The organism is Rhizobium mongolense USDA 1844 (assembly GCF_000419765.1).
Lineage (GTDB): Bacteria > Pseudomonadota > Alphaproteobacteria > Rhizobiales > Rhizobiaceae > Rhizobium > Rhizobium mongolense.
Genome location: NZ_ATTQ01000011.1, coordinates 1 through 114,894 on the forward strand (window position 1 = coordinate 1; position 114,894 = coordinate 114,894).

The 114,894-nt window shown below is 59.6% G+C and carries 105 protein-coding genes and 2 pseudogenes (1 of these 107 only partly in view); 59 read left to right on the forward strand and 48 right to left on the reverse strand.

Annotated features, from left to right (window positions below):
- From A3C3_RS38875 to A3C3_RS45395, 5 genes are all read right to left on the reverse strand, one after another.
- Positions 1-326 (reverse strand): alcohol dehydrogenase catalytic domain-containing protein (locus tag A3C3_RS38875; RefSeq protein WP_033419750.1); only part of this gene is annotated, 326 nt, incomplete at its 3' end.
- 944 nt (positions 327-1,270) lie between these two features.
- Complete coding sequence (locus tag A3C3_RS0121200; RefSeq protein ID WP_022716593.1) at positions 1,271-2,011, reverse strand: ABC transporter ATP-binding protein; 741 nt, start codon at positions 2,009-2,011, stop codon at positions 1,271-1,273.
- A complete protein-coding gene (locus A3C3_RS0121205) occupies positions 1,980-2,798 on the reverse strand; it encodes an ABC transporter permease (RefSeq protein ID WP_084796995.1) in 819 nt (272 codons plus the stop codon). The genes A3C3_RS0121200 and A3C3_RS0121205 overlap by 32 nt, the downstream gene beginning before the upstream one ends.
- Entirely contained in the window at positions 2,795-3,784 is a 990-nt protein-coding gene (locus A3C3_RS0121210) for an ABC transporter substrate-binding protein (protein ID WP_022716595.1), read from the reverse strand. The genes A3C3_RS0121205 and A3C3_RS0121210 overlap by 4 nt, the downstream gene beginning before the upstream one ends.
- On the reverse strand, positions 3,781-4,113 hold the full coding sequence (locus A3C3_RS45395; RefSeq protein ID WP_145611582.1) for a hypothetical protein: 333 nt from the start codon (positions 4,111-4,113) through the stop codon (positions 3,781-3,783). Before A3C3_RS45395 ends, A3C3_RS0121210 begins: the two co-directional genes overlap by 4 nt.
- 68 nt (positions 4,114-4,181) lie before the next feature.
- On the opposite strand from A3C3_RS45395, the pseudogene A3C3_RS47165 reads away from it, so the two are divergent.
- Positions 4,182-4,331 (forward strand): annotated as a pseudogene (locus A3C3_RS47165) (VOC family protein); the annotation flags it as partial.
- Between the two features lie 90 nt (positions 4,332-4,421).
- On the opposite strand, the gene A3C3_RS0121225 reads toward A3C3_RS47165, so the two are convergent.
- The 6 genes from A3C3_RS0121225 to treZ all read right to left on the reverse strand — a co-directional run bounded on the left by A3C3_RS0121225 (position 4,422) and on the right by treZ (position 12,418).
- On the reverse strand, positions 4,422-5,075 hold the full coding sequence (locus A3C3_RS0121225; RefSeq protein ID WP_028739861.1) for a hypothetical protein: 654 nt from the start codon (positions 5,073-5,075) through the stop codon (positions 4,422-4,424).
- An 11-nt stretch (positions 5,076-5,086) separates the two neighbouring features.
- Positions 5,087-7,243, reverse strand: a complete 2,157-nt coding sequence (locus A3C3_RS0121230) for a xanthine dehydrogenase family protein molybdopterin-binding subunit (protein ID WP_022716599.1) — start codon at positions 7,241-7,243, stop codon at positions 5,087-5,089.
- Positions 7,244-7,246: 3 nt separating this feature from the next.
- Positions 7,247-7,705 carry a (2Fe-2S)-binding protein gene (locus tag A3C3_RS0121235; RefSeq protein ID WP_022716600.1) on the reverse strand — a complete coding sequence of 153 codons (459 nt, stop codon included), beginning with the start codon at positions 7,703-7,705 and terminating at the stop codon, positions 7,247-7,249.
- A 424-nt stretch (positions 7,706-8,129) separates the two neighbouring features.
- Positions 8,130-8,960, reverse strand: a complete 831-nt coding sequence (locus A3C3_RS0121240; protein WP_022716601.1) for an endonuclease/exonuclease/phosphatase family protein — start codon at positions 8,958-8,960, stop codon at positions 8,130-8,132.
- Positions 8,961-9,051: 91 nt separating this feature from the next.
- Complete coding sequence (locus A3C3_RS0121245) at positions 9,052-10,515, reverse strand: phospholipase D-like domain-containing protein (RefSeq protein ID WP_028739862.1); 1,464 nt, start codon at positions 10,513-10,515, stop codon at positions 9,052-9,054.
- Between the two features lie 76 nt (positions 10,516-10,591).
- Positions 10,592-12,418, reverse strand: coding sequence for a malto-oligosyltrehalose trehalohydrolase (gene treZ, locus A3C3_RS0121250; protein ID WP_022716603.1), 1,827 nt, complete (start codon positions 12,416-12,418; stop codon positions 10,592-10,594).
- Between the two features lie 128 nt (positions 12,419-12,546).
- Between treZ and A3C3_RS0121255 the strand changes: the two genes are divergently transcribed.
- The 9 genes from A3C3_RS0121255 to fdhA all read left to right on the forward strand — a co-directional run bounded on the left by A3C3_RS0121255 (position 12,547) and on the right by fdhA (position 20,603).
- Complete coding sequence (locus A3C3_RS0121255; protein ID WP_022716604.1) at positions 12,547-13,188, forward strand: UdgX family uracil-DNA binding protein; 642 nt, start codon at positions 12,547-12,549, stop codon at positions 13,186-13,188.
- Between the two features lie 132 nt (positions 13,189-13,320).
- A complete protein-coding gene (locus A3C3_RS0121260) occupies positions 13,321-13,575 on the forward strand; it encodes a DUF2934 domain-containing protein (RefSeq protein ID WP_028739863.1) in 255 nt (84 codons plus the stop codon).
- A gap of 319 nt (positions 13,576-13,894) precedes the next feature.
- A complete protein-coding gene (locus A3C3_RS46175) occupies positions 13,895-14,065 on the forward strand; it encodes a hypothetical protein (RefSeq protein WP_022716605.1) in 171 nt (56 codons plus the stop codon).
- A gap of 162 nt (positions 14,066-14,227) precedes the next feature.
- Complete coding sequence (locus A3C3_RS0121270; protein WP_022716606.1) at positions 14,228-16,951, forward strand: hybrid sensor histidine kinase/response regulator; 2,724 nt, start codon at positions 14,228-14,230, stop codon at positions 16,949-16,951.
- Between the two features lie 103 nt (positions 16,952-17,054).
- Complete coding sequence (locus A3C3_RS0121275; protein WP_022716607.1) at positions 17,055-17,369, forward strand: hypothetical protein; 315 nt, start codon at positions 17,055-17,057, stop codon at positions 17,367-17,369.
- Between the two features lie 53 nt (positions 17,370-17,422).
- Complete coding sequence (locus A3C3_RS0121280) at positions 17,423-17,713, forward strand: DUF3175 domain-containing protein (protein WP_028739864.1); 291 nt, start codon at positions 17,423-17,425, stop codon at positions 17,711-17,713.
- Positions 17,714-17,721: 8 nt separating this feature from the next.
- The gene (locus A3C3_RS0121285) at positions 17,722-18,453 is read left to right on the forward strand and encodes a glutathione S-transferase (RefSeq protein WP_022716609.1); all 732 of its coding nucleotides are present in this window, start codon (positions 17,722-17,724) and stop codon (positions 18,451-18,453) included.
- Between the two features lie 10 nt (positions 18,454-18,463).
- Entirely contained in the window at positions 18,464-19,279 is an 816-nt protein-coding gene (ku, locus tag A3C3_RS0121290; RefSeq protein ID WP_022716610.1) for a non-homologous end joining protein Ku, read from the forward strand.
- A gap of 133 nt (positions 19,280-19,412) precedes the next feature.
- A complete protein-coding gene (fdhA, locus tag A3C3_RS0121295) occupies positions 19,413-20,603 on the forward strand; it encodes a formaldehyde dehydrogenase, glutathione-independent (protein ID WP_022716611.1) in 1,191 nt (396 codons plus the stop codon).
- Positions 20,604-20,669: 66 nt separating this feature from the next.
- On the opposite strand, the gene ligD is transcribed toward fdhA, so the two are convergent.
- The 4 genes from ligD to A3C3_RS0121315 are packed head-to-tail and all read right to left on the reverse strand — an operon-like array spanning position 20,670 to position 24,556.
- Complete coding sequence (gene ligD / locus A3C3_RS0121300) at positions 20,670-23,174, reverse strand: DNA ligase D (RefSeq protein ID WP_022716612.1); 2,505 nt, start codon at positions 23,172-23,174, stop codon at positions 20,670-20,672.
- 2 nt (positions 23,175-23,176) lie between these two features.
- Positions 23,177-24,022, reverse strand: coding sequence for a non-homologous end joining protein Ku (ku, locus tag A3C3_RS0121305; RefSeq protein ID WP_022716613.1), 846 nt, complete (start codon positions 24,020-24,022; stop codon positions 23,177-23,179).
- Positions 24,023-24,043: 21 nt separating this feature from the next.
- Positions 24,044-24,274 (reverse strand): DUF2188 domain-containing protein, encoded by a 231-nt coding sequence (locus A3C3_RS0121310; protein WP_022716614.1) that lies wholly within the window; start codon positions 24,272-24,274, stop codon positions 24,044-24,046.
- Positions 24,275-24,289: 15 nt separating this feature from the next.
- Positions 24,290-24,556 carry a hypothetical protein gene (locus A3C3_RS0121315; RefSeq protein ID WP_022716615.1) on the reverse strand — a complete coding sequence of 89 codons (267 nt, stop codon included), beginning with the start codon at positions 24,554-24,556 and terminating at the stop codon, positions 24,290-24,292.
- Between A3C3_RS0121315 and A3C3_RS45400 the strand changes: the two genes are divergently transcribed.
- The 3 genes from A3C3_RS45400 to A3C3_RS38880 all read left to right on the forward strand — a co-directional run bounded on the left by A3C3_RS45400 (position 24,555) and on the right by A3C3_RS38880 (position 27,816).
- Positions 24,555-24,791: a hypothetical protein gene (locus tag A3C3_RS45400; protein WP_145611580.1), complete on the forward strand. Its 237-nt coding sequence runs from the start codon at positions 24,555-24,557 to the stop codon at positions 24,789-24,791. The genes A3C3_RS0121315 and A3C3_RS45400 overlap by 2 nt on opposite strands.
- 389 nt (positions 24,792-25,180) lie before the next feature.
- Positions 25,181-26,536, forward strand: a complete 1,356-nt coding sequence (locus tag A3C3_RS0121320) for a peptidoglycan L,D-endopeptidase MepK (protein WP_022716616.1) — start codon at positions 25,181-25,183, stop codon at positions 26,534-26,536.
- Positions 26,537-26,766: 230 nt separating this feature from the next.
- Complete coding sequence (locus A3C3_RS38880) at positions 26,767-27,816, forward strand: L,D-transpeptidase family protein (protein ID WP_022716617.1); 1,050 nt, start codon at positions 26,767-26,769, stop codon at positions 27,814-27,816.
- A gap of 188 nt (positions 27,817-28,004) precedes the next feature.
- On the opposite strand, the gene A3C3_RS0121330 is transcribed toward A3C3_RS38880, so the two are convergent.
- Both A3C3_RS0121330 and A3C3_RS38885 read right to left on the reverse strand, forming a co-directional pair.
- Positions 28,005-28,973 carry a S1C family serine protease gene (locus tag A3C3_RS0121330; protein ID WP_022716618.1) on the reverse strand — a complete coding sequence of 323 codons (969 nt, stop codon included), beginning with the start codon at positions 28,971-28,973 and terminating at the stop codon, positions 28,005-28,007.
- 199 nt (positions 28,974-29,172) lie between these two features.
- The gene (locus A3C3_RS38885; protein WP_022716619.1) at positions 29,173-29,664 is read right to left on the reverse strand and encodes a hypothetical protein; all 492 of its coding nucleotides are present in this window, start codon (positions 29,662-29,664) and stop codon (positions 29,173-29,175) included.
- A gap of 135 nt (positions 29,665-29,799) precedes the next feature.
- On the opposite strand from A3C3_RS38885, the gene A3C3_RS0121345 reads away from it, so the two are divergent.
- A complete protein-coding gene (locus A3C3_RS0121345; protein ID WP_022716621.1) occupies positions 29,800-30,360 on the forward strand; it encodes a DJ-1/PfpI/YhbO family deglycase/protease in 561 nt (186 codons plus the stop codon).
- A 48-nt stretch (positions 30,361-30,408) separates the two neighbouring features.
- Here A3C3_RS0121345 and A3C3_RS0121350 read toward each other — a convergent pair whose 3' ends face one another.
- The 6 genes from A3C3_RS0121350 to A3C3_RS0121375 all read right to left on the reverse strand — a co-directional run bounded on the left by A3C3_RS0121350 (position 30,409) and on the right by A3C3_RS0121375 (position 37,235).
- Entirely contained in the window at positions 30,409-31,452 is a 1,044-nt protein-coding gene (locus A3C3_RS0121350) for a DNA topoisomerase IB (protein ID WP_022716622.1), read from the reverse strand.
- A gap of 15 nt (positions 31,453-31,467) precedes the next feature.
- Positions 31,468-33,621: a glycogen debranching protein GlgX gene (glgX, locus tag A3C3_RS0121355; RefSeq protein WP_022716623.1), complete on the reverse strand. Its 2,154-nt coding sequence runs from the start codon at positions 33,619-33,621 to the stop codon at positions 31,468-31,470.
- Between the two features lie 78 nt (positions 33,622-33,699).
- Positions 33,700-34,494 carry an SDR family NAD(P)-dependent oxidoreductase gene (locus A3C3_RS0121360; RefSeq protein WP_022716624.1) on the reverse strand — a complete coding sequence of 265 codons (795 nt, stop codon included), beginning with the start codon at positions 34,492-34,494 and terminating at the stop codon, positions 33,700-33,702.
- A 116-nt stretch (positions 34,495-34,610) separates the two neighbouring features.
- Complete coding sequence (gene pcaF, locus A3C3_RS0121365) at positions 34,611-35,816, reverse strand: 3-oxoadipyl-CoA thiolase (protein WP_022716625.1); 1,206 nt, start codon at positions 35,814-35,816, stop codon at positions 34,611-34,613.
- Positions 35,817-35,826: 10 nt separating this feature from the next.
- Positions 35,827-36,531 carry a 3-oxoacid CoA-transferase subunit B gene (locus A3C3_RS0121370; RefSeq protein WP_028739865.1) on the reverse strand — a complete coding sequence of 235 codons (705 nt, stop codon included), beginning with the start codon at positions 36,529-36,531 and terminating at the stop codon, positions 35,827-35,829.
- Positions 36,528-37,235: a 3-oxoacid CoA-transferase subunit A gene (locus tag A3C3_RS0121375; protein WP_028739866.1), complete on the reverse strand. Its 708-nt coding sequence runs from the start codon at positions 37,233-37,235 to the stop codon at positions 36,528-36,530. The genes A3C3_RS0121370 and A3C3_RS0121375 overlap by 4 nt, the downstream gene beginning before the upstream one ends.
- Positions 37,236-37,388: 153 nt before the next feature.
- Between A3C3_RS0121375 and A3C3_RS0121380 the strand changes: the two genes are divergently transcribed.
- Positions 37,389-38,144: an IclR family transcriptional regulator gene (locus tag A3C3_RS0121380; protein ID WP_022716626.1), complete on the forward strand. Its 756-nt coding sequence runs from the start codon at positions 37,389-37,391 to the stop codon at positions 38,142-38,144.
- Positions 38,145-38,181: 37 nt separating this feature from the next.
- On the opposite strand, the gene A3C3_RS0121385 is transcribed toward A3C3_RS0121380, so the two are convergent.
- Entirely contained in the window at positions 38,182-39,063 is an 882-nt protein-coding gene (locus tag A3C3_RS0121385) for a helix-turn-helix domain-containing protein (RefSeq protein WP_022716627.1), read from the reverse strand.
- A gap of 112 nt (positions 39,064-39,175) precedes the next feature.
- Between A3C3_RS0121385 and pobA the strand changes: the two genes are divergently transcribed.
- A complete protein-coding gene (gene pobA, locus A3C3_RS0121390) occupies positions 39,176-40,348 on the forward strand; it encodes a 4-hydroxybenzoate 3-monooxygenase (RefSeq protein ID WP_022716628.1) in 1,173 nt (390 codons plus the stop codon).
- Between the two features lie 222 nt (positions 40,349-40,570).
- Here pobA and A3C3_RS38890 read toward each other — a convergent pair whose 3' ends face one another.
- On the reverse strand, positions 40,571-41,380 hold the full coding sequence (locus A3C3_RS38890; protein ID WP_233450538.1) for a beta-galactosidase trimerization domain-containing protein: 810 nt from the start codon (positions 41,378-41,380) through the stop codon (positions 40,571-40,573).
- Between A3C3_RS38890 and A3C3_RS38895 the strand changes: the two genes are divergently transcribed.
- A complete protein-coding gene (locus A3C3_RS38895; RefSeq protein ID WP_233450537.1) occupies positions 41,333-41,917 on the forward strand; it encodes an ROK family protein in 585 nt (194 codons plus the stop codon). The genes A3C3_RS38890 and A3C3_RS38895 overlap by 48 nt on opposite strands.
- Here the strand turns inward: A3C3_RS38895 and A3C3_RS48625 are convergent.
- Together A3C3_RS48625 and A3C3_RS0121410 are read right to left on the reverse strand one after the other, a co-directional pair.
- The gene (locus A3C3_RS48625; RefSeq protein WP_022716631.1) at positions 41,914-42,135 is read right to left on the reverse strand and encodes a YjiS-like domain-containing protein; all 222 of its coding nucleotides are present in this window, start codon (positions 42,133-42,135) and stop codon (positions 41,914-41,916) included. The two genes, A3C3_RS38895 and A3C3_RS48625, sit on opposite strands and share 4 nt — an antisense overlap.
- Positions 42,136-42,318: 183 nt before the next feature.
- Positions 42,319-43,395: a class I SAM-dependent methyltransferase gene (locus A3C3_RS0121410; RefSeq protein WP_022716632.1), complete on the reverse strand. Its 1,077-nt coding sequence runs from the start codon at positions 43,393-43,395 to the stop codon at positions 42,319-42,321.
- A 179-nt stretch (positions 43,396-43,574) separates the two neighbouring features.
- On the opposite strand from A3C3_RS0121410, the gene A3C3_RS0121415 reads away from it, so the two are divergent.
- A complete protein-coding gene (locus A3C3_RS0121415) occupies positions 43,575-44,624 on the forward strand; it encodes a GlxA family transcriptional regulator (RefSeq protein ID WP_022716633.1) in 1,050 nt (349 codons plus the stop codon).
- A 263-nt stretch (positions 44,625-44,887) separates the two neighbouring features.
- On the opposite strand, the gene A3C3_RS0121420 is transcribed toward A3C3_RS0121415, so the two are convergent.
- Positions 44,888-45,145: a YMGG-like glycine zipper-containing protein gene (locus A3C3_RS0121420; protein WP_022716634.1), complete on the reverse strand. Its 258-nt coding sequence runs from the start codon at positions 45,143-45,145 to the stop codon at positions 44,888-44,890.
- A gap of 26 nt (positions 45,146-45,171) precedes the next feature.
- Positions 45,172-45,486 (reverse strand): hypothetical protein, encoded by a 315-nt coding sequence (locus A3C3_RS0121425; protein ID WP_022716635.1) that lies wholly within the window; start codon positions 45,484-45,486, stop codon positions 45,172-45,174.
- Positions 45,487-45,722: 236 nt separating this feature from the next.
- Here A3C3_RS0121425 and A3C3_RS46180 point away from each other — a divergent pair, with 236 nt between their 5' ends.
- Positions 45,723-45,893, forward strand: coding sequence for a hypothetical protein (locus A3C3_RS46180; protein ID WP_022716636.1), 171 nt, complete (start codon positions 45,723-45,725; stop codon positions 45,891-45,893).
- Between the two features lie 324 nt (positions 45,894-46,217).
- On the opposite strand, the gene A3C3_RS0121435 is transcribed toward A3C3_RS46180, so the two are convergent.
- Positions 46,218-46,757, reverse strand: coding sequence for a DUF2380 domain-containing protein (locus tag A3C3_RS0121435; protein ID WP_022716637.1), 540 nt, complete (start codon positions 46,755-46,757; stop codon positions 46,218-46,220).
- Between the two features lie 519 nt (positions 46,758-47,276).
- Positions 47,277-48,200, reverse strand: a complete 924-nt coding sequence (pcaQ, locus tag A3C3_RS0121440; RefSeq protein WP_022716638.1) for a pca operon transcription factor PcaQ — start codon at positions 48,198-48,200, stop codon at positions 47,277-47,279.
- A gap of 92 nt (positions 48,201-48,292) precedes the next feature.
- Here pcaQ and pcaD point away from each other — a divergent pair, with 92 nt between their 5' ends.
- From pcaD to A3C3_RS0121495, 11 genes are all read left to right on the forward strand, one after another.
- The gene (gene pcaD, locus A3C3_RS0121445; RefSeq protein ID WP_022716639.1) at positions 48,293-49,102 is read left to right on the forward strand and encodes a 3-oxoadipate enol-lactonase; all 810 of its coding nucleotides are present in this window, start codon (positions 48,293-48,295) and stop codon (positions 49,100-49,102) included.
- Positions 49,099-49,503: a 4-carboxymuconolactone decarboxylase gene (pcaC, locus tag A3C3_RS0121450; protein WP_022716640.1), complete on the forward strand. Its 405-nt coding sequence runs from the start codon at positions 49,099-49,101 to the stop codon at positions 49,501-49,503. Before pcaD ends, pcaC begins: the two co-directional genes overlap by 4 nt.
- 9 nt (positions 49,504-49,512) lie before the next feature.
- Entirely contained in the window at positions 49,513-50,262 is a 750-nt protein-coding gene (gene pcaH, locus A3C3_RS0121455) for a protocatechuate 3,4-dioxygenase subunit beta (RefSeq protein ID WP_022716641.1), read from the forward strand.
- 2 nt (positions 50,263-50,264) lie between these two features.
- Positions 50,265-50,876 carry a protocatechuate 3,4-dioxygenase subunit alpha gene (gene pcaG / locus A3C3_RS0121460; RefSeq protein WP_022716642.1) on the forward strand — a complete coding sequence of 204 codons (612 nt, stop codon included), beginning with the start codon at positions 50,265-50,267 and terminating at the stop codon, positions 50,874-50,876.
- Positions 50,877-51,060: 184 nt separating this feature from the next.
- Entirely contained in the window at positions 51,061-52,230 is a 1,170-nt protein-coding gene (locus A3C3_RS0121465) for an acyltransferase family protein (RefSeq protein WP_028739867.1), read from the forward strand.
- A gap of 109 nt (positions 52,231-52,339) precedes the next feature.
- The gene (locus tag A3C3_RS0121470; protein WP_028739868.1) at positions 52,340-53,386 is read left to right on the forward strand and encodes a 3-carboxy-cis,cis-muconate cycloisomerase; all 1,047 of its coding nucleotides are present in this window, start codon (positions 52,340-52,342) and stop codon (positions 53,384-53,386) included.
- Between the two features lie 179 nt (positions 53,387-53,565).
- Positions 53,566-54,738 carry an ABC transporter substrate-binding protein gene (locus tag A3C3_RS0121475; protein WP_022716645.1) on the forward strand — a complete coding sequence of 391 codons (1,173 nt, stop codon included), beginning with the start codon at positions 53,566-53,568 and terminating at the stop codon, positions 54,736-54,738.
- Positions 54,739-54,842: 104 nt separating this feature from the next.
- A complete protein-coding gene (locus A3C3_RS0121480; protein ID WP_022716646.1) occupies positions 54,843-55,706 on the forward strand; it encodes a branched-chain amino acid ABC transporter permease in 864 nt (287 codons plus the stop codon).
- A gap of 1 nt (position 55,707) precedes the next feature.
- Positions 55,708-56,718 carry a branched-chain amino acid ABC transporter permease gene (locus A3C3_RS0121485; RefSeq protein ID WP_022716647.1) on the forward strand — a complete coding sequence of 337 codons (1,011 nt, stop codon included), beginning with the start codon at positions 55,708-55,710 and terminating at the stop codon, positions 56,716-56,718.
- Positions 56,715-57,479: an ABC transporter ATP-binding protein gene (locus tag A3C3_RS0121490; protein WP_022716648.1), complete on the forward strand. Its 765-nt coding sequence runs from the start codon at positions 56,715-56,717 to the stop codon at positions 57,477-57,479. The genes A3C3_RS0121485 and A3C3_RS0121490 overlap by 4 nt, the downstream gene beginning before the upstream one ends.
- On the forward strand, positions 57,460-58,176 hold the full coding sequence (locus A3C3_RS0121495) for an ABC transporter ATP-binding protein (protein WP_022716649.1): 717 nt from the start codon (positions 57,460-57,462) through the stop codon (positions 58,174-58,176). Before A3C3_RS0121490 ends, A3C3_RS0121495 begins: the two co-directional genes overlap by 20 nt.
- On the opposite strand, the gene A3C3_RS0121500 is transcribed toward A3C3_RS0121495, so the two are convergent.
- Positions 58,173-58,697 (reverse strand): GNAT family N-acetyltransferase, encoded by a 525-nt coding sequence (locus A3C3_RS0121500; RefSeq protein ID WP_022716650.1) that lies wholly within the window; start codon positions 58,695-58,697, stop codon positions 58,173-58,175. The two genes, A3C3_RS0121495 and A3C3_RS0121500, sit on opposite strands and share 4 nt — an antisense overlap.
- 116 nt (positions 58,698-58,813) lie before the next feature.
- On the opposite strand from A3C3_RS0121500, the gene A3C3_RS0121505 reads away from it, so the two are divergent.
- Complete coding sequence (locus A3C3_RS0121505; protein ID WP_028739869.1) at positions 58,814-59,581, forward strand: SDR family oxidoreductase; 768 nt, start codon at positions 58,814-58,816, stop codon at positions 59,579-59,581.
- A 383-nt stretch (positions 59,582-59,964) separates the two neighbouring features.
- Positions 59,965-60,795 carry an MBL fold metallo-hydrolase gene (locus tag A3C3_RS0121510; protein ID WP_022716652.1) on the forward strand — a complete coding sequence of 277 codons (831 nt, stop codon included), beginning with the start codon at positions 59,965-59,967 and terminating at the stop codon, positions 60,793-60,795.
- Here the strand turns inward: A3C3_RS0121510 and A3C3_RS0121515 are convergent.
- Positions 60,777-61,556: a polysaccharide deacetylase family protein gene (locus tag A3C3_RS0121515; RefSeq protein WP_022716653.1), complete on the reverse strand. Its 780-nt coding sequence runs from the start codon at positions 61,554-61,556 to the stop codon at positions 60,777-60,779. The genes A3C3_RS0121510 and A3C3_RS0121515 overlap by 19 nt on opposite strands.
- Entirely contained in the window at positions 61,553-62,641 is a 1,089-nt protein-coding gene (locus A3C3_RS0121520) for a glycosyltransferase family 4 protein (protein WP_022716654.1), read from the reverse strand. The genes A3C3_RS0121515 and A3C3_RS0121520 overlap by 4 nt, the downstream gene beginning before the upstream one ends.
- Positions 62,642-62,861: 220 nt before the next feature.
- Between A3C3_RS0121520 and A3C3_RS0121525 the strand changes: the two genes are divergently transcribed.
- Positions 62,862-64,580, forward strand: a complete 1,719-nt coding sequence (locus A3C3_RS0121525; RefSeq protein WP_022716655.1) for an adenylate/guanylate cyclase domain-containing protein — start codon at positions 62,862-62,864, stop codon at positions 64,578-64,580.
- Positions 64,580-65,458 (forward strand): FkbM family methyltransferase, encoded by an 879-nt coding sequence (locus A3C3_RS0121530; RefSeq protein WP_022716656.1) that lies wholly within the window; start codon positions 64,580-64,582, stop codon positions 65,456-65,458. The genes A3C3_RS0121525 and A3C3_RS0121530 overlap by 1 nt, the downstream gene beginning before the upstream one ends.
- Positions 65,459-65,688: 230 nt before the next feature.
- Here A3C3_RS0121530 and A3C3_RS0121535 read toward each other — a convergent pair whose 3' ends face one another.
- Positions 65,689-66,168: a class I SAM-dependent methyltransferase gene (locus tag A3C3_RS0121535; protein WP_022716657.1), complete on the reverse strand. Its 480-nt coding sequence runs from the start codon at positions 66,166-66,168 to the stop codon at positions 65,689-65,691.
- Positions 66,169-66,291: 123 nt separating this feature from the next.
- On the opposite strand from A3C3_RS0121535, the gene A3C3_RS0121540 reads away from it, so the two are divergent.
- A complete protein-coding gene (locus A3C3_RS0121540) occupies positions 66,292-67,467 on the forward strand; it encodes a DUF3095 domain-containing protein (RefSeq protein WP_022716658.1) in 1,176 nt (391 codons plus the stop codon).
- Here the strand turns inward: A3C3_RS0121540 and A3C3_RS0121545 are convergent.
- Positions 67,457-68,797 (reverse strand): nucleotide sugar dehydrogenase, encoded by a 1,341-nt coding sequence (locus A3C3_RS0121545; RefSeq protein WP_022716659.1) that lies wholly within the window; start codon positions 68,795-68,797, stop codon positions 67,457-67,459. The genes A3C3_RS0121540 and A3C3_RS0121545 overlap by 11 nt on opposite strands.
- Positions 68,798-69,244: 447 nt before the next feature.
- Between A3C3_RS0121545 and A3C3_RS0121550 the strand changes: the two genes are divergently transcribed.
- From A3C3_RS0121550 to A3C3_RS0121595, 10 genes are all read left to right on the forward strand, one after another.
- The gene (locus A3C3_RS0121550; RefSeq protein WP_022716660.1) at positions 69,245-70,588 is read left to right on the forward strand and encodes an adenylate/guanylate cyclase domain-containing protein; all 1,344 of its coding nucleotides are present in this window, start codon (positions 69,245-69,247) and stop codon (positions 70,586-70,588) included.
- 145 nt (positions 70,589-70,733) lie between these two features.
- On the forward strand, positions 70,734-72,629 hold the full coding sequence (locus tag A3C3_RS0121555; RefSeq protein WP_022716661.1) for an ABC transporter ATP-binding protein: 1,896 nt from the start codon (positions 70,734-70,736) through the stop codon (positions 72,627-72,629).
- Complete coding sequence (locus A3C3_RS0121560; RefSeq protein ID WP_022716662.1) at positions 72,623-74,533, forward strand: ABC transporter substrate-binding protein; 1,911 nt, start codon at positions 72,623-72,625, stop codon at positions 74,531-74,533. The genes A3C3_RS0121555 and A3C3_RS0121560 overlap by 7 nt, the downstream gene beginning before the upstream one ends.
- 1 nt (position 74,534) lies before the next feature.
- A complete protein-coding gene (locus A3C3_RS0121565) occupies positions 74,535-75,533 on the forward strand; it encodes an ABC transporter permease (RefSeq protein ID WP_022716663.1) in 999 nt (332 codons plus the stop codon).
- Positions 75,533-76,705 carry an ABC transporter permease gene (locus A3C3_RS0121570; protein ID WP_022716664.1) on the forward strand — a complete coding sequence of 391 codons (1,173 nt, stop codon included), beginning with the start codon at positions 75,533-75,535 and terminating at the stop codon, positions 76,703-76,705. The genes A3C3_RS0121565 and A3C3_RS0121570 overlap by 1 nt, the downstream gene beginning before the upstream one ends.
- A 93-nt stretch (positions 76,706-76,798) precedes the next feature.
- On the forward strand, positions 76,799-78,007 hold the full coding sequence (locus tag A3C3_RS0121575; protein WP_022716665.1) for a glycosyltransferase family protein: 1,209 nt from the start codon (positions 76,799-76,801) through the stop codon (positions 78,005-78,007).
- A 10-nt stretch (positions 78,008-78,017) separates the two neighbouring features.
- Positions 78,018-79,265, forward strand: a complete 1,248-nt coding sequence (locus A3C3_RS0121580; RefSeq protein WP_028739871.1) for a glycosyltransferase family 4 protein — start codon at positions 78,018-78,020, stop codon at positions 79,263-79,265.
- Complete coding sequence (locus A3C3_RS0121585; RefSeq protein ID WP_022716667.1) at positions 79,262-80,395, forward strand: glycosyltransferase family protein; 1,134 nt, start codon at positions 79,262-79,264, stop codon at positions 80,393-80,395. Before A3C3_RS0121580 ends, A3C3_RS0121585 begins: the two co-directional genes overlap by 4 nt.
- A gap of 193 nt (positions 80,396-80,588) precedes the next feature.
- Positions 80,589-83,303, forward strand: coding sequence for an ABC transporter ATP-binding protein (locus A3C3_RS0121590; protein WP_022716668.1), 2,715 nt, complete (start codon positions 80,589-80,591; stop codon positions 83,301-83,303).
- A gap of 106 nt (positions 83,304-83,409) precedes the next feature.
- On the forward strand, positions 83,410-83,880 hold the full coding sequence (locus tag A3C3_RS0121595; RefSeq protein ID WP_022716669.1) for a cyclic nucleotide-binding domain-containing protein: 471 nt from the start codon (positions 83,410-83,412) through the stop codon (positions 83,878-83,880).
- A 71-nt stretch (positions 83,881-83,951) separates the two neighbouring features.
- Here A3C3_RS0121595 and A3C3_RS0121600 read toward each other — a convergent pair whose 3' ends face one another.
- On the reverse strand, positions 83,952-85,286 hold the full coding sequence (locus A3C3_RS0121600) for an MFS transporter (RefSeq protein WP_022716670.1): 1,335 nt from the start codon (positions 85,284-85,286) through the stop codon (positions 83,952-83,954).
- A 364-nt stretch (positions 85,287-85,650) separates the two neighbouring features.
- Between A3C3_RS0121600 and cyoA the strand changes: the two genes are divergently transcribed.
- Genes cyoA through A3C3_RS38900 form a run of 5 tightly spaced genes read left to right on the forward strand, consistent with a single transcriptional unit; the run spans position 85,651 to position 90,724 of the window.
- A complete protein-coding gene (cyoA, locus tag A3C3_RS0121605; protein WP_028739872.1) occupies positions 85,651-86,835 on the forward strand; it encodes a ubiquinol oxidase subunit II in 1,185 nt (394 codons plus the stop codon).
- 46 nt (positions 86,836-86,881) lie between these two features.
- A complete protein-coding gene (gene cyoB, locus A3C3_RS0121610; RefSeq protein WP_022716672.1) occupies positions 86,882-88,888 on the forward strand; it encodes a cytochrome o ubiquinol oxidase subunit I in 2,007 nt (668 codons plus the stop codon).
- A 2-nt stretch (positions 88,889-88,890) separates the two neighbouring features.
- Complete coding sequence (cyoC, locus tag A3C3_RS0121615; RefSeq protein ID WP_028739873.1) at positions 88,891-89,511, forward strand: cytochrome o ubiquinol oxidase subunit III; 621 nt, start codon at positions 88,891-88,893, stop codon at positions 89,509-89,511.
- A complete protein-coding gene (gene cyoD, locus A3C3_RS0121620; protein WP_022716674.1) occupies positions 89,508-89,909 on the forward strand; it encodes a cytochrome o ubiquinol oxidase subunit IV in 402 nt (133 codons plus the stop codon). Before cyoC ends, cyoD begins: the two co-directional genes overlap by 4 nt.
- A gap of 53 nt (positions 89,910-89,962) precedes the next feature.
- Positions 89,963-90,724 (forward strand): SURF1 family protein, encoded by a 762-nt coding sequence (locus tag A3C3_RS38900; protein ID WP_022716675.1) that lies wholly within the window; start codon positions 89,963-89,965, stop codon positions 90,722-90,724.
- Here the strand turns inward: A3C3_RS38900 and A3C3_RS38905 are convergent.
- A pseudogene (locus A3C3_RS38905) lies at positions 90,627-92,213 on the reverse strand (response regulator); the annotation flags it as partial. The gene A3C3_RS38900 and the pseudogene A3C3_RS38905 overlap by 98 nt on opposite strands.
- A 114-nt stretch (positions 92,214-92,327) precedes the next feature.
- Positions 92,328-93,734, reverse strand: a complete 1,407-nt coding sequence (locus A3C3_RS0121635) for an FAD/NAD(P)-binding protein (protein WP_022716677.1) — start codon at positions 93,732-93,734, stop codon at positions 92,328-92,330.
- A 184-nt stretch (positions 93,735-93,918) separates the two neighbouring features.
- Between A3C3_RS0121635 and A3C3_RS0121640 the strand changes: the two genes are divergently transcribed.
- The 3 genes from A3C3_RS0121640 to A3C3_RS0121650 all read left to right on the forward strand — a co-directional run bounded on the left by A3C3_RS0121640 (position 93,919) and on the right by A3C3_RS0121650 (position 98,615).
- Entirely contained in the window at positions 93,919-94,356 is a 438-nt protein-coding gene (locus A3C3_RS0121640; RefSeq protein ID WP_022716678.1) for a hypothetical protein, read from the forward strand.
- Positions 94,357-94,840: 484 nt separating this feature from the next.
- Positions 94,841-96,694 carry an ABC transporter ATP-binding protein gene (locus tag A3C3_RS0121645; RefSeq protein ID WP_028739874.1) on the forward strand — a complete coding sequence of 618 codons (1,854 nt, stop codon included), beginning with the start codon at positions 94,841-94,843 and terminating at the stop codon, positions 96,692-96,694.
- A 22-nt stretch (positions 96,695-96,716) separates the two neighbouring features.
- On the forward strand, positions 96,717-98,615 hold the full coding sequence (locus A3C3_RS0121650) for an ABC transporter ATP-binding protein (RefSeq protein WP_022716680.1): 1,899 nt from the start codon (positions 96,717-96,719) through the stop codon (positions 98,613-98,615).
- Positions 98,616-98,625: 10 nt separating this feature from the next.
- Here A3C3_RS0121650 and A3C3_RS38910 read toward each other — a convergent pair whose 3' ends face one another.
- The 7 genes from A3C3_RS38910 to A3C3_RS0121685 form a co-directional block, all read right to left on the reverse strand.
- A complete protein-coding gene (locus tag A3C3_RS38910; RefSeq protein ID WP_022716681.1) occupies positions 98,626-99,717 on the reverse strand; it encodes a Gfo/Idh/MocA family protein in 1,092 nt (363 codons plus the stop codon).
- Between the two features lie 145 nt (positions 99,718-99,862).
- Positions 99,863-100,978 carry a Gfo/Idh/MocA family protein gene (locus A3C3_RS38915; RefSeq protein WP_022716682.1) on the reverse strand — a complete coding sequence of 372 codons (1,116 nt, stop codon included), beginning with the start codon at positions 100,976-100,978 and terminating at the stop codon, positions 99,863-99,865.
- A gap of 10 nt (positions 100,979-100,988) precedes the next feature.
- The gene (locus tag A3C3_RS0121665) at positions 100,989-101,774 is read right to left on the reverse strand and encodes a ThuA domain-containing protein (RefSeq protein WP_022716683.1); all 786 of its coding nucleotides are present in this window, start codon (positions 101,772-101,774) and stop codon (positions 100,989-100,991) included.
- Between the two features lie 64 nt (positions 101,775-101,838).
- Positions 101,839-102,864 (reverse strand): ABC transporter ATP-binding protein, encoded by a 1,026-nt coding sequence (locus A3C3_RS0121670; protein ID WP_022716684.1) that lies wholly within the window; start codon positions 102,862-102,864, stop codon positions 101,839-101,841.
- Positions 102,865-102,876: 12 nt separating this feature from the next.
- Positions 102,877-103,707, reverse strand: coding sequence for a carbohydrate ABC transporter permease (locus A3C3_RS0121675; protein ID WP_028739875.1), 831 nt, complete (start codon positions 103,705-103,707; stop codon positions 102,877-102,879).
- A complete protein-coding gene (locus A3C3_RS0121680; protein WP_028739876.1) occupies positions 103,707-104,693 on the reverse strand; it encodes a carbohydrate ABC transporter permease in 987 nt (328 codons plus the stop codon). The genes A3C3_RS0121675 and A3C3_RS0121680 overlap by 1 nt, the downstream gene beginning before the upstream one ends.
- Before the next feature lie 69 nt (positions 104,694-104,762).
- A complete protein-coding gene (locus A3C3_RS0121685) occupies positions 104,763-106,013 on the reverse strand; it encodes an ABC transporter substrate-binding protein (protein WP_376774872.1) in 1,251 nt (416 codons plus the stop codon).
- A 316-nt stretch (positions 106,014-106,329) separates the two neighbouring features.
- On the opposite strand from A3C3_RS0121685, the gene A3C3_RS0121690 reads away from it, so the two are divergent.
- Complete coding sequence (locus A3C3_RS0121690; RefSeq protein ID WP_022716686.1) at positions 106,330-107,343, forward strand: substrate-binding domain-containing protein; 1,014 nt, start codon at positions 106,330-106,332, stop codon at positions 107,341-107,343.
- A 193-nt stretch (positions 107,344-107,536) separates the two neighbouring features.
- A complete protein-coding gene (locus tag A3C3_RS0121695; RefSeq protein ID WP_022716687.1) occupies positions 107,537-108,136 on the forward strand; it encodes a HupE/UreJ family protein in 600 nt (199 codons plus the stop codon).
- 83 nt (positions 108,137-108,219) lie between these two features.
- Here the strand turns inward: A3C3_RS0121695 and hppD are convergent, their stop codons facing one another.
- Positions 108,220-109,332: a 4-hydroxyphenylpyruvate dioxygenase gene (hppD, locus tag A3C3_RS0121700; RefSeq protein WP_022716688.1), complete on the reverse strand. Its 1,113-nt coding sequence runs from the start codon at positions 109,330-109,332 to the stop codon at positions 108,220-108,222.
- 128 nt (positions 109,333-109,460) lie between these two features.
- Between hppD and A3C3_RS0121705 the strand changes: the two genes are divergently transcribed.
- The 4 genes from A3C3_RS0121705 to A3C3_RS0121720 all read left to right on the forward strand — a co-directional run bounded on the left by A3C3_RS0121705 (position 109,461) and on the right by A3C3_RS0121720 (position 112,330).
- Positions 109,461-109,940, forward strand: a complete 480-nt coding sequence (locus A3C3_RS0121705) for an Lrp/AsnC family transcriptional regulator (RefSeq protein ID WP_022716689.1) — start codon at positions 109,461-109,463, stop codon at positions 109,938-109,940.
- 321 nt (positions 109,941-110,261) lie between these two features.
- A complete protein-coding gene (nuoH, locus tag A3C3_RS0121710; RefSeq protein ID WP_022716690.1) occupies positions 110,262-111,248 on the forward strand; it encodes an NADH-quinone oxidoreductase subunit NuoH in 987 nt (328 codons plus the stop codon).
- Positions 111,249-111,278: 30 nt separating this feature from the next.
- Positions 111,279-111,845, forward strand: coding sequence for an NADH-quinone oxidoreductase subunit I (locus A3C3_RS0121715; protein ID WP_028739878.1), 567 nt, complete (start codon positions 111,279-111,281; stop codon positions 111,843-111,845).
- Between the two features lie 44 nt (positions 111,846-111,889).
- Positions 111,890-112,330 (forward strand): CBS domain-containing protein, encoded by a 441-nt coding sequence (locus tag A3C3_RS0121720; protein WP_028739879.1) that lies wholly within the window; start codon positions 111,890-111,892, stop codon positions 112,328-112,330.
- Here the strand turns inward: A3C3_RS0121720 and nuoG are convergent.
- Positions 112,324-114,894, reverse strand: the 3' portion of a protein-coding gene (gene nuoG / locus A3C3_RS0121725) for an NADH-quinone oxidoreductase subunit NuoG (RefSeq protein ID WP_022716693.1). Its footprint extends 48 nt past the window's final position; the window shows 2,571 of its 2,619 coding nt (coding positions 49-2,619); the start codon falls outside the window, past its right edge — the gene reads right to left on this strand; it ends in the stop codon at positions 112,324-112,326. The genes A3C3_RS0121720 and nuoG overlap by 7 nt on opposite strands.

Sequence of the window (114,894 nt, forward strand, 5' to 3'; positions counted from 1 at the left end):
ATCGCCGTGCACAGATTGGTCTTGCGCGACAGGCAGGACGGGCATTGACGGCATTCCGGCGTATAGAGCGGAATGACGTGGTCGCCCTTCTTGACCGAGGTGACGCCCGGGCCGACATCGACGACGATGCCGGCACCCTCATGGCCGAGGATTGCCGGAAACAGGCCCTCCGGATCGGCGCCTGACAGCGTGAAATCGTCCGTGTGGCAGATGCCGGTCGCCTTGACCTCGACCAGAACCTCGCCGGCCCGCGGGCCTTCCAGCTGCACGGTCATGACTTCCAGCGGTTGTCCAGCCTGAACGGCAACGGCGGCGCGGGTTTTCATCTTTTATCCCTTTCTAACGCTCATTCCCTCATCGAATTGGCTGCCGCGCGCGGCATGTCATCCACCCACACAGGAGGCCTCGTGGTCTTTCGCCGCTTGAGGCTTGTCTGCCTTCTTAGCTGGACGACCGCGTGGCGCGTCGCCGAGGCCCGTGCCGCTGTTAAAAATCCAGCGGCGGCCGGCGGCAGAAATACATATTTTCGGAGTGTGCGCATCTGAAGTCCTCCCGATGTTGGTGTTCACCCGGGGCTCATCGGGAGACCACAAGGCCGACCCAAGCGCTCAACTTGTTGTCTATGATGGGACGTTCGCTTCCGTCAGCGTGTCACGGTTCGCCAGGTGGGCAGGAGGCACCATTGTTGCCCGTCCTCGTACCTACGGGACTCTGCCGCTCCCATTCGGCAAAGCCTTGAAGCCGGAAACCAAGCAAATACGATAAGCCTTTCAAATCACGTAAGCAATAATAAATAAATTGCTCGGTACAGGGCAAAGAATAGATGCGGTAGTTTTCCGGATCCACCTCAGCGAAGGTTGCGGTATTTACCGTCCTACGAGCCGCGGAATTCGTCGGCTGATAGTTGCCATCATAGCTTCGCTTGCTGCCCACCTGCCCTACAGTTCGCGATCGTGAACCACGGCTATGCATGCAAGCGGGGCGCGCGCTGTTCTCGCAGGATGCGCAGACAAAGTCTGCAACCACGGAACCAAGGCGCGCTCAGGTGGTTGCAGCTGGCCGCTGGTACAGACAGTGCATGCGTGGGCCGCCCCGCCGTGACTGCAGTCGGCACCACTCTCGGTGATCGCCGAATACGTCAAATCCCAGCGGGAAGCGGCCCAGGGCCGCTCTCGCCTTCCTCCCCGGCCTGAACGCCGGGGGTATCCCGCGAGGTTCACCCGGACGAGGTTTCCGGACGGATGAGAGCTAAACTGGCGGGGACGCAGAGTCAGCCGGCGTCCGGAAACCTCGTCCGGAAATCCGAAACCAGATCGTCCAGCGCCTGGACGTGGCGGGCCTGGCGCGGGATGTCGACATCGAAGATGCCTCGCACACGGGCTGGCCGCGGTGACAGCACGATGACACGATCTGCCAACAGAAGCGCTTCCCGAAGATTATGCGTCACCATCAGGGCAGTGGTGGGCCTCGCCGACCACACCGTCATCAGCAGACGCCGCAATTTGTCAGCCGTCCGTTCGTCGAGCGAGGCGAAAGGCTCGTCCAGCAAAAGGATCGCAGGTTCTGTGGCAAAGGCACGCGCGAGGGCAGCGCGACGCGCAAGGCCGAGCGAAAGTTCTGAAGGATAGAGCGACCGCATCGAGGACAAGCCCAGAATGTCGAACAGCCCGTCCAAGTCCATGTCCCGCGTGCCTTGAGACAGCGCAAGGCGGACATTCTGCTCGACGGTTCGCCAAGGCAAAAGCACGGGCTCCTGGAATACCGCGGCCATGCGATTGGAGCCGCCCTTGGGCAACTGATAGCTGCCGTAAAACGCCTGATCGAGCCCCAGCAGAATGCGCAAGGTCGTGGTTTTACCGCAGCCGGACGGCCCGAACAAACAGGCAAATTCCCCCTGCCGCACCTCGAATGAAAGTCCGCGCAGGGCATCGATGGTCACGCCCTCAGCCGACCGGAACGTCTTCTCGGCAATGTCGACCTTAAGCGGGGCGGCGGCGCCAGCGTGTTGCATGTCGTTCAAATGGCTGCACCAGGAGGAGTTCGATCAATAGCATAATGGCAACGAAAGCCAGCGAATAGGCAAGGATGGCGGCGACATCGAATATCTGGAAGTGAAGATAAATCTGGAAGCCCACCCCATTTGAACGGCCTAGCAACTCGACAACGAGCACGATCTTCCAGATCAGCGCAATACCGGATCGCGATGCGGCCGCAAAATAAGGCTGCAGCTGCGGCATTAGAATATGGCGGATCCTGTCGAGCGGGCTGAGGCGATAGACTTTTGCCATTTCGGCGTAACGCGGATCGAGCGCCCGCGCGCCCTCGCGCATGGTGACGACGACATTGGGTATCTTGTTGATCGCCACTGCGCTGATCGCCGCCGCTTCCGTCAGGCCGAACCAGATGTAGGCGAGAACGATGACGACCAGTGCCGGGAGATTGAGAAAAAGAACAAGCCACGGATTGAAGAAAGAATCCGCTCGCCGGTGCACGCCGAGCAAGACGCCGATGACCGATCCGACAAGCATCGCAATAACATAGGCGGCGGCGACCCGGGACAGCGTCACGGCCAGATGATAGGCGAGATCGCCGCTTGCCGCCTCCTTGACCAGCACACGCCAGACGTCGATCGGCGGCGGAAACCCCCGGCTCGGCCAGATTCCCGCCACGAGGTTCCAGAGCAGGCATAGTCCGAGAAGGGATGCGAAAGCCGTTGCCGCCGGCAGAAGACCACGGGAAATGGCAGTCACTCGTCGGCCTTCAACAGCCGCTTTTTCCCGTCCGCGTCCTGCTGTCATGTCTTTAAGGCCCAGAACGTTCCCGGAGCCATCTGGCGCGCCTCACCGACAAGCTTCTCCCCACCCAGTTCGGCCAGGATACCGTATAGCTTGGCGGCATCCTTCTCCTCCTCTGCGAGCGGCCTGTTCGGAATGCCTTCGCGGTAGCGATCGCGAAGCAGCTCGAGTTCCCTGCCTTCGGCTCGCACGATCGGCGCCAGCCGCTGCCATTCTGCATCGGACTGTGCCAGGAGCTTCTTGGCCGCACCGCTTGCCCGCAGGAAGTTCATGGCGACGTCCGGGTTTTCGTTTGCCCATTTGTCATGGAAAACATAGCCGAGCGCCGAAACCGGCCCCGATGCCCCGAGCGCCTTGGCGGCATCGTCGGCACCCACGAGGCGGCGGAAACCATTTGCCTCCAGCCGGGCACAGAAATGCCAGAAATTCAGCACAGCATCGAGTTCGCCGGAAACGGCCTTTTCCGACAGGAGGGGCGGTGCGCCGAAAACGATCTCGCTTTCTCTGGTCAGGTCCATCTTGTGATCACGACGGGCCAGGCCCTGGATCAGGAGCCAGCTCTTGTCGAGCGACCCACCGGTCACGCCAATTTTCTTTCCGGCAAGATCAGGAATGGCACGAATGGGCGCATCCTCCTTGACCATGATGGCGCCAACCGCGGTCGAGTAAGGTGCGAGCGTCAGATCCGCACCCTGCGAACGCTGGCGCGACACCCACAGCCAATCGGAAACGATGATATCGAGATCGCCCGCCAACATGGCGACATTGCTGGCGTCTTCCCCCGCGAAGTAGACGATCTCCACGTCGATCCCGTTGGCCGCGTCAAACTTGTGATGCTTGATGGTGTCGAGTTCCCAATTCACTGTCCCGAACTTCAAGATGCCGACCCGGATCTTCGGCGCGGACGGTTTGGCCAATGCATGGAAGCTCAGGAGACTTGTCGCAGCCAGAACGGCTGCTCCGCAAAGCGCGCGCCTCGATATGTTCATGATGCCACCTCCCGGCCAAATGCTTGCAGCGCCGTCATATTTCCCGGCTCCTGCTGGGGAAGACGCATGTCCAACGGATGAACTTCTGTGACGGATGGCTTCCCGACCACTTTGCGATCGGTCGGGACGAGATCGACGAGGTTCAATTGAGCACCTTTCACTGCACGAACGCGCGCAAAACTTGACCGACATGCTTTGCATGCCGTCCGGTTGCCGGCTTTCACAAGGTGCCCGATGGAGAGCCGACCTAAAGGATACGCGTGCCACAAAGAAGCGTCAATCATTCCGCGAGGAACCGCACCAGTCTGTTCGTTGAATGTGCGGCCCATGTTGACATGCCTCCGACATGATCGCCGCCCCGCAGTTCGCGAGATAGAGGCATGGCCACTGGCTGTTCGATGAAGCCGATGCGGCTTATGCACGGGCAAAAATAGCCGACGCCGAGATTCTGGAGGAATCAACCGATCGCCGCTACGGCAGCCGGGAATTCATCTGCTGCGATCGGGAAGGCAATGTCTGGTGCTTCGGCACTTACTGGCCGAACTGACGAACCCGGCTGTTGATGGTCCAGAGCAAAATCGCCGCAAACAGCGCAACATCGCGCTGAAAAACGATGATCTGATGCGCGGCGGCCTCTTTATTCAACGGGGCAAGCCGCGCCGGTTTCCACCCAGGCCTTGATAAGCTCGCCGAACTCGGCCTGCGTGCCCGGCACGGGCTCGCGGCCCTCGCCTGGCTTCCAGCCCCATCCGACGAGGCCGTCATGGGCCATGTGCTCGGCGATCTCATTCAGGTCCTTGCCGCCGTTGCGGTCCGGGTCCTTCAACTGCTGACAGATTTCGCCGAGAGATTTTCCGACCCAGGCCATTTCGATCGGCGCCAGATGCCAGGCCGCATTGCCGGGTATGCTCCGCAACGTCGGCGACTGCCCGACGACGGTTGCGTTTTCGGCGCCGTGACAGGTGTTGCACATCATGCCGGGAACACCCATACCACCCTCGCCGCGCGTGACCGGCGGCTCATGCGGCTGCATGCTCATCCTCTGCAGCGGCCGGTCCGTCGCCGGGTGGCAGTTGAGACAGCGTGGATGCTCGATGACCTTGCCCGCTTCCTCGAACAAAGCCACCGATCGCGCCTTCGCATCAGCAATCGATAAGAAGGAGGCAGCAGGCTTCAAGGATGTCCTGTCCACGCCCGAGGCCCCTTGCGCGAGTGCCATGAAGGATGCCGGCAGGGCGGCCAGGAGCGAAATGCTGCCCGCAATGCAAGCGAGAGCCAATCTGCTTTTCACCGTGACCTCCCTCAGCTCGTCGAAGCACTGACGATCGGCAGGCTCCGCACCGGGTTGCCGGTCAGGCGCCGCCAGGCATTGGCCACGGCTGGACCGACAGGCGGAACGCCCGGCTCTCCGACGCCCGTCGGAGCTGCAGCGGACGTGATCACCGAAACCTCCACATCCGGCATCTCGTTGATCCTGATCGAGCGATAGTCGTGGAAGTTCGACTGCACGATGGCCCCGCCCTTTCCAAGCGTCACAGCGTCAAAGAGGACGGCCCCGAGACCGTAGCCGATGCCGCCCTCCATCTGTGCCTTGACGACATTGGGATTGATTGCAACACCGCAATCGACCGCACACCAGACCTTGTGCACACGCGGAGCGCCGTCGCTGCCGACCGAGATCTCGGCGACCTGGCCCACATAGGTTCCGAAGCTCTTGACGACGGCAACGCCCCGCTGCCGCCCTGCTGCAGGCTTCGCGCCCCAATTGGCGATCTCGGCCGCCCTCCTCAAGACCCCCGCATAGCGCGGATCTTCCGTCAATAGCGCGAGGCGTCCTTCGACCGGATCCTTGCCGACCTTCTGGAGAAGCTCATCGAGGAACGTCTCAACCGCAAAGCCTGTATGGGTATGGCCGACCGATCGCCACCAGAGCGGCGGCACGGCGAGCTTCACGTTATGCGACATCACCCGCAGGTTTGCGACGTTGTAGGGGAGATTGGACGCACCCTCGACGGACGTCTCGTCGAGGTCGGCCTTGCCCATGATCGACTGGCCGACGATCGTCTGATCCCAGGCCACAATCTGGCCGTTCTTGTCGATCGCACCGCGCATCCTGTGGAGATACATCGGCCGGTAATAACCGCCGCGGATATCATCCTCGCGCGTCCACATATGCTTGACTGGACGAGATTGGTCGGTTGCCGCAAAGACGGCGGCCGCCTCCTGCATATAGGGCGAGCCGAACTGGGCCCGGCGCCCGAAACTGCCCCCCGTGATCTGGGTATTGATCCTGACCTTGGAGGGATCGAGACCGACGGCCTTTGCGGCCACCGTCTTGTCCATGCCGGGAAATTGCGCCCCGGTGTAGACGTCGAGGCTGCCGTCCGGTGCCTTTATGAACACCGCGTCAAGCGGCTCCATCGGCGCGTGGGCAAGGAACGGGAAGACGACCTCCGCCGCCAGCGTCTCAAGGCCTTCGCCGGCAAAGGCCCTGTCGACGTCGCCCTTGCTGGCGGCGCTCAAGCCATTCTCTTTGGCCGTATTGGCGTAATCGGCGGCAAGCTCCTCGCTTGAACGCGTCTCGGCGTCGGAAAGGTCCCAGTCGACCTTCAGCCGCGAGCGCCCTTTGAGGGCTGCATAGGTGTGTTCGGCATAAACGGCCACGCCCTGAGTCATCTGTTTCACGTCGATGACGCCCGTCACCTTGCGCGCCTGGCTGTCGTCAAAGGACTTGACGGTCGCGCCGAAGTGGTCGGGATGGGCAACGACGGCGACCAGAAGGTTGTCAGGAACGACGTCCAGCGTAAAGATCGCCACGCCGTTGGTCTTGGAAACAGTGTCGAGCTTCGGCAGTTCCTGGCCGATCAGCACGAATTTCTCCGGATCCTTGAGGCTCACCTCCGCCGGTGGCGCTATCGCGGCAGCCTTCGAGGCAAACGCCCCGAAGCCGCTCTCCTTGCCCGTGGCCGAATGGCGGATGCGGCCCTTTTGGACGATGATTTCACCTGCCGGAACCTTCCATTCATCCGCCGCCGCCGCAACCAGCATGGCGCGCGCCGTGGCGCCTGCCTTGCGGAACTGCTCGTAGGAATTGGCGATCGACGACGAGCCGCCGGTACCCTGCACTCCGAAAGCAAGATTTGCGTATACCTTGTCATCGGCGGGTGAATGCACCGCGCGCATCTGCCCCCAATCAGCATCGAGTTCTTCAGCGACCAACGTCGCAAGGCCGGTAAACGGCCCCTGGCCGAATTCGATATGCTTGGAGAGGACCGTCACCGTATCGTCGTTGCCGATCTTCACGAAGGTGTTGAGCATCGCAAGACCATCATCGCCGCCGGCCTGAACGCCCGTTACCGCCGCATGGGCAGGCATTCTCGACGTTAGGGCAAAACCGATAACGAGGCCGCTGCCGGCAAGAAACGCCCGGCGGGTCGTGGAAATATGCTGGAGAGTCATGGCTCAACCCTCCATCGCTGCGGCGGCATTGTGGATTGCCTGACGGATACGGTGATAGGTGGCGCATCGACAGATATTGCCGGCCATCGCACCGTCGATATCCTCGTCGGTCGGCTTGGGAATGTTCTGCAGAAGTGAGACAGCCGACATGATCTGGCCGGATTGACAGTATCCGCATTGCGGGACATCGATGGCAACCCAGGCCGCCCTTACGACCTCGGCCTCCTTGCCCTCCACGCCTTCGATGGTGAAGATTTCCGAGCCCTCGGCAGCCGAGATCGGCGTAATGCAGGAACGGCGCGTAAAGCCGTCCATGTGAACGGTGCACGCCCCGCATTGCGCCACGCCGCAGCCGTATTTCGTTCCGGTGAGTTTCTCGAAATCGCGGATGAACCAGAGCAGCGGCATGTCCGGATCACCGTCGAAAGTCTTCGTCTGTCCGTTGAGCGTGAAAGTAACCATGGCCAAGCCTCCCGGTTTGCTGGATCCGGAAGGGCTCCAGCGAGCATCGCAGCATCTTCACGGTGCCCAAATTACGGCAGAGTCTGCCTGTTGGCCATGGACGCACCGGTAACACCTCCGTTACCCGGAGGCGGCTCCGTTTAAGAAAACCGAGCATTAGGCAGCCAGCGCGCGAGCTTTCAACCAAAGAAACAAGGGAAATTTGCTCCAGCGGCTCATGTGGCCCCGCCCTTCTGTCAGGTCCGCAGTCGGCTCTCGAAGAGAGCTAATCGCAAAGCCTGTTGATTCCAGACCACTGACATAAGCCTCTAGCGGCTGCGCCACCGGTAGAACACCAAACAGAAGCCCAGCATTTGAGCACCGGCCTTTCCGCGCACCAATTGAAATGCTCTCCAACCATTTGACTACAACGCCAATGCTGAAATCACGCGGTCGCCGTCAGTTCTTCTACTCGCTTGAGGTTGAGAACCGCCTTGATCGGCAGATGGTCGGAGGCGACGCGGGCAAGCGGTGTATCATGCGCCTCGACATTGGTCAGCACACCCTTGCGGTTCGACATGATGCGATCGAGCGCCAAGATCGGCAGGCGCGCCGGAAAGCTTGCGACGGCCGGGGGCTGGGCCTCAAAAGCGGATTGAAGCGTGTTGAGCGACGAACGGTCGCCGAGCCGCCATTCGTTGAGGTCGCCAAGCAGAATGGTCGTCGCTTCGCTTCGATCGGCCATCAGCTCGACCAGCATCTGCGCCTGGCGCGCCCGCGAGTGGCGCAGAAGCCCGAAATGGGCCGCGATGATGCGGAGCTCTCCGCCATTTTCCAGTTCGAGTTCCGCAACAAGCGCCCCGCGCGGTTCAAGGCCCGGCAATTTAATCTGGTGCACGTCGCGCACCAGCCCTTTCTTGAAGAGCACGACATTGCCGTGCCAGCCGTGTGCCTTCGACATGCCCGAAACCGGAACCGGAACAAGCCCCGTCTCGCGCTCCAGGCGCGTCAGATCAAGAATCCCGGTTCGCTCCCCGAAGCGCGTATCGGCCTCCTGCAGGGCGATCACGTCAGCGCCGATTTCGTGGATAACCCGGCTCGTCCGCTCGGGATCGCAGCGCCTGTCGCCGCCGACGCATTTATGGACGTTGTATGAAGCAATCAGCGTGCCTTCGGCCCGTGGCTTTGCCGCAGCCAGCACGGCCTCCAGCCGTTTTTTCCGGTTGCGGATCGAGGCGAGAATGCTGGCGGGAAGGCTGTCTTTCCTGGCATGCATCGAAGTCAACACGCGCTCCGTTGATCGAAAACGGCTCCGGTTCGGAGTATAGGCCCACGAGTAAAACTTGCCATGCTTCTATCCAAGAAAATCAAAGATAAGGCGAACCCAGCCACAGGATCTTTTCAACAAGCCGCACCGCGAAAGGCCGCGACCGCAGGCTCTCCAATGTCACCGGCGCTGCAGATTTCAGCATCTCGTCGATATGCTCGTCGATCTCCGCCGCAAACCCCTCGTTCAGAACTTCGAGATCCACCTCGAAATTCAGCCTGAGCGAACGCGGATCAAGATTGGACGAACCGACATAAGTCCAGACGCCATCGACCGTCAGCAGCTTCGAGTGGCTGAAGCTGCCGGTCGAACGCCAGATGCGGCAGTAATTCTTGAGGATTTGGTCGAACTGTGCCGTCATCGCCCGGTCGACGAGGACAAGGTTGTTGACGGCCGGGACGATGATATCGACCTCGACGCCACGCCGTGCGGCTGTCGTCAACGCGCTAATCAGCTCGCGATCCGGCAGAAAATAGGGCGACATGACGCGGATCGATTGCCGCGCAACGGAAAAGGCACCCATCAGCATCTTGTGATTGGTCTCGACGCTGCGGTCCGGTCCGGAGGCGACGACGCGCATGAGGACCGGATCGCCGGGCTGGCGTTTAGGCGCTTCGATCCGCCACGCCTCTGCGTTCAGAACCTCGCCTGTCGTGAAGCGCCAGTCCTCGGCTGCGACATCAAAGAGATCGGCAACGACCGAACCCGTTACGGAGAAATGGGTATCGCGGGCAAAATCATCGCCCGTCATTGCCTGGCTGAAGCCCTGGCGTATATTCATGCCGCCCGTCAGTGCCACACGCCCGTCGATGATGATGATTTTCCGGTGCGTGCGGAGATTTGCATATGGCAACCGCAGGCCCATGATGACATTGCCGTTGAAGACTGAAACCGTCACCCCGCCGTCGGCGAGATATCCAAGGATACTGGGCACCGAGTATCGAGCACCGACGGCATCGATCAGCACGCGCACCTCGACGCCGCGTTGTGTCGCCGCAATCAGCGCATCGGCGATGCGCAGGCCGGTCTTGTCGCGATCGAAAATATAAGTCTCAAGCAGAACGCTCCGCTCAGCCCCGTCGATTGCGGCCTTCATGGCTGCGTAGGCATCATCGCCCGTTTCCAGCATGTCGATCGAATTGCCGGTCGTCAGCGGATAGCGGGCGACGCGATCGCCGAGCGTCTGCAAAGCTGCAAAGCGCCGCCCGTAATTGCTGATGATCGTCTCCGGCTCCGCATCGAAACTTGCAAGCTCATCAAGGTCGGCTGGCGGCAGCAAGGCATCGCGGCGCAGGCTCAGGGATTTGCGGCGAATGCGGTTGATCCCGGCGATCGCGTAAAGTACCGCGCCGATAATCGGAGACAGGATGATGACGCCGACCCAGCCAATTGCGGCGCGTACCTCTTCCTTCGTCATGGCCGCATGGATTGCCGCAGCGGTCCCCATGCCGAGGGATATGACGAAAAGGATATGCGGCCAATAGGTCGATATGAGATAAAACATTGGAGGAAGATATAGCTTGAAAACGGCGGCGTTCAATTCGCCACCGTTCCCTCAAAATGCGAAAATTTCCGCGCTGCTATTTTACCAGCCGAGGATCGATCGCAAACACCAAAGAACGGGCTGCAAGCTTGCCATCACCCGGCTGAACAGCGTTGCGGCCCAGGCGATTAAAGATTGCCGCACCGTCGAAAGCCGGCACGGCGAGCGGGGTGTCGGCCAGGTTCGCACGAAGCTCCAGCGTGCTGGTACCGAAGGTCCAGTCGATTGCCAGCGCGCCATCGACGCTTTCCAATGCCGTGCTTGCGACGCGTTCCGGCTTCTTCAACAACGGCACGACATAGCTGTGCCGCAGGCCGATGAGCTCGCGTACATAGGTCTTCCAGCGTATGCCTTCGTCACTGTCGAACCGCTGCCATTGAAGCTTTGAATGCGCGAAGGTCGAGACTGCGTTCGGATCCGGCAAATCGTCCGGCGTCTTGCCTTCCTTCAGACCGCCGAAACCTTCCGCTTCCGCCGCCCGCCCTTTGCGGACAAGCTCGCCAAGCTCGCCGGCGTAGTCGCTGAAGAAGTGGAACGGCTGCGTCTCGCCATATTCGTCCCCCATGAAGAGGAACGGCACCTGCGGCGAGAGAACCAAGATCGCGGCCAGCATCTCGACCATGTCGGGATCTGCAAGGCTGACCAAGCGCTCGCCGAAGGCACGGTTGCCAACTTGGTCGTGGTTCTGGAGAAAGTTGATGAAGGCCTGCGGCGGGAGATAAACCCGCTCACCCTTCGGCACTTCAGGCGGATTGCCACGGTCTGGAAACACAAAGCCGTGCTGCATCGCGAGCTTCGTCTTTTCCCAGAGATCGGATGCAAAGGGCCGATAGTGGCCGTCGGTTTCGCCGGTCGCGATGATGTGAGCGACGTGATGGAAGTCATCGTTCCATTCCGCTGTAAAGGTCTTGACCCTTCCGCCGCCGTCCCGCTCGAGCAGGCTCACGAGATTGCGCTGATCCTCGACGACAAGATGCACCGCGCGATCGGCAAAGGCGTTGCCGACTTCCACCGACAGCTGCTCGAGGATGTGCTGCTTCGACGTATCGCAAATCTGCTCCACCGCATCGAGCCGGAGGCCATCGAGCCGGAATTCACCGATCCAATAGAGCGCATTTTCGATGAAGTAGCGGCGTACCGGCTCCTGTCCGAAATCGATCGCCGCACCCCACGGCGTATTGCGATCGAAGCGGAAGAACTCGGGCGCATACCCGTGCAGGTAGTTTCCATCCGGGCCGAAATGGTTATAGACAACATCGAGCAGCACCATGAGGCCGTGGCCATGTGCTGCGTCGATGAATGCCTTGAAGTCGTCCGGCGTTCCGTATGCTGAATGCGGCGCATAGTGCAGGACGCCGTCATAGCCCCATCCGCGCGTGCCTGAAAATTGCGCGACGGGCATGACTTCGATTGCCGTAAAGCCCATCTCGGCCAGACGGCCGAGTCTTTCGGCGGCCGCGTTGAAGGTGCCCTCCCCCGTGAAGGCGCCTATATGGATTTCGCTGATCACCGCCTCTTCCCAGGGCCTTCCCTTCCAGGCGCCATTCACCCACTGATAGGAAGGCTCCACGATCAGCGACGGACCGTGCACATCGCCGGCCTGCTCCCGGGAAGCAGGATCGGGCACGGCACTGCCATCTCCAAGAACGAAGGCATATGCGTCGCCCACCTTCGCTTCTGCAACCGTCAGCTCAAACCAGCCGTCGGCGGACCGGTTCATAAGCCTGTCTTTGCCGCAAGAACGGAGTGTCATTTCCTTTTGCCCCGGCGCCCAGATGCGAAAGTCGACGCAGTTCGCCCCGATCCTAGGACCCCAGCTCTTTTGGCCTTGCGCGGCAGAGCCTGCTTTCGAAGCCTGATGCATAAATCGCCCCTGACTGACCTGGGTGTTTTCAACTCCTCTTCAAAGTCATGAAGGGCGCCACTTGTTCCCAGGCTGGAACAAACACCGCGTGGATCGGTTGCAGATGAAGACGAAAGAAGGAAGCTTCCATGACCATCGTGCCCAAATTCGGTCCGGCCTTCACACTTGAGAATGCAGAGGCCAAAGGTCTCGATCAATTAAAACGGCAGGCCGAACATTGCACGCGTTGTGACCTTTATAAGAACGCCACCCAGCTCGTCTTCGGCGAAGGCCCGCCCACGGCCGAGATCGTGCTGGTTGGCGAGCAGCCCGGGGACAGGGAAGATCTGGCGGGCAAGCCCTTTGTCGGCCCCGCTGGACGCCTGCTCGATCAGTGTCTGAAAGAGGCGGGCCTCGAGCGCTCCCACTGCTACGTCACCAATGCCGTCAAGCACTTCAAATTCGAGATGCGCGGCAAGCGCCGTATGCATTCCAAGCCAAATGCCGGAGAGATCCAGAGCTGCGCGTGGTGGCTCGGTGGCGAGCTCGATATTCTCCAGCCGAAACTCGTCGTTGCGCTGGGTGCTACAGCACTGTATTCGCTGCTCGGCCCTAAAGTGAAGGTCACCGCCGAGCGGGGCCATGTTCTTCAGCCGGCAAACCATCCTCCGGTTCTGGTGACCATTCATCCTTCTTACCTTCTGCGCATTCGCGACGAGGAAGATGCCCGCGCGAACCGCGAGCATTTCGTGCAGGATCTGGCGAAGGCCGTAGCATTTCAGGTCCGTTGACCGGCTTATTATGCTGCAGCGCAAATAATTTTTTGCATCGTGTCAAAATTCTTCTTGAATATCCCCGATTCCTCTGGAACCATCGCGCCAGTCTAGCGTTTGACTGCGGGATGATGTGACTGGAGATCAGCGATGACAGAAACTCGGGAAGAGTGGATTAAAAAACGTGCATACGCCCTCTGGGAAGAAGAGGGACATCCTACCGGACGAGATTCCATGCATTGGGAGCAGGCAAAGAAAGAGCGTGAAAAGCTCGAAAGTTCTGCTGCGTCGAAGGACGGCAAGGAAGTCAAGACCAGGGGCAAACGCACCGCACCCCCCGGAACGAAAAGCAACGGCGCTGCAAAGCCGGCTCCGAAGCGTGCCGTCAGCCGCAAGTCTGCCTGAACGCATTCGATATTTGAGTTTCAAGATGCGGACGCTGCGCCAGCTGCGCCCGCAGCTGTTGTCATATGACTGAATTACTTGCGCTTTAGGGTGTTTGCAAAGCGTGGAACGTGCGGGATAGATCGGCCAAATGACCCTAAAGCGGTGTCCGCTTCAAAAAAGGCTGCAAAACGGCCAGCAATGGCGGAACCAATTTTTTCGTCGGCTGTTAGTGGCGAAATGGGAGGCTTGCCATGAATAGGGGTTACTTCGACACCATTCTCGTTTCGCTTATCGTGGCGGGTTGCTACATTTTGATCGCACCGTTGTGAGGGCGGAGATGCTGATTTTATCACTCGCCGCGTTTCTCTACCTCGTCCTTGCGCTCGGTCTCGTCGTCGCAATCGACAACATGGTTGGCCTTGTCTTCCGCGAAACCCGCTCGCAGTCCGGCCGCCTGTTTAACTTCGGCAAGGCATTGTCCGGTTTCCAACGGCTTTCTCGCAAATAGCACAGGCGAAAGTCCGGATCAGTAGCCTTGCTTCCTCAACGTTAAGGTTATTTCTAAAATCCTCTTTCCGAACGCTCCAAGGCCTCTATTTTGCCTTTCGCAGATGGCCTGAATTCCCGAGCGAATTCGCCTCGTTGCGGTCCGATCATGAAGGCGGTTTGAATGACCCGGCGCGAAGACGGCGTTTGGCCGAAGGGTGGCGGAAATATTGGCGAAATATTGCGCAATGCCGACTTCAGCGTTTCAGGCCTTGGGCCTGTGAAGGGCTGGCCTGTTTGTCTCAGGTATATTGTCGAAGTTGTATTGAATTCGCGCCAGCCGAAATTCGTCGCCTGGGGGCCCGACCTTGCCTTCATCTACAACGACGCCTACGTGCCGATTTTCCCGGATCGTCATCCAGGCGCGCTGGGCAAACCCTTCACGGAAGTCTGGAGCGATATCTGGCCGCAATTCGAACCGATCGTCCACGCCACGCTCAAAGGCGAATCTCATATCTTCGAGGAATTGCTCATTCCGATGCGGCGGGACGGACGCACGGAGGACACCTGGTTCACCTTTTCCTATACGCCACTTCGCGACGAAACAGGCGCAATTGGTGGTCTGCTTTGTGCGACCATGGAAGTTTCGGCGCAGGTCATCGCCAAGCGGCGCGAACGTCACGCGCTTGACGAGCTGCGGTTGAAATCCGACGCACTTTCGATCGTCAATGCAGCCGGTGCTGCCATCACGGCCGAACTCAATATCGACCGTTTGACACAGATTGCCGTTGATGCCGGCGTGGCGCTGACGGGAGCGGAATTTGGCGCGTTCTTTTACAACGTCGATGACGGAGAAGGCGGAAGCTACATGCTCTACGCGCTTTCGGGCGTCGAGCGGAAGAACTTCGAAAAATTTCCGATGCCGCGCAATACAAAGGTCTTCGCGCCGACCTTCAACGGCGAAGGTGTCGTGCGTTCCGACGATATCCTGCTTGACCCCCGTTACGGGCACAACGCTCCTTATGCCGGCATGCCAAACGGCCATCTGCCGGTACGAAGTTATCTCGCAGTGCCGGTAAAATCCCGCAGCGGGGCAGTCATCGGCGGCCTCTTTTTCGGCCACGCGCAGCCCGGCCGCTTCACCGGTGCGGCGGAGGCGAGTCTTGTCAGCCTGGCCGGTCAGGCGGCTGTCGCAATCGACAATGCCCGTCTGCTGCACGCTGCCGACATGGAGATCGCCCGGCGCAGCAGCATCGAAAGCCAACTGCGCAGGCTCAACGAAACGTTGGAACTGCGCGTTGCCAATGAGATCGCCGAGCGCCAACAGGCCGAAGCTGCCCTGCAGCAATCACAGAAAATGGAGTCGATTGGCAAGCTCACGGGCGGTGTCGCCCATGATTTCAACAATCTGCTGCAGGTCATCTCGGGCAATCTCCAACTCCTGGGTAAGGACGTCCCGAACGATGGTCGCGCCAAGGAGCGGATTTCAAACGCGCTTGCCGCCGTGGAACGGGGCTCACGGCTGGCAAACCATTTGCTCGCCTTCGGCCGCCGTCAGGCGCTGGAGCCGAAGGTCATCAATATGGGCCGTCTCGTGACCGGCATGGATGATATGCTTCGCCGCGCGCTGGGCGAGGAGGTCGAAATCGAGACAATGGTTTCCGGTGGCCTCTGGAATACCTTTGCCGATCCGGTCCAGATTGAAAATGTGGTTCTCAACCTCACCATCAATTCGCGGGACGCGATGGAAGGGTCCGGCAAGCTGACGATCGAGGTTGGTAATGCATTTCTCGACGATTCCTATTGCCGGATCCATCCGGAAGTGACCGCTGGTCAGTATGTCGTGCTCGCCGTTACCGATAGCGGGTGCGGGATGCCGCCGGAGGTCATGGTGCAGGCCTTCGAGCCCTTCTTCACTACCAAGCCCGAAGGCAGGGGCACTGGCCTCGGGCTTTCGATGGTCTACGGCTTCGTCAAGCAATCGGGCGGGCATGTGAAGATCTACAGCGAGGTTGGAGAAGGAACGACGATCAAGCTCTATCTGCCTCGCTCGTTCCAGACCGAGGACCGCGTGGCCAGCAACGAGGCACCACCATCGGTCGGCGGCACGGAAACCATCCTCGTCGCGGAGGACGACGAGGGCGTGCGGGCCACTGTCGTCGAGATGCTGACCGATCTCGGCTATTACGTGTTGAAGGCCCGCGATGCGCAGAGCGCACTTACCGTCATCGAAAGCGGTGCGCATATCGATATGCTATTTACGGACGTCGTCATGCCAGGTCCGTTGAAGAGCCCCGAGCTCGTGCGCATGGCGCGCCAACGCCTTCCGAACATCGCAGTTCTCTATACCTCCGGCTATACGGAAAACTCGATCGTCCATGACGGCCGCCTCGATCCCGGCCTCGAACTTCTCTCCAAGCCCTATACACGGGAGGCGCTTGCGCGGAAGATCCGCCTGGTGCTTGACCACAATGCCCGCCGCCTCCATGCCACGGCCGGACCGGCCGACATCCCCGGTCCCACACCGCCGGAGATCATGCATGCCAAACTCAAGCTGTTGCTGGTGGAGGACGATGCATTCATCCGCATGGACACGACAGAAGTACTTCACGAGCTGGGTTATGAGGTGATCGATGTCGAAAGCGGGGAACAGGGTGTCGAGATCCTGGTGCATACAAAGATCGATATCATCGTCGTCGATGTCGGCTTGCCGGGCATGTCTGGCCCCGCCTTCGCTGCCAAGGCAAGAGAAGTACTGCCATCCGTTGGGTTGGTATTTGCCACAGGAAATAGCCAGCTTCCGGACGCCAGTCGTTTGTCCGGCTCGGTCCTACTGTCGAAACCCTTCAGCAGCAGAGCCCTCGACCTGGCGGTGAAGACCGCGGCTCAGCAAAGGCCGATCGCTTAGCTGCACCAAGCACGCTCCTCCTACGTCAAAATCCCAGGCATGACTCCGGAACTTTTGCAGGGCCTCGCGGTTCAATCTCTTTGCAAACAAGAGGAGGCAAAATATGCCAAGAGGTGACAAATCGACGTATACGGACAAGCAGAAACGCAAGGCAGAGCACATCGAGGAAGGCTACGAGGGACGTGGCGTTTCCGAGAACGAGGCAGAGCGCCGGGCCTGGGCTACCGTCAACAAGGAAAGCGGCGGCGGCAATAAGTCCGGTTCGGGTCGCGGAAAGCAAGACACGCACGAAGCCGCTGAAAAAGGCGGCCGCAAAGGCGGCGCGGCATCGGCATCCCGCTCCGCAGCCGAGCGTTCGGCGTCCGCCAAGAAAGCTGCCGCGACGCGCAAGCGCCACGAACATCAAGCCCATCACTGATCTTTGGAATGGCGCGCCGCCAAAGTGCGCCGTTCCTGATCGAGGAGGTTGCGATGACCAAGGCGAAAAGGAAATGGTCGCAAGAGCTGACCGAGCACAGCGACGCCATGGACCTCAAGGAAAGCGTTTTCAAATCCGACGATCCGAAGAAGATCGCCGCTTCGATCAAACACTTCGCGGTGGCGAGCCGCCGCCGAAAATCGAGCCCCTTTCGCTCGGCCATGTCGATGCTGAGCTTCAATATCAACCGCGCCGGCGACCAGTTGACGAAGAAGAAAAAGAACACATTTGAACAAGCAAAGGAAGAACTGCGGAAAGATCTCGGTCGCAAAACCAAGCGTTGAGGGAATGGATGGCATACGAGCTTTATTACTGGGATGGCATCCAGGGACGGGGGGAATTCGTCCGCCTGTCGCTGGAGGAGGCGGGCGCCGAGTATGTCGACGTCGCGCGCGAATCCGGCACCGGCCGGGGAATTAGCGCAATGATGAGCCTCATGCGGAGCGGCTCAGAACCGCATATCCCGTTTGCGCCTCCCTTTTTGAAAGACGGCGACCTCATCATCCCGCACGTCGCCAATATCCTGCTTTATCTCGGGCCGAAGCTTGGTCTGGCGCCTACGGAGGACGGCTTGCGCTACGTGTTGAACGGCTTGCAACTCACGATTACCGATTTCGTCGCTGAGGTGCATGACACGCACCATCCGATCGCCACCTCGCTCTACTACGAAGATCAGAAGGACGAGGCAAAGGCGCGCTCGGCCGAATTTATCAAGGAGCGCATCCCGAAATTCCTCAGTTATTTCGAACGCGTGCTGCAGCAGAACCCGCAAGGCCCGCAACATATCCTCGGCGATGCGCTTACCTATGTCGACCTCTCGCTCTTTCAGATCATTGAGGGCCTGAACTATGCCTTCCCCAAGGGCATGGCAGGTTATCAGGCGAAATACCCGGCGCTATCGGCCCTGCATGATGCAGTGGCCAGGCGCCCGAACATCGCCGCCTACCTGAAATCGGCGCGGCGCATCGCTTTCAACGAGGATGGCATCTTCCGGCACTATCCGGAACTCGACAGGGCGGCTTAAGGAGACGGTCATGGCGCGGCAGACTTTCTGGAAAGGCTATCTCAAGCTGTCGCTCGTCACGGCGTCAGTCTCGCTGACGCCGGCCACGACCGAGAGCAACAAGGTCCGCTTCCATGTTCTCAATCGAAAGACCAGCAACCGGGTCGAAAGCCGCTATGTCGACAGCGTCACCCATAAGGCCGTGTCCGGTAAGGAACAGGTCAAGGGTTATCCGAAGGGCGAGGACGATTACGTCATTCTCGAAGACGACGAGATCGAGGAGGTCGGGCTCGAAAGCACCCGCACCATCGACATCGACACTTTCGTGCCGCGCGGCTCGATCGACTGGATCTGGTACGACAAGCCGCATTTTCTGGCGCCGGAGGACAAGGTCGGTATAGAGGCCTTCTGCGTCATTCGCGAAGCGATGAGGGCAAACAACGTGGTCGGCATCGCAAGGCTGGTGCTTTATCGCCGTGAAAGGGCGGTGCTTCTCGAGCCCCAAGGCAAGGGCATCATTCTCTGGACGTTGCATTACGGCAACGAGGTCCGAGAGCCGGTCGCACACCTCGATATCGACACCAAAGTCGACAACAAGGTGCTCGCCATGATGAAGCGCCTTGTCAAGGAAGAGACGAAAGAGTGGAATGTCTCAATGGTGCAGGATCCGATTCAGAAGCGGCTGAAGACAATGATCCGCAACAAGACGAAGAGCCTCAAGCAGGCTGCGCCCGCAAAGAAACGGCCCCCTATCAAATCGACCGGCAATGTCATCAACATCATGGACGCCCTGAAGAAGAGCTTGGCCGCCGAAGGCGAAAAGCCGAGGTCGCCGAGATCTCACTGAGGTGCGGCCATTTCCGGCCCCAAATCGTCGTAAACGGAACGGCGCGCCCGCCATTCTGCACTAATCTGTTCGAAGCAGCCGGCATGGGAGGAGCCATGCTCGGTTGGTCACATTTTCAACGGAGGAGATGAAAATGAGCAAGAACCGAGGCGTCGTCTATTTGCGGCCCGGCAAGGTCGAGGTCCGCGACATCGACGATCCGAAACTCGAAGCGCCGGATGGCCGCCGCATCGAGCATGGCGTCATCCTGAAGGTAATCTCCACCAATATCTGCGGCTCCGACCAGCATATGGTCCGCGGCCGCACGACAGCCATGCCCGGTCTCGTTCTCGGCCACGAAATTACCGGTGAGATCATCGAAAAGGGCGTCGATGTCGAAATGCTGAGCGTCGGCGATATCGTTTCCGTGCCCTTCAACGTTGCCTGCGGCCGCTGCCGCTGCTGCAAAGCCCAGGACACAGGCGTCTGCCTGACGGTCAACCCTTCGCGCGCTGGCGGGGCTTATGGCTATGTCGACATGGGCGGGTGGATCGGCGGCCAAGCCCGCTACGTCATGATCCCGTACGCCGATTTCAATCTGCTGAAACTTCCCGATCGCGACAAGGCAATGGCGAAGATCCGCGATCTTACCATGCTTTCCGATATCCTTCCGACGGGCTTCCACGGCGCAGTGCGCGCCGGCGTCGGCGTCGGCTCGACGGTCTATGTCGCAGGCGCCGGTCCGGTCGGCATGGCAGCTGCCGCTTCTGCGCGCATCCTCGGCGCGGCCGTCGTCATGATCGGCGATTTCAACAAGGATCGTTTGGCCCATGCCGCAAAGGTTGGCTTCGAACCGATCGACCTTTCCAAGAGCGACCGCCTCGGCGACATGATCGCTCAGGTCGTCGGCACCAATGAGGTGGACAGCGCCATCGACGCCGTCGGCTTCGAAGCCCGCGGTCATTCGGGCGGCGAGCAGCCGGCAATCGTGCTCAACCAGATGATGGAGATCACCCGTGCAGCCGGTTCGATCGGCATTCCGGGCCTCTATGTCACCGAAGATCCAGGCGCCGTCGACAATGCCGCAAAGCACGGCAACCTCTCGCTCCGTTTCGGCCTCGGCTGGGCAAAGGCCCAATCCTTCCACACCGGCCAGACGCCTGTCCTGAAATACAATCGTCAGCTGATGCAGGCGATCCTCCACGACCGCCTACCGATTGCCGACATCGTCAATGCCAAGGTGATCTCACTGGAGGATGCTGCGCAAGGCTATGAGAGCTTCGACCAGGGAGCCGCCACCAAATTCGTGCTCGACCCGCACGGCGAAGTTGCAAAGGCAGCCTAGTTGCTGGAACCAACGCATTGTCAGTCTCTCCCACGGGAGAGGCTGACGGCGGGCCACTGCCAGGGGCTAACGCTTCTTCTTTTTCTCAAGCGGCTTTGCTGCCGCAAAGAACCCGTCCCACGGGTCTTTCGGCAACGCATCGAGCCGCGGCGGCGCGTTGTCGATGGTGAAATAGGCCGGGCCGATGTCGGCGGTGAGTTCGGTCCATTCCAGCGGCATCGAGACGGCCGCTCCCGGCCGGGCACGCGTCGAATAGGCGGCGACTGCGGTGTTGCCGCGGCCATTGCGCAGATAGTCGATGAATATCTTGCCTGTGCGTTCGGCTTTCGTCGCCTTTGCGATGTAGCGGTCCGGGCTTTCTGCGGCCATGGTGTCCGCCAGCCGTTTTGCAAAGGCCTTCACCTCCGCCCAACCTGCTTTTGGCTTCAGTGGCGTGACGACATGGAGCCCCTTGCCGCCGGAGGTCTTGACGAAGCCGGCAAGTCCTTCGGCCTCCAGGCGCTCTTTGATCTCGCGGGCGGCAGCGATGACATTATCCCACGCAACCTCGCCGCCCGGATCGAGGTCCATGGTTATCATGTCCGGTTTCTCCCAATTGTCCGTCGTCGCGCCCCAGGGGTGAATTTCGAGCACAGCCGATTGCACGAGGGCTACCAAACCATCGAAATCGGCAATGCGCAGCAACTTTTCTCCGCCCCTGTCCTTCGGATCCGTGATCTCATCGATATTCTTGTTCATGCCCTTCCAGGCGCGTTTCTGGAAGAAACGCTGATGTCCTTCAATGCCGTCTGGCAGACGCAGCAGAGCCAAAGGACGATTGACCACGTAAGGCTCCATGAAGCGCCAGACCTGCGCGTAATAATTGGCAAGTCCTTCCTTGGTAACGCCTTCATCCGGCCAGTAAATGCGATCCGGATGGGTCAGCGTCACGTGCGATTTCGGCAGGCTTTTTGCGGTCGTCTTTTCCATCTCGCGCACCACGTCCTTCGCCAGTTTGTCCTCGCGCAAACCGCGGAAAGCGGCGTGCCGCAGGTTACCATCGGCGGACCACGCGCGAAATTCCACCTCCGCGACAAGCTCCGGCTTCACATAAGTAAGCCCGCGCCGTTCCTCCGACGTCAGCTTACCGTCAAAACGACTCCCCTTCTCTTCGATTTTGGAAAGCCGCTCATAGAGATCCTGGGCCACCATGGCTGTGTAGCCGGTGCCGACACGTCCGACATGCTTCAGCTTGCCATTATCATAGTAACCCATCGCCAACGAGCCGATCGCATTCTTCATGGAGGTCGATGGCACATAACCACCGATGACAAGCTCCTGCCGGTGCGAGCACTTGGCCTTGATCCAATCGCCATTGCGGCCGGACGTATAGGGGCTGTCGCACTGCTTGGAGATGACGCCCTCCAGGCTCAGCCTGCAGGCGTGATCGAAAACCAGGCCGCCGTTCTGGTGGAAATGCTCGCTGAAACGCAGCTTGTAGTTTCCGCCAAGCAGCGTTTGTTCAAGCAGACTTTTGCGCTCCATCAAACGCGCGGCACGCAGATCACGGCCGTCAAGATACATCAGATCAAAAGCGTAGAAGATGAAGCGATCATCGCGTCGCTCACTCAGGTCCTGCTGAAGCGCGGAAAAATCGGAAGCGCCGGTATCTCGCTCTACCGCCACCTCCCCGTCGATAATCGCCGATTGGATTGGCAATGCCATGAAGGCGTCGACGATGTCGCTGCCGAACTTTTCCGTCCAATCGAGCCCCGTGCGGGTCAGCATCTTCACCTTTCCCTTTTCGATCCGGACCTGCAGCCGATAACCATCGAATTTGATCTCATGGATCCAGCCGTCGCCGGCCGGCGGCCTGGCCTTCAGCTTCGCAAGTAACGGCTCCACAAAATCGGGCATCGCCGCTTTCTTGGCGCCTTGAGGCCAATCATGGACTTGCGGTTCAACCTTCTTTGTCCTTGCCGTGACAGTCTTGTCGCCACCCTTCGGTTTGGAATTCCAGGTATCGGTCGGATTCTTAGCGACCTCTTCAATCCGCCGCCCGGTCTTTGCCGATTCCGGCCGTTGTTCCAAAATGTCTTTGCCGTCGTGGCGCGCCGAGGCGTCGTCTCCCTTGATCAGCAACCAGTTCTCATGCCCTTCACCCGGGCGCCCGTGCATTCGCACCAGATGCCAGCGTCCTTTTAGCTTTTCGCCATCAAGCTCGAATTCGATATGGCCCTTTCGATAGGCCATCTTTGCATCGCCGAGCGGCGTCCAGGTGCCACGATCCCAGATGATCACAGTACCGCCGCCATACTGCCCCTTCGGGATGATGCCTTCGAAATCGCCGTAGGAAAGGGGGTGATCCTCTACGTGGACTGCGAGACGCTTGTCCTCCGGATTGAGGCTTGGTCCCCGGGTCACGGCCCAGCTTTTCAAGACGCCGTCCATCTCCAGCCGGAAGTCATAGTGCAGGCGCGTGGCATCGTGCTTTTGAATGACAAAACTGTTCCTCCGACTGCGGCCTTTGGCGCCGCGCGGTTCAGGGGTGATCCTGAAATTGCGTTTTGCCTGATAAGTCTCGAGCGCCATGGTCAGCCAGCTTTCTTGCGGCGGCTATCGGAGGCAGGGCGCTGCGCCGTGCCTTTCGCAGGCGCTTTCTTTTCACTCAACTCGGCACTCTGGCGCAGCGCCTCCATCAGATCGACAACCTTGCCCTCCGGCTTCGGCTTCCTCTTCGGCAGTGCCCTTCCCTCGACCTTGGCCTTCACCAATTCCGTCAGCGCCGCCTCGTAGCGATCCTCGTATTCGCTCGGCTCGAACACGCCCTTCTTCGTACCGATGATATGACCGGCAAGCTCGAGCATCTCCTTGTCGAATTTGATGTCTGGAATGTCCTTGAAGACCGGATCGGCAGAACGAACCTCGTAGTCGAAGTTCAACATCGTCGCGATGACGTAGTCCTCACGCGGGCGGATCAGCAGGGTTCGGTTGCGCCGGAAGAGCACGGCCTCGGCAAGCGCTGCCACCTTGTTTTCACGCATGCTCCTCGCAATCAGGCGCAGCGCCTCTTCGTCATTCTCATCGACAGGTGCAAGATAGTAAGGACGGTCAAAATAGAGCTTGTCGATTTCATTGAGAGCAATGAAGCTCTGGACGTCCATGACCTTGTCGCTCTCGGGCATGACATTGGCAATCTCGTCGCCTTCGATGACGATGTATTCGCCATTGTCGATCCGGTAACCCTTGACCTGATCCTCGCGCTCCACAGGCTTGCCGGTCTCGCTGTCCACGAACTGACGCTCGACGCGATGGCCAGTCTTCCGGTTGATGATATTGAAGGAGAGCCGGTCCGATGCGGAAATTGCAGTATAAAGCCCGACGGCGCAGACAAGGTCGCCGATCTTCAGATGCCCCTTCCAGCTTGCCCGCGCTGCCATCCCCCGTCTCCTGCGTATCGATCAGAGCCTGCTTCCGCTCTTGTCCGTTTCCAGCGGCACAAATCGCCAGCCGCCGTCCGGAGCCGGAAAAGCCAGCGTAGCGTCGCCGTCGCCGATCTTCTGGCGGGACGCTGCGCGTTTGGCGTGATTGATCGCTTCTTCGACGGTCGCATAGGTTTCGGAAATCGTGCCGCCGAGCTTGTATGCCCAGCCTTCGTCATGCGGCACAATCTGATAGGTAATGTCGACCATAATCCTGTCCTCTCTTCAGTCGTCATCGCGTGGCGCTGCTTTGCGGCGCTCATCCAAGGCGATGATCTTTTCGACGGATGCGATATCGTCGCTGGTAACGGGCCGCACGGGGTCCGCGGCGATCGCTTCGAGCACTTCGTCTGAAAGCGCGCCGTTGCGGATTGCCCATTCCAATGTTTCACGCGTTTCCCGCTCTGCCTTCAGCTGCGCATAGAGCGCCACGATCAGCCGGTCGCGTGGATCGAACCCGCTCTTCGGCGCCATGTTCCGGATGTTCGGCATGCAGGTGGCCCTTCAGATTTCTCCTGATCAAAGCTTTTCAACTGATTACAGCCCGAAAAGTTCCGATATTTCAGCACCAAAGCGCGACAGGGCCATGCTTGGCTGCGGATCACCTGTCCTTGAAAGGGCAGGTGCCATAAGCAAAGTTCATGATGAAGCCGACTTTTTCGGCGAAAAGTCACATGACGCAGAATGCTCGCAAACGAATGGAGGCGGGATGCGGTTTGTTACCTAGCTCGGCTTCTGACTTGAGTCCCTGCCCATCCTTCGGACTCTGATGACACAACAACCGGTTCCTGAGCGGCACTGAGGCTGAAGAGCTGCAGTCCAGGACCTGGAAGTCGTCGAGGCGCCGAAATCTGGCAGCAGCCAACGTTCTTCGTGAACGCAAAGCCGCTCAACGAGATCAGTCGTAGGGGCTGCACGATCTGTCAGCTCCAAGCCAGAAAATGGAGACGGCATTCGCGTTTGAAAAAGCTGGCCGTCCTCGGATGGCTCGCAGCTCCGATTCACCGAGCCTAAGCATCCGTCTGTTAGGAATTTGTTGACCATAAAGTGGTTCTACTGAGCGCGATGGATGCGGACATCCCCGCACGTCGTCGAGTGTTTTTGTGTGAGGCGGGATTGTTCGTGTCGAAATATCCAGTGAAAGGGTTCTGGGGCGGAGTATCGCACGGCACGGTCGCCGCACTCCTTTCGCGTGCAGGACGGCTCGTCGCGCATGCCATCCTGCGAGCTCTGCTCGCGCTCCCTGCGCTTATCGGCTCTGCATCCTTTGCCTCCGCGGAAGATCGTACGCTGAAGCTGTTCTTTACTCATACGGGCGAAAGGGCCACGATTACCTACAAGCGCGACGGAATGTTCGATCCAAAGGGCCTGTCCCAGATAAATCGGTTTCTGCGCGACTGGCGAAGGAACGAGCCGACCCGGATGGATCCCCGGCTGCTTGACCTGGTCTGGGAAGTGTACAAGCGCAGCGGCGCGAAGGACTACATCCACATCGTCTCCGCCTACCGTTCTCCGGCCACCAATAACATGCTCCGCAACCGTTCGCGCAGTACGGGCGTCGCCAAGAAGAGCCAGCACATGCTTGGCAAGGCGATGGACTTCTACGTTCCAGGTGTGAAGCTTTCGACGCTGCGTGCCCTTGCAATGCAGATGCAGGCCGGCGGTGTCGGATATTATCCGACATCGGGATCGCCGTTCGTGCATCTCGACGTCGGCAACGTCCGGGCTTGGCCCCGCATGTCTCGGCAAGAACTTGCTCGAATATTCCCGAACGGGCAAACGATGCATCTTCCAGCCGATGGCCGGCCGCTGCCGGGATATAACCAGGCGGTTGCGAACTACAAGAAGCGCGCCGGCGCCGCCTCCATCCAGATCGCCAGCACCGCTGGAGAAGACGATGACGCAGGAACCTCGGATCGCGACACGATAGACAACAGCCTCGTGACGGCGCTCCTGCCCACGCCGAAAAGCCGCGCATTGAATGCGCTGTCCCTGCAGACCGACGCGGCCGCGCGGGACGACGAACGGTCCTCCCTGGATCTTTCATCATTCCCGATCCCGATACCGGCAATGCGGCCGGCCGACTTGGGGGCCGACGCCAAGCTGGAGATTGCTTCGATTGGCCCAATCGGCGTGCTTCCAGATAAACGGACATCAGCATTGCCAACCTATACCGGCTTCAGAACTTTCGCTGCCACACATCGCACCTCACAGGAGGACGCGAACGGGATCGCCGCCCTGCCAATGACCGCCTCCTGGGAGGAGGCAGATCTATTTGGATCGATTTCTGACGCAGCGCTGATGAATTGGGCGCTGCATCCCCCGGGCGCGGTGATTGGAATGAGAGCGCCTCGCGTTTCCCGCCGCACGGTTCAGCATAATCCGGATGCCGCATCCGGTACGACCATCACTCCGGTCGCCGCCACTGACCGGTTCGACGCCGACCGGTTTGCCTCACCCCCCGAGGGCTAAGCGCATTCGTCATCGCGGCGGCTGTGATCCACCGCAGGTCTTCCCCGTCGGCCCTTGGCTGCGAAGATCAGGCCAGCCCCCTCGAAGGAAGGCCGACATCCATATCCTTCGTCCACCTTCCCCGTCGAATTCCGAAACGGACTGGGATAAGAAGTGACTGCCGTTGTCTTTGTCTTCCCGGCAAAGAGCCACCTCGAGGTACCGCGCGATGCCGCCCCGGAAGACAAGACATGAATGATACCAAACCCTGTCCCAGTCCTCTTGACCGCCTGTCACGCCTGCGAGGCGTCGTGCCGGCTGCCGTGATGGTCCTGATCGCGACGGCGACCAGCGGCTGCGTGCAGACGGCGCTGGACGATCTCGGCGACGCTGCTCCTCAGATCTCGACGCAGACAATGGCGGAGATGCGTCAGAAGAAAATGTCGCCTCAAAGCCCGGTGCTCGTTCGAACCTTCAAGGAGGAGAGCGAGCTCGAGGTGTGGAAGCAGGACGCCACGGGGCGTTATCGCCTGCTGAAATCCTTCGCGATATGTCGGTGGTCGGGCAAGCTCGGACCGAAGAAGACCGACGGCGACCGCCAAGCTCCCGAAGGCTTTTATTCGGTCAGCAAGAGCATGCTGAACCCTAAGTCCCAGTACTACCTTTCCTTCAACCTGGGCTATCCCAACAGGCTTGAATCCGCCCTTGGATATAGCGGCACTGCGCTCATGGTGCATGGTGCGTGCTCGTCTTCCGGCTGCTACGCCATGACTGACCAGGGCGTCGGCGAGATCTATGCCATCGTCAATGCCTCGCTGGGCGGCGGCCAAAGGTCATTCCAGGTTCAGGCGCTCCCCTTCCGTATGACGGCGAAAAACATGGCCGAACACAGAAGCGACCCCAATTTCGATTTCTGGAAGACATTGAAGTTAGGATATGACGCCTTCGAGGCGACGAGGACAGAACCCAGGATTTCCGCATGTGGGGCAAAATACGTCGTTAACGCCGAGTTTCAGGGAGGCGATCCAGACGATCCGTTGGCCGCATGCCCTGCGCGCATCGACAATCCCGATCCTGCAGTCGCCGCCAGGATAAAGACGGAAGATGCCGAGCTTGCCGCGCTGCTAGAAAAGGACGGCCCTTCTCATCTGACAGCCTATGTCGACGGCGGCATGCACCCAAGCTTTCGGGCGCTCCTCAAGCAGCACGGTCCTCAGAAGCTGGCAGAGAAGATTTCCAACATCGACTATCCCGTAAGCGGGCCAGATGCAGCACTGGCTGACCCTTACGAAAAGGACTGATTTCAGCCCAGTCGCGCTTGTCATGCCCGCGAAGTATCGCGCAACGGCGAACGGACTCTTTCGTCGCCACCTCCGAGGCTTGTCTCGGCTTGGACGAGATGGGTCCAAGGCCTTTAAGAAAGCGCAACGCTATCAGGCGTTCCCTCATTCTTGCAGCATCGGTCATTGAAGGCGCTGTTGACGCCCAATCATGGCTGAGTATGGCGGCTGCGCTGCGGCCTGACCGTACGGTTTTCTATCCGGCCTGCCACCGAGAAGATCAGGAAGTCGCTGTCCGTGTCGATCCTTTCTCCGTCCATCAATCTCACGACGTCGTCGGTGCCCGAAACCGGATGGCGGTCGATTGACAGGAGATAGTCACCCTCCTGCAGCCCCGCCTTCTCGGCTGGGCTGCCCGGCTCGACGCGGCGAAGTCGCACAGCCGTCTTTTGCACGATACCCGCTTCCAAAGCTATCCTTCGATTGAGTTCGACGGTGTCCGCAGCAATGCCGACATAGGCTCTGCGAACATGACCGAAGCGTAGAAGCTCGGAGACCACATACTTTGCCGTATTGGACGCGACCGCGAACGCGATGCTTTGCGCGCCTTGGATGACCGCGGTGTTAACGCCGATTACCTCACCCGCAGACGACACCAGTGGACCGCCGGAATTACCTGGGTTGAGCGCCGCATCGGTCTGGATGATATCCTCCATCAAACGACCACTGGCCGCGCGCATCGACCGACCCAATGCAGATACTATTCCTGCCGTGACCGTCCATTCAAAGCCCAGAGGATTACCGATTGCTATGGCGATATGGCCGCGCTTAAGGCTTTTTGAGTCTCCCAGTTTCGCCCAAACACCCGTCCAGTCGTTCGCGCGGATCAAAGCGAGGTCGGTGTCAGCATCGCGTCCTAGCACCCTGCCCTCGACGACCGCTCCTTCCGGCGTGGTGATCCGGATATTCTTGGCGTCATCCACGACATGATTGTTGGTGACGACAAGGCCATCCGGCGAGATTGCAAAGCCTGATCCATGACCGGCACGCCCACCGGCTCTTTCGATCCGACTGACCGCAGGGCCGACAAGATCGACTGACGAAGACACTGCTAACGAATAGGCATCCAGCAATCCGGTGTCCGAAGACGGCTGGATGTCGCGATCAATGAAGCCCATTGAAAACTCCTCGGACGCAGGACGCGTCGCGTCGATGACCGGCAGCGTCTACAAAAGGGCAAGAGGCTGTCAGTTATAGGTTAATCGCAACTCAAATGATGCTCGCGGCCATGTTATTCAAGCCACTGACCAGCCCACACATTCCGTCCTCCCTCTGCCTCCAATCCAATCTCGCCGACCGGACAAAAGTTCCGGCATTTCAGCGCCACAGCGCAATGAGCCCGCCGCTTCCGCCGGTAACGGGATCGGTGCTTGGCGCGGCGAGATCTTGAATCCGTTTCATTTGTTCCGGCGTTGGCTCGTCACGGCAGAGGTCATAATCGGCTCCAGCCGGATAGGCACCGACCACCAGGAAATCGCTGCTTGCCGAAATCCGGCAATGGCCGGTTCCAGCAGGCAACACCGCCGCATCGCCGGCATGGATCTCGATCTTGAGGCCCGTTGGCCCGCCGAGCATCAACGTCGCCGAACCGATTGCAAAGCCCAGCGCCTCATGAGTTTTCGAATGATAATGATGGAACGGATAGACGCCATTCCGCCACATATTGCCCCAGCCGTTTCGTCCGAACAGCACTTCAAAGTCGGCTGCCCGGTCGTCACCCTTCAGCACGCCACGATAAAGGAGTAGCGGAAATCTCGGATTGTTCGGAATGAGATTGCCGGGAGCAAGCCGGATTGCTTGGGGTTTCATATGTGCGCCTCCTCGTCCACTGAACGATAATCGCATTGCCTCCAGGGCTTCCCGAAAATCTGGGGAACCAACCGCGCTTCGGGTAGTTTGTGCATATGCATCTTGAATTCAACAGGAGAAAGAAAGGACAAGTCCATGCCTTCCATCAGTTCTGCAAAAATTCTTGTTCTTGCAACTGACGGTTACGAGCGCTCCGAACTACGGGTACCGCATGAGGAGCTGAAAAGGCGTGGCGCCACCGTCAAGATTGCCTCTATCAAGGAGCGAAACATCAAGAGCTGGAGCAAAGGCGACTGGGGCGATAGCATCAGTGTCGACCTTCTGGCAACGGAGGTAAAGGTTGCCGATTTCGATGCCCTCGTCCTGCCTGGAGGCCAGATTAATCCCGACAAGCTGCGCGCCGACGAGAATGCAATGCGCGTCGTCCGCGAATTCGTGAAATCCGGTAAGGTCGTCGCCGCCATATGCCATGCACCCTGGCTGCTAATCGAAGCCGATGCGTTGCGAGGCCGGCAGGCAACCTCCTACTGGTCAATCAAGACCGACGTTAAGAACGCCGGCGCCACCTGGAAAGATGAAAAGGTCGTGACCGACCAAGGCATCATCACCTCCCGTTCGCCGGACGATCTGGACGCTTTCGTTGCAAAGATCGTCGAAGAGATCGAGGAAGGCCGCCACGAGAAGCGAGCCGCTTGATAGGACCTCCTGTTCGCTGAGTCCGCGCACCCCTGCGCGGGCTCTTTTTTATGAGGCTTTGCGGACAGGCGTCTCCGCCGACTGCCGATCGCGAGACAGGAAATCGAGCAGGCGGTTCTCTGCCGCCCGTAGCCCCGACAGCGGCTTAGCAGCAGGCAGAATTTCCTCGCCTCCACAATAGTCCTTGTCGGCAAGCGCAATGATGGAAGGGTGAATGTAACTTGATCGCGAGATGGCCGCCGTGTTGTGCAACACGGCGGCTGAAGCCTCCGCCATGTCCTTCACGGTCGGCCGCTTGCCCCTTTCGAGCGCATTGCGCGCGACGGCGAAGGCGGCGAGCGAGCCGGCCCACGTCCGAAAGGTCTTCGCGGTGATCGCAATACCTGAAATTTCCGCCAGGTAGCTATTCAGACGCCCGGATTCGATCGGTTTCAACGTGCCCGTCTCGTCCTTCCAGATAAAAAGCTGGCGACCGGGGAGATCGGCGATTTCTTCCAGCATCTTTTGCAATCTGGGATGCCTGAGGCTGCGCCGCACACTCTTTCCGCCCTTGGAACGAAATTTCAGTTCGATCCGGCCCTCCACCAGCGTGATGTGCCTCTTCAACAGCGTCGTTGCGCCATAAGTGCCGTTTTCCTTGAGATAGGCTTGGCTGCCGACGCGGAGATGTGCCTCATCGAGCAATATCGTCAACGCAGCGAGGACACCGCGGACATTTTCCGCACCAACCTCAAGATCGCGCTGCACCTGCCGCCGTATCCTCGGCAAGGCGTGGCCAAAGGCGATCAGCTGATCGAATTTTGCGATGCTGCGGAACGACTGCCAATCCTTATGATAGCGATATTGCTTTCGGCCCCGTGCATCAAATCCGGTCGCCTGCAAATGGCCGTTTTCCTTCAGACATATCCAGACGTTTTCGTATGCGGGAGGCAACCCGAGTGCGGCGATACGGTGCTTCTGCTGCGGCTCGCAGACCAACGAGCCGTCCGGTAGCCGGTAACAGAAGCCTCGGCCCCTTCTCTGCCTGCGAATACCGGGTTCGGTGTCGCTCACATAAACCAGGCCAATGTCACTTAGGGCTTCAGCACTCATCGCTTTGTTCGATTGCTAACTGTTCCTGCGGCCGAAGTGAAACCAGCGCTGACGCTCAGTCCTTGTGGCATTCTTCGGTGGCACCGAGGCACCTTTCGGCGCAAAGACGGCAATGCTTTCGCGGTAGACCATCACCGGGTTTTCCGGATCGAATACCGTGAAGGGATCGTCGGCACCAGTGTCGACCACCCGCTGCCACGTCTTGATGCCGTTCACTCCCGGAAGCGTGACTTCGCAATCACCGCCAGCGTTGAATACCATGAAGAGACCATCCATCTTTTCCGCATCCGATGCGAGGACACTCCGTGACACGTAAACGCTCAGCACCCGCAATTCATTGTCGTTCCAGGCACCATCGTCCATGAAGTCACCATCCGGTTTGTACCAGGCGATTTCGATCCGTCCGTCCTCTGCGGTTTCACCTGTTAGGAAGCGCTCCTGCCGAAGCTCCGGCTGCGCCTTACGGAAAGCGATCATCTTCTGACAGAAGGTCAGAAATGGATCGTCAAGCCCGCTCCAGTCGATCCAACCGATTTCGTTGTCCTGGCAATAGGCATTGTTGTTGCCGCCCTGGCTGTTGCCGACCTCATCACCTGCAAGGATCATCGGCACGCCCTGGCTGAGCAGCAGCGTTGCCATCATGTTGCGCCGCCGCCTGCGGCGCGCGTCATTGATATCGGCGTCGCCGGTCGCGCCCTCCACCCCCATATTGTCCGAATGATTGTCGGAATGGCCGTCGCGGTTGTCCTCGCCGTTGGCCTCATTATGCTTGCCGTTGAAGGAGACGGTATCCATCAGAGTGAAGCCGTCATGAGCCGAAAGCAGATTGATGGACGATGTCGAGCCACGGTCCGAATGGTTGAACTGCAGCGCCGAGCCGGTAACGCGCTCTGCCATCTCCGACACCTGGCCGGCGTCGCCTTTCCAGAAACGTCGAACGTCATCGCGGAATTTGTCGTTCCATTCGCGAAAGGGGTGGGGAAATCCGCCGACCTGATAGCCGCCTTCGCCGACATCCCAAGGCTCGGCGATCAGCTTCACGCCGGCAAGCATCGGATCTTGCCGAATCGCGCTGAAAAAGATGCCCTGTCGATCGAATTCCATATCCTGCCGCCCGAGAGTGCTCGCCAGATCGAAACGGAAACCGTCGATGTGCATGGCGCCAACCCAATAGCGCAAGCTGTCGAGCACCATGCGCATCACCATGGGATTGGCAACGTTCAGTGTATTGCCGGTACCTGTCGTATCGAAGGTGTGGCGGGGATCGTCAGGCGAGAGGATGTAGTAGCTTGCATTGTCGAGGCCGCGAAAGGAAAGCGTCGGACCTTTCTCGCTGCCTTCGGCTGTGTGGTTATAGACCACATCCATGATCACCTCGATGCCGGAGGCATGAAACTTTCTCACCATCGTCTTGAACTCGGTGATCCTGTCGCTCGACATGTAGCGAGACTGCGGCGCAAAGAAACCGAGCGTCTGGTAACCCCAGTAGTTGGTGAGGTGCTTCTCTTCCAGATAGCGGTCGTTCGGAAAAAACTGGATCGGCAGCAATTCGACGGCCGAGACACCAAGTTTCGTCAGATGATCGATGATCGGGTCGCTGCACATGCCAAGAAAGGTACCGCGCAGTCTGTCCGGTACCTTCGGATGCGTCATCGTCATACCGCGCACATGCGTTTCATAGATGAGCGTTTCCGTCCACGGGCGCCGGATTGCCTCATCGCCGTCCCAGTCGAAATCGGGATCCTGCACCACACCCTTCACCATGAAGGGCGCGCTGTCGCGCTCGTCGAAGGAGAGGTCGTCCTTGCCGATCGTATAGCCGTAGAGCGCATCGTCCCATGTTAGATCGCCAACCACCTGCTTGGCGTAAGGATCGAGTAGAAGCTTGTTGGGATTGAAACGGTGGCCGTTTTTTGGATCATAGGGTCCGCTTGCGCGATAACCATAGACAGTGCCCGGCTTCAGACCGGCGATATAGCCCGACCAGATATCGCCCTCGCGCTTGGGCAACGGCATGCGTGCCATTTCCTTTTTGCCGTCGTCGGAAAAGAGACAAAGGTCGATCTGCTCGGCGTGAGCGGAATAGACAGCAAAATGAGTCCCGGTCCCGGTATATTCGGCGCCCAGTTCCGGCTTCATGAAATCGAGTTCGGAAAAAGAAAAACTCATAATCACTCCGCTTGGTGGATCGCCAAGCGGGAAACGTTACCGCAAGTGCGAAAGTTCCCTGCGACGACGCCAAGGGCGCTACGGCATGAGCTGGCCGCCATTCACCTCGATGATCTGGCCGGTGATGTAACCTGACAGCGTGGGCGAAGCGAGGAACAGATAAGCGCCGACGCAGTCTTCCGATGTACCGACAAAGCCCATCGGAATGGTTTTGCGCTGCATCTCCATCTGGTCGTCGTTGGTATAGCGCTCGTGGAACGGCGTTGCGATGACGCCCGGCGCGACGGCGTTGACGCGGATGCGGTCGCCGACGAACTCCTTGGCATGGCCCCGCGTGATCGTCGAGACGAAGCCTTTGGAGGCCGCATAAAGAACCGCACCGTTGCCGCCGCCATTTCGTGCAGCTATCGAGGTGGTATTGATGATGAAGCCGCCCTGCTTCTTCAGCCAGGGATGCGCGGCGCGCGTTGCGGCAAGAACAGAACGGGCATTCAGATCCATGACCTTGGCATAATGCTCGTCGGTATATTCCGCGGTCGGCTTACGGCCAAGCATGCCGCCAGCATTGTTGATGAGGCCATCGAGATGCCCGAAGGTCTTAGCGGTCTCCTCTACAACGCGTTCCGTCTCGCCTTCCTTTGAAACGTCGCCCTGTACCAGATGCACAACGGTACCGGTCGCTCTGATCTCCTCGGCGAGCTTTTCGGCCGGCCCGCGGCTTGCATTGTAGTGGATGCCAACCTTCATGCCCTGCGCCGCGAACGCCCGGGCAAGAGCCGCACCGATGCCGGTCGATGCACCGGTGATCAGCACCGCTTTGCCGTTCAGGTCAGGTATTTTTATGGACGCGAGTGATTGAGCAAGATTAACCATGGCAGCAACAGCCTCCCGAAAAGACATGAAATAGATAGTGAAACGGATTTGACGAGCGTCTTGGCGGGCGAAATTGCGGATAGACACCGCGCGAAAGCGAGAACCGCTATGCGCCGTCAAACTCGTTCGAGAGCTATTGCAATCCCTTGGCCGACGCCGATGCACATCGTCGAGAGCGAATAGCGCCCGCCCGATTCGATGAGCTCCAGCGCAGCGGTTCCGGTAATGCGCGCGCCCGACATGCCAAGCGGATGGCCGAGCGCGATGGCGCCCCCATTGCGATTGACGCGGGGATCGTCATCGACAATCCCAAGTTCGCGCAGCACGGCCAGCCCCTGCGAAGCAAAGGCTTCGTTCAGCTCGATGACATCGAACTGATCCTCAGTCATGCCGAGCCGCGTCATCAGCTTGCGCGATGCCGGAACCGGTCCGATCCCCATGACGCGCGGCGGCACGGCGGCGGCAGCACCGCCCAGGATACGCGCGATCGGCCTCAGGCCATGCTTCCGCGCCGCTGCTTCGGAGGCCAAGACCAATGCCGCGGCGCCGTCGTTGACGCCAGACGCATTACCGGCCGTGACCGTGCCTCCTTCTTTCTTGAACGGCGTGCCAAGCTTTCTTAGGGTTTCCATCGTCGTTGCGCGCGGATGCTCATCCTTCTCGATTACCACGGGAGCGCCCTTGCGCTGTGCGATCACGACTGGCGTGATCTCCTTCGCCAGCCGGCCGTTTGCCTGAGCGGCGGCGGCCTTAGCCTGCGAACGCAGTGCGAAGCTATCCTGATCCTCGCGGCTGACCTTGTAATCCTCGGCGACGTTCTCGCCCGTTTCCGGCATGGAATCGACGCCATACTGTTTCTTCATTAGCGGGTTGATAAAGCGCCAGCCGATCGTCGTGTCGTAGATTTCGGCATTGCGCGAAAAGGCCATGTCCGCCTTCGGCATCACGAATGGTGCGCGCGACATGCTCTCCACGCCGCCTGCAATCATCAGTTCCGCCTCGCCGGCCCGAATGGCGCGCGCAGCGGCGATGACCGCATCCATGCCCGAGCCGCAGAGCCGGTTGATCGTCGTCCCCGGGACTGCAATCGGAAGGCCTGCAAGCAGCAGCGACATCCGCGCCACGTTACGATTGTCCTCGCCGGCCTGGTTCGCGCAGCCGAAAACGACGTCGTCGGCAGCCTCCCAGTCGATCGATGGGTTACGCTGCATCAGTGCTTTGAGAGGTACTGCCCCGAGATCGTCCGCGCGTACCGATGACAGAGAGCCGCCGAAGCGGCCGATCGGCGTGCGGATGTAGTCGCAGATATAGGCGTCGCTCATGGTTTCTTCCTCAAAGTTCCGGAACGACAAGGTCGGCAATTGGCCCTTCGACGTGGAGCGGCGCGCCGGTCATGGCCTGCAGTTCCTCCGTCGAGATCGCCGCCAGCTTCTCACGCAGCACGAAACGTCCCTTCACAATGTCGACGATGGCGTGGCTCGTATAGACGCGCGTGATGCAGCCGACGCCGGTCAGCGGGAAATTGCATCTGGCGACGAGCTTCGGCTCGCCGTTCTTGGTGACGTGTTCTGTAATGACAAAGACCTGCTTGGCGCCATGGACGAGATCCATCGCGCCGCCGACGGCCGGCACGCCCTTGCTACCGACGCGCCAGTTGGCCAGATCGCCGCTCTGGGCAACCTGATAGGCACCGAGGATGGCGACGTCGAGATGGCCGCCGCGCACCATGGCAAAACTGTCGGCGTGGTGGAAGAAGGACGCACCAGGCCTCAGCGTCACCGGCCTCTTGCCGGCATTGATCAGATCCCAGTCCTCTTCGCCGACAGGTGGCGCTTCACCGAAGTTCAAGATACCGTTCTCGGTATGGAAGATCGCCTGCCGACCGGGCGGCTGGTAGCGGGCCACCATTTCGGGAAAGCCGATGCCGAGGTTCACATAGGCGCCGTCGGCAATATCCTGAGCGGCACGCCAGGCGATCTGAGCATTGGAAAGCTTGATGTCTTCGCGAGTTGTCGCGGGTCGGGTATCGACGGTCATACGTAAGCCACTCCGGCTCGAACGAGCTCTTCTTCCTGCTGCGGATTGGATATCTCGACGAGACGGTCGACGAAGATGCCCGGTGTGACGACATGTTCGGGATCGATCCCGCCCGCAGGCACGATCTTCGAGACCTGTGCGATCGTCTTTGCAGCCGCCATGCACATCAGCGGGTTAAAGTTCCGGCCGGCTTTGTTGTAGGTGAGATTGCCGTGCAAGTCGCCGATATGCGCCTTCACGATTGCAAAATCGGCCTTCAACCAGCGCTCCTGGACATAGTGCCTGCCATCGAATTCGGCGACTGTCTTGCCTTCGGCAAGCTCGGTGCCGTAGGCCGTCGGCGTGTAGAAAGCCGGGATGCCGGCACCGGCGGCACGGATGCGTTCGGCAAGCGTCCCCTGCGGCACAAGTTCCAGCTCGATCTCCCCGGCGAGGTACCTTTGCGTGAAGGCACGCGGATCCGAGGAACGCGGGAAGGAGCAGATCATTTTCCGCACCATGCCGGCGTCGATCATCGCGGCGATGCCGATGCGGCCGTTGCCGGCATTGTTGTTGATGACGGTCAGGTTCTTCGGTCCCTTGTCGATGAGGGCATGGATAAGCTCGATCGGAGCCCCTGAGCCGCCGAAACCACCGATCATGATGCTAGCGCCGTCACTGATTTCGCAGACGGCTTCCGAAACGCTCCTGATTGTCTTGTCCATGCGGGATCTCTCCTTGCCGAATAGGCGCGATGCGCTCCTCCCATGCCCGTGATCACGAATAGTGCGAGACGCAATCAGCGGCAAGATATTTTGTGCGTTATTTGACTTTTGTTCGCATATCGCACATAACTAAAACTCTGATCGGAGGTCAAAATGCGGGAAACGGATTTCGTCAGCGGCTTTGCCCGCGGCTTGAGAGTCATCGAAGCCTTCGGTGAGACCCACCAGCGTCTGTCGATCACAGAAGCTTCCAAGCTCGCCGGCCTTGACCGCGCCACCGTCCGCCGCTCGCTTCTGACGCTCGCAGAGCTCGGTTATGCGGATTACGACGGAAAGTTCTTCACATTGACGCCGAAGATCTTGCGCCTCGGCCATGCCTTTCTCTCGGCAACACCCTTGCCCCTGCAGATCCAACCGCATCTCGACCAATTGTCCGAAAAGGCCGGGCAGAGCGCCTCGGCCTCGGTTCTCGATGGCAGCGAGATCGTCTATATCGCCCGCGCCTCGCAACGCCGCATCATGTCTATCAATCTGACGCCCGGCAGCCGTCTGCCTGCCTATTGCGCCTCGATGGGCCGCGTGCTGCTCGCAGCACTGCCGGAAAGCGAAGCGCGGGCTATTCTTGGCCGGACGGAATTGAAGCAGAACACGCCGAACACCAAGACCGACCCGGAAGACCTGATTGCCGAATTCCGCCGCATCCGCTCAAAAGGCTATGCCATCATCGATCAAGAGCTTGAAATCGGCCTTTGCTCCATCGCCGTTCCGGTCGAAAACGATCGAGGTCAGACTGTTGCAGCAATCAACATTGGAGCGCCGGCAGCCCACGCCCCTGCATCGGAAATGGCCGGGCGCTATCTGCCTCTTTTGCAAGAGACGCAAAGGGCCTTGCGGCTGGTTTTGCGATAGCGGTGCGAAAGCCCTTCCCCCGCAAGCCGAAGCGAAGTCATACCCCGAGCCTCGTCCGCTCGGCCATACGCCATATGCGCGGCGTCTCGCCCGTCCGTTTCAGAAAGAAGCGCGAGAAGTAGGCCGGATCGGCAAAGCCCAACCGGTAGCCGATCTCCTGGACGCTGCCGAAGGTGAAGACCAGTTCGCGTTTTGCCTCGTCCGTCAGCTTGCGGGCAATGAGTTCGTGCATGCTATGTCCCGTTGAAGCCTTGACGATGCGGTTCAGATGCGTCGGTGAGATGCCGAGCGCGCGAGCGTAGAAGGCGGCCGGCTTATGTCCCCTTAGATGCTGCTGCATCAGGCCGCTTAGAACCTCCATGCGCCGGCTATTCTCATCGGCCATCTCACTCTCGTCACCTTCGCAAATCCGCGCCGTCAGTTGCAGAGCGGAAGTCAGATAGGCATCCAGCAGATCGTTCCGGCCGCTCCGCCGCCCCGAAAATTCTTCTCCCAACCGCGTCAGCGTCTGCGCCACGTACGCAGCATCCTCGTTTTGCATATCGAGTTCCGTCAGGTGCGGTTTCGCCAGCCACTCCCCCAACCAGCTGCGATCGCCAGGTGTGGCCTTCAGATGCGAGGCGAGCACCGTGATAACAAAGCCATCGATATCTTTCGAAAAGCGGAAGCCGTGCCTCAGGCCGGGCGGTACGGTGATCACCGAGCGCGGATGGATTGCATGCCGCTCCTGGCCGAAGATCGCATCGCCCGATCCGGCATTGATGTACAAGATCTGAAGGAAGTTTTCATGCCGATGCAGCCGGATTTCCCAGTGATGAAGGCTGCTGCGCGATGGAATTGTCTCGCAATGCACCCAGAAATCCGGCTTCTTGCCGGCACTCTCGCCATAGAGCTCATAGGTCGGAATGAATTTCGTCATCGCACGCACATCTCTTGATGTTCGATTTGTGCAATTTCTCGGATGAAAAGTCCATTGCCGGGGCCGTCGCCTGAGAGGAGAATTTGACAAAAGACAAGCGCGGGGAGGAAGCATGCGCACACAGGTTGCGATTATCGGCTCCGGGCCATCCGGACTTCTGCTCGGCCAGCTTTTGACGGAGGCCGGTATCGAAAACGTCATTCTGGATCGGGTCGGCAAGGACTACATTCTCGGACGCGTTCGTGCCGGGGTATTGGAGGAAGGCACGGTTAACCTTATGGATCAGGCAAAGGCCGGCGCCCGAATGCATGCCGAAGGCCTGCCGCATGACGGCTTCTCGCTTGCCTTCGACGGTCGCGATCACCGCATCGATCTCTTTGGGCTTACCAGAGGCAAGCGCGTGGTGGTCTATGGCCAGACGGAACTTACACGCGACCTGATGGACCATCGCGAAAAGAGCGGCGCCTTGACGATCTACGACGCGGCTGACGTCCAGCCGCACGAATTCAACGGCCGGTTCCCCTGCGTCACCTATAACAAGGACGGCACCACGCATCGTATCGATTGCGATTTCATCGCCGGCTGTGACGGCTTTCATGGTGCAAGCCGCAAAGCCGTACCGGAAAATTCGCTCCGCGCCTTCGAGAAGGTCTACCCCTTCGGCTGGCTCGGCATCTTGGCTGACGTGCCGCCGGTCAGCCACGAGTTGATCTATGCCAACCATCCTCGCGGCTTCGCGCTCTGTTCGATGCGCTCGCAGACCCGCAGCCGCTATTACATCCAGTGCCCGCTCGATGAAAAAATCGAGAACTGGGGCGACGACCGTTTCTGGGCGGAACTCCGCCGCCGCCTTCCAACTCACCACGCAGACGCAGTGATCACCGCACCGTCGTTCGAAAAGTCGATCGCACCGCTTCGATCCTTCGTCTCCGAGCCGATGCGTTTCGGCCGGCTGTTCCTGGTCGGGGATGCCGCCCATATCGTCCCGCCAACGGGCGCCAAGGGCCTCAACCTCGCCGCCAGCGACGTATACTACCTTTTCGGCGGCCTTATCGAGCATTATCAGGATCGCTCGAATGCCGGTATCGATGCTTATTCCGAACGCGCTCTCTCCCGCGTCTGGAAAGCCGTCCGCTTCTCCTGGTCGATGACGAGGATGATGCACCGGTTCCCCGATACGAGCGACTTCGACCAGAAGATCCAGGAAGCCGAACTCGACTATTTGACGCATTCCCAGGCAGCCGCGACAGCGCTTGCGGAAAACTATGTTGGACTTCCCTACTAGCAGAAGCGTTTCGCTTTCAAGCGGTCCCGCTGAAGGATCTCATCGGCCTGCTTGAGACGCTAGACGGCGGGCTTAGCTTCGGCTTGCCCACGCTAGAGGCATTTCGTCGAAAGGAATGCGAACCGGCCACCCGCAATTGCGTAGCCTCTGAAGCACGCAGGTCGCCGCGAAGGTGAAGAATTGCCAAGGCGATTTTCCATTTCTTCAAACGAGAACGCATCCTCAGAACCGAATGACCACACTTTCATGCGACGCAAGTGAAAGGCAACCGTTCACCTCCTTACCTGTGAGCAAGTCGACGCCGGTTGGCAGTGACGAGACCTCGACTCTGCCTTCATCCGTATTGAGCACGAACAGGAGTTTCCTGTGGGCAGCTTCACGGACGGTCACTTCCACATTCGCGGGAAGGTCGGCGATCAGCGGCGCGATACCGGTGTGCGCGAAGAGCTGGTCAGCCAGGCCTTCGACCAAGGCCTCCGTAAGATACGTTCCGATGTAGACAGCACTACCCCTGCCCACTTTGCGGTTCGTAATGGCTGCCCGCCCGCTGGCAAAGCGGCTGCTCCACTGCCCAAGCACCTCGACATCCGCATCCACGTCCAGCAGTTCGTAGAGATGGGCGGCTTCGTGTTCCTGATTGCCGAGCACGAACTTGTAACGTCTTGCGGCGGAGCTCGCCGGAAATCGCTTTGCGGGATTGTGCAGGCCGAACTCCGTCCCGTTGAGGCCGAACAGGCCATCGGCGCCGGGTTCGGCCACGCGCCCGAATTCCTCGACGCGAACGCCGCAAAGTTCGGAAAGGCCGCGTCCGGGTGCCAGTACCGTGGGGATGTGGTTATGCTCGTCGCGCGTGCCGGTCATGGCACCGATTACCAGCGTGCCGCCGTCCTTGACGAATGCCTCCACCTTCTCGTTCCATTCCGGCTTCCACATCACCCAATGAGGAACATAGAGCAGCTTTATTGGCGCGAGGTCATCCTCGGGATGGATAAAGCCGCAGGCAATACCCTGTTCGGCGTCGGGCGGGATCATCGGGACTTTGCAGCGCTTGCGATAGGTGCGGGTATCGGCTGTTCCCTTGTGATCAAGGGCGAGATCTATCACGGAAGCCACAGTGCCGCTGGCAAGCTTGGCCACACGACCTCCGTTCCGAATGGCCGCTTATGTGAATGTGGTCGGCGGGGATGCCTGATGGCGCATGCAGCCGAGCCTTACATGCTGGACCAATGGCAGAGCCGGTCCGGCTCGTCGATAAGCCGCGATGAGTTTGCCAGGTCCGTCGAACGTCAAGAAGACCTCGCACTTTCGATTTTGTCGGACTGTGGTTCGAGGATCGGACGACATCTGGCCGACATCGTCAACCTGTTCGATCCGGAGATCATCGTCGTGGGCGGAGAAGCCGTGCAATTCGGTGATGCGCTACTCGACCCGATCCGCAAAACAATGGAGGAATTCGCGTTCTTCACCAAGCCGGAACTCTGCTCGTTGAGCAGGGCCGCTGTGCACTCGACGCTCCCAGGGCAACCGTCGAGCGGCATCAAGCGCCAGGAGTGTCTGTCTTCATGCTAGATACCAAACCGCAACGATGCGCGGGGTGCCCGGTGGCCAAAATCAATCTCCAAGCGGGTAACTCCTATGTCTTTCAGCAAGTGATCATTTAGAGCCGAAAGCGCACAGCTGGTGGCTGGCGGCTCCTCCCTGCCGCCAAATGTTCCAATGACGGCCCGCAATATTCTGAGCAGCATCCACTCCACCGTTCGGAGCGGCCGTTTTGTGGCTGACGTCATTTGCAATGCTCTCCAATTTGGCGGCTGTAATTTGCGCACTCTGCAGAGATGGACGTGGTGAGGCTCCGCAATCACCGGTCCCTTCTTGCCTTGGGCCGGCAAGTGGACTCCTCCGGATGTTTTCACGGAAGAGGCACTGCCGTCCTGATGCAGGCCACTCCTGCTGAGTATACGATCGCCAGATTAGAGCCGTGCTTCGAGGATCAGGTTGAACGGCGTTTCCATAGCGCGGCGGAAACGGGTGAAGCCCGCCTTGCGGAAGACTCCTGCCAGGCGGGCTTCGCCGGCCTGCGCACCAAGTACCATACGGCCGCCATCTGCAATTGCGTGGGCGCAGCAGATCGTCGTGGAAGCCGCATAATACATTCTGGCAACCGGCGAGATATTGTCTTCCACCCGATCGTTGGCGAAGGGTTCCACGAGTACGACCGTACCATCTGGTTCAATCGCCTTAGCGGCATGTGCGGCCGCGGCAACGGGATCTCCCATATCGTGCAGGCAATCGAAGAAGCAGATCAGGTCGTAGCCGGTTCCTGGATAGTTGTCGGCAGGAGCTGCCGCGAAGGTTGCCTGCTCCGAAACGCCTGTCATGGTGGCAACCTTCCGGGCTTCGATCAGGGAGCCCTGATGAGTGTCGAAGCCACAAAATCTCGAAGCCGGAAATGCCTTGGCCATGAGGGCGGTGGAATGTCCGTGTCCGCAGCCGATATCGGCCACAAATGCCCCGGCCTTGAGTTTTTCGACGACTCCATCGAGAGCCGGCAGCCATTCGGCCACCAGGCTTGCCTTGTACGCATTGCGGTAGAAGGCGGCAACTCCGCAATAGAGACGTCCGTCATGGTCGCCCCACAGAACGCCGTTGCCAGTGCGGAAGGCCTCTACCGCCTTGTCCTCGTCCGCCCACATTGAAGCAGGGACTGCCCAGGCGTTAGGAATGAAGACAGGGCTATCCTCGTCGGCAAGGACAAGCGCTTGCTCCGGCGTGAGCTCATATGTACCGCTGATCGCGTGGTAAGCGACATAGCCGCCAGCGACCTGCGAATTGAGCCATTCGCGAACGTAGCGTTCGGCGCATCCGGCGCGGCGGGCAAGCTCGTGCGATGTAAGCGGACCTGCTTCGGCCATGGTCTTATAAAGGCCGAGCCGGTTTCCAAGACTCACCATCACGCCGCCATAGCCGGCCGAAAGATCTCCGACTACGCGCGAAAGAAGCGTATCCAGCTTTGCAGAATCGATCGTGCTGTTTTGGACATGTCCCATTTCAATTCCCCTGTTCAAGAGCCCCCGGAAGCGGAGGGCGGGGAGAGCATCGCAGTTTTAGGGAGCGGCCGGCAGAGCGGAACTGTCCAGAAACGGGCCGATCGTGCCACATCACCGGGGCGTGGCGCGGTTGCCCCATCGGCGTTATCGTGTCGTCCTTGCGTCAAAGGAAATCTAACATGCTGCAAAACGCTGAGCAGACGGGCCCGGAGCCGCTCCATGTCAGCCTCATCGCTATTCCCGAGGCCGTAGTGTCGACGCTGAGTGGCATCTTCGACGTGATGAACGCCTTTGTTATTATGCCGCCGCTAGGCGACGCACAGCGCCGGGCGCCACCGTTCCTGGTCGAGATTGTTGGGCTCGAATCCGGGCCGCTGTCGCTTGCCAGTCGCGTCCCCGTCATGGTCCAACGCAGCATTGCCGCGCTTGATACGACCGACATCATTATCGTCCCTTCCATCCTGCTTGGCCCTGAGGGCTGGCGAAAAGGTCGACACCCGGAACTAGTAGAATGGCTTCGAGCCATGCACCGGCGCGGTGCGCTTCTATGCTCGGCTTGCTCCGGTGTTTTCCTGCTCGCCGAAACAGGGCTCTTCGATGGCGCAGATGCGACGGTACATTTCGGTTACGCCAACGCCTTCGCGGCAGGTTTTCCGCAGGTCCATGTCCACCCTGAGCGGGTTCTGGTCGTCTCGGGCGAGCGCGAAGAACTTGTAAGTTCAGGAGCCTCCATGACCTGGCATGATTTGGTCCTCTACCTGATCGCTAGACATGCGGGAGCGACCGCCGCACAGGCAGTTGCGCGCTGCTTTGCCCTCCAATGGCATCAGGACGGACTTACGCCCTACATGGTATTCGAGGGGCGCAATGATCATGGAGACGTCGCTGTCCAGGCGGCTCAGGAATGGGTGGCCACGCATTTCCCCGCCGCGAGCCCGCTTGAGGAAATGATCCGCCGCTCCGGACTTGCCGAGCGCACCTTCAAACGCCGTTTCACAGCCGCGACCGGATTGAGCCCGATCGCCTACGTGCAGCGCCTAAGGATCGAGGACGCGAAGCGCCGTTTGGAGCGGACAGAGGCATCGGTCGACGAGATCGGCTGGCAGGTCGGTTACGAGGAACCGGCTTTTTTCCGCCGTCTCTTCAAGCGAGTCACCGGCTTGACGCCAGGTGGCTATCGACGGCGTTTCAGAATTCCTGAGTATGCACAGACCCGTGTAAGGGATTAAGGTGCTCGACTAGGCCGTTCGGCACGTTACCCTTGTCTGGGGCAAATTCCTCGCTCGTCGCTGAGGTTGTCGGAGCAGTCTATAAAATCCGGCCAATCTCGCTTTATCTTCCTGGTGCGCCACTGGCATCGGAGGACGCGGGTTGGGTGGGCGTCGCGCCGCAGCATTTTACCCCGCGCTGCGACGCCTGGCGCGACACGTTCCTGGGCAAAAGGCCACAATCGAGCCAGCTCTATCTGTTGGGTGGATACGATTGCGCCGTTTTACGAGCAGCGTGCCTCGTAGGTCCGTCCATAGCGATCTCGATACACGCAGTAGCCGCGACGTTCGGTCGAGCGGCCAATCAGGGCGCCGGCGACGCCGCCAGCAACGGCTCCGACCGCAGCACCTTCCCAGCTATTGCTGACAGCCCCGCCGATAACTGCTCCGGTGCCGGCCCCAATGGCCGTTCCCTTCTCCGTCGCTGTGCAAGATGCCAGGGCACCAACGAAGGCACTGGCAAGGACAATTTTTCTCATCATTTTGAACGCCTCCTTATCTGCCGATACTACTGCTGCGCGGGAGAGGCCGGCGGCGTCGCCGGTGCCGGCGTCGCATTGTTATCCGCTGGTGCCATCGGCTTTGCCGGACCAGGGGTTGGCTCAGAATTCGTGGTGGATGCAGTGGGCTGCGGATCCGTATCCGGAGCGCCGCTCCACAGGGTGTAGGCAACCGCAATCACGGCGATCGCTGCAATGGCGGCGGCCCAGCCCCCCCATGCGCTGGATCGGGTGTGCTCCACCGGTGTCGTGCGCAGGTCCAGATCGGGGTTCGGGGTCGTTGTGCGATTAGGATCGTTCGGATTGTTAGGGTCGTACGTCATCTTCATTCTCCGCTTTCTGATGAATAAGGGAAGGGTTGGATAGCTTGTTTGTTCCGCTAGCGCTCCGGCCCGATCTCCTGTGTCGGACTTCGGTCCCAGATCGATCGGACTTTGGCCCCATGAAAAACCAAGTCCAAAGTCCTTTTGAACTTCAGACCGTGGGCCCGGATCGGGAACGTCATTCACTGCCCGGCATTGGGGTGGCGTGACAAAAGAGCGGTCAAAGGAGGCTTGCAATGAAGGACGATGGATCCACCCGTGGCAAAAGCGGCTGGAGCGTGGCGGCCGTCATCATTGTCATCGCCCTTGCCGCCTTGCTCCACGTCTATGGTCAACTCCTGTCGGGCGACAGCGAGCAATTGACGAGGAGTCTTCGCGAACCCGCGGCCACCGCCGATGGAGGCTAACGGGATCGAGAAGCACACGAGTCGACCCGCGGGGCTGTTCAATCTCATCCATCCCCCGGTCGACCTTTCGATTGTTTGGCGACGAAGCGCGACAACGCATTCTCGTCGCTGCAGCTCAAGACGGATGCTGCCATGAAGGATCTAGTGTTCATTCAATCGTAGTTCGGGACCAATGTCTGGGGGCCTGTCGGCATGAAAGAGGCCGCCGCACGCGTTGAGAAAACCCAACACCGAGATGCAGGTGATGGTCGAGGGATAGTTAAACGCCTAGACTTCGGCACCTCAGATCTAACGATGGCCCGATCCGCGGTCGCAACAACTGCCTCACGGAATGCAGTTTTTTTCAATATCATTTGCCACAAATCTTGCAGCACGGTTCCAGGCTTCGCCCGTATCGCCTCGATACGTTATAAACCGGTCGCAGGTGGGCTTGTTGGTGTGGATGTCCAACAGGACATACTTCGCCCAGCCCACCAAGGTGCTCATCTTGTGAATCTCGCCTATGAGCAAGTAATTCGCGCCAGCCGTTTTCGCCTCTTTCGAAAGCTCCGCGATCCCTGGTTCGCGCGCCGTGCACCGCCCATTCTGGCAAGCCAACGAAGTGATGTTGATCTTGCTACGTTTCGAGAGACTGTCGCGTAGGGTTGAGACAAACGCCGTCAACCGAGCATCGTGGTCGCGGAGCTGGTGACCCGCTTCGCCGGACGTGTCTTTAAAGTCAAAATTGGCAACGGCTACCGTTAACGGTTCAATCGTGTCGGCAACGGCGACTGATGCAAGGGCGCTGGCACACGCCAACGCCGTGGCGGCCCACCAGCCGGGGATGCACCATCTCCTTGCAACGTTAAAACTCGCTTTTACCACATCCTCCTCCCAACTTAAGATTGTCGCCAAGCCAGGGGCAGCGTCCTATGTTGGCCTCACGCGAGATGAACGCCACTGCTATGCCAACGCGTTCATTAACCAGAAGTCTGGCGCAAGGATCGGCCACGATAGCCGCCCGTGACCAGCACCACCATCCTCGATCTAGCCATTGCGCTCACCGCTCGCCGAAGGATCATTCCTGCCGCTCTCCAAGCGGCTGAAAACGCTAAGACAAGACCACGAAGCAGAACCCCGGCGGGTGCCATGCTCGACAATGCTGCTTTGGCAAAGATTGTATGTCGGCATAAGTCCCCGGCGTTCAGGCCCGGGGAGGAAGGCGAGAGCGGCCTTGGGCTGCTTGCGCGCCCATGCCGACCACAATGCTGCAATCAACATCCTGCGTCGGAACACGGCGTCTATGATCGTGGAGGAAGGGCAGCCGCTCTCCGTTGAAGCGATAACTATCGGCGGAGCTTTGCGCCCCCTCGGAAATCCCCTGCTCGCAAGCGGCGGACGATGTTAACTTGCGGAAATCTCGCGCGCGGCCTCCCGGATCGTCTGCATCAGAATAGATAGTGGCAATGAGGGGATGGCATCCGTGCGCATCGTCAGACCCACAGGCCCTTTCGTTTCGCTTGTGTCGATCGGCAGTACCGCCAGAACGCCGTCCTCGATGTCGGTTGCCACAACACCAGTCGAGATGATCCAGATTGCGTCGCTTGACCGCAGGAAGGCGCGGCCGAAAGAATCGGAAACCGTCTCGATCTGGTTCGGCAGGTTCGGTACGCCATTGGCGATTAGAAAACTTTCGACGAAAGGACGGATGATCGAGGCCCGCGTCGGCATCAGCACCGTGTAATCCGCGAGCGCGGCAAAGGGCGACTGCCTGGTTTTCAGCAGCGGGTGGCCAGCCCGGACGGCAAACACCACCTGCTCGGAATAGAGATGCTCAAAGGAAAAGCCTGCCATCTTTTCCGCTCCTGCGAGGCGTCCGACGACAAGATCGAGGTCGCCCACTCGGAGCTGCTCCAAAAGCACCGCATTTTCCCCAGTCACGATCTTGATGCGGCTCCAGGTATTTTCTTTGAGGAATAGCTCCATCGCCTGCGGCATGACGCGCGTCGAAACCGTCGGAAGCGCGCCGATGCGGATCGGCGGAGCATCGCCCGCCCGCTCCTGGGTGACGGAATCGAGCCCGTGACGGAGCGCCGTCAGTGCGGCGCCCGCATGCTTCAGGAACACCTCACCGTACCGTGTGATCTTGATGCCGCGCCCGTCGCGCTCGAAAACCGCAACGCCCAGCACCTCTTCCAGTTCGCGGATCGTCTTTGTCACCGCAGGCTGGCTGACACGGAGGAGTTCAGCCGCCTTCATGACGCTTTTCTGCCGCGCAACCTCGACAAAGGTCTGTAGATGGCGAAACTTGATACGGCTGTCGATCATTGATCACATAACCCAGAAGTTATCGGAAAGCCACGAAATATCATTTTACCTAACCGAATTAAACATTCAATTTCGTGCCAGGAGGAAGTTCCGTGCAATTTGCCCGCGTCAACGATGTCACGATTCACTATCAAATCATTGGTGGCCCTGCCGACAAGCCGGTCATTGTCTTTGCCAATTCGCTCGGCACGGATTTCAGGATCTGGCGCGATGTGATCGTGCGGCTGGCAGGTGATTTTGCAATCGTGCTTTACGACAAGCGCGGGCATGGTCTTTCGGATGTCGGCCAGTTGCCGTATTCGATCGACGATCATGCCTCAGACCTGATCGGCCTCCTGGAGACGCTTGAGGTCGAGCAGGCCTTCATCTGCGGCCTTTCGGTCGGCGGGCTCATCGCGCAGTCGCTTTACCAGCAGCGTCCGGATCTCGTGCGCGGCCTCATCCTTTGCGATACGGCACACAAGATCGGCACCGCCGAAACATGGAACGCCCGCATCGAGGCGGTCGAAAATAACGGGATCGGCAGCATCGTCGATGCGGTGATGGAGCGTTGGTTCACGCCGGCCTTCCGCCGCCCTGAAAATCGGGCCTATGCCGGCTACTGCAACATGCTTGCCCGCCAGCCCGTCGAAGGCTATGCGGCAACATGCGGCGCCATCCGCGATGCCGATTTCACAAAAGCCGCAGGCAAGATTGCAGTTCCCACCATCTGCATTGTCGGCGATCAGGACGGTTCGACGCCACCGGACCTGGTGAGGTCCACCGCGCAGCTGATCCCGAACGCCCGGTTTGAAACGATCCGCGATGCCGGTCACATCCCCTGCGTCGAACAACCCGAGGCGCTTACCGCTGTCATCCGCGCCTTCATCGATATCGCCTTGCATGGAGAACTAAGCCCATGAATGAAGCCTCGACCCCGTCTGAACGCTACCGGCAGGGCATGGCGACCCGCCGCGCGATCCTCGGTCACGACCACGTCGATCGCGCCGAAGCAGGCTCGACGGCTTTCGACAAGCCGTTTCAGGACCTGATTACGGAGGCTGCCTGGGGGCATGTCTGGTCGCGCCCGACCTTCACGAAACGCGAGCGCTCGATCGTAACGATCGCGCTTCTGGCAGCACTTGGCCAGGATGACGAGACTGCGATGCATGTTCGCGCTACGGCCAATACCGGCGCCAGCCGCGAGGATGTTTGCGAAGCGCTTCTGCACGTGGCGATCTATGCGGGTGTTCCGGCTGCCAATCACGCGATCAAAATCGCCAAACAGGTTTTCGAGCAGATGGACGCCGAAGAGACAGCCTGAGAGGAAGAGATGTCCGATATTTCGAACCGCAAGCCGGAAACCGGCGCCTTCTTCGCCCGCGACCGCGCCAGGCATCCACCGGCCTATGCGCCCGGCTACAAGACCTCGGTGCTACGTTCCCCACAACGCGCGTTACTGTCGCTCGACGGCACGATTTCAGAGATTACCGGGCCGGTCTTTGGCCATTCGATCATCGGTGAACTCGACAATGACCTGATCCACAACTTCGCCCGCCCCGGCGAGAGCGCCATCGGCGAGCGCATTATCGTTCACGGCCGGGTACTCGACGAGCGTGGCCGGCCAGTCTCGGGCGCGCTGGTGGAATTCTGGCAGGCCAATGCCGGCGGGCGTTATCGCCACAAGAAGGAAACCTATCTCGCGGCCATCGATCCGAATTTCGGCGGCTGCGGGCGCTGCATCACCGACGAATACGGGCAATACTCCTTCCGCACCATTCGCCCCGGCGCCTATCCGTGGCCGAACGGCGTCAACGATTGGCGCCCGGCGCACATCCACTTCTCGATCTTCGGCCACGGCTTTGCCCAGCGGCTGATTACGCAGATGTATTTCGAAGGCGACCCGATGATCTGGAAATGTCCGATCGTCGGCACGATCCCGGACAAGGCTGCAATCGAGCAGCTGATTGCACCACTCGACTGGGGCAACACCATCCCCATGGACGCGCGCGCCTACAAGTTCGATATCGTTCTGCGTGGCCGCCGCTCGACCCTGTTCGAAAATCGGCTGGAGGGCAACTGATCATGCAGGAACTCGGCTATCTCAAGGAAACCCCGTCGCAAACGGCAGGTCCCTATGTCCATATCGGCCTGACGCCGAATTTCTGCGATATCGGCGGCATCTACGCACAAGACCTCGGCAGCGCGATGGTCAACGAAAAGACCCTCGGCGAGCGCATCACCGTGACGGGCCACATCTATGATGGAACAGGCGCGCCCGTGCGTGACGCGGTCGTCGAAATCTGGCAGGCCGACAGCGCCGGGCTTTACAACAGCCCATCGGAAATGCGCGGCGCGGCCGACCGGAATTTTACCGGTTGGGGCCGCTGTCCGACCAGCGCCGAAGATGGCGTCTATAGGTTCGAAACCGTCAAGCCTGGCTGCGTGCCCTTCAAGGACGGCCGCACGATGGCGCCGCACATCTCTTTCTGGATCGTCGCGCGCGGCATCAATATCGGGCTCCACACCCGCATGTACTTTCCGGAGGAAGCAGCCGCCAACATGGCCGATCCGCTGCTTGCCCGTGTCGAACACGGCGAGCGCATTGCAACAATGATCGCGACCCGGGATGGCGCAACCTGTACGTTTGATATCCGCCTTCAGGGGGAGAAGGAAACGGTATTTCTCGACATTTGATCAGCATGTAAGATAAGGCGATTTTCCCTTTTAATGCAGGCGCTTCCTGCTGGAAGCCGATGCCGCCGACACCCCGTTTACAATCATAGAGAGCTGCACACGTGCCGAAACGACGATAGGCGGGTTGTTAAAAATGCTGCACCGCAGTAAGACTTTTGACGGGCTGAACGTTGATGGTGGAAACATGCAGAAAACATTCGGGCACGTCCTGACGGCACACAAGGGTCTTGGTCCAGGTTTTGACTTCCTCAGGATTGCCCTGGCTTTTTCAATCGTATTGGCACATTCATTTTTGCTGACCGGAAATGACGCTTTTTTCCGTTCGAGCCCGTTGTGGTTTGCAGAATACGCACTGGTTCCGATGTTCTTCGCTCTCAGCGGTTTTCTGATCGCCGGCAGCGCTCAGCGCCTCAGCCTGAAAAACTTTCTTTTGAACCGCGGACTGCGCATCGTCCCTGCTCTTGCGGTCGATATCGTCGTCTGCGCGCTCATCATCGGCCCGCTGGTGACGACCGTCGCTTTGCGTGACTATGTTCTCGGCGCCGACTTCTACAAGTATTTTCTCAACATCATCGGCTGGATTCATTACAGCCTGCCGGGTGTATTTGAGGAGAACCCGACGCATCGGGTGAACGGAGCTCTGTGGACCGTGCCATGGGAAATCTTCTGCTACATCATCATGTCTGCGCTCATGATCACCTCGACCATCAAGTCATGGCAGAAGCTGGCAGTTTTGACCGGTGGCTTTATCCTGAGCGGGCTTATCGTCCAGTTCTTCGGACATCTGCTGCCCTATCGCGTAAACCTGGTCTTGAGCACGCTGTTCGTCAGCCGCGGCGCCCAGCTGGTATTTGCGTTTCTGCTCGGCATCTTGGCCTATCAATTGCGGGATTTCATTCCGCATAAAAAATCACTGTTCTTGGCCAGCATGGCAGTTTCCGTCCTGGCGATGCTGTTCTTGAGCAGCCCCTCCATCGAGAGCGTGCCAAACAGACTGCTCGTAATCCCAGCGCTCGTCTATATCACCGTCTTTGTCGGTCTGACGCCGGTGCCCCTGCCCTCCGTCTTTCACAAGGGCGACTATTCTTATGGCGTCTATCTTTATCACGACCCCTTTCTTCAAATTTTGATCAGTCTGGCGCCGGGCCTGTTCCTGATCCCGAAAACCGGCGCGCTCGCGCTCTATGCTATCGGCATCTGCGCCGCGATGGGCATCGCGGTCTTTTCCTGGCATATGATCGAGAAGCCGATCTTGGGCATGCGAAAGAAATTCTCGTTCGTTGCAAAGGCGCGAGGCGTCGACGAGAATGCGGATATAAAGATTCTGCCCGTCGAGAAACCGGTAAAGGCATAGTTGGCAAAGGGGCGGACACCCCTGCGATCTCTGCCGGCATTTTTACAGCCGGTGCGGTTCTGCAACGGCAAGCTGGCGGCAGAAATAGGCAAAATCAATGAGACGTCACGTGACCGCATCCGCCTTCGACCACCCATTCCTCAGCGGCCTTTTCGGAGACGATGAGATATCGGCCCATCTTTCGGCCGATGCCGACATCCGCGCCATGCTCTCCTTCGAGGCTGCACTTGCCAAGGCCGAAGGCGCCCATGGCCTGATCCCGCAAAGGGCAGCAAGCCGCATTGCCGAAGCTTGTCGAGGTTTCACTGCCGACATCGCGGGCCTCAACGTTGCGACCGCCAGAGACGGCGTCGTCGTTCCCGATCTCGTCACGCAACTGCGCACGTCGGTGGGTGGCGAGGTGGCCCAGTACGTCCATTTCGGGGCGACCAGCCAGGACGCCATCGATACCAGCCTGATGATCAGGCTAAAGGCGATCGTCTTTCTTTTTTCCGGTCGGCTCGATGCCATTGTTCGCGCTCTCGACGCGCTCGATCGCCAGTACGGCCAGAACAGTCTGATAGGCCATACCCGCATGCAGGCGGCAATCCCGATTGCCGTTTCCGATCGTCTGCGGACATGGCGAGCGCCGCTTGAAGGTTATCATGACCGGCTAAGGGGACAGAGGTTTCCCATCCAGTTCGGTGGCGCGGCCGGGACGCTGGACCGGCTGGGCGGCAAGGCTGCCGCCATTCGCGCGTCGCTCGCCCAGGAACTTGGACTGACCGACGAGCCTCAATGGCAAAGCCAGCGCGCGCCAATCGCCGACCTTGCCAACCTCTTTTCGCTGATCACCGGCAGCCTGGGGAAGATGGGCCAGGACATCGCCCTTCTGGCGCAGGCAGGCGGCGAGATCGAACTTGCTGGCGGCGGAAGGTCGTCAGCCATGGTGCACAAGCAAAACCCGGTCGGCGCCGAAACGCTTGTCGCATTTTCCCGCTTCAACGCCGCCCAACTTTCAGCCATCCACCAAGCGCTTGTGCACGAACAGGAACGCTCGGGTGCCGCCTGGACACTTGAATGGCTCGTGCTGCCGCAGATGATCATGGCGACCGCCGGCGCCCTGCGGCTTGCGCGCGAGCTGACCGGCAATATCCTCCGCCTCGGGGGCTCGTAGACAAGCTTCCTTCCTCACCCTTCATCGCAGCCTCAGGCAGATGCGTAACATAATGCACCAGTTATGAATTACCGTATTTATTTCATTTTACATTACCGTTTCGCATGACACACTGACGTGAAATTTAGCTGCGCGCTAACCCGGCGGTGGAGTCCGCCGTGCATAAAGGGAGAGGAAAGATGAAACAGCTGGTTCTGGCCGCTGCGGCGGCGATCGTCATGGGTACCGCCGCCTATGCCGACGCGATCAAGGTCGGGGTCGTTGGACCGTTTTCGGGTCCGTTCGCGCTGCAAGGCAAGAACTTCAAGGCCGGGATCGACGCTTATATGGCAACGAATGGTGCCAAGATCGGCGACAATACCGTCGAAGTCATATATCGCGATCTGCCGGCCGCCGATCCGGCCAAGTCCAAGGCGCTTGCCCAGGAACTCGTCGTCAAGGAGAAAGTCCAGTATCTGGCCGGGTTCTATTTCACGCCGGACGCAATGGCCGTCACGCCCATCTTGGAACAGGCCAATACGCCGCTCGTGATCATGAATGCCGCAACCTCTGCCATCGTCACCAAGAGCCCTCTGGTCGTCCGTACATCCTTCACCCTTTGGCAAACCTCCATGCCAATCGCCAAGGTCGCTTTCGACAAAGGCATTAAGAAGGTCATCTCGGTTGTCAGCGACTACGGTCCGGGGGTCGACGCTGAAAACGCCTTCAAGGCGGGCTTCGAAAAGCAAGGCGGGGAAATCGTCGAAGCGATCCGTATGCCACTCGCCACCAACGATTTCAGCCCGATCATGCAGCGCATCAAGGATTCGGGTGCTGAGGGCGTCTTTGCCTTCCTGCCGTCCGGTCCGCCGACGCTTGGCTTCGTGAAGTCCTATAGTGAGAATGGCCTGAAAGCCGCCGGCATCCAGCTCTTTGCCACCGGCGACCTGACGCAGGAATCCGACCTTCCGGCGCTCGGCGATGCCGCGCTCGGCATATTGACGACATACCACTACGCCGTTTCGCATGACTCGCCCGAAAACAAGGCCTTCGTTGCGGCCGCCGGCAAGGCACTTGGCAATCCGGCCGAACTCACCTTCCCAGCCGTCGGGGCCTATGACGGCATGCACGTCATCTACAAGATGATCGAGGCAACTGGCGGTAAGCAGGATGCTGAAAAGGCTGTGGAAGCCGTAAAGGGCCTTTCCTGGATGAGCCCGCGCGGCCCCGTGTCCATCGATCCCGAAAGCCGCCACATCACAGAAAATATCTACCTGCGCGAAGTCGCCAAGGATGCGGACGGCAAATACATCAACAAGGAAATCCAGACCTTTGAGAAGCAGGGGGATCCAGGTCTGGCGGCGACGAAGTAGGGAGCAAGGCTTTCACCGGCAGGTGTTTGGGGCGGGACGACGTCCTCAACCACGCAGCGCGGGCTTCAGTACCTGCTGAACGAGATAAGGAACACACGAGCCTCATGCAGACTGTCTTCAGCATTGCCGTCGACGCGCTTGCCTATGGCATGGTGCTGTTCGTGATCTCGATCGGCCTTTCGGTCACCATGGGCCTGATGCGGGTCGTCAACCTCGCCCACGGCGCCTTCGCCATGATCGGCGGGTACATTGCCTCCTATGCAGCGCGCGATCTTGGCCTTGGCTACGGAATCGCAGTTCTTGTCGCCGTCACTGGAACCATCGTCATCGCCATTCCGATCGAACGCTTCCTCTACCGGCGCATCTACGGCGCGCCGGAACTGACCCAGGTTCTGATGACGATCGGCATCACCTTCTGCATCATCGGCATAGCCAACTACGTCATGGGGCCGACGCTGAAGACCATCCCATTGCCAGACGGCCTGCAGGGCTCCGCCGATCTAGGCTTCCGCACCATTCCGGTGCATCGGCTTTTTGCCATCTTCTGCGGCCTCGCCGTCGCGGGCGCCCTCTGGTACACGATCGAAAAGACAAGTTTCGGTGTAAAACTGCGCGCATCCGTCGATAATGCCGCCATGGCCGCCGCGCTTGGGGTGCGCACGGAGATCATCTATGCACTGAGCTTCGCAGTCGCCGTCGGCCTGGCCGCCTTTGGCGGCGTGGTCGGCGCCGAGCTCTTGCCGGTCGAGCCCTATTATGCGCTGCGCTACATGGTGACTTTCCTCGTCGTTGTCTCCGTCGGCGGCGCAGGCTCGATTCCCGGCGCACTGATCGCCTGCCTGGTTCTTGGCGGCATCGACACCACGGGCCGCTACCTGATGCCGGAATACGGGGAATTCTTCTTCTATCTCGCCGTCATTGCAATCATCTGCGTTTTTCCGCGCGGCTTTGCCGGAAGGGTGAAGTAGGATGACGCTCGCCATGAACACGCAAACCACGACAGCAGTGCACATCCGGCGCAATCGCTTTTTCGGCCGCGATACGGCCGGCATTGCCGCAATCGTCGCGCTCGCCAGCATCGGCTATTTACTCTTCCCGGATAACCTTGCGCTGTTGACGCGCGTCATCGCAATCGCATTGCTCGTTCTCTCGCTCGATCTCGTCACCGGATATTGCGGTGTGGCGACGCTCGGCCATGCCGCACTCTTCGGTTCCGGCGCCTATGCAGCGGGCATCGTCTCGGCCCATTTCGGCATCACCGATCCTCTTTTGATGACGCTTGCCGGTATCACCGGTGGCGCTGCTGCAGGCCTCGTCTGCGGCATCGTCATCCTGCGTGCCCACGGCCTGCCGCAGCTTGTCCTTTCGATCGCGCTCATCAACCTCTTCCACGAATTCGCCAACAAGGCATCTTCCTGGACCGGCGGCAGCGATGGCCTGTCCGGCATCTCGGCCGATCCGATCTTCGGCACCTTCGAGTTCGACCTTTACGGCCATACCGCCTATGTTTTCGGGGTGATCCTGCTGCTTGTCGTTTTCATTCTTCTCCGCCTTGTGGTGCGTTCGCCCTTTGGCATGCTCTGCCGTGGCATCAAGGAAGATGCCTTGCGCATCCGGGCCATGGGCGCCTCGCCGAAAGCGGCGCTGATGAAGATGTATGTCATTTCCGGCGCCGTCGCCGGTGTCGGCGGAGCGCTCAATGCCATCTCCACACAGGTGGTCGGCCTCGACAGCCTCTCCTTCACGCTTTCGGCCGAAAGCCTCGTGATGCTCGTTCTCGGCGGCACCGGCACGCTCTTCGGTGCGCTCTCCGGCACCGTCATCTTCATGCTCTTCGAAGATTATGTCTCGGCTGCAAGCCCGTTCCACTGGCTGACGATGGTCGGCGCGCTACTGGTCGCTGTCGTCCTCTTCGCGCCGAAGGGCCTTTATGGGACCGCAACTGCCTTTTTCGTCCGCCGGAAGGAGACTGCGCAATGAGCCCCGTCTTCGAAGTCGTCAATCTCAGGAAATCCTTCGGCGGCCTCGTGGTGACCAACGATGTATCGATCTCGATGGCAGCAGGTGACCGCGTGGCGCTCATCGGCCCGAACGGCGCTGGCAAGACCACTTTCGTCAATCTCGTCACTGGCAACCTTTCGCCGGACGCCGGCGATGTCCGCCTCGGTGGCGAGACCGTGACCAGAATTGGTGCGGCGGGCCGCGTCAGGCGCGGCCTCGTCCGTTCCTTCCAGGTCACACGGCTCTTCCAGGAAATGACGCCGGCCGAACACGTCGCGCTTGCGATCCTGCAGCGTGACGGCCTCACTGGCCGGATGTTCGGCAACTATCTCGCGATGCCGGACCTCATGGCAGAAGTCACCGATCTGCTCGGCACGCTCGGCCTTGGGGATCTCATGTGCCGCAGGGTCAGTGAAATTGCTTATGGACAGCAGCGTCTCCTCGAGATTGCCGTCGCCATGGCACTGAAACCGAAGGTGCTGTTGCTTGATGAACCTGCTGCCGGCGTGCCGCAAAGCGAGACCGCCCGGATCGAGCAGGCGCTCGCCGATCTGCCGGCCGATCTCGCGGTGTTGATGATCGAGCACGACATGGACCTCGTGTTCCGCTTCGCCAGGCGTGTCATCGTGCTTGCGGCAGGCACCATTATTTTCGACGGCTCGCCGGTCGAGGTCACCAAGGATGCCCGCGTGCGCGAGGCCTATCTCGGGAGCTATGCCAATGCCAGCCACGCCGCTTGAGGTCGACAATCTCTCCGCTGGCTATGGACCGACGCGGGTTCTCGAAAACGTTTCATTCGCCGTGGCCGCAGGCGCCCGCCTTGCCATCCTCGGCCGCAACGGAATGGGCAAGACAACGTTGCTTGCGACGCTTGCCGGACAGACCAGGCGTTATGACGGCCGCATCCGCCTCGGCTCCGCAGACCTCACCGCCATGGCCAGCTCAGCTCGCGCCCGTCAAGGGCTCGGTTATGTGCCGCAGGCGCGCTGCATCTTCCCGACGCTGACGATTGAGGAAAACCTCTTCGTCGGCCTCAAAGGACGGCCGAAGACGGCGCTTGAAGAGGCGTATGCGATGTTTCCACGTCTGAAGGAGCGCCGCCGCAATCTCGGCGGCCAACTCTCCGGCGGCGAGCAGCAGATGTTGTCGACTGCCCGCACGATTGTCGGCCGCCCCTCCGTTCTGCTGCTTGACGAACCCCTGGAAGGTCTCGCACCCATCATCTGCGAAGAGTTGATGGCCGCGTTTTCCGAACTCGCCAAGACCGGCGACATGACGATCCTGCTTGTCGAACAACGCATCCAGAGTGCGCTCGACTTCGCCGATCAGGTCATCATCCTCGAACGGGGGCGCCTTGCCTGGACCGGCACGCCCGCGGCGCTATCGACGGATCACGCCGCCGTGGAACGTCTGCTCGGGGTCGGCGGGCTGCACTAGGTCACGTGGCGGGGCGCCTCGTCATTCGTTATGTCGAAAGCCGTGTCATAGGTGACCGTGCCGGACGGCATTTCACCGCTGAAGCACAGTGCCTGAAAATATTCGGCCGGAACACCTGCAAGCCTGAGGCGAGCATCCGCCTTGAAGCCGAACCGGCCGTAATATTTGGGATCGCCAAGCAGGACGCATCCCTGGGCGCCGAGTTTGCGGATGGCTGCAAGTCCATCCTTCACCAGACCAGTACCGATCCCCTCGCCCTGCCTTTCGGGTGTTACCGCGATTGGTCCGAGGCCGTACCAGCCCAAGTCCCTGCCGTTGATCATCACCGGCGAGAACGCGATATGGCCGACGATACGGCCTTCATCTTCGGCAACGAGCGTCGCGCAAAGCGCTCTGTTCCCGCGCAGGGCATCGACAATTGCTGCTTCCGTCTGGCTGCTGTAGGCCTTGCCGGCAAACGCCGTGCTGACCAGCGCGCGGATCGCCGGGATATCGGCTTTTGTCTCGTTGCGGATGCGCATGATGAACCTCCGTTGCAGTGCCGCACATAACAGACCGGAGCGCCTTGCGTCAAAACGATGCTTGCATCGACCCAAGGACTCCTCTTCAATCGGGCACCGCGATAATGGAGCCCCGCTTGTCTTTCCCCTTGTTCGACCTCACCGGCCGCCGAGCGCTTGTTACCGGCTCCAGCCAGGGCATCGGTCATGCGCTGGCCCTCGGCCTTGCAGAACACGGCGCTTCCCTGGTCATCAATGGCCGCAATGCCGAGAAGGCGGGAGCCGCAGCAGAGACGATCAGGGCAAGGGGATTGCATGCGCTGAGTGCCGCCTTCGACGTGACCGATGCTGCCGCCGCGCGCGATGGCGTCGCCTATATCGAAAGCGAGATCGGCCCGATCGACATCCTCGTCAACAATGCCGGAATGCAGTTTCGAACGCCGCTGGAATCTTTCCCGATCGAAAAGTGGGATGAACTGCTTAAGACCAATGTCTCAAGCATTTTCTACGTCAGCCAGCCTCTGGCGCAGGCGATGATCAGGCGCGGCAGGGGCAAGATCATCAATATCGCCTCTCTCCAGGCTGAACTCGCCCGGCCGGGTATTGCTCCTTATACGGCGACCAAGGGTGCCGTCAGAAATCTCACCCGCGGCATGGCGACCGACTGGGCAAAGCACGGCCTGCAGGTGAATGCGATCGCCCCCGGCTATTTCAAAACGCCGCTCAACCAGGCGCTGGTGGACGATCCGAAATTCTCCGCCTGGCTGGAGACGCGCGCACCTGCAGGCCGATGGGGCAATGTCGAGGAACTGGTCGGCGCGGCGGTCTTTCTCGCTTCGGACGCTTCCTCCTTCGTCAATGGCCATATGCTGATGGTCGATGGCGGCATCGCCGCCAGCCTCTAGTGTTGCCGGCCACGCGAACGCAACCGGCAACGTTCTGCCAATATGACGGCCCTGCAATCGTTTGATCTCAATCTTGTGACATCCAATCCGACGAAGATGGGCTAGAAAAAGCGGAGAATTGTATTTTCGCCCCGGAAGAGCCACCTAATAGAGCAAGAGATGCCCGCCGACTTTCAGACTCCGGCATTTCCGTTTACGCAACGCAAACCATATCCGGCTGCTTTCGGATCCAACTCCTGCTGCCTTAGGAAAATCTACTCCTTCTGCTGCTAGCGATTGGCAGAATAGGCAAGATAGAGGCACCCCCGCGGAATTCCGCACTTCGCATCAGGGTTAAACTATGATTACGATAGCGCTGTGCGGGAGCCCGATTTTGAAGAACCATGAGTAACGATCAGTTTCAGGTAAAATTTTGGGGCGTTCGCGGCAGCATCCCGGTATCAGGCCCCGAGTTCGCTCACTACGGCGGCAACACCACCTGCATCGAACTGCGCTGCGGCGGCCACCGGTTGATCTTCGACGCAGGCTCGGGTCTGCGCGAGGCCGGGCTTGCGATGCTCAACGAAGGCGTCACGCAGGTCGATCTGTTCTTCAGCCACTGTCACTACGACCACATCATTGGATTGCCCTTCTTCAAGGCGATTTACTATCCCTCGATCAATCTCAACATCTGGTCCGGCCATCTCGACGGCAAGATGAGCACCAAGGATATGGTCGATCAGTTCATCAGCCCGCCCTGGTTTCCGGTAAAGACCGATATCTGCCAGGCAACGATGAACTTCCGTGATTTCCATGCCGGCGACATGCTTTCTCCGCGCGAGGGTGTGCGCATCAAGACCTACAAGCTGAACCATCCAGGCGGGGCGATCGGCTATCGCATCGAGTGGGGCGGCCGGATCGTCGCGCTTGTATTCGACGTCGAGCATATCCCCGGCACTTATGACCCGGTTTCTCTGGAACTGATGAAGGATGCGGATCTGGCGATCTACGACTGCACCTACAACGAAGACGAGATGCAGCGCTTCAAGGGCTTTGGCCATTCGACCTGGCAACACGGCATCGAATTGGCCAAAATGGCGGGAACGAAACGCTTCGCGCTCTTCCATCACGCACCCTCGCGCACGGACGAGCAGCTCGGCCAGATGGAAAAGAATGCCCAGGCGGCATTCCCCGGCGCCTTCGCCGCGCGTGACAATCAGGTCGTCGACATCTGATCTTTCAGCAGCTCAGCTGCCGGTTTCCATAAAATCGCCTGATGATTGTTGGCCTCTGAGAGAAATGCCTCGGTAAATTTCCACGCCGTCTCGTCATGCGCGAGGTGATGGGTCAGCAAACCGACCGGCTCGTTTCGGCCTTCGAAGCGGTCCTGCAGTTCTCCCACAAGTTCGCTTACAACTTCGTCATGCGGCCGGCCGACGCGCGGCCCCTTTCCGTCGGCTCGCCGTCCCATGATGTCGATATGGGTGTTAAGGAGCGGGATCGCCGCCCCCGCAGTCGCCCGGCCGAACGTCGACATGCATTCGAAACCAAGTGCCGGGAGCTTGGGAACAAGGCTGTCGTCGATGCGGTTCCATGGCGGCACCAGCATGGGAATGAACCTGGCCGGATGCAGCCGCTGCAGCGTCAGGAACCCTTCATAAAGTTCGCCAAGCACGGCCTCCCCCAGCCGGTGTCCGCCAAGTTCCTGCTTTTTTTCTTGCGGCGACGCGTAATTCTCATGCGACCAGCCATGCACGGCAACGCTGACCCCGCTCGTACCCGAAAGCCGTTGAGAAAGTGCTGGACCGGTGTTTGCCGGGATAACGGCAACGGTCACCGGCGTCTCATGCGCGCTTGAGAGGCCGAGCAATCTGTCGAGCGCCGCCGTCGGCTCGATCGCATCGTCATCGCGCCACCAGAAGCGGGCCACCTTTCCAGCCTCCCGCCAGCGCGCGAGTTCCTCACGGAGGGGTTCCCAGATCGAACTGCCGCTCATGGTTCAACTCCTGCGTATCGTTTCAGTATTCTGTCGAGGTCTAAGGCAGCGATCTCCAGCGATCGCTCCTTCAGCACGAAGTGCCGCGCCGCCGCGCCCATCTCCTGGCGTCGCGCCGGATCGTCCAGCAGGCGGCCGATGGCGGCGGCAAAGGCGTCGACATCGCCATCTGCCGTCAATATGCCGGTCACCCCATCTTCAATGACCGCTGGCACGCCCGCTGTTCGCTGCGCCACCACAGGCAGGCCGCTCGCCTGCGCCTCGAGATAGGCAAGGCCATAGGCTTCACCGCAACCAGGCCAGACATAGATCCCCGATCGAGCAAGCAGACTTGCGACGTCTGACGCACTTCGTTTGCCCAGCCAATCGATGCGGGCGGGCGCGAAATCCGAAAACAGCGCCTCGACTTGCGCCCGCATCGGGCCATCGCCGATGATGCCGAGCGTCCAGGCCTTGTCTTCGATTGCGCGCAGTGCCGCAGCCAGCACCTTATAGCTCGCCATCTTGTCGCCGGCGCGCATCATGGCGACCGTCACGAGCCGTTTGGAATCCGGCCGCAGATCGATGTTCTTGATCGATGCCGTGTCGATGAACGGCCTGATTGAAGCAAGCCGGGCCTCGGGAACGGCCTGCCCGATCCCTGCTCCGTCGCGTTCCGTGAGCACGATGTTGACCGCCGCCTGCCGGATTGCCGCCGCGACCGTCGCCTGCGCCGATGCCCAGCCGCTGGCGTCACGTTTGCGGGAATAGGACGCCTCGGCAGTGACGTAGGGAATGCCGAATTCGGCCGCAAGCACGGGTCCGAAGGGATCCGGCGATTTGTAGTACGGGTGATAGCAGAACCACAGATGCGGTTTTGGTCCACGGCGCCACGTACTTTTTAGCCGGGAAAGCTCCGCCTGCCGCTCGCCCTCAAGCATAGCTGCCGCCTCGGGAGTTGGCGCAAAATTGCGCAACTCGGAGGCGATCTCGACCGAATGACCGCAACGATGCAGCGCCTCGACAAGCAGCCGTGCCATCAGGCGGTCGCCGGATGGTGTCGGATGGTTTGGGGATTTCAGCGGCGCGTAAAATGCAATCCGCATCAGGACGCTCCATTGAAAAACCGCTTTATTGCGCCGCCCATCCAGCCTATCGCAAAAATTACCGCTATTGTCCGTTTCCTTAAAAGTTACTGATAAACATATGGAATGTGATCGTGGCTGGAGAAGATGGCATTTCGCTTTCACCTCAACATCTCTAGAGCATGATCCTCGAAGCTGTGAAACGGTTTTCCGCAGGTCAAAACGTCAAGAACGGAAATGAATGGCAACCATCGCGGATACAGGCATTTTTTCGGAGCGCAACATCCGGCGCGCCCGGCTAGGCTCAGGCCTTGTCATGTTCACTTTCGTGGTCCTCCACCTGTCGAACCATGCACTCGGCCTCATTTCCGTCGCTGCTGCCGATGACGGCCGCCGGCTGTTTGTCGCCCTTTGGCGAAATCCGCTCGGCACGCTGATCTTCTACAGCGCGATCTTCATTCACATCGTGCTGGTGCTTCGCTCGATATACATGCGTCGCAGCCTGGTCATGCCAAACGGTGAAATGGCCCAGATCGTGCTCGGCCTCGCCATCCCGCTGCTCTTGATCGATCATGTGGTCGGAACCCGTATCGTCCATGAACTTTACAGATACGCCGACAACTACGAAACGGTCGTTCGCCAGCTGTGGATCCTCTCCTTCGGCAACGGCATCCGGCAGGCGGTCGCCCTTATCGTCGTCTGGATCCACGGCTGCATCGGCCTGCATTTCTGGCTGCGCTACCGGCCTTGGTACGACGGTCTTGCACCGCTGCTTCTGGCGCTTGCCATCCTGCTGCCCGTGCTTTCGCTGCTCGGCTTTATCGAGATGGGCCGCACGATCGCCGAGCCGGACTATGAGGGTCTTGTCGACACCGGGCGCTATCAGGAAAACCTGAATACCCGCTATTATTCCGACCCGCACGCCCAGCGGCAGATCGCGATGATACGCGCCGGGCTCTATGGCAGCTTCTCGCTGGCGCTCCTGTCGGTCGTCGCCGCGCGCACCCGCCGCAAGTGGAAGGAGCGCACTGACCAGATTGCCGTGCACTATCCGGGGGGCGAGACGATCAAGGTGCCGCGCGGTTTTACGGTGCTGGAGGCGAGCCGTCTCGGCGGGCTGCCGCATTACTCGGTCTGCGGCGGCAAGGGACAGTGCTCCACCTGCCGCGTTCAGATCCTCGGCGATTACCAACGCCTGCCGCAACCTGATCAACTGGAGCAGAAGACGCTCGAGCGCATCAATGCGGCGCCGGACGTGCGCCTCGCCTGTCAGCTGCGCCCGGACCATGACATCACCGTCGCGCCACTTCTGATCCCGGCGACCGAAACGGCCCTTCCTGCCAACACGCAGGAAACAAGTCCTGGCCGGGAGCGTGAAATTGCCGTGCTTTTCTGCGATATTCGCAATTTCACGAGTCTGACGGAAACCCGGCTGCCCTTCGACATCGTTTTCCTGCTCAACCGATACTTCGCCCTTGTCGGCAAGGCAGTGGAACAGGCCGGCGGACGGATAGACAAGTTCATTGGCGACGGCGCCATGGCCCTTTTTGGCATCGGCACTTCGCCTGGCGAGGCCTGCCGCCAGGCGCTGAAGGCAGCCGAAACGATCACGTCGGAAATTGAAAAACTCGGCACCGAACTCGCCGATGAACTGACGATACCGCTTCAGATCGCGATCGGCATTCATTTTGGGCCGGCCGTCGTCGGGACGATGGGGTACGGCAGGGTGCGAAATCTCACCGCCGTCGGCGACACGGTAAACGTTGCCAGCCGTCTTGAAAGCGCCGCCAAGGAGTTTGAGGCAGCGCTCGTCATTTCCGAGCCTGTGGCCGATCTGTCGGGCGCCGATATGCGCGGCATCGAAAGCCGCGACATCAGTGTGCGCGGCCGGGCGCTGCCTTTGAAAGTCTATGTGATCCACAAGGAACAGGCGGGTGGGCCGCTCAATGGGAAAGCCTGATGGTCGTTGACGCGTTGGGATCAAAAAAATACTGGCGAAAGCGCCTGCGCAGAGCGCGGAACGCCGTGGCAAGCCGCTTCTTCGACACGCGCTTCGGCCGGCGGTTGCTCATCGAGAACATCGGCCCGCGGGTCGTTTCCATGACCGTTGATGCCGGCGATCATCTGATGACCTTTTCGCCATCCGACTATATCGGCCGCAAGGTCTTCCGAAAGGGGCATTTCGAGCGCGGGAACGTCGATCGACTCCTGGCGTTGCTGCGCGAGCGCGGCCTTTTGCGAAAGGACGGCGTCCTGCTCGAGCTTGGCGGCAATATCGGCACGCAGACGGTCTATTTCGCGCTGAGCAACGCTTATTCGCGCATCGTCAGCGTCGAACCTGATCCTCGCAATTTCCGGCTGCTACAAACCAACATGAGCCAGAACCGGCTGGAGGAGACGGTCAGGCTCGTCAACTGCGCCGCAGGCGAGACTGCAGGGGAGATCGATTTCTTTCTCAACGCAACGAACCATGGAAAGAGCAGCGCCATTCGACAGAGTTCATCGGATATGAAGGTGAGCGTCCCGGTAAAGCCGGTGAGCGACATCCTCCGCGAGGCGGGTTTCAATCCGGACGACGTCAGCCTCGTCTGGATGGACATCGAAGGCTACGAGCCTGTCGCCTGCCGCTCCATGGCTCCGCTGATGTCGCAGCGCGTGCCGCTCTACATGGAATTCACACCCATGTTCTACGGCCCTGAACAGACCCGCGATTTCGTAACGATGCTTGCCGGCTGCTATGAGGATTGCGTCGTCTTCTTCGAGGAGGGCGAGCAGGAAATGAAGGTCCGCGACCTGCCAGGCGGCATTGATCAGTACGACGTTCTCCTGCTGCCCTGATCCCTCGCTTGCGGCATTTATGGCAAGGGATTGATGGGAGTTGACGCCAGCAAGGACGGCCGAAGCCGACGCAAGCGTGGCGTTTTGCGTCCGCTTGCCGCATCGCTGGCGGCAATGATGTCTTTGACCGTCGTCTCCTGGTTGTCATCGGTGCGGATGACCGGACCGAAGGCGCCTCATCGAATGCACAAGCGGCCTACGGCACGGGAAACCCGCGCACCTAAGCAGGCTTATTTCCGCCGGTAGAGAAAATACCGTCCTTCCTTGATTCCGTCAGGCAGCGGCAGCGGCTCAAGCTCGGGCCAATCGAGCGGCAGACCGCTGACGGCGATGCCGCCCCTTGTAAGAACACCGGCCACCAGCTGCGGCAGCCACGTCAGCGTTATTGCATCGATCTCGTCATGGCCCGTTCCAATATCGGCATGGGCAAGTGCTGCACCGGTACCGATGAAGGCTTGGCCGCTTTCGCGGATATCGCCCGTCACCATGTCGTTGGCAGGCGGGGTCGAGGCCGAATAGGAATGCACCTCGCGATCGAATGCGATTATCCGGCGGGTCGGGAAGTGCTCGCGCAAATGATCATAGGTCCGGCCATTTCCAAGGCCGAATTCCAAAACCGGACCTTCTGTCTCCTTCACCAGATCACAGATGGAATTGAGGATGTCGCGCTGAGCCGTCAAACGGCGGATGAAGCTGTCGAGGCGGCTCATCTATGTCCTTGTCCGTCATTCGTTTTTGCAATCCGGTGCTATCACATGAAACCGCGCAAAGTCGACCACCGTAAATCAAAATGCCGTTGCCGCGGCGACACGCGTCTGTGATAAGGTCGGATCATGAATGCCGTTCCGGATCAACAATTCTTCGCGACAGTGCCGGTCTTCACCGATTTCGAGGACGTGACCGATGCTGGAAACTACCGGCCACTGCCGGACGGCTGGATTTTGGCGCTTGCCGATATCGTCGGATCGACGCAGGCGATCGAAGCCGGACGCTACAAGGACGTCAACATGGCGGGCGCCTCTGTTATCTCCGCCGTGTTGAATGCCGTCAGCAAGGGCGATTATCCCTTCGTCTTCGGTGGCGACGGGGCACTCATCGCTCTACCGGGATCACTCGAAATGATTGCGCGCGATGCGCTCGCAGCCGTGCAGGTCTGGGCCGAAGAAGAGCTCGGCTTCATCTTGCGCGCCGCCGTCGTGCCGCTCGCCGATATCCGCCGCGAAGGTCTCGATGTCATGATCGCCCGTTATTCCGCGAGCCCCTACGTCAGCTACGCGATGTTTTCGGGAGGCGGCAACAGCTGGGCCGAACGGCAGATGAAGGACGGCAACTACGCCGTTTCGCGCGCCGCGCCAGGCACCCGGCCGGACCTCGCCGGCCTCTCCTGCCGCTGGAACCCGATTGAATCGCGACATGGAGAAATCGTCTCCATCATTGCCGTTCCCGACGCAATGGGGGCAGGCGCGGAGTTTCAGCAACTGGTCACGGCAATCGTCGCAATTGCCGCCGAGCAGGGCCGCGGCGGCCATCCGATACCCCCGGAAGGTCCCAAGCTCTCCTTTTCGATGAAAGGCATCGATCGCGAAGCAAAGGTAACTGCACCGAAGGGAAAGCGCTTCCTGACAAAGCTCTTCATCGTGCTGCAGCTCGCCCTCCTTTCCGTGCTCTATAAAATTGGCATGCCGCTCGGCAAATTCGACGCCCAGCGCTACAAGGAGGATGTTGCCGGAAACTCGGATTTCCGCAAATTCGACGACGGGCTGAAGATGACGATCGATGTAGATGCCGCACGTCTGAAGCGGATCGAAAAGCTGCTCGATCAAGCGCAAGCCGGCGGCATTGCCCGTTACGGCCTGCACCGGCAGAAATCGGCGCTTATGACGTGTTTCGTGCCGACGCCGCTCTCACGCGACCACATGCATTTCATAGACGGCGCAAACGGCGGCTATGCCGTTGCCGCCGGCAAGATCACCGGCAAGGCTGTGTCGGCGCCAAGCGTCACGCCTTGATGACGTGACCTGCCGAAAGGCCGAGCCGTTTGAAGACGTTTCGCGTGTCGACAATGAGCGGCGCGTTTTTGACAAGCGTGGCGTAATCGACCTGGTCGTGATCGGTTGCGACCAGCACCGCGTCGTAATCTACCAAAACCTCCGGCGCAAGCGCCACGGATTTGCGTCCTTTCAGGGCCTGATATTCGCGGGTCGGCGGAATTTCGGCCACAAACGGATCGTGATAATCCGCCTTGCCGCCACGCTCCTCAATGATCTCGATCAAGCGTAGCGACGGGCTCTCGCGGATATCTGCGACATTCTTCTTGTAGGCAAGACCGAGGACCAGAACCTTGCTGCGGCTCAGTGCCTTCCCGCAACGGATATCCAGTGCTTCTGCAAGTTTGCCGACGACATAACGCGGCATCGCCGAATTGATCTCGCCCGCAAGTTCGATGAAGCGCGTCGGCAGTTCGTACTCGCGGGATTTCCATGTCAGATAGAACGGATCGATCGGAATGCAGTGGCCGCCGAGTCCAGGCCCAGGATAGAACGGCATATAGCCGAACGGCTTGGTCTTGGCCGCGTCGATCACTTCCCAGACATCGATGCCCATCGCCGCATAAACGGTCTTCAGCTCGTTGACGAGTGCAATATTGACCGAGCGAAAGATGTTCTCCGTAAGCTTCACCGCTTCGGCCGTCGCGTTGGAAGAAACCGGAACCACGGTTTTCACCGCCGCGCCATAAAAGGCTTTCATCAGGTCCAGCGCTTCCGCGCCGTCGCCAGCGACCACCTTCGGAATGGTCGCGGTGTGATAGTGCTGGTTGCCGGGATCCTCGCGCTCTGGAGAAAAGCCGACGAAGAAATCCGCGCCCGATTTCAGGCCCGTCTTTTCCAGGATGACCTTCACGACGTCGTCCGTGGTGCCGGGATAGGTCGTCGATTCCAGAACGACGAGCTGGCCGGCACGAAGATGCGCTGCGATCGAGCGTGACGTCGCTTCGACATAAGAAAGATCCGGATCGCGATGCTTCGTAAGCGGCGTCGGCACGCAGATGACGATTACGTCGCAGGCCGCAAGGCCAGAAAAGTCCGTCGTCGCCGAAAAGCGGCCCGCCTCCCTCTCGGCGCTCAATGCCTCGTCGGCCACTGCGTCGATATAGGATTTGCATGCATCGAGCGCCACGATCTTCTTCGGATCGATGTCGAAGCCGGTCACTTCGAAACCGCTTCGCGCAATTGCAATCGCCAGCGGCAGGCCGACATAGCCGAGCCCGATGACGCCCGCACGGGCCGAGCGGTCTTTAATCTTTGCGGAAAGGTCGGCGAAGGAGGATGGGCTGGCCAAGACAGGTCTCTTCAGTAAGAGGAAGTTAGGCCGTGAGATAATGCAAGATTGCCCAGATTGAAACCCGCCGTCTTCTAACGGCGATGTGAAGCCGGCGTGATCGCTTGCTCGCATCGGGCCGCATCTACCAGGGCAGGTTTTTCCGGTGTGACCAAAAAGACTCGCAAGCTGCTCGAGATGATTGTCCAAGCGGAGAAAAATGCACCGATGCCATTGTTTCGCATTGCCGGCGCGCCTATTTAAATCGAATAAGTGAATGACGGAAAGGGCTGCCCGTCCTCCCGGTTTTTGTGGGTTTGACAGGTACGTTTGCCGGTTCCTCGGCAGATCGTTGACACGATAATACCGCTCGTCCATCTTGAATTTCCGCCCTGCGCACGACAGTGCCGCGGGCCGGTTTTCTATCGTCTTCAGGAACGGACGTGCTTTATGAGGATAATGCCAAGAATGAGCACGATCGAATCCAGCGTGTCCTCCATCCTTCTGGACCGCGTCGCCGAATGGCTGACAAATTCCTCGCTTGCCGGTGATGATCTCGAAAACATCGTTCGCGGGTTCTGCGAGCGGATTGCCGCCGCCGGTCTCCCGATCGCGCGCGTGCACCTGACCTTTTCGATGCTTCATCCGCTCTATGACGCTTTGGGCTTCACCTGGCGGCGTGCGAGCGGCGTCACGATCGAAGGCTACCGCCATTCGGTGGGCGCAAAACCCGACCGTTTTCTCCAAAGCCCGTATTACTATCTTCTCGACAATAATCTGCAGCATATCCGCCGCCGCATCTCGCTTGATGGCGCTGCGGAATTCCCGATCTTCGAGGACCTGCGCGCCGAGAAGATCACCGACTATCTCGCCTTCGTGCAGCCCTTCGGCGACGGTTCTGTCCAGGGCATGATGGGCTCGTGGTCGACGGACAATCATTTTGGCTTTTCCGACGACATGATCGATGCGCTGCTGCGCATGCAGAACCATCTGGCCGTCGCCGCCAAGATGGCCGTGCTCGGCAAGCTCGCAAACAACATGCTAACGACCTATCTCGGCGGCGACGCAGGCAAGCGCGTGCTGAACGGCCAGATCCGCCGCGGCGACGGAGAAACGATCCGGGCCGCCCTTGTCATGGGCGACATGCGCCAGTCGACGATGTATGCCGAAAAGGAGGGCCGGCAGGCCTATATCGACACGCTGAACGAGTTCTTCGACGCGATTGCAGCACCTTTCAACCGCAACGGCGGCGAAATCTTGAGCTTCCTCGGTGACGGCTTTCTCGCAGTCTACCCCTGCGGCCGTCACAAGGATCCGTCGAAGATCGCCTCGCAGGCGGCCCTTTCTGCCGTCCATCAGGCGCAGGCCCGCGTTGCCGAGCTCAACAACGAACGCGCCGAAAAAGGTCTTGGCGCGATCAATTATGGCATCGGGCTGCATATCGGCAACGTGATGCTCGGCAATGTCGGCCTCAAGGACCGCCTGACGTTTTCGGCCTTCGGTTCGGCCGTCAACGAAGTCCAGCGTCTGCAGGCGCTGACAAAGAAGTACAATCGCGAGGTCGTCGCCAGCCAGGCGTTTGCCGGTTACTGCGGTGGTGAATGGACGACGCTTGGTGAAGAGAAGCTGCGCGGCATCCGCCAGAAGGTGACGATACTTCAGCCGCGCGCGCCCGCACCGGCACGCGCCATCGACGGGGATTTCCGCGAAGTCGCGCCAAATGGCCTTTCCGAAGCCGAACAGGTCATCCTCCTCCACCGCGATGCCAAGAAGCAGGCCAAGCGGGCGACGGCCGAGGGATTTGTTCAGTAGGCTGCGGCTGAAATGCTTGTTTTGTTTTTGTAAATCAGACGAAACGTGTCGGTTCCCCATGCCCGGTCATCAACTGGACACCCCGATTGCGGTACGATAGTGTGCCTTAACGGGAACAGAAAAGAGACTGGGGAATATCGTTGGTATGGCGTCCGCGTCCGACTTATTGCGTATCGAGAATCTCGACGTCTCATTCTCAGTGTTCGGAGACAAGCTGCGCGTCGTAAAGAATGCTGAACTGCGCATTCTTCCGGGCAAGGTGACCGCACTTGTCGGGGAATCCGGCTCCGGCAAATCGGTTATCAGCCAGTCGATCATGGGCATCCTGCCGAACGCCGCAAAGGCGACCGGCCGCATTCTCTTCACCGATCCGCTCAACGGCGAGACCACCGATATCCTGCAGTTCGGCCGCGACAGCGAGGAAATGCGGGATTTGCGCGGCAAGCGCATGGCGACGATCTTCCAGGAGCCGATGACGTCGCTCTCGCCGCTCCACACCATCGGCAACCAGATCAGCGAGGTGCTGCTGATCCACACCGATGCCGACAAGACCGAGGCACGCGAAAGAACCCAGGAGATGCTCGGCCTCGTCGGATTTGCCAATCCGCAGCGCACCTACGACATGTATCCGTTCGAGCTTTCAGGTGGCATGCGCCAGCGCGCGATGATCGCAATGGCGCTGATCTGCAAGCCCGCTCTTTTGATCGCCGACGAGCCGACCACGGCGCTCGACGTGACGATCCAGGCGCAAATTCTCGAGCTGCTGCGCGACCTTCAGCATAAGCTCGGCATGGCGATGCTGCTTATAACTCACGATCTCGGCGTCGTCGCCAACATGGCAGACGAGGTCGTCGTGATCTATCACGGCGAAATCATGGAAGCTGGACCCGTCAATGCGATATTTCGCGATCCGCAGCATCCATATCTCAAGGGCCTGATGGCGGCCGTGCCGCATTTTGACATGAAGCCGGGCGAGCGGCTGAAAGCGCTGCGTGATGTTCCGGTCAATCTGGAATCGTTTCTCGGCAAAAAGCGAATGGTGGGTGTGGAGGGGCCGAAGCTTTTGCTTTCGGTCAACAATCTCTCCAAGACGTTTGCGACGCGCAAGCGCAGTTTTTTCGGCAGAGGTGAGGCGGCAGTCGTGCGGGCCGTCGACGACGTCAGTTTCGATATCCGGCGCGGCGAATGTCTAGGGCTCGTCGGCGAGTCGGGCTGCGGCAAGACCACCGTCAGCAAGATCCTGATGCGCGCAATCACGCCCGATGGCGGCTCGGTGATCTTCAATGACGGCAAGGACGTGATCGACGTTCTTTCCGTCAAGGGCGACGATTTGCAGGCGCTGCGCACCAAGATCCAGATGGTGTTTCAGGATCCGGTCTCGTCGCTGTCGCCGCGCATGACGGTGCGCAACATCCTGAGCGAGCCGCTGGAAATCCACGATCGCGGGGACAGCGCCGAACGCAAGCAGAAGGTTGAAGCGCTGATGGGCGCCATCGGCCTCGACCGGCGTTACCTGAGCCGCTATCCGCACAGCTTCTCGGGCGGCCAGCGCCAGCGCATCGGCATTGCCCGGGCCCTAGCTCTTGGTCCCAAACTCATCATCCTGGACGAACCGGTCTCCGCGCTCGACGTTTCCGTGCAGGCGCAAATTCTCAATCTGCTCAAGGATCTGCAAAAAGAGCTCGGCCTGACCTACCTCTTCATTTCGCACAATCTCGCCGTCGTCGACTATATGGCCGATCGCATCGCCGTGATGTGCAAGGGCCGCATCGTCGAAATCGCCCCGCGCGAGATCATCTTGCGGGATCCGGTGCATCCCTACACGAAATCGCTGCTTGCCGCCGTCCCCTTCCCCGATCTCGACCGGCCGCTCGATTTCGAAGCGTTGCGCAAAAATGGCGCAGCCGACAAACAGAACTGGGGCATTACCTTTACCGCCGAACATGACGATGCGTCAGAACTTGCCTATGCCGATCTCGGCAACGGCCATCTGGTGCGCGCCCGCAAGGGTGCAGATGCAAAGGAACTACGTGCATGGTAACGCGCCGAACCTTTCTCGGCGGCCTTCTTGCAGCAGCCGTCGGACCGGCTGCTGCACGTGATATGGGCGACCGCGATATTGAGCCGGAATTCCTGCGTGACCTTTTGACAGCAGATCGCATTCCGCCAATGCCGGAGCGATTGCCGAAGCATCCGCGCATCATCAACATGAAAGAGGCCGGCCTGACGCCCGGCGTCTACGGCGGTTCTGTGCGCACCATCATCGGCGCGGCCCGCGACATCCGCTACATGACCGTTTACGGCTATTCGCGCCTTGTCGGGTATGACAAGCACCTGCGGTTCCAGGCCGACATTCTCGGCGGCTATACATCGGAAAACGATAGCATCTTCACCTTCCACCTGCGCGAAGGCCACAAGTGGTCCGATGGGCATCCCTTCACGGCCGACGATTTCCGTTACTGGTGGGAAGACGTCATTTCCAACAACGCCCTGACGCCCGGCGGCGGGGCGCTGGAGCTGCGCCCGCACGGCGTGCTTCCGCATTTCGAGGTGCTCGACGAATTCACCGTCCGCTACAGTTGGGACAAGCCCAACCCGAATTTCCTGCCGGCGCTCGCCGGCCCGTTGCCGCTCGTCATCTTCGGTCCCGCCCATTACCTCAAGCAGTTCCACAAAAAATACCAGGATGACTTCCGGCTTTCCGCACTCATGCGGGAAAACCGGGTGAAGAAGTGGGTTGATCTGCACATCAAGATGTCGCGCGCCTCGCGTCCGGAAAATCCGGAGCTGCCGACACTCGATCCATGGCGCAACACGACAGCACCGCCAGCCGACCAATTCGTTTTCGTGCGCAATCCGTTCTTCCATCGCGTCGATGAAAACGGCATGCAATTGCCCTATATCGACCGCTTCATCCTGAACGTCAGTTCCTCGTCGATCATCGCGGCCAAAGCGGGTGCGGGGGAATCCGATCTCCAGGCGACCGGCATCGACTTCAACGACTATACCTTCCTCAAAGAGGCCGAGAAGCGCTTCCCGGTCAAGGTCAATCTCTGGAAACAGGCGCGTGGATCGCGGATCGCGCTGCTCCCGAACCTCAATTGCGCCGACGAAACCTGGCGCAAGCTCTTCCGCGACGTTCGCTTCCGCCGGGCGCTGTCACTTTCGATCGACCGGCACGAAATCAACATGGTCGCCTTCTACGGCCTCGGCAAGCCGAGCGCCGACACCGTTCTGCAGGACAGCCCGCTTTATAAGCAAGAATACGCCGACGCCTTCATTCAGTTCGATCCGGATGAAGCCAACCGCCTGCTTGACGAACTGGGTCTCAAAGCGCGTGACGGCGAAGGTTTCCGTCTGCTGCCGGACGGACGGCGAGCGGAAATCACCGTCGAAACTTCCGGCGAAAGCACACTCGATACCGACGTGCTCGAACTCGTCCGCGATCACTGGAAGAATATCGGGCTTGCGCTCTACACGCGAACGTCGCAGCGTGACGTCTTCCAGAGCCGCGCCATGAGCGGCACGATCATGATGTCGACGTGGTTCGGCATTGAAAACGGCGTTCCGACCGCCGACATGGCGCCAAGCCAGCTGGCGCCGACCGTCGACGATCAGCTGCAATGGCCGATCTGGGGCATGTACTATCTGTCTGCCGGCCAGGAGGGCAGCGCCCCCGACCTGCCTGAGGCGATAGAGCTCGTCGACCTCCTGAAACAGTGGGGTGCCACTGCCGACTTCCGCAAGCGCGAAGCGATCTGGCACAAGATGCTGTCGATCTATACGCAGCAGGTGTTTTCGATCGGGCTCATCAATGGCGCGCTGCAGCCGATCCTGCGTTCTGCCAAGATGCAGAACGTGCCGGAGCGGGCGCTCTACGGCTTCGATCCAACGTCTTATCTCGGCATCTACATGCCGGATGCTTTCTGGCTGAAGGAGGCGTGACGTGCTGAGATATATTCTCTGGCGGATTGCCGCCATGGTCCCCACGCTGCTCGTGATTTCGGCGCTCGTCTTTACAATCATCGAGTTGCCGCCGGGCGATTTCTTCGAAAGCCAGATCGCCGAGCTGCGCGCGCAGGGCGAGAGCGCCAACCTGCAGGAAATCGAAGAGCTTCGGCAGCAATACGGTTTCGACAAACCGGCGATCATCCGTTACTTCTATTGGGTTGGCGGCATGCTGCACGGCGATTTCGGCTATTCGTTCGAATACCAGCTGCCGGTTTCCGCAGTGGTCGGCGACCGTCTGTGGCTGACGATCCTCGTTTCCTTCACGACCATCCTGGTGACGTGGCTGATCGCTTTTCCCATCGGGATCTATTCCGCTACCCATCAATATAGCTGGAGTGACTACGGACTGACGTTTCTCGGGCTGCTCGGCATTGCCATTCCGAACTTCATGCTGGCGCTCATCCTGATGTACTTCGCCAATATCTGGTTCGGCATCTCGATCGGTCATCTGATGGACCAGAAATATCTCTCCGAGCCTATGAGCTGGGAGAAGGCGCGATCGATCCTGTCCCACCTGTGGATCCCTGTCATCATCGTCGGCACGGCGGGTACGGCCGGCATGATCCGTCGCCTTCGTGCCAATCTGCTGGATGAGATGCAGAAGCAATATGTGACGACTGCGCGCGCCAAAGGTCTTCATCCGACCCGAGCGCTCATCAAATATCCGCTGCGCATGGCGCTCAACTTCTTTGTCGCCGACATCGGTTCGATCCTGCCGTCGATCATCTCCGGCGCCGAGATCGTCGCTATCGTGCTGTCGCTCGAAACGACTGGCCCGATGCTGATCAAGGCACTGCAGAGCCAGGACATGTATCTTGCCGGCTCCTTCCTGATGTTCCTTGCCTTCCTGAACGTCATCGGCGTGTTGGTTTCCGATATCGCCCTCGGCTTCCTCGATCCGCGCATCCGTCTGCAAGGCAGGAGCACCAAATAATGTCGCCCTTGCCACCGCCCGGCGCTCCCTTGCAGCACTATGTCTCGACTGCACCGTTCGATCCCATCGCCACGGAAACGATGGCGGCTGCCAGTTCGCGTATTCACCTTGCTTCCCAAAAGCAACTGATGTGGTGGAAGTTCAAGCAGCACCGTCTGGCGCTAGCTTCCGGCATCTTTTTGCTTGTCGTCTATCTGATGATACTGGTCGTTGAGTTTCTGGCGCCTTACGGCCTGCACACGCGCAATGTCGACTACATCCATTCCCCGCCCCAGCGCGTGCACCTCTTCGACAAGGGCGAATTCGTCGGTCCCTTCGTCTATGGCCGCGCGATGCAACTTGACCTTGATACGCTGCGCCGGGTCTACACCGACAATCCGAACGACGTTCAGCCGATCCGCTTCTTCTGCCGTGGCGATTCCTTTAAATTTTGGGGCTTCGTTCAGTCCGATCTGCATCTTGTCTGCCCGGCACAAGGCGGCCAGATGTTCCTGCTCGGCACCGATCGCCTCGGCCGCGACGTGCTCTCCCGTATCCTCTACGGCGCCCGGATTTCGTTGACAATCGGCCTGATCGGCATCGCAATCAGCTTCGTGCTCGGCATCGTCATCGGTGGCCTTGCCGGCTATTGGGGCGGCGTCTTCGACCTGATCGTCCAGCGAGTGATCGAGGTGCTGCAGTCGCTGCCGAGCCTGCCGCTATGGATGGCTCTTGCAGCCATCATGCCGGTGACGTGGAGCCCGATCGTCATCTATTTTGGTATTACTGTAATCCTCGGCATCATCGATTGGACCGGGCTTGCGCGTGCTGTGCGTTCCAAGCTTCTGGCGCTGCGCGAAGAGGATTACGTGCAGGCTGCCCAGCTGATGGGGGCAAGCACGCCCCGCATCATCGCACGGCATCTCGTTCCCGGCTTCATGTCGCATCTGATTGCCTCGGCGACGATTTCGATCCCGGGCATGATCCTCGGCGAAACGGCGCTTTCCTTTCTGGGGCTTGGCCTTCGGCCGCCGATCACCAGCTGGGGTATCTTGCTCACCGAGGCCAAGAGCGTCAGCGTCATTGCCTTTTATCCGTGGCTGCTTTTCCCGATTATTCCAGTGGTTCTTGTCATTTTGGCCTTCAACTTTCTGGGAGATGGGTTGCGCGATGCAGCAGATCCCTACAAATAGCAGCAGGTTTGGTGGAGATTTGCCGCTCTGCTGTGTCTCGCCCTCCGGAAGACCGGGGGCCTAACTATGTTGTTCGCCCCGAAGGAAATACCCATGGCCAGACGCGTGGAAGATGCTCGCATTCTGATGTACAGCCACGATACGTTCGGCCTCGGCCACCTGCGCCGCTGTCGGACAATTGCACATGCGCTGGTCGAGGATTATCGTGGTCTCAATGTGCTGATCATTTCCGGCGCAACGATTGCCGGTGCGTTCGACTACCGGGCGCGCGTCGACTTCGTGAAGATCCCCAGCGTGATCAAGCTTCACAACGGCGAATATACGTCGATGGCGAGCCATATCGATCTTCACGAAACGCTGAAGATGCGCGAATCGAGCATCCGCCATACGGCAGAGACCTTTCAGCCGGACATCTTCATCGTCGACAAGGAGCCGATGGGCCTCAAAGGCGAAATCGAGGACACGCTTGCTTATCTGAAGGCACGGGGCACGACATTGGTGCTCGGTCTGCGCGAGATCATGGATGCGCCGCATCTGCTCGATGCCGAGTGGAAGAGGAACGGTATCATGCAGAAGATCGACCAGTATTACGACAGCGTCTGGGTCTACGGGCCGCCCGATTTTTACGATCCGCTGATCGGCCTCGATGTTCCCCACAGCGTGCGCCGGAAGATGGACTTCGTCGGCTTCCTGCAACGCAGCGTTTCGGTCGGCAAGACATCGGTCAACGCGCGCAAGGACGATTACATCCTCGTCACCACCGGCGGCGGCGGAGATGGTTCCGACCTCGTACATGACGTGATGAACGCCTATGAGCATGATGCGACGCTTGAGCAGAAAGCGCTGATCGTGCTCGGACCCTACATGCCGGCAGCCGAGCGCTCGAAACTCGTCAGGAAAGGCGAAAAGATCCCCTATATCGAAGTGATCGAGTTCGACAACCACATGGAAGAACTCATGGTCGGCGCCACGGGCGTCGTTGCCATGGGCGGCTACAACACCTATTGCGAGATTCTGTCCTTCGACAAGCCGGCCCTCGTCGTGCCGCGGGTCAAGCCCCGGGAAGAGCAGTTGCTGCGTGCCCAGCGCGCCAGCGAACTCGGCCTTGTGGACGTGCTTCTGCCCGATCAGTCGGCTGATCCGGCGATCATGGCAGAGGCACTGAAACGGCTGCCGCAACGCCTGCCACCATCAAAGAGCGGAGGCGATATGCAACTTCAAGGGCTCGACCATATTTCGCAGACCGTCGGCCACTGGCTCGACAATCGCGGCAGCCATCTTGCCGTCGTCGGCGCAGAATAAGATCAAAGCCTTGCCGGAGCGCCGCAAGATTCTTGTCGTGCTGAAAGGCTATCCGCGCCTTTCCGAAACCTTCATTGCCCAAGAGCTGCTCGGCCTGGAAAAAGCGGGCTTTCATCTGACGCTGATTTCGATGAGGCGGCCGACCGACACGAAACGCCACCCGGTGCATGACGAGATCAAGGCGCGCGTCGTCTACCTGCCGGAATACCTGCACGAAGAGCCGCTGCGCGTCCTGAAGGGGCTTTTTGGCGGTCTTGGAAAGCCGGGTTTCAAGGCCTTGATGAAACGCTTTCTGACCGATCTGCCACGCGATATGTCGCGCAACCGCTTCCGCCGCCTCGGCCAGGCGCTGGTGCTTGCCCGCGAGTGGCCGGATAACGGCCAATGGCTGCACGCACATTTCATCCATACACCTGCTTCTGTCACCGATTATGCAAGCATCCTGACAGGCGTGCCCTGGACCGTCTCGGCCCATGCGAAAGACATTTGGACGTCACCCGACTGGGAGCTGAACACCAAGCTTGGCACCGCCCGCTGGGCGGTAACGTGCACGCGGAGCGGCTGGGAGCATATGCGAAGCCTGACCGGGCGGCCGGATGCGGTACACCTCAGCTATCATGGCCTCGATCTGGCCCGCTTCAGCCGTTTCGAAGGCCAGCACTCCAACCGGGATGGCAGCGATCCGTCCGACCCGGTTCTTCTATTGAGCGTCGGCCGGGCGGTCGAAAAGAAGGGCTACGACGTGCTGCTGCGCGCCCTCGCCCTGCTTCCTAAAAGCCTCAACTGGCGTTTCGAACACATCGGCGGCGGTGACGAACTGGCCAGATTGAAGGCGCTCGCCACGGAGCTCGGGCTTGCCGGCAACATTGTCTGGAAAGGCGCAATGGCGCAGAAGGAGGTGCTCGCTCACTACCGCAGCGCCGACCTGTTTGCGCTTGCCTGCCGCATTGCCGCCAACGGCGACAGGGATGGATTGCCAAACGTGCTGGTTGAGGCGTCGAGCCAGCGGCTAATGTGCCTTTCGACCGATGTTTCAGGCGTGCCGGAACTGCTGGCAAACGGCGAGAACGGTCTCGTCGTTCCGCCGGAAGATCCAATGGCGTTCGCTGGCGCACTTGAGGCGGCGATCCGCGATCCGGCGTTGCGAAGACGCCTGGGCGATGCGGCGGAAAAACGCGTGCGTGAGCATTTCGACTATCATTCCAGCATAAAGCAGCTGATACACCTCTTCGAAGAGGAATGGCAACAACCCTCATGAGCGCAAAACGCATCCTCTTTTACGTCCAGCACCTGCTCGGCATCGGCCACATCGCGCGCGCAAGCCGCATTGCCGACGCATTGGTCAAGGACGGTTTTGACGTGACGGTCGCAACAGGCGGCTTACCAGTTCCAGGCTTTCCCGGCGCAGGCATAAAGACCATAGCCTTGCCGCCGGTCGTTGCCAGCAATGCCGGCTTTTCGGGTCTTGCGGACGCCCACGGCAATGTCGCCGGCGACGACTTTTTGTCAAGACGGCGCGACCTGCTGCTTGCCGCATTTCAGGAGGTGCGGCCGCATGCCGTCATCACCGAGGCCTTCCCCTTCGGCAGGCGTCAGATGCGCTTCGAACTGCTGCCGCTGCTCGATATGATCGGCAGGACGGATCCAAAGCCAATACTCCTCAGTTCGGTGCGCGACATCCTTCAAGAAAACCGCAAGCCCGGCCGGGACGAGGAAACCGTCGACCTGGTGAAACGTCACTTCGACGCCGTGCTCGTTCACGGTGATTCGGATTTTGTGCGACTTGAAGATACCTTTCCGCTGACCGCCGAAATCGCAGACAAGGTACGATATACCGGTCTCGTTGCACCCCCACCGGCCGCCGCTCCGACCGACGTCTTCGACATCATTGCCTCCGCGGGCGGCGGGGCCGTCGGCCTGAAGCTCATCCGCGCGGCCCGCGATGCGGCAGCCATGCTGCCCGCAAGTCATCGCTGGCTGCTCGTCACCGGTCCCAATCTGCCGGAGACGGACTTTATCGGGCTGAGCCGGGCCGCACCTGCCAACATCACGCTTGCGCGCTTCCGCAAGGACTTCCCCTCGCTGCTGCGCGGCGCGAAAGTCTCGATCTCGCAGGCAGGCTACAACACGGTCGGAGACCTGCTGCGAACGGATTGTCGTTCGATCCTTATCCCCTTTGTCGCCGGCGGCGAAACGGAGCAGACGGTGCGGGCCGAGCGTTTGCAGGCACTGGGTCTTGCCGCAGTTCTTCCAGAGCAAGGACTGACCGCAGAGCATGTGGCAGCGGCGGTCGAAAGAGTGCTTGCAGCACCCGCCAGAAAGGACGTCACGCTCGATCTGACGGGAGCCGAGACAACTGCTTCGATCGTCCGTTCGATGCTTGGTTGAATCGCTCGCCTATTATGAAAATCCTGTGATATAACTGAAGCTCCGGCGAGAATCGGCATGCGCCAGCAATCCGCTTCGCCTTGATTTCCCTACAATACCCGGCGGTCCGGTTGCATGAATCTGTTTTCGGCATCTCCCCTTACGAATGGCCCCCTATCCCGGCCCGCCCTTTCCAATCAGGCTGACGGTTAGCATGGAAAAAAGCCTCGCCCGCTATATCTGGTCGAACACGCGGCGACAGCAGCTTTGGATTCTGGCTGTGGTTGCCGTCTCGATGGTCCCCTATTTCTTGTCCTTCGATTTGCCGAAACAGATCGTCAACGGCCCGATTCAAGGTGATGGCTTCGAGAACGCGAATGCGACCCAGACCTTCATGCATCTTGCCTATGACATCCCGCTGATCGGGCATGTCGACTTCTTCGAGGGGTTCCAGCTCAACCGCCTTCAGATGCTGATGGCGCTGAGCCTCGTCTTCCTGGCGCTCGTCGTACTGAACGGCCTCTTCAAATTCTACATCAATACCTACAAAGGCCGCCTCGGCGAGCGGATGTTAAGGCGTATTCGTTTTCAACTCATCGACCGGGTGCTGCGTTTCCCGCCCGTCCATTTCAAGCGGGTGAAATCGGCTGAAATTGCCACGATGATCAAGGACGAGGTGGAGCCGATGGGCGGCTTCACCGGTGATGCATTCGTCTCGCCTGCCCTTCTCGGCGGCCAGGCGCTGACGGCACTTGCCTTCATCATTATCCAGAACTTCTGGCTCGGCATGATTGCGGCCGCAATCGTCGGCGTACAGGCGGTCGTCATTCCGCGCATGAGAAAACGACTGCTCGAGCTCGGCCGCCAGCGGCAGCTGACAGCCCGCGAGCTCTCCGGCCGCGTCGGCGAGATTGTCGAGGGTATCGGCACGATCCACGGCAATGACACCTCGAACCTGGAACGCGCCGACATTGCCACGCGTCTCGGTCTCATCTTCTCGATCCGCTACGACCTTTACCAGTGGAAGTTCCTGGTGAAGTTCCTGAACAACTTCCTGGCGCAGGTGACGCCGTTCCTATTCTACGCGATCGGCGGCTATCTCGCGTTGCAGGGGCGCCTTGACATCGGCCAGCTCGTTGCGGTCATCAGCGCCTACAAGGATCTTCCGGGGCCGTTGAAGGAGCTGATCGACTGGGATCAGATGCGCCAGGACGTTCAGGTCAAGTATCAGCAGGTCTATGAACAGTTCAATGTCGAGCCGCTCATCGACGGCCGCATCCAGGAAATCCCGGCAGAAGCAATCGGCCCGCTGACTGCAGCCCTCGTCGTCAGCAACCTCACCCTCAGCGACGATAGTGGCGCGCGCCTGGTCGACCACGTTTCGGTCGAAATCAGGCCGAACGAGACGGTGGCGATTGTCGGGCCGAACGGCAGCGGTGCGGAGGCTTTCGCCGAAGCGCTCGGCCGCATCGTCTGGCCGGACTCAGGCCGTATCAGCATCGACGGCCGCGACCTTCTGGAACTGCCGGAATCGATTACCGGCCGTCGCATTTCCTATGCTTCCGCCGATACCTATTTCTTTCACGGCACGCTGCGCGACAACCTGCTTTACGGTCTCAAGCATGCACCGCTGACCGATCCCAACTACGAGGACCAGGCAGCACAAGAATTCAAATGGCATGCCGCCGAGGCACTGAAGGCCGGCAACCCGACGCTTGATCTGAATAGCGACTGGGTCGATTACAACGCCGCCGGGGCAACCGGACCGGACGATCTGCTGACGGCGATCCGACCGGTGCTCGATGCCGTGCTGATTTCCCAGGACATCCTCGACCTTGCCCTCCGCTCGACGGTTGATACGACAGTGCATGTGGCGCTTGCGGGTCGCATCGTCGATCTGCGTCGGTCGCTGCGAGAGCGTATGAAGGACGAGAGCCTCGATGCGATCGTCGTGCCTTTTGATTTCGATAACTACAATTCCCAGGCAACGGTCGGCGAAAACCTGCTCTTCGGCACGATGAAACGGCCGATGATGAACAACCGCAAGCTTGCGGCGCACCCCTATTTCCAGCAGCTTTTCCGCGATACCGGCCTCAGCAACGACCTCTATGCGATGGGCCTGGAAATCGCCGAAAACGCCGTCGAACTCTTCCACGATCTGCCGCCCGACCACCCTTTTTTCCAGCAGCTGACCTTCATGACGGCGGATGATATTCCGACCTATCAGGCCTTGCTGCAGAAATTGCAGAGCCGCCGGTTCGAGGATGCGAGCATCGATGAGCGCTCGATGATCATCCGGCTGAGCTTTGCCTATATCGAGCCGCGCCATCGCTTCGGCTTGCTGAGCGATGAACTGATGGCCAAGATCGTGAGTGCCCGCAAGCAGTTTCACGAGCATATACCGGATGATCTGGCCGTTCTCATCGAGCGGTACGATCCCGAGCGCTTCACCTCCTCCGCAACGCTGATGGATAACGTTCTGTTCGGCCGTATCGCCTATCAGCAGGCGGACGCTTCCGATCGTATTCGCACCATCATGAGCGAACTCTTCGATGCGCTTGATCTTTACGACGACGTGTTGTCGATCGGCCTTGAGTTTGACGTCGGTTCCGGCGGCAAGCGATTGACGATGGTCCAGCGCCAGAAACTCAACCTTGCCCGCGCGCTTTTGAAACGTTCGGATTATTTCATCTTCAACCGGCCGCTTCCCGCGCTCGATCAGCGTGTGCAGGACGAGATCATCCGCAAGGTCGTCCAAGACCTGCACGAGGAGGGTAAACGCCCAGCGATCATCTGGGTTCTTTCAAACGCAAGACTTGCAGAAATCTTCGACCGGATTTTACTTTTTAATCGCGGAGATTTAGTAGAAGCAGGAAACTATCCGGAACTTTCCGAGAAAAACGGGATGTTCAAGGAACTGTTATCGTAATATTCTATTGCAGCGGCTGAGACGGCATTCTTGCGAGGGAATGTCAGAAGAGTTTTTTAAAGCGCTTCTCCTTCGGCGAGGAGAAGCGGCAGGGGGTGAGACGCTCATGCTGTTGAGAGATGAAGTCGAAATGCTGCGGCGGGTGCCGATCTTCGCAAGGATCGCCCCGGCGAAACTCAAGCTTTTGGCCTTCACCTCCGATCGGATGACCTACAAGGCCGGTCAGGATCTTTTCCACCAGGGCGATCCGGGCGACGCGGCTTATGTGGTGCTTTCCGGCACCGCCGATATTCTCGTGAATTCGCCTGCAGGCGACATTAAAGTCGCCGACGTCGAGGTGAATTCCATCGTCGGCGAAATCGCCATCCTCTGTGACGTGTCGCGCACCGCAACCGTGCGTGCCACCTCTCCACTGGAAGTGCTGCGCATCAGCAAGGAGCATTTCCTGAAGCTTCTCAGCGATTTTCCCGAAATTGCCGTCGAGATCATGCGCGTCCTTGCCGACCGCCTGAACCATACGACGGCGGAATTGACGGCCGCACGCGCTGCAAAGCAGCCGCAGGCGGCGCTTCAGTAATTTTCGGCAAGTTCCGAACGTGAGTATAGCCCGCGCGGCCGAGGCCGGCGGGCTTCACGCTTCAGTGGTCGCTATTCGCGCTGCTCCAGCGCCTTACTGAAGGCAAGAGCGGCAAGCGTGCAGATTGCGCCCGAAAGCAGGTAGTAGCCGACAAAGGGCAGGCCGAAGCGGCTGGACAGACTAAGTGCAACGAGCGGCGCAAAACCCGCACCCACCAGCCAGGCGAGATCCGACGTGAAGGCCGCGCCCGTATAGCGATAACCGCGGCCGAACCGCGACGAGATCGAACCGGTAGCCTGACCGAACGAAAGGCCAAGCACGCCGAAGCCAATGATGACGAAAGCGTCCTGACCAGTGTCGCCGGCGGCAATCAGCATCGGACCGATGAAGGAGAAGATCGCGATCAGCACGGCACAGACGGCAAGCTGACCGCGGCGGCCGATGCGATCGGCGATCAGGCCAGAGGCGATGATGGCGACGATGCCGACCATGGCACCGATGATCTGCACAACCATGAACGTGCCGAGCGGTTGGCTGCCGTAAAGGCTCATCCAACCAAGCGGAAAAATGGTGACGAGATGGAACATCGCAAAGCTTGCGAGAGGTACGAAGGCGCCGATCAGGATATCGCGACCGTGGATGCGAAGGACATCGACAATTGGCGCCGCTTCCAGTTCATGCTGCTCCAGGAGCGTGCCGAATTCTTTCGTCATGACGAGACGCAGGCGGGCAAAGAGGGCCACGACGTTGATGGCGAATGCAACGAAGAACGGGTAGCGCCAGCCCCAGGAAAGGAAATCATCGTTTGAGAGATTGGCGATGAAGAAGCCGAACAGGGTGCTCGCCAGCGCAAAACCGATCGGTGCACCGAGCTGCGGGATCATCGCATACCAGCCGCGGTGCCGCTCCGGCGCATTCAGCGCCAGCAACGAAGCAAGCCCGTCCCATGCGCCTCCGAGGGCAAAGCCTTGCCCAAGGCGAAAAAGCGCGAGCAAGGCTATCGACCAGTAGCCGATTACGTTGTAGCCGGGCAGGAAGGCAATCGAGGCCGTCGAGCCGCCGAGCAGGAAGAGCGCAATCGTCAGCTTTGTGCCGCGGCCGTAGAGGCGGTCGATGGTCATGAACACAACAGAGCCGACAGGGCGGGCAAGAAAAGCCAGCGAAAAGATCGCGAAAGAATAAAGCGTCGCCGTCAGCCGGTCCGGCGCGAAGGGAAAGACAAGCTGCGGAAAGACGAGAACCGAGGCCAGGCCGTAAACGAAGAAATCGAAAAATTCCGACATGCGTCCGATGACGACGCCGATCGCGATGCTGCCCGGCGAGACCGGCTTGTCATCGTGAATTCTGCGTGCGTCGCGTTCCAGCGTGCGCGATGACGGTCCATAAGGTACCTGTGTTTCAGCCATTTAACGCCTCCCTCGTTGAGGTGCTTATACGAAGCGCCTCAAGACGATCTTGATCAAACCCGCCGGGTTATCAAGTCCAGACAGCGCAAATAGTTCATCATCCATTCTCAAAATTGCATGTAGATCGCAAAATGCGCACGGGGGCTGGCGAAACTGGCCAACTGCGCATTTGCGGATATATAGGCCGGAAAAACATTTGATCCCGGCACAATCCTTCTTAATTGATCAGGATTTTCAGAAGGCCGTGAAAATGACATTCTGCCGCATCGCGGCATATTTGCTGCACTGCGACCAAACACCTCATGTCACCATGCCGTTTCGTGCTTTAGTCGCGGTTCGGACGAAACAACAAGAGCTTAGAGACGTGCAAAAACTGATGAAGTTTTCCCGCCTTCTATCCGTGTTGCCGCTATTCATGCTGGCAGGGTGCAATCTTGTGGTGATGTCGCCTTCGGGCGATATCGCCAATCAACAGGCAGACCTTATCCTGGTCTCGACCTTCTTGATGCTTTTGATCATCGTGCCGGTCTTGTTCCTCACACTGTTCTTCGCCTGGCGATACAGGCGCTCGAACACGGCGGCGACCTATGATCCGGAATGGCATCACTCCACCCGCCTTGAAGTCGTGATCTGGTCAGCGCCGCTTGCCATCATCATTGCGCTCGGCGCAATCACCTGGATCAGCACACACAAGCTCGACCCCTACCGCCCGCTTGACCGGCTGGATGCAGAACGCGCGATTCCTGCCGGCGCGAAGCCGCTGACCGTCGAAGTCGTGGCGCTCGATTGGAAATGGCTGTTCTTTTATCCCGAGCTCGGCATTGCGACCGTCAACGAACTGGCAGCCCCGGTCGACGTTCCGATCAATTTCAAGATCACTGCGTCTTCGGTCATGAACTCCTTCTACATTCCGGCGCTCGCCGGCCAGATCTACGCCATGCCCGGCATGCAGACGAGGTTGCACGCCGTCATCAACAAGGAAGGCGAGTACGAAGGCTTTTCCGCCAATTACAGCGGCGACGGCTTCTCGCACATGCGCTTCAAGTTTCACGGCCTAAACCAGCAGGGCTTCGACGATTGGGTCGCCCGAGTCAAAGCGCAAGGTACAGCGCTTAACCGCGATGCCTACCTGAAACTAGAAAGGCCGAGCGATCGAGAGCCCGTGCGCTACTACGCCAGCGCGGAGGCCGGCCTCTACGAGGCCATCCTCAACATGTGCGCGACGCCCGGCAAGATGTGCATGAACGAAATGATGCACATCGACATGATGGGCGGCGCAGGCAAGGAGAGCGCCGAAAACCGAAAGCGGCTGGAATATGACAACCGCCATGCCGAACAGGGTGAGCGCACCAATGCCCCGACCTTCCCTGCAACCGGCACGCCGGCACGCAGCGGGCAAGAGCCCGAGGGCACCGACAGCAACGCGCAGCAGCCTGACGCCCAGCCGCAGGGCGGGCAGACCATGCCCGGGATGCAGCATGACGGACATTCGATGCCCGGCATGGATCACGGCAGCGGGAGTCCGGCTCAACCGGGCAGCAACAATTAAAACCTGGCGCTTTGCGTCGCTAAGACACCAATGAACGGGTTAATCCATGTTTTCCAATCCTGACCTCCTGAAGTTCATCTTCGGCCGGTTGACCCTTGAGGCGATCCCCTATCACGAGCCGATCCTCGTCGCGACCTTCATAGGCGTGGTCATCGGCGGTCTCGCCGTGCTCGGCCTCATTACCCATTACCGATTTTGGGGTCCGTTGTGGCACGACTGGATCACCAGCGTCGATCACAAGAAGATCGGCATCATGTACGTGATCCTCGCCGTCATCATGCTGCTGCGCGGCTTCTCGGACGCGATCATGATGCGGATCCAGCAAGCGATCGCCTTCAACGGATCGGAAGGCTATCTGCCGCCGCACCACTACGACCAGGTCTTTACCGCCCACGGCGTTATCATGATCTTCTTCGTGGCCATGCCCTTCGTCACGGGCCTCATGAACTTCGTGGTACCGATGCAGATCGGTGCTCGTGACGTCTCCTTTCCCTTCCTCAACAACTTCTCCTTCTGGATGACGACGGCCGGCGCCGTCATCATCATGCTGTCGCTGTTCATCGGCGAGTTTGCGCGCACCGGCTGGCTTGCCTACCCGCCGCTTTCAGGCGCCGACTACAGCCCGGGGGTGGGCGTCGACTACTACATCTGGGGCCTGCAGGTTGCAGGTGTTGGGACGACATTGTCGGGCATCAACCTGATCGCCACCATCGTGAAGATGCGCGCGCCCGGCATGACCATGATGAAGCTCCCCGTCTTCACCTGGACCTCGCTTTGCACCAACGTCTTGATCGTCGCCACCTTTCCGATCCTGACGGCAACGCTTGCGCTGCTGTCGCTCGACCGCTACGCCGGCACGAACTTCTTCACGAACGACCTCGGCGGCAATCCGATGATGTATGTCAACCTCATCTGGATCTGGGGCCATCCGGAGGTCTATATCCTCGTGCTGCCGGCCTTCGGCATCTTCTCGGAAGTGGTCGCGACCTTCTGCGGCAAGCGCCTGTTCGGCTACGCCTCGATGGTCTATGCGACAGTGGTCATCACCATCCTTTCCTATATCGTCTGGCTCCATCACTTCTTCACCATGGGTTCCGGCGCCAGCGTCAACTCCTTCTTCGGAATCACGACCATGATCATCTCGATCCCCACGGGAGCGAAGATGTTCAACTGGCTCTTCACCATGTATCGCGGCCGCATCCGCTTTGAAGTGCCGATGCTTTGGACCGTCGGCTTCATGGTGACCTTCGTCATCGGCGGCATGACCGGAGTGCTGCTTGCCGTTCCGCCTGCAGACTTCGTGCTACACAACTCGCTGTTCCTGATCGCCCACTTCCACAATGTGATCATCGGTGGTGTGCTGTTCGGCCTGCTTGCCGGCGTCAACTACTGGTTCCCGAAGGCCTTCGGCTTCAAGCTCGATCCTTTCTGGGGCAAGATGAGCTTCTGGTTCTGGCTGACCGGCTTCTATTTCGCCTTCATGCCGCTCTATGTGCTCGGCCTGATGGGCGTCACCCGCCGCGTGTCGCAGTTCGAGGACCCATCGCTGCAGATCTGGTTCATCATCGCAGCCTTCGGTGCTTTCCTGATCGCGCTCGGCATATTGTCGTTCCTCGTCCAGCTTGTCGTCAGCTTCATGAGGCGCGAGGAACTTGCCGACCATACAGGCGATCCATGGGATGCCCGCACGCTTGAGTGGTCGACGTCGTCGCCGCCGCCCGACTACAACTTCGCCTTCACGCCCGTGGTGCACGATCATGACAGCTGGTACGACATGAAGAACCGCGGTTACGAACGCCCCCTCGAAGGCTTCAAGCCGATTCACATGCCGAAAAATACAGGCACCGGGCCAATCCTTTCGGCCATCAGCGTGGCTCTCGCCTTCGGACTGATCTGGTACATGTGGTGGCTCGTCGTGACCTCCGCCGCAGCGCTGCTCGTCGTTACCATTGTCCATACCTTCAACTATAGGCGCGACTTCTATATCCCGGCCGAAGAAGTCAGTAAAACGGAAGGCAAGCGGACCGAATTGCTTGCGACACAGGTGCAATGACCATGAGCGATCATACTATCGACACGGCCGAAAAGCCTGAGTTCTACCTGACTGAAGAACATCATCCCGAAGGCAGCACAAATCTCGGCTTCTGGCTCTACCTCATGAGCGACTGCCTGATCTTTGCGGTGCTGTTTGCGACCTATGGCGTTGTTGGCCGCAATTATGCGGCAGGGCCGTCGCCCAAGGACCTGTTCGATCTGCCGCTCGTGGCAGTCAACACGTCGATGCTGCTGTTTTCTTCCATCACCTACGGCTTCGCCATGCTCCAGATGGAAAAGAACAGCAAATCCGGCACGCTGATGTGGCTGGCGGTGACCGGCCTGTTCGGCGCGGCGTTCATTGGTCTTGAACTTTATGAGTTCATTCATTTGATCCACGAGGGTGCAGGTCCGTCGCGCAGCGCTTTCCTTTCGGCCTTCTTTACGCTGGTTGGAACCCATGGGCTGCACGTCACATCCGGCATCATCTGGATGGCAACGCTGATAGTGCAGGTTTCGATGTATGGCCTGATCGAAGCCAACCGACGCCGCCTCATGTGCCTTTCGATGTTCTGGCACTTCCTCGACGTCGTCTGGATCGGCGTTTTTTCCTTCGTCTACCTGATGGGAGTTCTCGGATGAGTTCGCAAGCACCCGCACATGAGGACGCACACGAAGCCCATCATGGCCACAGCCACGGACACGGGGCAGGCCACGGCTCGATGAAGAGCTATACGATTGGTTTCGTCCTCTCGGTCATCTTGACCGCCATTCCCTTCTGGCTTGTCATGGCCGGTGTCTTCGAGAGCCCGGGCGTGACTGCTTTTCTTGTGATGGCGCTCGGCGCGATCCAGATCGTCGTTCACATGATCTGCTTCCTGCATATGAACACCCGCTCGGAAGGCGGCTGGACGATGATGGCGCTGATCTTCACGATCGTGATCGTGGCGATCGCGCTTTCCGGCTCGCTTTGGGTCATGCATCATCTGAATACCAATATGATGCCGATGAGCCCTGAAATGATGAAGAACATGCCCTAGGGGTGTCGAGCGGGCGGCGGTAAGGCCGCCGGCCGCCCGCGCAGGTTTCCGCCATGCCAGACAGCTTTCCTTTACCGAAAGACCGGCGCCGACCATCCGTCAGGCTCGCAATGCTGTGCAGCCTGATGCTTCTGTCGACGGCAGGTTTCGTCGCCCTCGGCCTCTGGCAGGTGGAGCGGCTGTCCTGGAAACGTGACCTCATTGCTCTGGTCGATCAACGGGTCCACGCCGAACCGGCCCCGGCCCCAACGCGAAGGGCAGTCAATGCCGCCGACGACGAATACCGCCGCATAACGGCGACCGGCACATTGCAGAACGGCAAGGAGACGCTGGTCTATGCCTCGACCGAACTGGGTCCAGGCTTTTGGGTGATGACACCGCTGTCGCTTCGAGATGGCCGCACGGTCTTGATCAACCGCGGCTTTGTGCCGACCGACAAGCGCGATCCGCAAACCCGGCCATCCGGCCAACTCTCCGGTCAGGTCACGATCACAGGGCTGATGCGGATGACGGAACCGAAGGGTTCGCTGCTACAATCGAACGACCCCGCCTCGGGCCGCTGGTATTCCCGCGATGTAGCTGCAATCGCGGCGGAAAAGCACGTGGCAGACGCTGCCGAGTATTTCATCGATGCCGACAACACTCCCAATCCCGGCGGGCTGCCGGTCGGCGGACTGACGCGCATCGTCTTTCCGAACAACCACCTCGTCTACGCGATCACATGGTTTGGCTTGGCGCTGATGGTGGCGGGCCTGCTGGCATTCGTGATCCGAAGCGAGGTTCGGACGCACTGGCCGTGGCAATCGTCCGGCTGATTGCTTCGGCCAGTTGTGCCTGCGAGAAGGGCTTGCCGAGACGCGGCAGGTCGATGAGGCCGCCGCCGGGCGGAATGTCGGCATAGCCCGTGGCAAGGATGATCGGCATGTGCGGCCAATCACGGCGGATCGCCTCCGCAAGCTCTGCACCCGTCATCCGCGGCATGGCGTGGTCGGAGATGACAAGGTCGACCTGTTCGCTGGAAAGGATGGCCAGCGCATCGGCACCCGATGCCGCCTCGATGACGTCGTAGCCGAGGTCTTCCAGCATCAAAACCGTGTTCATGAGCACAAGACTGTCGTCGTCGACGGCCAGGATGCGCAGCGAGCGCGGAAGGCCGGGATGATCGGCCGCTTCCTCCGAGAGCTCTTCCGGTGCGTCATCCTGCGCCAGGACCGCAGGGAACCAAAGCTCGGCGACCGTGCCTTCGCCGAGGCGGCTCTTCAACAGGAGCCGGCCGCCTGACTGCGCGGCGAGCCCTTGAACCATCGGCAATCCGAGACCGGTGCCTTTCCCGACTCCCTTCGTCGTGAAGAAGGGTGTCGTCGCCTGCTCAAGTGTCTCTTCGTCCATCCCCTCTCCGCCGTCGATGACTGAGAGACAAAGATACGCACCGGGCGTAAGGATCCCTTCCCTTTCACTTACCGTCCGCTCCTGCGCTCTGACAGTGATTTTCCCTCCGCGCGGCATGGCATCACGCGCATTCACAATAAGATTGAGGATTGCCGTTTCGAGCTGGTTGGGATCGGTGGCAATTGTTGGAACGCCCGGCAGCACATCGATTTCCAGCATGCTCAGGGGCCCGAGCGAACGCTGCAGCATGTCGGCCATTCCGTCCATAAGCGTTGCAATCTCGATCGTCTTGACCGCCAGTTCCTGGCGCCGGGAAAAGGCGAGCATGCGCTGCGTCAAGGCGGCGCCGCGCTGCGCGCCCTGGATGGCATTTTCGACGAGGGGCATCAGCTCCGGCTGCTCAGGCATCCGCTTCTTCAAAATCTCCAGGCTGCCGAGAACGGCCATCAGAAGATTGTTGAAGTCGTGGGCAATGCCGCCGGTGAGCTGGCCGATCGCCTCCATTTTCTGCGCCTGGAAGAGCTCTTCGCGTGCCTGATCGAGCGCACGCTGGATTTCGCGCTTCTCGGTCATATCGCGCGTGATCTTCGCAAAACCAATGACTTCCCCGCAATCGTTTGTGATCGCGTCAAGGACCACGTTCGCCCAAAAGCGGCTCCCGTCCTTGCGCATGCGCCAGGCCTCCTTTTCGAAGCGGCCGTCGCGGCGGGCAATTTCAAGCGCGCGTTCCGGCTCACCGGCAGCACGGTCCTCCTCGGTGTAGAAACTCGAAAAGTGCCTGCCGATGATCTCTTCTTGTGAATATCCTTTGAGGCGCTGAGCACCGACGTTCCAGGTGGCGACGTGACCCTCCGGACTCAGCATATAGATTGCGTAGTCGGTGATGGCATCAACAAGTAACCGCAAGCGGCCCTCGCCCGTGAGAGACGCACCAAATCGATCCATCACTTCCATAAGCCCCCCGTGGGAAACACTAGTTTCCTAAACCGAAGGAGCCGCGAAATGGTTCCCGCAAAGATCCGAATAATTTCAAACAGCTCTGCTTTGAGGATAGAACTGCTCTGCGACCTTCTCCGCAGCCGCGTAGGCCTGGGTGACGATTTCAGGAACCAGATCGATATCCGGCAGGCTGCCAAGGCCGAGCGGACCGACGGCGAAGAGGCCGTCCACCGTCGATCCGTCCTCCAGGCAGAGGCCGCCGCGCTGATCGACGGCAAGCCCCAGCGAAAGCTCGTCGGGCGCGGCAAGGCCGGAGCCGATCAGGCTCTGCATCAAAGGCATCGCCAGATCAGGTGCCTTACAGCGGCAGTCAAAAACACGCTCCGCATAGATGACTTCCTCGACATTTGATCCGGCCGGCGTGAAGAAGATGCCGCTGAGCCCCCGGCGGCCGGCCGTGCCTCGACGAAGGATAGTATTGCCTTCGGCAAGCTCGCGCTTCAAGCGCAGATACATCGCTTCTGGCAGGCGGTTGCGGTGGCTGTCGTAGATGGCGCGCAGATGCCGGTTGAACTGGCGTTTCTGATCGGCCGGCAGCGAACGCCAGAGAGAGCGGGCATGTCTGCGCAGACCGTTCATCACCGATTGCCAGCTACGGCCCTCTTCTTCTGCCTCGCGGCAGGCCGTGCGGATGAAGCGGACGATCTCGGGCAGCTTTTGCGGCAACGCCTCGGCCGGGAAAACCGGATCGGCGGAATTCGGTGTATGGCTCTGCGGCAGGAAACCATGCTTCGAGACAATCGTGATCTGGCCGTTGTAACCGCTATCGCGCAGTTGCAGCAACTGGTCGACCACGCGGATGCCGCTTCCAAGAAGAACAGCATGCGGCCGGGCGACGAGACGCTGGGCCCGAACCGGCGACCGATCCTCCGTCTCCGGCTCGGGCTCGGAAAGCCCATAGCCGGTGGCCAGGACGACGGTATCAAAGAGCGGATTGGCTGGATGGGCGCTTTCGAGCAGAAAGCGGTTTGCTTGGCTTTTGCGGATTGCGACGACCGGCTCGTGGCAAACCTGTACGGTGATATCCTTGCGGGCTGCGAGCGCTTCTGAAAAGCGCTGATAGACGTAGTCGCTGAAAAGTGCCTTCGGAATGAAAATCTGGCGGAAACCCGGGATCGCGGCACGCACGGCAGCCCGGAATTCCGCATTGCTACAGAGCCAGTCGTTGAAATCGTCGGCGTCGCCGAGCGACACCGAAAGATCGCGCACGCGGGTATTGAGGATCGTCGAAGCGCGCGCCGACGACAGCGCCTGCCCCCCGCTGACCGAGGAATTCGGATCAAAAAGCTGAAGATGGAACGGCGTTCGCACCGTTTTCATCAAGGCGATTGCGCTCATCATGCCGGAAAAGCCCCGGCCGACGATTGCGATACGGGGGACAGCCGAAACCCGTGCCGCCGTCTTGAACTTCGAAGCAAAAAGTCCCTGAACCGTCATCTCAACTCCCTTGCGGGATCAGCCCGCTTCGCGTCTCGATCAAGGTTTTCAACGCAGGACAACACGCGCCTGCGTTGGTGAGGTTCGTGCGGGCGTCTGGAACGCTTGCCGCTCATCGAAGCGTTGAGCTTCGCCAGAAACGAGGGAACATTGCCGCCGTAATAGTCTATCAAACTGGTCGTGTATGAAAACCCTAAAATGGCAAAGTGGCAAGCGTTTTGTTCGGGATGACTGCAGACAAGTTAGCCAGAGCGCTGAAACAAAAGAGAGATTTGTCTTTTTCCACGGAGCCTTGTGCTGCCTTGTCCAAGATACCTGGATCAGGCGGCTATTTCACATTGCGGTCGATCAGAAAATTGAAGAAATCGCTGTAGCGCGGCCTTTCTACTCGACAAGGCGCTACCTGGCGACGCTCTCGCGTTTCCCTTCGAAGATCTTTCTCATGCGCTACGGTGTTTTCTTCGCGCTGGGCATGCTGCTGTTGGCTCATCTGCGCGGCCATCGCTCCAAAGTCGCGATCGGCGCCCTGCTGCCAGCAGGTTTGATGTGCATTGTCGAGATATTCGTCGGCAGGGACCTCTTATGGGGCATCGGGCACCGGGGCCACTGTGGGTGTGGCTGACGGCCACAGCCTTAATGGTTTTTTCAACATCCATGCGGACGCATTTCGAAACCGGGTTCACCCATCGGCAGCGAACAATATTCCGATATCTCGGAAGCCTGAGTTGCACTCTACATTAATCATTACACGTTCGGCGGCTTGATCGTCCAATCGCTGGCGAGGGTGCTGCCGCCAGTCTCGCCGGTGTCTGTCGGTTTGCTGTTCTGCGCTTCGGTTTGCGCCGTCCTTTTGATGTCCTGTTTCGTCAGTTCCGCAGAAAGGATCGTGAAGAAACCTCTAATGCTGCGACGTTCACCCCAATTGGGACCGCGCTGAGGGGAGCGGTTGCGATCGTCTCGCTCACGAGAAAATAACCAACTGGTGAATTCTTTACTTGAACGCCCAGGTAGAATCGGCAAAACTAAGCGCGCTAATCAATCCCTTCATGGAATTGCCGTCTTTTCGGGCCAGCGTCCGAACCATACATCTATTTGGAATCAATACCGTGAGCAGCGATGCGTCGATACGCGTGACGAAGCCTTCAGCTTCGCTTGCGCTTGTGAATGCGGCAGGCTGGGGCAAGGGCCTTTATACGCTGGTCCGCATCACCGTCATGGCCTTTCGTCACCCTTGGCAGGCGGGTTTCGCCATCGGCGCAACCCTCATAGCATCCACGTTCCAGCTTCTGATACCGCGCCTGCTCGGCCAGGCGGTCGACCATACGCAGGTTGCATTGACCGGCGGAGCCGCCGGCCAGCTGGCGCAAGAGGCGCTGCTGACGACGGCGCTGCTTTTGCTCGGTGCCAGCGTGCTCCGCGGCATCTTCACGATGGTTCAGAACTATTACAGCGAAAGCGTCGGCCATCACATGGGCTACGAGCTGCGGCTTGCCTGTTACGAGAAGATCCAGCGGCTCTCTTTCAGCTTTCACGACACGGTTCATTCGGGCGATCTGATCACTGTCGGACTGCTCGATCTCGAAGGCGTGCGAATGTATTTTTCGACAGCACTTGTGCGTGTGTTTCTGCTTTCGATGCTGATCGGGATCGGTGCGTACATGCTGATTTCGACCGATGTGGTTCTTGGCCTCCTGGCGCTGAGTTTCGTGCCTTTCGTCGGCTGGCGTTCCTCAGTGACGCAGCTGCGGCTGCGTGCCACGTGGCTCGACCTGCAGGAGCGGCTTTCGGTGCTGACCCGCATCATGGAGGAGAATCTCGGCGGCATCCGTGTCGTCCGTGCCTTCGCTGCGCAAGACCACGAGCTCTCCAAATTCGAAAAGGCATCGAAGAATGCGCTGACTCTTGCGCACAAGCGTGTCGGTATCCGTGTTGCCAATACCAGCGCCATGACCTTTTCATTCTTCGCTGCGATGGGCCTCGTGCTCTGGGTCGGCGGAGAAAAGGTAATGGCCGGCGACATCACCGTCGGTACGCTCGCCTCCTTCTTGACGTTCATGACCATTTTGCAAATGCCGGTGCGCCAACTCGGCCTGATGGTCAACGCCTTTGCCCGGGCATCAACATGCGGCACACGCCTCTTCAATCTGCTCGACCTGGAGATCGCCATACGCAATGCCCCGGATGCAAAGGAATTGAAGGTGTCAGATGGCACGCTTCGTTTCGAGAATGTCGACTTCGCTTATCCAAGCTCGGACATGCATCAGGTGCTTCACGACGTTTCCTTCGAAGCGCGGCGTGGTGAAACGGTCGGCATCGTCGGCCCGCCGGGCAGCGGCAAATCGACGATCGCCCATTTGATCCCGCGCTTTTATGACGTGACGAAGGGCAGGATCACGATCGACGGGCAGGATATCCGCAAGGTGACACTGCAATCGCTCCGCCGCGCAGTCGCCGTCGTGCAGCAGGATTCCTTCCTGTTCACGACGACCATCGAAAACAATATCGCCTATGGCGACCCGTGGGCCAAGGAGCCGCGGATCGAGCGCGCGAGCGAAAGCGCGCAGCTGCACAACTATGTCCTCGGTCTGCCGACAGGCTACGGCACGGTGGTCGGCGAACGCGGCGTTTCGCTGTCCGGCGGCCAGCGCCAGCGCCTTTCGATCGCGCGCGCGCTGATGCTGAGGCCGGCGGTGATGGTATTTGACGACTCGACGGCGGCGATCGACGCTGCCACCGAACAGCGCATCCGCGCCGCCATGCGCAAATACGCCGCCGACCGCGTGACGATCATCGTCGCCCACCGGCTGAGTTCGTTGATGCATGCCGACCAGATCCTCTTCGTTGAGGACGGCTGCATCGTCGAGCGCGGCACGCATGAGGAATTGCTGGCCGCCGGCGGCCGGTACAAGGCACTTTACGACTTGCAGGTGCGGCCGGGCGACGACGCTTTGAGCGCGTAGAAACCGGCGCAGGGAGGACTTCATGGCCGAGGAACTGGAAACCGAACGTTCCGACGTCCGCGAGGACGGACGCCGTCCGCCGCGGGCGGTCGTCGGCTCGCACCGCGTCGAAGAGGAAATGTTCGGAAAGGCCTTCGACGGCAACATCGTCAAGCGCATCTGGGCTTTTGTCGAGCCATACCGCAGGCAAGTCATGTGGTCGGTCGTAGCCGTGCTCACCTTCACGGCGATGCAGCTGTTGATCCCCCTGATCATCCGCTACGCGATCGACCACGGCATGCAGCCGGGCGGGGATCGTTCCGCCCTCCTCTATTCGATCATCGCGTTTGTGATTGCGATCTTGATCAATTATGCGGCGAGCTATGCCCAGGAGACGCTGGTCGGCAACGTCGCCGAGGAGGTGCTCTTCGACATCCGCAAGGCGATGTTCTCCCATCTCCAGCGGGTCTCGCTTTCCTTCATGGACAAGACGGAGGTCGGACGGCTGATGTCGCGTCTTCAGGGCGACGTGAACTCTATGCAGGAGTTTCTCGAGACATCAGTGCTTTCCGTCGGCGATATCGCCCTACTCTTCGGCATCGTTTTCGTGATGCTCTATCTCGACTTCAGGCTTGGCCTGCTGACACTCGCCGTCTTGCCTGTGCTCCTCATCGTCCGTCTCTTCTGGCTGCCGCTGGCGCGCAAATCCTTCATGGCGGCACACGAGACGAACTCCGTTGCGGCTGGTGCGCTTGCCGAGGCAATCCATGGCGTCCGCGCCGTGCAAAGCATGGATCGCCAGGGCGTCAATTTCACGCTCTATGACGACAAGGCGCACGCGAACCTCAAGACGCATCTGACGGCCGCCCGCTATGCACAGGTGATGGTACCGATCGTTGATTCTTTGACCGGCGTGGCAATGGCTCTCGTTATCGTCGTTGGCGGGGCGCGCGTTCTGAACCAGGCTCTCGATGTCGGGGTGCTCATTGCCTTTCTCTTCTACATCCAGCGTTTCTTCGATCCGATCCGCTCGCTGACGCTGCAATATTCCGTCATGCAGCGCGCCATGGCTTCGGGTCAGAGACTGACGGAGGTTCTCGATGTCCCGGTAGAGATCAAGGATGCACCGAACGCCATGGCGCTTTCGAAAGACATGGACGGATCAGTCGAATTCCGCGATGTCGTCTTCGGTTACAATCCGAGGCACCCGGTGCTGAAGCAGGTGAGCTTCAAGGTGAAGCCCGGCGAGACAGTCGCCCTTGTCGGGCCCACCGGCTCGGGCAAATCGAGCTGCATGTCGTTGATCCACCGATTTTACGATGTGCAGCAGGGCCAGGTACTGGTCGGAGGGCATGATGTACGCCAGCTGACGCAGGATTCACTCGGCGATCAGATCGCCATGGTATTGCAGGAACCTTTCCTTTTCACCGGTACCGTCTTTGACAACATTCGCTATCACAAGACAGAGGCGACCCGCGAACAGGTGATCGAAGCCGCCAAGGCAGTGGGCGCCCACGACTTCATCATGCGCCTGCCCGAGGGATACGATAGCGTGCTCGGCGAGCGCGGCGGCAACCTATCGCTCGGCCAGCGGCAGCTGCTCAGTTTCGCTCGTGCGCTGGTTGCCGATGCAAAGATCCTGGTGCTCGATGAAGCGACGGCGAATATCGACAGCTACACGGAAATGCTGATCCAGAAGGCGCTGGTTAAACTTCTCGAAAACCGCACCGGCCTCGTCATCGCCCACCGGCTGGCGACGATCCGGGAGGCCGACCGCATCATCGTCCTGCAGAACGGAGAGCTCATCGAAAGCGGCAATCACCGGCAGCTGATGACGAACGGCAAACTTTATTCGCGGCTCTACAATCTGAACTATGCCTCCTTCGACGATATTCCGGAGGAGGTTTTGGAAGAGACGGCCGTCAGAAGTTCGGCGACGTGAACGCACCTGCCTAACGACGACGCTCCCCGCCAGCTCCCGTGTCATATTGTCCGCTTTTGGCGATGATCCGGGAGGGCAGGCTGGCGGCGGAGTTGCGCGCGTGGTCGATGACCTCTTGCAGATTGGCGGCATGTCGGAAGGATGGCTCCTGTCCGACGCCGGTCCTCACGGCCTCGGCAAACCGCTCGAAGTTCGTCGCAACGGGTTCAACCTGCACCCGCCGCCAGATCGCCTTGTCGGCATCCGCGCCGGCACAGATTCTAAGCGTCGCGCCGTTCGGCGTGTCGGTGACTTCGATTGCCCCCCTGTCGCCGTGGACCCGCAGCCGCAATTCGTTCAGGTGTCCGGTCGCCCAGCGGCTGGCATGGATGACGCCCAGAGCACCGTTCTGCAGTTCGGCCATCATCACGAAGCTGTCGTTGGCGTCGAGCTCGTATTCGCCAATCCGGTTTCCCGGCGCCTTTTCGAAGGTCTTCAGTTGCGCAGCCGCAGTCTTGATATCGCTTCCAGCCCCGTAGACCACGAAATCGAGGATATGAATGCCAACGTCGCCGAGAACGCCGTTCGACCCATGCTTGCTCGACAGGCGCCAGAGCCATTGCGGCTGCGTCGTCCAGTCGCCCCAGGCCTTTGACACGAGCCAGCTCTGAAGGTAGGAAGCCTCGAAATGCCGGATCTGACCGATGTCGCCGTTCAGCACCATTTCCCGAGCCTTCTGCAGCGGAGCGACATTGCGATAGGTGAGGTTTACCATCGTCATCTGCTTCGACCTCTCGGCGGCGTCGGCCATTTCTGCAGCCTGGGCGAAATTCTCCGCCAGCGGCTTTTCGCAGAAGACATGTTTTCCGGCTGCAAGCAGGGCCAAGGTCGTGGCATAGTGCACGCGGTCCGGCGTGACATTGGTCGCGGCGTCGAATTCGCCCCAAGCAAGCGCATCCTCCAGTGAGTTGAAGGTGAGCGGAATATTGTGCCGGGCGGCAAAGGCGCGCAGGCGCACATCATCACTATCGACCGCCGCGACGATCTCCACGCCTGCGATCTCCGAGAAACGCGTGGCATGGGTGTTCGCCCACCAGCCAGTGCCAAGTATGATCAGCTTCATTGTTGCTTCCTTATGCTTGCACCCGACCAGACGGGCACATCGGCATTTGCGCCTGGCCTTCGGTCATGCTTCATCAGGGCGGGACTTCAACATCGAGCCATACGGCCCTTTGAACAGGCCGCATGGGGCTTCGTGCGGCAAGCGCTTAAACCGCGATCGGCAGCACCTCCACGTTGCCGGCGCCTTCCGGTCCGGGCGTCATGCCGGCCTCCTCCGACAGCAGATTGAGCTCGCGGCGCTCCTTTTCCGAGACGATCGCGAGATCGATGACCTTCTGCAGGTTAGCGGCATGACGGAAGTTCGGATCAAGCTGCTTGCCGGTCGCGACCGCTTCGACAAAGCGCTGGTAGTTGGTCGGCACCGGCGCAACATCGATATCGGCCCAGGTCGCCGTCTCGATGTTCTCACCAAAGCAGCCGCGCAGCTGCGAGCCGTTCGGCCGGTGAATGACCTCGAGGCTGCCCCGTTCGCCGTAGATGCGAAGCTTCAGCTCATTGAGGTGACCCGTCGCCCAGCGGGTCGCGTGAATGACGCCGAGCGCACCATTGGCGAAGTCGACAGACATGGTGAAGCTGTCGTTGGCATCGAGCAGATACTCGCCAATCTGGCCGCCTGGCGCCTTATTGAATGTTTTGAGCCGCGCAAAGACGTGGTCGATATCGGTTGCCGCGCCATAGGCGGCGAAGTCGAGGATATGGATGCCGACATCGCCAAGCACACCGTTCGAGCCGTGACCGGTCGAAAGCCGCCAGAGCCAGCGCGATTCCGTGCGCCAATCCCCCCAGGCCCGCGACACCAGCCAGCTCTGCAGATAGGATGCTTCGACATGCTTGATCGTACCGAGTTCACCGGCGAGCACCATCTCGCGAGCCCGCTGCAGCGGCGCGACGTTGCGATAGGTGAGGTTGACCATATTGATCACTCCGGCCGTTTCCGCGGCAGTCGTCATCTCCAGAGCGTCAGCGTAGTTTTCGGCCAGCGGCTTTTCGCAGAAGACGTGCTTGCCGGCGGCAATCAGCGCCATCGTCGTCGGATGATGGATTCGGTCTGGCGTTACATTGGTGGCCGCATCGAAATCTCCCCAGGCAATTGCTTCCTCAAGCGCGAGGAAACGTTTCTCAATGCCGAAATGATCGGAAAATTCGGCAAGGCGTGTCGAATCAGTGTCGACAGCGCCGACGACCTCGACGCCGTCGATCAATTTGAAATGACTGACCTGGCTCTTTGCCATCGAGCCTGTACCAAGAACAAGAAGTCTCATCCTTGCCCCCTTAGCGATAACCGGCTTCGCCGGCCTGGTGCAATTTCGGGCCGCGCTCCACAATCGGCTCGTGCGCCTTCTCCACCGGAACGTTCGGGGCATCGGTGATGGTCTTGAGGTCGCCCTGCGGGTTATAGGCCCATTTGACAGCGTTGATCAGCACCTTGCGGATATTGGGGTCGTGATAGGTTGGATAGGTCTCGTGACCGGGGCGGAAATAGAAGATGTTGCCCGCCCCACGCCGCCAGGTCATCCCGGACCGGAACACCTCACCGCCCTGGAACCAAGAGATGAACACTGTTTCCAGCGGCTCGGGAACCGAAAACTGTTCGCCGTACATCTCCTCGTTTTCAAGGACGAAGTTCTCGTCGAGGCCGGCAGCGATCGGATGGCGCGGATTGATGGTCCACAACCGCTCGCGTTCGCCTGCCTCGCGCCATTTCAGTGCGCAAGGTGTTCCCATCAGCCGCTTGAAGATCTTCGAAAAATGCCCGGAATGAAGCACCAGCAGGCCCATGCCTTCCCAGACCCGCTTGGCGACGCGTTCAACCACTTCGTCGGAGACTGCGCCATGATCCTTGTGGCCCCACCAGGTGAGGACATCGGTTTCGGCAAGCCGCGCTTCCGACAGGCCGTGCTCCGGTTCCTGCAGCGTCGCGGTCGTCGCCCTGATTGCCGGGTCGCTGTTTAGCGCAGCGGCAATCGTGGTGTGCATGCCTTCGGGATAAATTTCCCTGACGACGGCATTGGTGTTCTCATGGATGTTTTCACCCCAGACAATGGTGCGGATAGGCACGGTCGTTACTCCTTGCGATGTGAAAAGGACCGAGCCTGGGAGGGGATCGATCCTTGGTGGATAATCAGGCAGCGCGCATGGATGCCTTCGCAAGCGCGCGGCCAGATTGGTCAAAACGGTGTATGTGGCCGGCAACTGGCGCAACGCCGAGCTTCTGGCCCGGCTCATGGCCGGAAACGCCGGTCTCACGCACGATCAGCGGCTCATCTGCACCGATGTCCAGATAGACAAAGCTGTCGGAGCCGAGGATCTCCGAATGAATGACGGTTCCGCTCCAGACTGCCGCTTGCGGCGTGATCCGGATATGCTCTGCACGCACGCCGATCGTATGGGTATTGTAGGGCTGCGCCAGGCCGCCGGACAGGAAATTCATCTTCGGCGAGCCAATGAAGCCGGCAACGAAGATTGAATTCGGGCTCTCGTAAAGCTCAAGCGGCGTGCCGATCTGCTCGACAACGCCGTCCCTCAGCACGCAGATACGGTCGGCAAGCGTCATGGCCTCAACCTGGTCGTGCGTCACATAGATCATCGTCGTGTTGTGCATGCTGCGGTGCAGCTTGGCAATCTCCAGCCTTGTCGCCACGCGCAAGGCGGCATCGAGGTTCGACAGCGGCTCATCGAAGAGGAATACCTTGGGATCGCGAACGATCGCCCGGCCGATCGCGACACGCTGACGCTGACCGCCCGATAGCTGACGCGGCAGACGGTCCAGATAGGACGATAGCTGCAGCATGCCGGCGGCTTGCTCGACCCTCTGCCGGCATTCATCCTTCGTCCGTCCCGCAAGCTTCATGCCGAAGGCCATATTGTCGAAAACCGTCATATGGGGATAGAGCGCATAGGACTGGAACACCATGGCGATCCCTCGCTTGGACGGCGCACGCTGGTTTACCACCTCGTCGTCGAAGGAGAGCGTGCCGGACGTCATGTCCTCAAGGCCCGAGATGAGGCGCAGCAGCGTTGATTTGCCGCATCCGGAGGGGCCGACGAAGACCATGAACTCGCCGCGGCGGATATCCATCGTCACACCCTTGATGACCTCGAAGGCGCCGAAACTCTTGCGGATATTGTCTAGGCGGATCTGTGCCATTGGTCTACTCCCTCAACCCTTAACGCCGCCGGCGGTCAGTCCCGAGATGATCCGGCGCTGGAATATCAAGACGAGAACAACAACTGGCACGGTGACGATGACCGACGCCGCCATGATGTTGCCCCAAGGAATTTCAAATTGGCTGCCGCCCGAAAGCAGGGCAATGGCAACCGGCACGGTCCGCTGCGCATTCGATGATGTGAACGTTAGCGCGAAGAGGAATTCGTTCCAAGCGGTGATGAAGGCAAGCAGGCCGGTTGTCACAAGCGCCGGCCACATGAGCGGCATGAAGACCTGGGTGATGATGACCCATGGTGAAGCACCGTCGACGATCGCGGCCTCCTCGATCTCGATCGGCAGGTCGCGCATGAAGGTCGTCAGTACCCACACGGTGAACGGCAGTGTGAAGATCATGTACGAAAAAATCAGCGCGAAAGGCGTGTTGAAGATGCCGATCCACCGAATGAGCTCGAAAAGGCCTGCAAGTACGGCGATCTGCGGGAACATCGACACTGAAAGGATCGTCAGCATCAGCAGCGCCCGGCCGCGGAAATTCACGCGCGCCAAGGCGAAAGATGCGGTGATTGAAAGCAGCAGCGACGCGGCAACCACGATCAACGCAACCATTATGGAATTTCCAAGGCTTCGGACAAAGCCGCCCTGGTTCATCACCGATGTGTAATTTCCGAATGAAATCGAACTCGGCCAGTAATTGACTTCGAAAAGCGCCGTGCCTGTTTTGAGGCTCGTGAGGATCGCGTAGTAGAAAGGAAAAACGGCAAGAAGGACGATCACCGCGACGAGCAGGTAGAAGAGCGTGTTCTTCGTGATCTGCAAGAGCATCAACGGTCCTCCCCACCGAGTTTGACGCGCCCGAACCAGATGTAAAGTACGGTGACGGACGCGATGATGAGGAAGAGAACTGTCGAAGCGGTCGCGCCATAGGCGAACTTGTCAAAGTCGAACAGATTCTCACGCGCCATGACCGACATGGTCTTGGTCTGGGCATTGTTGGGCGTCAGCACATAAATCAGATCAAAGATGCGCATCGCATCCAGCATCCGGAAGATCACGGCGACCATAATGGCCGGCCGGATCAGTGGCAGCGTCAGCCGCCAGAAGACCTTGACTGGATTGACCCCGTCGATCCTGGCAGCCTCATAGATGTCCGCCGGCACCATGTGCAGACCGGCAAGGATCAGAAGCGCCATGAAGGGCGTCGTCTTCCAGACGTCGACGATCAGAACCGCAATCATTGCCGTTTCCGGATTGGCAGTCCAGGCGATCTTTTCGCCGATGAGACCGACGCCAAGGAGGATATCGTTCAAAATGCCAAACTGGTCGTTGAGCATCCAGGCCCACATTTTTGCCGAAACGATGGTCGGAATTGCCCAGGGAATAAGGATTGCAGCGCGCACAATCCCGCGCCCGGCAAACCGTGCGTTCAGGACCAGCGCAACGATAAGGCCAAGCGTCGTCTCGATCATGACCGAGACCACCGTGAATTTGGCGGTGTTCCAAACGGCGCTCCACCAGACGGGATCGGCGAGCAGCCCACGATAGATGGTTCGCCCGCTCTTCAGCGTGACCCAGGACAGATAATTGTCAAAACCGATGAACTGCGCATTGCCAAGATCGGTCAGCGACGCATTCGTGAAGCTGAAATAAATTGTTCTGAACAGCGGCCACCCGGCCACCACAGCCAATATAAAAAGCGTCGGCGCCAGAAACAGCCAGGCCGATCTGACACGCTCGGAGCGCAATTCGCTCGCCGACCTCAAAGCGGAGGCTGGTGGTTTGAGCGCTTGTGAAACTGCGATTTCGCTCATGAAAAGGCTATCCGTGCTTGAGACATCTGGAGACGGGACCGGCGGCTTGCCGGCCGCCGGTCCCGCTCATCACCAGTTATCGCCCTTAAGGGTCGTCAGGTCGGCCTCGAGAAGCTCAAGGTTCTCGGCCGCGGTCCCGTTGCCGGACAGCGTGTTGTGTACTGCCGTCCAAAACTTCGACGACACTTCGTTGTACTTCACCTTGGCTGTCGCCGAAGGACGCGGCACGGCATCCTGGAAGATCGGCTTCCACTCCGGCATGAAAGGCTGCGCGGCAGCGACATCCTTGTCGTCGTAAAGCGCCACCAGGGTTGGCAGATTGGAAAGTTCGATGGCACGTGCCTTTTGAACGTCTTTCGATGCCAGGAACTTGACGAGCTCAATGGCCGCCTGCTGCTCGTCGGAATATTTCGAAACTGCGAGATTCCAGCCGCCGAGTGCTGAAGACGGCTTGTCGCCGACCGCGGCGACGGGAAGCGTCGTGACGTCGAACTTGCCCTTCACCGCGCTATCAGCGCCATTGCCGAGCGAGTAGGCATAGGGCCAGTTACGCATGAAGACGGCATTTCCGGTCTGCCAGACGCCGCGTGACTCCTCCTCCTGATAGGCGAGCACGCCAGGCGGGGAAATCGTGCCGACCCAATCCTTCGCACGGTCGATTGCAGCGGCGGCCTTTTCATTGTTGATCGAGATCGTTCCGTCCGGCTCCACGATCTGCCCGCCGCCGGAGGATTTCACCCATTCCAACGCATTGCAGGTGAGGCCTTCATAGGAATTCCCCTGGAAGACGAAGCCCCACATGTCCTTTTGGCCGGCCGCGCGTTCCTTCTCCTGGATCTCCTTGGCGGTCTCGGCAAGCTCGTCCCAGGTCTCCGGCGGCTGCTTGCCGTATTTCTCAAGCAGGTCCTTGCGATAATAGAGCGCCGGCGCATCCGTATACATCGGCAGCGCCACGAGACGGTCGTTGACCGTCTGTGATGCGATGATCGAAGGAAAGAACTGCTCGACGACGTCTTTGGCAGCCTCCTTCAGGTCCACGAACTGATCGGCAAGCTGCGGCGCCCAGATAACGTCGGTCTGGTAGACATCGACGTCCTTGTTACCGGCGGCAAGCCACAGACGGTACTGCGAGAACTGCTCAGAACTCGACGACGGCATGCTCACGATATTGACCTTGTGGCCCGTTTTTTCTTCGAAGACGGCAAACTGCTTGCGGAAGAATTCGAGGTTATTGCCCGTCGAACTCGCCGCGAAGGAAAGCTCGGCTGCAGCCGCAAGATTCAAGGTACAGATCATGCTCACCGCCGAAACGGCGGCCATCAAACGATATTTCATGTCATCCTCCCATTGCCAGCGAAAAATTGAAATCGATTTGGCTAGCCGGAACATTACAAAAGTTTTTTCAGCCGTCAAGAGCGCCGCCTCAGAGATTCAAAATGTCGCTGTGGTTCTTGTTTTGTATTGCATATCAATAATTTATGCTCATAATTTAGAGCATCATGGCAACTGATCGTTCCTCCTGGTTTCTTGCAAATAATTGAAAACGATTTCAAATATCCCCAGATGGTGATAGACGAGATTGCCGAGCGTTCAACAATCCGTCATTGATCCGCACGGATCCAACCAACGTGTTCGAATGAAGCTCAAGGAATTCGCAAAACAAGTCGGCCTGTCGCCGACAACGGTAAGCCGAGCGCTGAGCGGCTATCCGGAGGTCAGCGAGACGACCCGCGCACGCGTCGTTGCGGAAGCCCTGAGGCTCGGCTACCGGCCGGACGTCAACGCCGTCCGGCTGAAGACCGGCCGCGTCGGCGCGATCGGGGTCATTATGGGACGCTTCGGTGAATTTCACTTCGCTGAATTCATGGCCGGCATGGCGGAGCGACTGGCCTCGGAGGATACTGATATCCTGGTGATCCCGATGGCCGATCGCGATCTTAACGAGGAGATGCAGACCTATCGACGGCTTGCCGAAAGCCGGCGCGTCGATGCAATTATCGTCCACTCCCCGAAACCGAACGACCCGCGCATCGAGCTTCTGGACAGGCTCGGAATTCCTTTCTTCGTGCATGGGCGATCGGATATCGCCATTCCCCATGCATGGCTGGACATCGACAATGAAGGGGCAATCCGGCGGTCGACGGAGCATCTGCTGGACCTCGGCCACCGCAGGATCGCGATGATCAACGGCCGCAAGGGACTGACTTATTCCATCCACCGCGATATCGGCTTCCGCAAGGCCTTCGAGGGGCGGGCTCTTGAGCAGGACGCACAGCTGATCGCCCACGACACATTCACTGACGAGCTCGGCTTCAGACATGCCCGCTTTTTTCTGGAGAGTTCCAATCCGCCGACGGCCTTCGTGGCCGGTTCGATGATGACAGCACTCGGCGTCTATCGCGCCGTCCGATCCCTCGGCCTCGCTATCGGGGAGGACGTCTCTGTCATCGCCCATGACGACGTCTTTCCCTACCTGACGGCGGAAAACATGGCACCCTCACTTTCGGCAACCCGATCATCGATGAGAGCAGCAGGCGCAAGGTGCGCCGACCTGACCTTGCAACTGCTGGCGGGGCGCTCGGTTTCGGATATTCATGAATTATGGCCTGTCGAACTCAATTTGCGGGAATCGACGCGTCCCGTAAGGTGATGAGTGCTCTCCTATTGGGCAGATGCACACCCCGAATGCACTACTGATAAACCGTTGAAATACATTCATATTCGACATTTTTTCATTGACGTTTCCGGCGTCTTTCACATAGCATTGCCGACACGATATTCACCGTGCTTACCCGATCCGGCGCCCGCAAACGACATTCTATGACTCAATGGGGAATTGATGAATGAAATCAACATTCAAGAGCGGCCTTTTGGCACTGGTCGCAACAGCGCTTCCAGCCGCCGCCTATGCCCACCCCGTCGCCGGTGAAGCAGCAGGCTTCGCGCATGGCTTCAGCCATCCCATATCGGGTCTCGACCATGTCCTTGCGATGATCATGGCTGGCGTCTTTGCCTATCAGCTTGGCGGTCGCGCAACTTGGCTTGTCCCGGCAACCTTCGTCCTTGTTATGGCCCTTAGCGGCGCGCTCGGTGTTGCGGGCATCGATATCCCATTTGTTGAAGCGGGTATCGCGTTATCGGTCGTCGTCCTCGGCGCGGTCGTGGCGTTCAACGCCAAGGCCCCAGCAGCCATTGCGATGGCCGTGGTCGGGCTGTTTGCGATCTTCCATGGCCATGCCCACGGCACCGAAATGCCGGAAAGTGCGGCGGGCGCTGCTTACGGGGGAGGTTTTTTGATCGCGACCGCTCTTCTGCACGCTGTCGGGCTCGGGTTTGGCTATGCCACCGGCCGCATCGGCGAACGCCGACGCTTCATCGTCACGCGCCTTGCTGGCGGCTTTGCCGCTGTGGCAGGCGCAGGCATCCTCGTCGGCATGATATGATCGTTCGACAAACACCAAAAATCTAAGAGCGGCGATCCGTCAATCGCCGCCTTTTCTCACCTTGTTCTCATACGCGGCTCTGGTTATTCGGCAGCCGTCGGGCGCAGCACGCCGCGCCGGATCTGATCAGCTTCGATCGATTCGAACAGAGCGCGGAAGTTTCCTTCGCCGAAGCCTTCGTCGCCCTTTCGTTGAATGAACTCAAAGAAAATCGGTCCGATGACGGTTCGCGAGAAAATCTGCAGCAGGATGCGGGTCGTGCCGCCATCCAAGACTCCCTCGCCGTCGATCAAAATGCCATGCTCTTTCATCCGCTCGATCGGTTCCTCATGGCCGTGTACACGCTCATGGGAGAGTTCGTAATAGGTATCGGGCGGCCCGGGCATGAATTTCAGGCCGTTTTCGGCGAGTTTGTCCGTCGCGTCGTAGATTGCCTCCGTACCAACGGCGATATGCTGGATGCCCTCGCCCTTGTACTTGCGCAGATATTCCTCGATCTGGCTGGTGTCGTCCTTGGACTCGTTCAGCGGGATGCGGATCTTGCCACAAGGAGACGTGATTGCCCGGCTCATCAACCCGGTAATGCGGCCATCGATATTGAAAAAATGGATCTGGCGGAAACCGAAGAGCTCGCGATAGAACTCCCACCACTTGTCCATATTGCCGCGATAGACATTGTGGGTCAGATGATCGAGGTAGTAAAAGCCAACGCCTTTCGGCTTCGGGTCGCGTTCATCCAGCCATTCGAACTCTGCATCATAGGGCGAGCCCTTCTCGCCGTAAGTTTCCACAAAATAAAGCAGCGAACCGCCGATGCCGACGATGGCCGGGATATCGACGGCCTTGTCCTTGCTTTCATACGGCGTCGCCCCCTTTGAAACCGCGTGGTCGAAGGCATGTTTGGCGTCGGTGACACGCCACGCCATGGAGGGCGCGCAAGGGCCGTGTTCGGCGACGAAGCGCATGGCATGGCTGCCGGGCTCGGCATTGAGGAGATAGTTGATATCGCCCTGGCGCCAGACGGTAACGTCCTTCGTGCGGTGCTTGGCAACGCAACTGTAGCCCATGCGGATAAAAAGCTCGCGCAGTCTTTCCGGCTCCGGATGGGCGAATTCCACAAACTCGAAACCGTCAGTGCCGGCCGGATTGTCGGCAGTGATGCCTGTCGGCGGCGCGTCGTGCGGATAAGGGCCCATCGTTCTCTCCTCCAAACAGGATCCTGGATGGCATTATGACGGGATTCTTGCGCATGGTGCTTGCATTCATGCGCAATTCCGGCGATTCAATACATGTTTCATGCAGGAAGATGGGAGAACGTGCACAAATGGAACATATCGACAGATACGACCTAAAAATCCTCGCCCAATTGCAAGGCGACGGCCGCCTGACCAACAACGAGCTCTCGGAATTAATCGCGCTCTCGCCATCGCAATGTTCGCGCCGGAGGACACGGCTTGAGGCCGAGGGCTTTATCCACGGCTATCGCGCCGTGCTCGATCGCGGCAGGCTGGGGCTCGACCTCATGGTCGTCATCGCCGTAACCCTTGCGACCCACAACCGCGACAACGCCAAGCGTTTCGCAGCACTGATTGCGGACCTGCCGGAAGTGCTGGAATGTTACGCCCTGACCGGCGAAATGGATTACCACCTCAAGGTCGTGACGCCTGACCTTGCCGGACTTTCGCGCTTCGTCAATGACGTGCTCCTGCCGCACGACAGCGTTCAGCATGTCAAGACGTCGATCGTACTCGCGACGCTCAAGGACTTTCAGGGATTGCCTGTCCAGCAGCGCAGTAGGCCGTAAGCCTGATTCATAGACGTATTATTTTGATCTTATTGAAATTGCAGCGACAAATTTGTTTGCGTTGGATTCTGTGATAATTTTAGCCGGACACCGTTCCCTCTCCCAAAGCGGGGCCTAAAGCTCTGCCTTTCAACAACCGTGGTCTCACACAAGGCCGTTAAAAGCGGTTCTTGCCATCGGGGAAGGCGGAATTGATTTCCGCTTTGCAAGTGGCGCGTCGCCGCTGTACTCTACCAACCTCATAACTGCGCAAGTGCTCGGTGTATATCCGGGCGAAAGTCCTGTGGCGCGGTTCAACCGATGAATAAGTAGCCGCGGATCATGGAACTTATCGTCGCCCTTGGTCTGATCGTCTTCAAGGTCGCTTTTTTGATCGCGATCCTGCTGCTGCTGCCCTTGCCGCTGACCTGGCTGGAACGCAAGATCGCCGGGCATATCCAGCAGCGGATGGGGCCAATGCGCGTCGGGTGGCACGGGCTGCTGCAGCCGGTGGCGGACGGAATCAAGCTCTTGACCAAAGAAGACCACATCCCGGACGAGGCCGACCGCTTTCTGTTCAAACTGGCGCCAATCCTGGCGCTCGCCCCACCATTCGTGGTGTTCGTCGCAATCCCGTTCGGCGAAACCGTCTCGGTGTTGGGCGCCGAGATCACGCTCTACGTCTCCAACATGAATGTGGCGCTCCTTTTCGTCTTCGCTGTGATCGGCATTGAGGTCTACGGTGTCATCTTCGGGGGATGGGCCGCGAACAGCAAATACGCTGTTCTGGGCAGCCTCAGGACTTGCGCGCAGATGATCAGCTATGAGATCCCGATGGGGTTTGCGGTCATCGGCGTGGTCATGTTGGCGCAATCCATGAGCCTGCTCGAAATCGTACGGGCGCAGGCCGATGTCTGGAATATCGTTTATCAACCGATCGGCTTCCTGGTGTTCTTCGTTGCCGGACTGGCCGAGGCGCAGCGCATTCCCTTCGACCTTTCGGAAGCGGAAGGTGATCTGGGGGCTGGGTTCCATACCGAATACAGCGGTATCCGCTTTGCGTTTTTCATGATCAGCGAGTATGCCATCGTGTTACTGGTGTCGGTGCTGGTGGTGATCCTGTTCTTCGGCGGCTGGAACGGCGCACTGATCCCCTTGCCACCGCTCCTTTGGTTTCTGCTCAAGGTCTCGTTCTTCGTCTATTTGTTTATCTGGTTCCGTTTCACTTTCCCCCGCTACCGCTACGACCAATTGATGGCGATCGGATGGAAGGTCTTGCTTCCTTTATCGATGGCGAACATAATCATAACCGGAATTGCTTTCTTTTAGGAGCCGCAGCGGCTCCATAGCGGGGCGATGATGTCGCGCGCGCAGGACAGAATTGGAACATGGATCGGCTGGGCGTTTTTCGCCGACCTGGCGAGTGCCTTGGCTCTGACCTTCGGCTACATGTTCGCCAGATCCGTCACCATGCAGTATCCGGACAAGGAAAAATGGTTGCCCTACCCGCGCTACCGCGGGCATCACTTCTTGAAGCGCGATGAAGAGGGCGAGATCAAATGCGTGGCCTGCGAACTCTGCGCCCGGATTTGTCCCTGCGACTGTATCGAAGTCATCCCCTACGAGGACGAGAAGGGCAACCGTCACCCGGCAAAATTCGAGATCGACACGGCCCGGTGCCTATTCTGCGGACTATGCGAGGACGCCTGTCCAGCGGACGCGATCGCGCTTGGCCAACAATACGAATTCTCGAGCTTTTCCTCGCGCGATCTGGTGATCGGGCGCGACGATCTGCTCGCCAAACCGGGCAAGGCTGCAACCGGCGGCGGCGTCATTGCCGCGCGCCTGAATACGGAGAAGGACGTGCTCGTCGAAACCAAAGAGACGCAGGGCTACAACTGGTGGCGGAATATACGGCGAACGTGAAGACGCGCCAGCTGTCAAACAACGCGCTCGGACAGGAGGCTCAGATGTTTGTCGGCGAAATCATGAAGAACAAGGGTGTCGGTGTCATCGCCGTCAATCGCGATCAGACGATGGTGGAAGTCCTGAGACTGTTTCGCGAGAACAATATAGGCTTCGTCGTCGTCAGCCAATCAGACGGCGAATACCTCGGCACCTTGTCGGAGCGGGATTGCTGCAATGCGGTAGCCGAATACGGGGCCGCGGCTGCGGTGATGCGAGCCGCCGACATCATGAACCGCAATGTAGCGACCTGTTCGACCCGGGATTTACTGCCGGTCGCGATGGGAATCATGACCCGGCGGCGTACGCGTCATGTCCTGGTCATGGATGGGGACAACGTTGTCGGCGTAGTCAGCATCGGCGACGTGGTCAAGCATAGGCTCGACGAAGCGCAGCGCACGGAACAGGATCTGCAGGATTACATCTGCGGGAACAGATATCACTGATCAAGGCGCGATGCAGGGTCAGGCAAGCCACCGTCCATGCCTTGGTGTCGATCCTTAGGGTTCGACGTAGAACCCGTGAGACAGGCGGACGCCGTCGTCCGGTGAACTTCTACCGGACATGGATAGACACCCCGACGCATCAGTCCGTTGAGCCGTAGGGCCCTGTAGTTCTCGGGGAGAAATACGAGGCCCTTAGGAAAGCGCCTGTTGACCTTGAGTTTCGCCGTCAATTCTCCCAGAGCGGATCGCACGACCACCGGATCGCGATCCGAAAAGCCAAGTTGGGCGGCATCCTGCGCGCTCATCTCGACATAGGGGTCGTCAGCGACCGTATTCAGGATCTCCGAGCGTTCGGAAAGATATCCGTTGTGGAACAGGCAGTTGCCGGTAATCAGCATCAGTCCGCCGGCTGCTTTCGCGGCCGGTGGCGGCGCGAAGAACTCGCCAGCCGGTGGCAGCGGGACCGCCTTGGTGAACGCGCCGTCAGCGCCAAGCCCATCCTGCGTCAACCCCTGATAGGCCGGAACCCGCCGGGCAATCTCGTCGAAAATTCCGCCTTCTGTCGATGGCTGCAGCGTCTGGCTGCGCAGCGCCGCGACGAAGTCGAAGATTGCCAGATTGCCTCGCGCCTCGAAGGCGGGTTCGCGGAATTTGCGGATCTTCTGGGTCCGACCCTCGTTGTTGGTGAACGTCCCGGATTCCTCGCCGTAACCTGCTGCGGGCAGAACAACCTCGGCCAGGCCCGCCGTATCCGTCAGGAAGGTATCCTGGACGATCAGGAGATCGGCGGCGCCAAGCGCCCGCGTCACGAAATCCCTGTCGGGGTAGGCGATCAGGGGGTCTGCTCCGGCGAGGTAGAGTGCGCCCATCCCGCCACCGGCGCAGAGCTCCAGCATGGCGTCGAGACCGGCGCCGGGTTCAGACGGGATTTCGGCACCCCAGTTCCGCGCAAGGGTTGCACGGGTCGCATCATCGGTGACGGCCCACAACCCCGGCAAAACGCCCATGTCCCAGGCGCCCAGCTGGTTGGCGCGGTCAAAGAGGAACTGCATCGCCAGGCGCTTGCCGAGCAGGCGGAGAACCTGCAGCAGGTTGTTGAGTTGCTGCAGCGTCGCGCGCGCTTCGGGTGATCTCAGGAGCTCGACGCTGACAAGCACAGTGACGCTTCGGCTTTCCTTGAGCGCACTGGCCAGACGACCCGGCCCGTCACTACCGGAATTCACCGGCGGCCCGCCGATCGTCGCTTCGATATCTGCAAAAGTCTCGCCCGGCAAGGCGTGACCAGCCGCTGCCACGAGCCCGGCTACCACCGCCGCAAGGCTCGCCGTTTCTCCGCCCGGCGGCACGCGAACCACAACGCGGGCATCGGCCTCCAGACGGGAGGGCCGCGCCGAAAGCATGAGCAATGCGGTTTGCCGCCGCCGCGCGCCGTCCCGCAGCAGGTATTCGGTGACCGGGTTCTCCTCGGTCACGTTGCCGCCGACGACGAGCACGCAGTCGTTGGCGATCACCTCTTCCAGTGGTGCACGGCTGTAGAAGGCTGCCAATAATGGCCCGAGCGTATCGAAGGGCGCGGACCAGCGCGACGAGCAATCAATGTTGTTGGTCCGGAATACCGTCCGCATCAGCTTCTGGAACTGATAGAGCACCTCGTTGGGCAGGCGCGGCGAGGCCAGCCCCCCTGCAGCCTTGTCTTCGACGGCCGACAGCCGCCGGCGCAGATAGTCCGCCGCTTCGTCCCAGGAAACCGGAGCCAGAGCGCCATTGCGACGGATCATCGGCCGCTCGATCCGGTCCCTGCCCGAGACGAAATCGAGACCGAAGCGTCCCCGCACGCAGAGCGTTTCGCGGTTGACCCCCTCGTCCCATTTCGAGCGTACCCGCATAAACTCGCCCTTGCGTGTGCCCACCGTCAACTGGCAACCGGTGCCACAATGCGGGCAGACCGTGTCGGTCTCGACCAGATCCCAGGGCCGTGCCTTGTAGCGGTAGGGGAAACTCATTAGAGCGCCGACCGGACAGACCTCGATGCAATTGCCGCACTGATCGCAACTTGCAAGGCTACCCTCGAAGCCGGTGACGGCCGTATCCATGCCTTTTTCGACGGTGCCAAGCGCGACCGCGCCGACCACCTCCTCACACATCCGGACGCAACGCTGGCACTGAATGCAGCGGTTGACGTTCATGATGACGACCGGGCTGAGACGAATGTCTTCGGAGTGGAATACACGCTTGGAATCGTGGAACTCGCTTTTGCGGGGGCCGTATGCCATCACCATGTCCTGAAGCTCGCATTCGCCGCCCTTGTCGCAGATCGGGCAGTCAAGGGGGTGGTTGGCAAGCAGCATGTCGAGCATCGAAGATCGCGTTTCGTCGATCAGCGGCGTGTTCGTCCGCACGACCATGCCATCGGTGACTGTGGTGGCGCAGGAGGGCTGCAGCCGCCGCAACCCCTCAATCTCCACCAGGCACATGCGGCAGGAGGCGAGCGGCGGCAGCCGCTTCCAGTAACAGAAGGTTGGAATGGCGATGCCCAAACGTTCGGCCGCCATGAGCACCGTGGA

Coding starts and splice junctions, on each gene's coding strand:
- pcaQ (WP_022716638.1), bottom strand. CDS start 48,200: ATGATCGACAGCCGTATCAAGTTTCGCCATCTACAGACCTTTGTCGAG.
- fdhA (WP_022716611.1), top strand. CDS start 19,413: ATGAGCAAGAACCGAGGCGTCGTCTATTTGCGGCCCGGCAAGGTCGAG.
- A3C3_RS0121490 (WP_022716648.1), top strand. CDS start 56,715: ATGAGCCCCGTCTTCGAAGTCGTCAATCTCAGGAAATCCTTCGGCGGC.
- A3C3_RS0121235 (WP_022716600.1), bottom strand. CDS start 7,705: ATGGTTACTTTCACGCTCAACGGACAGACGAAGACTTTCGACGGTGAT.
- A3C3_RS0121310 (WP_022716614.1), bottom strand. CDS start 24,274: ATGGTCGACATTACCTATCAGATTGTGCCGCATGACGAAGGCTGGGCA.
- A3C3_RS0121370 (WP_028739865.1), bottom strand. CDS start 36,531: ATGACCGTCGATACCCGACCCGCGACAACTCGCGAAGACATCAAGCTT.
- A3C3_RS0121240 (WP_022716601.1), bottom strand. CDS start 8,960: ATGCATGCCAGGAAAGACAGCCTTCCCGCCAGCATTCTCGCCTCGATC.
- A3C3_RS0121350 (WP_022716622.1), bottom strand. CDS start 31,452: ATGAGTGCTGAAGCCCTAAGTGACATTGGCCTGGTTTATGTGAGCGAC.
- A3C3_RS0121550 (WP_022716660.1), top strand. CDS start 69,245: ATGAGCACGATCGAATCCAGCGTGTCCTCCATCCTTCTGGACCGCGTC.
- A3C3_RS38880 (WP_022716617.1), top strand. CDS start 26,767: ATGAATGATACCAAACCCTGTCCCAGTCCTCTTGACCGCCTGTCACGC.
- A3C3_RS0121695 (WP_022716687.1), top strand. CDS start 107,537: ATGAAATCAACATTCAAGAGCGGCCTTTTGGCACTGGTCGCAACAGCG.
- A3C3_RS0121535 (WP_022716657.1), bottom strand. CDS start 66,168: ATGAGCCGCCTCGACAGCTTCATCCGCCGTTTGACGGCTCAGCGCGAC.
- A3C3_RS0121690 (WP_022716686.1), top strand. CDS start 106,330: ATGAAGCTCAAGGAATTCGCAAAACAAGTCGGCCTGTCGCCGACAACG.
- A3C3_RS46180 (WP_022716636.1), top strand. CDS start 45,723: ATGAAGGACGATGGATCCACCCGTGGCAAAAGCGGCTGGAGCGTGGCG.
- A3C3_RS0121280 (WP_028739864.1), top strand. CDS start 17,423: ATGACCAAGGCGAAAAGGAAATGGTCGCAAGAGCTGACCGAGCACAGC.
- A3C3_RS0121260 (WP_028739863.1), top strand. CDS start 13,321: ATGACAGAAACTCGGGAAGAGTGGATTAAAAAACGTGCATACGCCCTC.
- A3C3_RS0121570 (WP_022716664.1), top strand. CDS start 75,533: ATGTCGCCCTTGCCACCGCCCGGCGCTCCCTTGCAGCACTATGTCTCG.
- pcaF (WP_022716625.1), bottom strand. CDS start 35,816: ATGAGCGACGCCTATATCTGCGACTACATCCGCACGCCGATCGGCCGC.
- A3C3_RS0121500 (WP_022716650.1), bottom strand. CDS start 58,697: ATGCGCATCCGCAACGAGACAAAAGCCGATATCCCGGCGATCCGCGCG.
- A3C3_RS0121475 (WP_022716645.1), top strand. CDS start 53,566: ATGAAACAGCTGGTTCTGGCCGCTGCGGCGGCGATCGTCATGGGTACC.
- A3C3_RS0121675 (WP_028739875.1), bottom strand. CDS start 103,707: ATGCTCTTGCAGATCACGAAGAACACGCTCTTCTACCTGCTCGTCGCG.
- A3C3_RS0121205 (WP_084796995.1), bottom strand. CDS start 2,798: ATGACAGCAGGACGCGGACGGGAAAAAGCGGCTGTTGAAGGCCGACGA.
- cyoC (WP_028739873.1), top strand. CDS start 88,891: ATGAGCGATCATACTATCGACACGGCCGAAAAGCCTGAGTTCTACCTG.
- A3C3_RS0121415 (WP_022716633.1), top strand. CDS start 43,575: ATGCTGCAAAACGCTGAGCAGACGGGCCCGGAGCCGCTCCATGTCAGC.
- A3C3_RS38885 (WP_022716619.1), bottom strand. CDS start 29,664: ATGAAACCCCAAGCAATCCGGCTTGCTCCCGGCAATCTCATTCCGAAC.
- A3C3_RS38910 (WP_022716681.1), bottom strand. CDS start 99,717: ATGAAGCTGATCATACTTGGCACTGGCTGGTGGGCGAACACCCATGCC.
- A3C3_RS0121245 (WP_028739862.1), bottom strand. CDS start 10,515: ATGTTTTATCTCATATCGACCTATTGGCCGCATATCCTTTTCGTCATA.
- A3C3_RS0121520 (WP_022716654.1), bottom strand. CDS start 62,641: ATGCGGATTGCATTTTACGCGCCGCTGAAATCCCCAAACCATCCGACA.
- ku (WP_022716610.1), top strand. CDS start 18,464: ATGGCGCGGCAGACTTTCTGGAAAGGCTATCTCAAGCTGTCGCTCGTC.
- A3C3_RS0121635 (WP_022716677.1), bottom strand. CDS start 93,734: ATGACGGTTCAGGGACTTTTTGCTTCGAAGTTCAAGACGGCGGCACGG.
- A3C3_RS0121410 (WP_022716632.1), bottom strand. CDS start 43,395: ATGGGACATGTCCAAAACAGCACGATCGATTCTGCAAAGCTGGATACG.
- A3C3_RS0121680 (WP_028739876.1), bottom strand. CDS start 104,693: ATGAGCGAAATCGCAGTTTCACAAGCGCTCAAACCACCAGCCTCCGCT.
- A3C3_RS0121345 (WP_022716621.1), top strand. CDS start 29,800: ATGCCTTCCATCAGTTCTGCAAAAATTCTTGTTCTTGCAACTGACGGT.
- A3C3_RS38900 (WP_022716675.1), top strand. CDS start 89,963: ATGCCAGACAGCTTTCCTTTACCGAAAGACCGGCGCCGACCATCCGTC.
- A3C3_RS0121515 (WP_022716653.1), bottom strand. CDS start 61,556: ATGAGCGGCAGTTCGATCTGGGAACCCCTCCGTGAGGAACTCGCGCGC.
- A3C3_RS0121495 (WP_022716649.1), top strand. CDS start 57,460: ATGCCAGCCACGCCGCTTGAGGTCGACAATCTCTCCGCTGGCTATGGA.
- A3C3_RS0121465 (WP_028739867.1), top strand. CDS start 51,061: ATGCAGAAAACATTCGGGCACGTCCTGACGGCACACAAGGGTCTTGGT.
- A3C3_RS0121380 (WP_022716626.1), top strand. CDS start 37,389: ATGCGGGAAACGGATTTCGTCAGCGGCTTTGCCCGCGGCTTGAGAGTC.
- A3C3_RS0121425 (WP_022716635.1), bottom strand. CDS start 45,486: ATGACGTACGACCCTAACAATCCGAACGATCCTAATCGCACAACGACC.
- A3C3_RS0121585 (WP_022716667.1), top strand. CDS start 79,262: ATGAGCGCAAAACGCATCCTCTTTTACGTCCAGCACCTGCTCGGCATC.
- glgX (WP_022716623.1), bottom strand. CDS start 33,621: ATGAGTTTTTCTTTTTCCGAACTCGATTTCATGAAGCCGGAACTGGGC.
- A3C3_RS0121210 (WP_022716595.1), bottom strand. CDS start 3,784: ATGAACATATCGAGGCGCGCGCTTTGCGGAGCAGCCGTTCTGGCTGCG.
- pcaC (WP_022716640.1), top strand. CDS start 49,099: ATGAATGAAGCCTCGACCCCGTCTGAACGCTACCGGCAGGGCATGGCG.
- hppD (WP_022716688.1), bottom strand. CDS start 109,332: ATGGGCCCTTATCCGCACGACGCGCCGCCGACAGGCATCACTGCCGAC.
- A3C3_RS0121590 (WP_022716668.1), top strand. CDS start 80,589: ATGGAAAAAAGCCTCGCCCGCTATATCTGGTCGAACACGCGGCGACAG.
- A3C3_RS0121540 (WP_022716658.1), top strand. CDS start 66,292: ATGAATGCCGTTCCGGATCAACAATTCTTCGCGACAGTGCCGGTCTTC.
- A3C3_RS0121715 (WP_028739878.1), top strand. CDS start 111,279: ATGTCGCGCGCGCAGGACAGAATTGGAACATGGATCGGCTGGGCGTTT.
- pobA (WP_022716628.1), top strand. CDS start 39,176: ATGCGCACACAGGTTGCGATTATCGGCTCCGGGCCATCCGGACTTCTG.
- A3C3_RS0121375 (WP_028739866.1), bottom strand. CDS start 37,235: ATGGACAAGACAATCAGGAGCGTTTCGGAAGCCGTCTGCGAAATCAGT.
- A3C3_RS48625 (WP_022716631.1), bottom strand. CDS start 42,135: ATGACGTCAGCCACAAAACGGCCGCTCCGAACGGTGGAGTGGATGCTG.
- A3C3_RS0121270 (WP_022716606.1), top strand. CDS start 14,228: ATGACCCGGCGCGAAGACGGCGTTTGGCCGAAGGGTGGCGGAAATATT.
- A3C3_RS0121230 (WP_022716599.1), bottom strand. CDS start 7,243: ATGACTCTCCAGCATATTTCCACGACCCGCCGGGCGTTTCTTGCCGGC.
- A3C3_RS46175 (WP_022716605.1), top strand. CDS start 13,895: ATGCTGATTTTATCACTCGCCGCGTTTCTCTACCTCGTCCTTGCGCTC.
- nuoH (WP_022716690.1), top strand. CDS start 110,262: ATGGAACTTATCGTCGCCCTTGGTCTGATCGTCTTCAAGGTCGCTTTT.
- A3C3_RS0121330 (WP_022716618.1), bottom strand. CDS start 28,973: ATGGGCTTCATTGATCGCGACATCCAGCCGTCTTCGGACACCGGATTG.
- A3C3_RS45395 (WP_145611582.1), bottom strand. CDS start 4,113: ATGGGCCGCACATTCAACGAACAGACTGGTGCGGTTCCTCGCGGAATG.
- A3C3_RS45400 (WP_145611580.1), top strand. CDS start 24,555: ATGCAGGTGGCCCTTCAGATTTCTCCTGATCAAAGCTTTTCAACTGAT.
- pcaG (WP_022716642.1), top strand. CDS start 50,265: ATGCAGGAACTCGGCTATCTCAAGGAAACCCCGTCGCAAACGGCAGGT.
- cyoD (WP_022716674.1), top strand. CDS start 89,508: ATGAGTTCGCAAGCACCCGCACATGAGGACGCACACGAAGCCCATCAT.
- A3C3_RS0121420 (WP_022716634.1), bottom strand. CDS start 45,145: ATGATGAGAAAAATTGTCCTTGCCAGTGCCTTCGTTGGTGCCCTGGCA.
- A3C3_RS38915 (WP_022716682.1), bottom strand. CDS start 100,978: ATGAGACTTCTTGTTCTTGGTACAGGCTCGATGGCAAAGAGCCAGGTC.
- A3C3_RS0121480 (WP_022716646.1), top strand. CDS start 54,843: ATGCAGACTGTCTTCAGCATTGCCGTCGACGCGCTTGCCTATGGCATG.
- A3C3_RS0121360 (WP_022716624.1), bottom strand. CDS start 34,494: ATGGTTAATCTTGCTCAATCACTCGCGTCCATAAAAATACCTGACCTG.
- A3C3_RS0121285 (WP_022716609.1), top strand. CDS start 17,722: ATGGCATACGAGCTTTATTACTGGGATGGCATCCAGGGACGGGGGGAA.
- A3C3_RS0121595 (WP_022716669.1), top strand. CDS start 83,410: ATGCTGTTGAGAGATGAAGTCGAAATGCTGCGGCGGGTGCCGATCTTC.
- A3C3_RS0121670 (WP_022716684.1), bottom strand. CDS start 102,864: ATGGCACAGATCCGCCTAGACAATATCCGCAAGAGTTTCGGCGCCTTC.
- A3C3_RS0121385 (WP_022716627.1), bottom strand. CDS start 39,063: ATGACGAAATTCATTCCGACCTATGAGCTCTATGGCGAGAGTGCCGGC.
- A3C3_RS0121720 (WP_028739879.1), top strand. CDS start 111,890: ATGTTTGTCGGCGAAATCATGAAGAACAAGGGTGTCGGTGTCATCGCC.
- A3C3_RS0121315 (WP_022716615.1), bottom strand. CDS start 24,556: ATGCCGAACATCCGGAACATGGCGCCGAAGAGCGGGTTCGATCCACGC.
- A3C3_RS0121275 (WP_022716607.1), top strand. CDS start 17,055: ATGCCAAGAGGTGACAAATCGACGTATACGGACAAGCAGAAACGCAAG.
- A3C3_RS0121255 (WP_022716604.1), top strand. CDS start 12,547: ATGACCATCGTGCCCAAATTCGGTCCGGCCTTCACACTTGAGAATGCA.
- A3C3_RS0121640 (WP_022716678.1), top strand. CDS start 93,919: ATGAAAACCCTAAAATGGCAAAGTGGCAAGCGTTTTGTTCGGGATGAC.
- A3C3_RS0121485 (WP_022716647.1), top strand. CDS start 55,708: ATGACGCTCGCCATGAACACGCAAACCACGACAGCAGTGCACATCCGG.
- A3C3_RS0121685 (WP_376774872.1), bottom strand. CDS start 106,013: ATGGCCGCCGTTTCGGCGGTGAGCATGATCTGTACCTTGAATCTTGCG.
- A3C3_RS0121650 (WP_022716680.1), top strand. CDS start 96,717: ATGGCCGAGGAACTGGAAACCGAACGTTCCGACGTCCGCGAGGACGGA.
- A3C3_RS38890 (WP_233450538.1), bottom strand. CDS start 41,380: ATGATCCCGCCCGACGCCGAACAGGGTATTGCCTGCGGCTTTATCCAT.
- A3C3_RS0121705 (WP_022716689.1), top strand. CDS start 109,461: ATGGAACATATCGACAGATACGACCTAAAAATCCTCGCCCAATTGCAA.
- ku (WP_022716613.1), bottom strand. CDS start 24,022: ATGGCAGCGCGGGCAAGCTGGAAGGGGCATCTGAAGATCGGCGACCTT.
- A3C3_RS0121600 (WP_022716670.1), bottom strand. CDS start 85,286: ATGGCTGAAACACAGGTACCTTATGGACCGTCATCGCGCACGCTGGAA.
- treZ (WP_022716603.1), bottom strand. CDS start 12,418: ATGCATCAGGCTTCGAAAGCAGGCTCTGCCGCGCAAGGCCAAAAGAGC.
- A3C3_RS0121575 (WP_022716665.1), top strand. CDS start 76,799: ATGGCCAGACGCGTGGAAGATGCTCGCATTCTGATGTACAGCCACGAT.
- cyoB (WP_022716672.1), top strand. CDS start 86,882: ATGTTTTCCAATCCTGACCTCCTGAAGTTCATCTTCGGCCGGTTGACC.
- A3C3_RS0121510 (WP_022716652.1), top strand. CDS start 59,965: ATGAGTAACGATCAGTTTCAGGTAAAATTTTGGGGCGTTCGCGGCAGC.
- A3C3_RS0121560 (WP_022716662.1), top strand. CDS start 72,623: ATGGTAACGCGCCGAACCTTTCTCGGCGGCCTTCTTGCAGCAGCCGTC.
- A3C3_RS0121200 (WP_022716593.1), bottom strand. CDS start 2,011: ATGCAACACGCTGGCGCCGCCGCCCCGCTTAAGGTCGACATTGCCGAG.
- A3C3_RS38895 (WP_233450537.1), top strand. CDS start 41,333: ATGGATAAAGCCGCAGGCAATACCCTGTTCGGCGTCGGGCGGGATCAT.
- A3C3_RS0121525 (WP_022716655.1), top strand. CDS start 62,862: ATGGCAACCATCGCGGATACAGGCATTTTTTCGGAGCGCAACATCCGG.
- pcaH (WP_022716641.1), top strand. CDS start 49,513: ATGTCCGATATTTCGAACCGCAAGCCGGAAACCGGCGCCTTCTTCGCC.
- A3C3_RS0121530 (WP_022716656.1), top strand. CDS start 64,580: ATGGTCGTTGACGCGTTGGGATCAAAAAAATACTGGCGAAAGCGCCTG.
- ligD (WP_022716612.1), bottom strand. CDS start 23,174: ATGGCGCTCGAGACTTATCAGGCAAAACGCAATTTCAGGATCACCCCT.
- A3C3_RS0121555 (WP_022716661.1), top strand. CDS start 70,734: ATGGCGTCCGCGTCCGACTTATTGCGTATCGAGAATCTCGACGTCTCA.